The following is a 112,780-nucleotide window of genomic DNA, read 5'->3' on the forward strand; positions in this document are numbered from 1 at the left end:
ATAACTGGCAATCCAGGTGGTCCCATCACCCTGGCAAAAATCAGGTCACACTGGTCCCATCCTCATGGCAGGCGACACCCGGATCGTCGAATCCACCAGCGGCACACTCGGACTCGGCCTCGCCCTGGCCGGCACCGTGTACGGGCACCCGGTCACGCTGGTGACCGATCCGGGCATGGAACCGATGATGCTGCGCATGCTGGCCGCATATGGCGCCGACATCGACCTGGTCACCGAGCCGCACCCGACCGGCGGCTGGCAGCAGGCCCGGCGCGACCGGGTTGCCCAGATCCTGGCCGGCGACCCCACCGCCTGGTACCCCGACCAGTACAACAACCCCGACAACGTCGACGCGTACCGCGACCTCGCGCTCGAATTGCAGTCGCAGCTGGGCACCGTCGACGTCCTGGTGTGCTCGGTCGGCACCGGCGGGCATTCGGCCGGGGTGGCAAAAGTGTTGCGCGAGTTCAATCCAGGCTTGAAGCTGATCGGCGTCGACACCATCGGGTCGACGATCTTCGGCCAGCCCGCGCAGAGCCGGCTGATGCGCGGCCTGGGGTCGAGCATCTATCCGGACAACGTCGACTACGACGCGTTCTCCGAAGTGCACTGGGTGGCACCCGCCGAAGCCGTGTGGGCGTGCCGGGCGCTGGCCTCGACCAGCTACGCCAGCAGCGGCTGGAGCGGCGGCGCGGTGGCACTGGTCGCCGGTTGGGCGGCGCGCCACCACGACGCGGACGCCACCATCGCCGCCATCTTTCCCGATGGGCCGCAACGGTATTTCGACACCGTCTACAACGACGACTACTGCCGCCAGCACGGCCTGCTCGGCATCGAGCCGCCCGCCGAGCCCGCGGCGATCGCCGACCACACCGAGCGCGTGGTGGATTCCTGGACCCGGTGCACCACGGTGCGTAGGCCCGACGCGGCGGCACTGTGATGCAGGTGCTCACCCAGTTCCGCAGCTTCGGCTGGCCCAGCCGGGTGCTGATGCTCAACCAGTTCGGCATCAATCTCGGCTTCTACATGCTGATGCCGTATCTGGCCGGGTACCTGGCCGGCCCGCTCGGCCTGGCCGGCTGGGCCGTCGGGCTGGTGCTCGGGGTACGGAACTTCTCGCAGCAGGGCATGTTCATCGTCGGCGGGACGCTGGCCGACCGGCTGGGCTACAAGCCGCTGATCGTGGCGGGCTGCCTGTTGCGGACAGCCGCATTCGGCTTGCTGGCGGTGGCACAGTCCCTCCCGGTGCTGCTGATCGCCTCGGCGGCAACCGGTTTCGCGGGGGCACTGTTCAACCCGGCGGTGCGGGCCTACCTGGCCGCGGACTCCGGCGACCGGCGGGTGGCGGCGTTCACGGTGTTCAACGTCTTCTATCAGGGCGGCATCCTCGCCGGCCCGCTGGTGGGCCTGGCCCTGATGGCGCTGGACTTCCGGGTGACGGCGGGCATGGCGGCCGTGGTGTTCGCGGTGCTGACCATCGCGCAGCTGTTCGCACTGCCGAAGGACCACGCCGATCACGCTGTCGCCGAACGGGTCTCGGTCCTGCACGACTGGCGCACCGTGCTGGCCAACCGCCCCTTCCTGTTGTTCGCGGCGTCGATGGTGGGCACCTACGTGGTGACGTTCCAGGTGTACCTGGCGTTGCCGCTGCACGCCGCCGTGCTGTCGCCGCACACCGAATCGGCCATCGTTGCGGCAGTTTTCGCGGTGTCGGGGCTGGTGGCCATCGGCGGCCAGATCCGCATCACGGCCTGGTTCACGGCACGCTACGGCCGCGTCCAGTCGCTGACCATCGGCGTGCTGGTGCTCGCGGCGGCGTTCGTCCCGCTGATCGTGGTGCCCGATGACCGGTGGGGTCTGCCGGCCGCGGTGGCGGCGCTGTTGCTGACGGCCGTGCTGCTGGCCGTCGGCTCGGCCGCGGTCTATCCGTTCGAGATGGACACCGTGGTGTCCCTGGCCGGCGAGCGGCTGGTGGCGACGTACTACGGCTTCTACAACACCATCGTCGGGATCGGCATTCTGGTGGGCAATCTCGCCACAGGTGCCCTGATGGAGACTGCGCGTCATGCCGGCCGGCCCGAGCTGATCTGGCTGTCGCTCACGGTGATCAGCCTGCTGGTCGCCCTGGCGCTGTACCGGAGCCGTCGACTGGAGCCACAGCCGGTCGCCTGATCAAACACAAATGCCCCCGCAGTGCGGGGGCATTTGTGTTGCGCGGAAAGACTAGACCGAAGCCTTCAGGTCGTCGACCTTGTCCAGCTGCTCCCACGGCAGTTCGATGTCGGTGCGGCCGAAGTGGCCGTAGGCGGCGGTCGGCGCGTAGATCGGGCGCAGCAGGTCCAGGTCGCGGATGATCGCGCCGGGACGCAGGTCGAAGACCGAGGTGATGGCCTTCTCGATGCGGGCCGGGTCGAAGTGCTCGGTGCCGAAGGTCTCGACGAACAGGCCCACCGGGGCGGCCTTGCCGATGGCGTAGGCGACCTGGACCTCGACGCGGTCGGCCAGGCCGGCGGCAACGACGTTCTTGGCCACCCAGCGCATCGCGTACGCCGCGCTGCGGTCCACCTTTGACGGGTCCTTGCCCGAGAAGGCGCCGCCGCCGTGGCGGGCCCAGCCGCCGTAGGTGTCGACGATGATCTTGCGGCCGGTCAGACCGGCGTCACCCATCGGGCCGCCGACGACGAAGTTGCCGGTCGGGTTGACCAGCAGCCGGAAGTCGGAGGTGTCCATGGTGTCGTGGGCCAGGTCGGCCAGCACGGTCTCGACGACGTGGCGGCGGATGTCCGGCGCCAGGGTCTTGTCCAGGTCGACGCCCTCGGCGTGCTGCGTCGACAGCACCACGGTGTCCAGGCGGACCGGGACGTTGTCGCGGTACTCGATGGTGACCTGGGTCTTGCCGTCGGGCCGCAGGTAGTCGACCGTCTCGTTCTTGCGGACCTCGGTGAGGCGCCGCGACAGCCGGTGCGCCAGCGCGATGGGCAGCGGCATCAGCTCGGGGGTGTCGTTGATGGCGTAGCCGAACATCAGGCCCTGGTCGCCGGCGCCCTGGGCGTCCAGCGGGTCGCCGGCACCCTCGACGCGCGCCTCGTGGGCGGTGTCGACGCCCGCGGCGATGTCCGGGGACTGCGCGCCGATGCCGATGTTCACACCACAGGTGGCGTAGTCGAAGCCCTTGTCGGAGTGGTCGTAACCGATCTGGCGGATCCGGTCCCGGACGATCAGCGGGATGTCGGCAAACGCCTCCTTGGCGCTGGTGGTCACCTCGCCCACGACGTGCACCTGACCCGTGGTCACCAGGGTCTCCACCGCAACCCGCGACTTGGGATCCTGCGCGAGCAGCGCGTCCAGCACCGAATCGCTGATGGCGTCGCAGATCTTGTCCGGATGTCCTTCGGTCACTGACTCGCTGGTAAACAGCCGACCTTCACTCACGTCGCAAATCCCTTCCAAAACTTTAGTCCGCGCATAATATCCACGCCCGGCCAACAACTGTCGTGTACCCCTGCACAGCAAACCCGTCCCGCGGTGCGGTCAGGCGATGTTCATTCGTCCTTGCCGCGCAGGAAAGCCGTGATCGCATCGGCGATGCGACTGGCCATCAAGGTCTTGGACCCGTGCTCCAGCGCCGACTCGGCTCCGTCCGCCGCCAGCAACCAACCGTCGTTGACGTCGACCTCGAAGGCCCTGCCGTTCCCCACCGCGTTGACAACCAGCAGGTCACAGCCCTTGCGCTGCAGCTTCGCCCGGGCGTGGAACAGCACGTCGCCGTTGGCATCGCCGGTCTCGGCGGCGAATCCGACGATGGCGCGCAGGTTCGGCAGCTGACCGTCGGTGCGGGCGCGCACCGCGCCGGCGAGGATGTCGTCGGTCCGGGTCAGTTCGATGACGGGGGCGCCGTCGGTTTCGCCGGGGCCGTGCGTCTTTTTGATCTTGGTGGTCGCTACCTCGGTGGGACGGAAGTCCGCGACCGCGGCGGCCATCACGAGGACGTGCGCGTCGGACACGTACTTGAACACCGCGTCCCGCAGCTGGGCTGCCGAGCTGATGTGCACGACGTCGACGCCCGCCGGGTCGGCCAGGCCGACGGTGTTGCCGGCGATCAGGGTGACCTCGGCGCCGCGCTGGGCCATCACGCGTGCGACGGCGTAGCCCTGCTTGCCGGAGCTGCGGTTGCCGATGAAGCGCACCGGATCGATGGCCTCGCGGGTTCCGCCCGCGGTGACGACGACCTTGACGCCGGCCAGGTCGCGGGGCAGCGCGTCGCCGCGCTCCAGGAGCAGCTGGGCGAACGTGGTGATTTCTTCGGCCTCAGGCAGCCGTCCGGCACCGCTGTCGGCGCCGGTGAGACGCCCTGAGGCCGGGTCCAGCACGACGACGCCCCGACGCCGCAATGTCGCGACGTTGTCGACGGTGGCCGGGTGCATCCACATCTCGGTGTGCATCGCCGGGGCGAACAGCACCGGACAGCGCGCGGTGAGCAGCGTGGCCGTGAGCAGATCGTCGCCGCGCCCCGCCACCGCGCGCGCCATCAGGTCAGCGGTCGCCGGTGCGACCACGACCAGGTCGGCCTGCTGGCCGAACCGGACGTGCGGCACCTCGGAGACGTCCTCGAACACTCCCGTGTGCACGGGATTGCCGGACAGTGCTTCAAACGTGGCGGCGCCGACGAACTTGAGCGCCGACTCGGTCGGCACGACACGGACCGAATGCCCGGCCTCGCTCAGCTGACGAACCAGGGTGCACGCCTTGTAGGCGGCGATACCTCCGGCGACTCCGACGACGATGCGTTTGCGGTCGGCCATGTCCGGCGCCTACGCGGCCTTACTCGCCCTCGGTGTGCTCGAGCAGGTCGCCGTGGATCTCGCGCATGGCGATCGACAGCGGCTTCTCCTGCAGGCCCGGCTCGACCAGCGGGCCGACGTACTCGAGGATGCCGTCACCGAGCTGGTTGTAGTAGTCGTTGATCTGGCGCGCCCGCTTCGCGGCGTAGATGACCAGCGCGTACTTGCTCGACACCCGATCCAGCAGCTCGTCGATCGGCGGGTTGGTGATACCCAGCGGCGTGTCGTAGGCGATGGCGGCGTCGGAGTCGATGCTCTCGACAGTGGTGCTCACGAAGGATTCTCCCGGCGTTCGGTGTGAAGATTGGTGTCGCTATCAGCGATATCTGTGCGGTAAGGCGCAGACCGCTCAGCGGCCCACCAGCAAGGATACCAATTCTGCACAGGCGGATTCCAACTGACTGTTCACAACAGTCACATCGAAACTGTCCTGAGCGGCCAGTTCGGCCCGCGCGGTATCCAGGCGACGGGCCTGCACCTCGGCACTCTCGGTGCCGCGGCCGATGAGCCGGCTCTCCAGCGCCTCCCAACTGGGTGGCGCGAGGAACACCGTCAGCACCTCGGGCATGGCTTCTTTGACGGCCCGGGCACCGGCCAGATCGACCTCGATGAGGACGGGCCGACCTGCGGCGATGGCTTCCCGGACCGGACGGGCGGGGGTGCCGGAGCGCTGCAGTCCCCCGTGGATTTCGGCCCATTCGAGCAGCTCGCCGTCATCGATGAGGCGCTGGAACTCGTCGGCCGAGACGAATGTGTAGTCGACACCGTCGACCTCGCCCCGACGCGGTGCACGCGTCGTGGCGGAGACACTGAAATGCAGGTCGGGCACCCGCTCACGCAGGCAGCGCACGACCGTGGATTTGCCCACGGCAGAGGGGCCGGACAGCACAACAACACGGTTCATCGCCGTCCGGCCCCTACTGCTCGTCAGTCTTGCGTCAGATCAGGAAAAGTCGAACTTTTCCAGCAGGGCCTTGCGCTGACGGTCGCCCAGGCCGCGCAGACGGCGTGTCGGAGCGATCTCCAGCTCGGTCATGATCTCCTGAGCCTTGACCTTGCCGACCTTGGGCAGAGCTTCCAGCAGAGCGGAAACCTTCATCTTGCCGAGGACCTCGTCGGTCTCGGCGTCCGTCAGGACCTGCTTGAGGTTGGTGCCGCCGCGCTTGAGCCGGTCTTTCAACTCGGCACGTGCTCGACGTGCGGCAGCAGCCTTCTCCAACGCTGCCGCGCGCTGTTCGTCGGTCAACTGGGGAAGGGCCACGGGGTTCCTCCGATTCTCCGTCAAATAATTTCTGTCACGGCTGGGGTGAACCAGCCAGCGACGACGACCGTACCCACGCTTCCCGACAAGCGCTAACCCCACCCCCCGGGTAACGAAGCTAAAACCCCAGCGTGTAGTGCGAACGGCGGCTCCGGGTGGCCGCGAAGTGCAAGCTCGGCAAGACCCGTTTCGGGGCATCTTCGCCACAGATCTGCCTGCGTATCAAGGGTTTTGAGCACTCAGTGGGATGACCGCCGCGCGGCCGGTACCGCGCCCGGCCGATTTTCGGGCCGCCATCCGGGGTTTGTCAGGAAAATTTTCGCAGGTCACGGCGTGTCGGGCGTGTCGGTGGCGGGCCGAACCGGTCGGTGCACCGCCCGCGCGCCCGGAGGCCGATTTGGGCGGTTGAACCGCCCAAATCGAGGGCTTTTTGCCGGTTGGACGGCCGCTTCAGCACCCTCCGGCGCGGCCGGTGAAACACGGATGAGCGCCACCACGCAACCTCCGCAAACTCAGGCGCGGCGCGGACAACCGACTCGACCGGCCCGCCACACAACGCCCCGACGGTCGGTTTGCGACGAAACCGTTTCCCGCCCAACGTCTTCCCAGATGGACGCCTTCCCCACAGCCAACGATCAGCGCCGGGTGACCGAACCGTTGCGGCATACACAGCACACACCTAACGACGCCAAAGTGAGCGCACATTAGGCGGTCCTAACTTCAATGGCGAACCCATCACGAGGAGGACTGAGCAACGATGAACCTCAAACGAGCGTTGACCGCATCCACCCTGGCAGCCGGCATCGGCGTCGCCGGGCTGTTCGGCGTCGGCCTGGCCGGCGCGAACGCCGACCCGGGCTGCCCGCCGAACGCGCCGTGCGGCCAGCACGACAACCGCGGACCGGGTGACAACCGGGGCCCGGGTGACAACCGTGGCCCGGCGGCGCCGGTCGGCCGTGACGACAACTGGCACGACAACCAGGGCCGCGACTGGCAGCACCGCGGCATCGACGACGCCCGCTTCGACCACCAGCCGTTCGACTACAACGGCCAGTGGGTGAACCCGGTGTGGGACAACGGCCACAACGCGTGGGGCTTCTGGCTCGGCCCGATCTGGATTCCGCTGTGATCGCCACCCGCTGATCGTGCCCACCACGAGACGGCCCGCCACGTCCCGTGGTGGGCCGTCTCGTCGTCTTCCAGGCAGCGCGCGAAACCGGCTCCCACGCACGCACAGCAAACACCTAAGTACAGCTAATTGCACGCCCATCGAACCGCCATAGCGTCAGCGGTATGAAGATCAAGCAGGCAGTTACCGCATCCACCCTGGCAGCCGGCATCGGCGCCGCCGGACTGTTCGGCATCGGGCTGGCGACAGCGAGTGCCGACCCGTGGTGCGGGCCGGGCGCACCATGCTGGGGCCACGATGACCACCGCGACGACCGTGGCGGCTGGCAGCGCGGCGTCGACTGGCACCAGGACCGGGACGGCTGGCGCGACGATCGCGGCCGGGACTGGCGTGGCCGCGGCATCGATGACGGCCGGTTCGACCACCAGCCGTTCAGCTACAACGGTCAATGGGTGAACCCGGTGTTCGAGCCGCGATTCAGTGCGTGGGGCTTCTGGCTCGGCCCGATCTGGATTCCGCTGTGACCTGAGGTGCACGGCCGGTACGTTCATGCCGATGGCTGTCGCGTACCGGTTCCTGTGCGTCCTGATCCTGATGTTCGCCACCCTGACGGCGAACATCGCGGCGCCGGCATGGGCCTGCGGTTGCGGTGCCTACATTCCGGACCGCGCCGGCGCCGCCGTCGTCGACGAGCGGGCCCTGATCGCCTGGGATGGCAGCACCGAGGACATCCTGATGTCGTTCGGGGTGCGCGGCGCCTCGGATCGGGCCGCGTGGGTGATGCCCGTGCCGACGGCCGCGCGTGTCACGTTGGGCGATGCGGGAGTGTTCACCGAGCTGGCGCGTATCACCGCGCCGCGGACCGAATACCGGGACAGCTGGTGGCCCACCTTCGACTGGCTCACCGGGGGTTCACGGGGCGCGCTCGAGAGCGCGGGTGCGCGTCCCGGCAGCGTCAGCGTGCTGGGCAATCAGCGGATCGGCCCGTTCGACGTCACGCGCCTGGCCGGCGACGACCCCGCGGCCCTGGCCGGGTGGCTGACAGCCAAGGGCTTCCCTCACCCCGACGGCCTCGATGCCAACCTGGCCCCGTACGTCGCGGACCGCTGGGAGATCGTCGCGGTCCAGCTCGCCCCCGATGCCGCCGGCGCGACATTGTCGGGGAACTTGCAGCCCCTGCGGCTGTCGTTCGCCTCGGACACCGCCGTCTACCCGATGCGGCTGTCCCGGTCGGCGACGGCGCCGCAGCGGGTCGATCTGTACGTGCTGGCCGACCACCGGATGGATCCCCGCGCGGTGCCCGTGCCCGGCAACGCGCCGACGCTGCAGTACGCCGGACGCGTCGACACACCGGCGCTCGCCGAGTATCGGGGTCGCTATCTGACCAGGTGGACCGACTACCTCGATGAGCCGAAGCGCATCGACGGCGACTACACGTTCACGCGTGCGACGACCGATGCCGACTACGCACAGGTCATCTACCGGACCCGCAACCACGGCGACGTCACGGGCATGGCGCTGATCGCCGCCGCACTCGGCGCCGCGGCGCTGGTCGCGGTGCTCTGGTGGCGCCGCCGGCGTCAGGCCAGATAGGCCACAGCGTCGCGGAGCTTCTCCCCCGCGGCCCGCACGGCCGCGACGTCCGGCCCGGCCCGCAGCACCTCACGCGACACCGCCGGGAGCAGGGTTCCCGGCTGAGCGCCGCCGAGACCGGCCAGCGCGTCCGGGCGACCGCCCTGCGCGCCGACGCCGGGCATCAGCACCGGTCCGCCGAGCTGCGACAGATCGGGGACCTCGGACAGCGTGGCGCCGACGACGACACCGACCGAGCCGTCGCCCGCGGCATTCACCGCGGCGACGTCGTCGACGATCGTCTGCGCCACGGTGCGCTCGCCCGCCACCGCGCGCTGCACCGACGCACCCTCCGGATTGGACGTGGCGGCCAGCACGAACACCCCGCGGCCGTGGGCGGCCGCGACATCGAGCAGCGGCTGCAGCGAGCCGAAGCCGAGGTACGGCGACGCCGTCACCGCGTCGGCAGCCAGCGGCGAATCGCCTGCCCACGCCTGCGCGTAGGCGGCCATGGTCGAGCCGATGTCACCGCGCTTGGCGTCGGCCAGTACCAGGACACCGGCCTCCCGCAGCCGGGCGATGGTCCGTTCCAGCACGACGAAGCCCGCCGAACCGTAGGCCTCGAAGAACGCGACCTGCGGCTTGACGATCGCGAAGCCCGCGAACGCCTCGACGCAGATGTCACTGAACGCCGCGACACCGTCGGCCGACACCGGCAGACCCCAGGCGCTCAGGAGCTCGGGGTGCGGGTCGATGCCCAGGCACAGCGGACCCCGCTGTGCCATGGCGGCCCGCAACCGCGAGCCGAAGCTCACTTCGCGCCCAACTGGCTGTGCAGCTCCTGCAGCGACCGCACGCCGATGTCCCCGCGGATACCGGCCTCGATGCCCTGCACCGCGGCCGACGCGCCCTGCACCGTCGTCACACACGGGATGCTGGCCGACACCGCGGCCGAGCGAATCTCGTAGCCGTCGATGCGCGGACCCGAGTTGCCGTACGGCGTGTTGATCACCATGTCGACCTCGCCGGCCTTGATGGCGTCGACCGCCGACATCGCCGGACGGTCCGGGCTGGGCTCTTCGAAGTTCTTGCGCACAACCTCGCACGGAATGCCGTTGCGGCGCAGCATCTCCGCGGTGCCCTCGGTGGCCAGCACCCGGAAGCCGAGGTCGGCCAGACGCTTGACCGGGAACACCAGCGAGCGCTTGTCGCGGTTGGCCACCGACACGAACACCGTGCCGCCCGAAGGCAGCGAGCCGTAGGCTGCGGTCTGGCTCTTGGCGAACGCGGTACCGAAATCGCTGTCGATACCCATGACCTCGCCGGTCGACTTCATCTCCGGCCCGAGCAGCGAATCCACCTGCGAGCCATCGGCTTTGCGGAACCGGTGGAACGGCAGGACGGCTTCCTTCACCGCGATCGGCGCGTTGGGCGCGACGCTGGCGCCGTCGCCCTCGGCGGCCAGGATGCCCTCGGCCCGCAGCTCGGCGATGGTGGCGCCCAGCATGACCCGGGCGCAGGCCTTGGCCAGCGGCACCGCGGTGGCCTTCGACACGAAGGGCACCGTGCGGCTGGCGCGCGGGTTGGCCTCCAGGACGTAGAGCACGTCGTCCTTGAGCGCGTACTGCACGTTCAGCAGACCGACCACGCCGATGCCGTGGGCGATGGCCTCGGTGGCCTTGCGCACGGCCGCGATGTCGGTGCGGCCCAACGTGACCGGCGGCAGCGCACAGGCCGAGTCGCCGGAGTGGATGCCGGCTTCCTCGATGTGCTCCATCACGCCGCCGATGTAGACCTCGGTGCCGTCGCACAGCGCGTCGACGTCGATCTCGATGGCGTCTTCCAGGAACCGGTCGACCAGCACGGGGTGCTCGGGCGAGAGTTCGGTGGCCCGCTCGATGTAGCCCTGCAGGGTCTGCTCGTCGTAGACGATCTCCATGCCGCGGCCGCCCAGCACGTACGACGGGCGCACCAGCACCGGGTAGCCGATGTCGGAGGCGATCCGGCGGGCCTGCTCGAAACTCGTTGCGGTGCCGAAGCGCGGAGCCGGCAACCCGGCCGCGCGCAGCACCTCACCGAACTCGCCGCGGTCCTCGGCCAGGTCGATGGCCTTGGGGCTGGTGCCGACGACGGGCACCCCGGCCTTCTCCAGCCGGTCGGCCAGGCCCAGCGGGGTCTGGCCACCGAGCTGCACGATCACGCCGACCACACCCGGGCCACCGGCGCCGGAGGCCTGCTCGGCGTGGTAGACCTCGAGCACATCCTCGAAGGTGAGCGGCTCGAAGTACAGCCGGTCCGCGGTGTCGTAGTCGGTCGAGACCGTCTCCGGGTTGCAGTTCACCATGACGGTCTCGAAACCGGCCTGGCTCAACGTGGTTGCCGCGTGCACGCAGCTGTAGTCGAACTCGATGCCCTGCCCGATGCGGTTGGGGCCCGAGCCCAGGATCAGCACCTTGGGCTTCTCGGTCTGCGGCGCCACCTCCGTCTCGGCCGCCGGGTCCAGCTCGTAGCTGCTGTAGTGGTACGGCGTCTTGGCGTCGAACTCGGCCGCGCAGGTGTCGACGGTCTTGTACACCGGCCGGATGCCGAGCCGCTCACGCAGCGCGCGCACACCGGCCTCGCCCGCCAATTCCGGTCGCAGCGCGGCGATCTGGCGGTCGGACAGGCCGCTGTGCTTGGCGCGGCGCAGCAGACGCTCGTTGAGCACGGGCGCGTCGACGAGTTCGCCGCGCAGCGCCACCAGGGTGGCGATCTGGTCGACGAACCACGGGTCCACACCCGAGGCCTCGGCGACGACCTCGACCGAACCACCAAGGCGCAGCGCCTGTTCGATGTCGTACAGCCGGCCGTCGGTCGCGGTGCGCAGTCCGGTGAGCAGTTCGTCGAGCGTCTTGTCGGGATCGGTTCCGGTCCAGAACCCGGCGCGCTTGGTCTCCAGCGACCGCATCACCTTGCCGAGCGCCTCGATGAAGTTGCGGCCCAAGGACATCGCCTCGCCCACCGACTTCATGGTGGTGGTCAGCGTCTGGTCGGCGCCGGGGAACTTCTCGAAGGCGAACCGCGGTGCCTTGACGACGACGTAGTCCAGGGTCGGCTCGAAACAGGCCGGGGTTTCCTTGGTGATGTCGTTGACGATCTCATCCAGCGTGTAGCCGATGGCCAGCTTCGCGGCGATCTTGGCGATCGGGAAACCCGTTGCCTTGGAAGCCAATGCGCTCGAGCGCGATACACGCGGGTTCATCTCGATGACGATGAGGCGGCCGTCGGCCGGGTTGATGGCGAACTGGATGTTGCAGCCACCGGTGTCGACGCCGACCTCGCGCAGGATCGCGATGCCGAGGTCACGCATGATCTGGTACTCGCGGTCGGTCAGGGTCATGGCCGGCGCGACGGTCACCGAGTCACCGGTGTGCACGCCCATCGGATCGAAGTTCTCGATCGAGCAGACGATCACGACGTTGTCGTGGTGATCGCGCATCAGCTCGAGCTCGTATTCCTTCCAGCCGTAGATCGATTCCTCGATCAGCACATTGGCGGAAGGCGATGCGGCCAGGCCGTCGCCGGCCATCCGCTCGACGTCCTCGTTGGTGTAGGCCATCCCCGAACCCAGGCCGCCCATGGTGAAGGACGGCCGGACCACGACCGGCAGGCCGAGGTCGGCGACGGTCTCGCGGACCTCGTCCATGGTGAAACAGACGCGGCTGCGGGCGGATTCGCCACCGACCTTGGCGACGATGTCCTTGAACTTCTGCCGGTCCTCGCCGCGCTGGATGGCATCGAAGTCCGCGCCGATCATCTCGACGCCGTACTTCTCGAGGACGCCGTTCTCGTGCAACGCGACCGCGGTGTTGAGCGCGGTCTGCCCGCCGAGGGTGGCGAGCACCGCGTCGATCTTGTTTCCACGCTCAGCCTGCTGCGCAAAAATCTTCTCGACGAATGCCGGGGTGATGGGCTCGACGTAGGTGTTGTCGGCGTACTCCGGGTCGGTCATGATCGTCGCCGGGTTGGAGTTGATCAGGCTGACCTGCAGTCCTTCGGCGCGCAGCACGCGACAGGCCTGGGTGCCCGAGTAGTCGAACTCGCAGGCCTGGCCGATGACGATCGGGCCGGACCCGATCACCAGGACGTGGTTGAGGTCTGAGCGGCGTGGCATTACTTCTCCCCTGCCATGAGATCGGCGAACTTGTCGAACAGGTACTCGGCATCGTGCGGACCGGCCGCTGCCTCCGGGTGGTACTGCACCGAGAAGGCGCGCCCGTCGAGCAGCGAAACACCTTCCACCACACCGTCGTTGGCGCAGGTGTGACTGACCACGGCGCGGCCGAACGGGGTGTCGAACTCTTCCCCGGCCTCGCCTTCCAGCGCGAAGCCGTGGTTCTGCGCGGTGATCGCGATGCGTCCGGTGGCCTGCTCCACCACCGGGATGTTGATACCGCGGTGGCCGAAGGTCATCTTGTAGGTCGAGCGACCGAGCGCACGGCCCAGAATCTGGTTGCCGAAGCAGATGCCGAACAACGGGATTCCGGCCGAGAGCACCTGCTGGGTGAACTCGACCATGTGGTCGGCGGTGGCCGGGTCACCCGGGCCGTTGGACAGGAACACCCCGTCGACCTTGAGGGCGGCGACCTCGTCGAACGTCACCGACGACGGCAGCACGTGGCTGCGGATGCCGCGGGCCGCGAAGTTGCGCGGGGTGTTGGTCTTGATCCCGAGGTCGATGGCCGCGATCGAGAAGCGCTCCGCACCAACGGGTTCGACGACGTAGCGGTCGCCAGTACTGACCTCGCCGGCCAGGTCGGCACCCAGCATCGACGGCTGGTTGCGGACGCGGTCCACCAGGGTGTCGATGTCGGCCAGGGCCGGGCCGGAGAAGACACCGGCCTTCATCGACCCGAAGTTGCGCAGGTGCCGCACGATGGCGCGGGTGTCGACGCCCGCCACACCGACGATGCCCTGGCGCACCAGTTCGTCGTCGAGGGTGCCGGTGGCGCGCCAGTTGGACGCCCGCGGCGACGGGTCGCGGACGACGTAGCCGGCGACCCAGATCTTGTCGTCGCGGCTCTCGTTGTCCTCGCCGTTCCAGCCGGTGTTGCCGATCTGCGGCGCGGTGGCCACCACGATCTGCCGGTGGTAGCTCGGGTCGGTCAGCGTCTCCTGGTAGCCGGACATGCCGGTGGAGAACACCGCCTCACCCAACGTCTGGCCCACGGCGCCGAACGGTGTCCCGGTGAACACCCGGCCGTCCTCCAGCACGAGAAGCGCGGACTGATCACGCGGTGTCTGTCCTTGGGGCACTTTACTGTCCTCCCTCAACCCATTTGGCCAGTTCGCGACGGTCGTCGCTGCGGAATCCGGTATCGATTTCGGTACCCGACGGCAGCCGCCACCGGATGGCGAGAATCCCGTCGTACGTGAGCACCTTGCCGGCGATGGCCCGCTCGGTGCGGATCGCTGTGATGGATTCGTCGGGAATCCAGATCGGGCTGCCGCCCGTGAGCTGCAGCATGATGCCCTCGGGGTAGCGCGTCAGCACAGCCTTGCTGCGAAACCCGAGTGAGCCCACCGCAATTCGGTCCTGCCAGCTCGGCGCGAAGGTGCTGCCGATGTACATGCCCTTGGTGGCCGGCACGATCGCCGGTCCCACGGTGTCGGGCAGCGCGGGCAGCAGGCCAACGGCGCCGGCCTGCCGCTGCACCCGGTGCACCCAGCCCTTGAGCATCTGCCGGATCGCGAAGCCCAGCAGCACCACCACGACGGCGGCCAGCACCAGGTAGGTGATCAGAGTCCCTGTATTCACGCCGGACTGACCCCATCCCGCGCGGTCACCTTGCCGCGCAGCATCGTCAGCGTGACGGTGGCGGGCAGCGTCATCGACTCGTACGGCGTGTTGTCCGAGCGGCTGGCCAGGCCGGTGCCCTGCACCGTCCAGGTCGCGTCGGGGTCCACCACGGTCAGGTTGGCGGGTTCGCCGACCGCCAGCGGGCGACCCTGGTCGGGCAGGCCGACGATGGCGGCCGGGGCCTCGCTCATCACGCGGGCGACGTCGCGCCAGCTGAGCAGTCCGGGCGCCACCATGGTCTCGACCACCACCGACAGCGCGGTCTGCAGGCCGAGCATGCCGGGACGGGCGTGGGCGAACTCGCACATCTTCTCGTGCTCCGCATGCGGCGCGTGATCGGTTGCGACGCAGTCGATCACGCCATCGACCAGCGCCTGCCGCAGCGCCTCGGCGTCACTGGCCTCGCGCAGCGGCGGGTTGACGCGGTTACGGCCGTCGTAGTCCGCGAGCCGGCTGTCGTCGAGCAGCAGGTGGTGCGGGGTGACCTCGGCGGTGATCGAAATACCCTGCGCCTTGGCCCATTTGATCAGCTCGACGGTGCCCGCGGTGGAGGCGTGGCAGATGTGCACCCGGGCACCGGCATCGCGGGCCAGGATCGCGTCGCGGGCCACGATGGACTCCTCGGCCGAGCGCGGCCAGCCGGCCAGTCCCAGCCGGGCGGCGTTCGGGCCCTCGTGGGCGACGGCGCCCACGGTCAGGCGCGGCTCCTCGGCGTGCTGCGCGATCAGAACCCCAAGTCCCGCAGCGTATTCCAATGCCCGGCGCATCACCAGCGGGTCATCGACGCAGATGCCGTCGTCGGAGAACATCCGGACCTGCCCGGCACCGGCGGCCATGAGGCCCATCTCGGTGAGCTGCTTGCCCTCGAGCCCGACGGTGACGGCGCCGACCGGGTGCACGTCGACCAGGCCGACCTGCTGTCCCCGGTGCCAGACGTGGTCGGTGACCACGACGGTGTCGGCGACCGGATCGGTGTTGGCCATGGCGAACACCGCGGTGTAACCGCCGAGTGCGGCTGCCGCCGAACCGGTTTCGATGTCCTCGGCGTACTCGCGGCCGGGCTCGCGCAGGTGGGTGTGCAGGTCGACGAAGCCGGGCAGCATGATCTGGCCGGCGGCGTCGATGACCTCGTCAGCGGTCAGGCCGGTACCGATCTCGGCAATCTGGCCGTCCGCGATCAACACGTCGACCGGATCACCCTCGCCGTACAGCCGGACCCCGCGAATCAAAACCGTCATGAGATCACCCCCACCCCTTCAGGCCCAGCACCCACGAGAAGCTGGAACAGCACTGCCATGCGAACATGCACCCCATTCGAAACCTGTTGCAGTACAGCTGATTGCGAAGAGTCGGCGACCGAAGAGGCGATCTCCATGCCGCGCAGCATCGGACCGGGGTGCAGCACCACCGTGTCCTCGCTCAACCCGGCCAGGCGCTTCTCGGACAGCCCGTAGCGCACCGAGTACTCGCGCGCCGACGGGAAGAACGCGCCGTTCATCCGCTCGGCCTGCACCCGCAGCATCAGGACCGCGTCGGCGGCCGGCAGTTCGGCGTCCAGGTCGTGCGAAACGGTCACCGGCCAGTCCGTGACCCCGACCGGCAGCAGCGTCGGCGGCGCCACCAGCACCACCTCGGCGCCCAGCGTCGACAGCAGCGAGACGTTGGAGCGCGCCACCCGGCTGTGCAGGATGTCGCCGACGATCACCACGCGCCGGCCCTCGAGACCGCCGAGGCGCTGGCGGATGGTCAGCGCGTCGAGCAGCGCCTGCGTCGGGTGTTCATGCGTGCCGTCGCCCGCGTTGATCACCGACGGCCCGCCGTGCTCTTCACGGGTCCACGCCGCAAGCTGTTGTGCCGCACCGGAAGCCGGGTGCCGGATGATCAGCGCATCGGCGCCCGCGGCGCGCAGGGTCAGCGCGGTGTCGCGCAGCGACTCCCCCTTGGCGACCGACGAGCCGGAGGCGCTGACGTTGATGACGTCGGCGCTCATCCACTTGCCGGCCACCTCGAACGACACCCGGGTACGGGTGGAGTTCTCGTAGAACATCGTGATGACGGTGCGGCCGCGCAACGTCGGGAGTTTCTTGACGTCGCGGCCCAGCAGCGCTTCGCGGAACTTGTCGGCGTCATCGAGGATGGCCGTCGCCGCATCGCGGCTCAGGTCCGAGGCGGACAGCAGATGCTTCACCTGGTGGGTCCTCCGTAGGGGGCAATGGAGACGTGGTCGTCTCCGCCGTCGGTCTCCGACAGCCGCACCTTGACGTTCTCACTGCGCGACGTCGGGACGTTCTTGCCGACGTAGTCGGCGCGGATGGGCAGCTCGCGGTGGCCGCGGTCGACGAGGACCGCCAGCTGCACCATGCGGGGGCGGCCGATGTCGCGCAGCGCGTCCAGAGCCGAGCGCACCGAGCGGCCGGAGTACAGCACGTCGTCGACGAGGATCACCGTCGCGTCGTCGATGCCGCCCTCCGGAATCGAGGTCGAGGCCAGTGCCCGCGGCGGTTTGAAGTTCAGGTCGTCGCGGTAGAGCGTGATGTCGAGCGCACCGGCCGGCAGCTCGACACCGGAGAATTCCTTGACCTTCTCGGCGATGCGGGCGGCCAGGGTGACGCCGCGCGTCGGGATGCCGAGCAACACCACGCGCGGGGCGTCGGGCGCGTCGAGCGCGGTCTTTTCGATGATCTGGTGCGCGATGCGCGAGATGGTCCGGCCGACGTCGGCAGCGGACAGCAATTCCCGGTCGGTGGAGTCACCCACGAGACACCGGACCTCCTTCTCCGCCTCTCTGGACGGATCGTTAAAGGACGTCTAACTAGCCGCGTAGCTTAGCAGGCCGCCACGGCGTCACCGTCACGCATGTCATCCTGCGCATCGTCGAGCTCGGTGCCCCGAGTTTCCGGCAACACCAGCGTGCAGACGATGCTGACCAGCACGAAGACGGCGATCAGCAGCCCAACGGCCCAGCTCCCGAGGGCGGCGACGAGCGGCCCGGCGACCAGCGGCGGCAGCGCGCCGCCGACGATCCCGGCGAGATTGAAGGCCATGCCCGCGCCGGTGTAGCGGTATCGGGTGGCGAACGTCTCAGGCAGGAACGCCCCGATGGGCCCGTAGGCGAGCCCGAAGATGCAGAAGATGCCGGCGATCGCCACCGCGAAGGCCACCGGCGACCCGGAGTCGATGAGCGGCATCACGAGGAATGCCCACGGCAGTGCCAGCCCGAAGCCGACCAGGATGACGCGGCGCCGCCCGTACCGGTCGCACAGCACCGCCGAGATCGCCGAGAACACCATGAGCGACACCCCGGCCAGGACCCCGACCGACAGGATCAGCGTCCGCGGATGGTGGATGCGGGTGCTGGCGTAACTCATCAGGTAGGTGCCGCCGAGGAAGCTCATGGTGAAGATGCCGACCATGCAGCCGGCACCGAGCAGCACCTGCTTGCTCTGCCGGCGCACCAGCTCCCCGAACGGGGCGCGGGGCACGGTGCCCCGCTTCTGCTCGGCGACGAACACCGGCGTCTCGTCGATGGTCAGCCGCACGTACAGCGCCACGGCCAGCAGCACGGCGCTGAACAGGAACGGCAGCCGCCAGCCCCAGTCCAGGAACACCGGGCTCTTCTCCCCGATCGTCACGTTGGCGATCAGCACCACCAGATTGCTGACGGCCAACCCGGCGCCGGCGCCCAGCTGCGTGAACATGCCGTACATGCCGCGCTTTCCGACCGGGGCGTACTCCGCGCTCAGCAGTGCCGAACCGGCCCACTCCCCGCCGACGGCGAAGCCCTGGAACACCCGCAGCGTCAGCAGGATGATGGGCGCCGCCAGACCGATCGACGCCGAGCTGGGCACCAGGCCGACGCCGACGGTCGACAATCCCATGATCAGCAACGTCGCGACCAGAGTCTTCTTGCGGCCCAGCCGATCTCCGAAATGGCCGAAGACCGCCGCGCCGATCGGGCGGGCCAGGAACGCGACCGCGAACGTGGCCAGCGACGAGATGGTCGCCATGGCGGGCGGCAGGTTCGGGAAGAACACCTGCGGGAAGATCAGCGCCGCGGCCGTCCCGTAGATGTAGAAGTCGTAGAACTCGATCGCGGTGCCGATGAAACTGGCGAACGCCACCTTGTTCATCGGTGTGCTCGGGGTCGACACGTCTGCAGCCACGTCAGGCAGTATCGCCTACCTTCCCGATGGTTCGGACGGTACCGCGACCATCCCACCCCCACCGGTTAACGTGACGGGGTGAATCTCGACGCGAACACCGAATCGGTCAGCGCGGCGATCGACACCGGCCTGCTGGCCGGCGCGGTCACGCTGGTGTGGCAGGACGGCGCGGTGCGGCAGGTCAACACGCTCGGCCACCGCGACGTGGAAGCCAAGCTGCCGATGGAGCGCGACACCGTCTTCCGTATCGCGTCGATGTCCAAGCCGATCACGGTCGCGGCGGCCATGACGCTGGTCGACGAGGGCCGGCTCGCCCTGACCGATCCCATCGCGAACTGGATTCCCGAACTCGCCAACCCGCGCGTGATGACGAGCCTCGACGGACCCTTGGACCGGTCCGTGCCCGCCCGGCGGCCCATCACCGTCGAGGATCTGATGACCCACCGTGGCGGTCTGGCCTACGGATTCACCGTGCCGCCGCCACTCGGCCGGGCCTACAACAAGCTGCAGTCGCTGCAGGATCCCGACCGCTGGCTGGCCGAGCTGGGACAGCTGCCGCTGGCGCACCAGCCCGGCGACGCGCTGACCTACAGCCAGTCGACCGACGTGCTGGGCTTCCTGCTGTCGCGCGTCGAGGGCAAGCCGCTGCCAGATGTGTTGGCGGAGCGCATCTTCAAACCGCTGAACATGGTCGACACCGGTTTTGCGGTGACGCATTCGGGCCGGCGGCGCGCGGCGACCATGTACCAGCTGGCCGCCGACGGGGACGCCCTGCGCCTGCAGCCCGGGAAGATGGGGCCACCGCAGGTGATGCCGCCGACGTTCTGCGCCGGTGGCGGCGGACTCTGGTCGACCGTCGACGACTACCTGACGTTCGCGCGGATGCTGCTGGCCGGCGGCGAGGTCGACGGAGTAAGGGTGCTGTCGGAGGAATCCGTGCGGTCCATGCGGACCGACCGGTTGACCGCCGAGCAGAAGTCGCAGAACTTCCTGGGTGCGCCGTTCTGGATCGGCCGCGGCTTCGGGCTGAACCTGTCGCTGGTCACCGACGAGGCCAAGGCGACGCCGTTCTTCGGTCCCGGCGGCCCCGGCACGTTCAGTTGGCCGGGCGCCTTCGGCACGTGGTGGCAGGCCGACCCGAACGCGAACCTGATCCTGATCTACCTGATCCAGAATCAGCCGGAGCTCAGCGTGGATGCCGCGGCAGCTGTCGCCGGCAATGCCTCGCAGGCCAAACTCCGTTCGGCGCGACCGAAATTCGTGAAGCGGACGTACCAGGCGCTGGGGCTGTAACTAGCCGGCCCGCGCTGCGGTGAGCCGCTGCATGTCTGCCATGCCCTGTTCCTGGGCGTCGTGCATCCAGGCCGGCAGCGGGGCCCGCAGCTCGGGCACCACCTCGTTTTCGAGCAACCCCTGCAGCGTGGCCTGCTTGCTGCTGCGGCCCGCCTGGTTGTCGAGTTCGTGTGCGCCCGAGGGCGATTCGTAGTCGTAGAGCTCGTAGTCGATCTTGCGGCTGTGGTCGGCTTCCATGCCGCCGGGCTGCCAGTACGCGTAGCGGCCGAGCTTCGCGTCGGGCGTCCGCACGGCGACGATGTGGCTGGGCGCCGACGTCGGAATCTCGGTGGGCACCGCGCCGCCGCCGAACATCTTCTGCACCGCAGGCGATTTCATCAGCGTCGCCATTTCCTCGACCGACATGTCGTCGGTCGCGTGGGCTACCCACCGACGGCCCGCTGCACCCGGGTCGGCCGCGATGGCGGCGATGTCGCCGCGCGCCTGCAGGTAGGCGTAACGGCTGTCGGAGCGCCAGCCGTTGCCGCCGGCCGCGATGGTGAGCAGCAGCGGTGCGATGTCGACGCTGGAGGTGAGCTGCCGCCGGCGCTCGCCGGGTTTGGGGGTCAGGTGACCGGCCGGGTCGTGGATGTACAGCGGCACCCGGATCGACTCCTCATAGATGGCCGCGCCCTTGCCGCGCAGGCCGTGCGAGCCGGCGTACTCGCCGTGGTCGGAGGTGAACACCACGACGGTGTCGCGCTCGACGTCGGGGCGGGACGCGAGAGTGTTCAGGACGCGGCCGATCTGGACGTCCACCTGCTGATGCAGCCACAGGTAGTTGTCGAGGCACCGGGCCCACTGCGCTGCCATGTCGGGACCCGAGTACGGCACCGGGCCGGTCATCAGCGGCGACATGAAGTTCATGTAGTCGATCTGCAGCTGCGGCTTGCCCCGCCGCCGCAGGTCGTCGGCGTTCTCGAAGTTGACGGGTGTGCCGGAGAACACCCGCGGAACATCGTCCGGCAGTGGGTTTCTCGGCCACCAGCAGATGTCGTGCGGGTTCACCAGCGACACCGTGGTGCACCACGGGCCACTGCCCGCGTGGTCGGCGAACCAGCCGTCGAACTGGTCGGCGATGGTGTGGTCGACCTGGAGCCCCTGGTTCGGGCCACCGTTGGGCGACGGGTACGTGCCGCCGGAGAAACCGTGAGCGTCAAGGCCGTCGGGGGTGGTGTCGGAGATGTGGCCCAGGTGCCACTTCCCCCACCACCAGGTCCGGTAGCCCTGGTCGCGGAGCATGGTGCCCCACGTCGGGAAGCGCGGCGCCAGGGTGGATTCGGTGGGGCCTTCCCCGGTGTACAGGCAACCCGTTTGATGCGAGTAGAGCCCGGTGGTCAGGACGCCGCGCGACGGCGTGCACATGTTGGATGCCGAGTAGTGGGACTCGAAGGACACGCTGCGCTGTCGCAGCCGATCCAGGTTGGGTAGCAGTTCGCCGAGTTGTCTGGCAGCGGGAAACCATTGGGGCGCCCGCATCTGGTCGACGATGATCACCAGAATGTTGGGCCTGCTTGCCGAGTGCTCGCGGCCGCCCCGCGACAGTAGCTGGTAGCCACCGACCCCCGCCGCGGCCGCCCCCGCTACCGCCGCCGTGCCTTTGAGAACTGTGCGCCGGTCGATGTCTGCCATGGGGCCAGCCTAGGAGTGAATGCTGTCAGTGCGCATAGGCTTTCGCCATGGTGCAACCGACCGTGTTGATCAGCGGCGCCGGGGTCGCCGGACCCGCCTTGACGCATTGGCTGGCACGTAACGGCTACCGGGTGGTGATCGTCGAGGCGGCGCCGAGCATCCGCCCGGGCGGGCAGACGGTCGACCTGCGTGGCGCGGGCCGCGAGGTGGTCACGCGAATGGGCCTGCTGCCTGCGATGACCGAGCGGTGCCTGTTTCAGCGCGGCATCGCCTGGGTGCGCGCCGACGGCACCCGCCGTGCCGAGATGCCGGTCGAGGCGTTCGGCGGCAACGGGATTGTCTCCGCGCTCGAGATTCTGCGCGGTGACCTGACCGATGTGCTCTACCAGGCGACCCGCGACGTGGCCGAATACCGCTTCGGCACGCGGGTTTCCGTGCTCGAGGAAGACGAGTCGGGGGTGCGGGCCACGCTGACCGACGGCTCCGTGGTCGAGGTCGACCTGGTCGTCGGTGCCGACGGTCCGCATTCCGCGGTCCGGCAGTTGGCTTTCGGCCCGGAGGAGCGGTTCATCCGCCGACTCGGCGGATACAACGCCTGGTTCACCGCACCGGACATGATCGGCCTGGACGGCTGGTTCCTGATGTTCCAGGCCGCCGGCGGGCTCAACGCCTCGCTGCGGCCGTCGCACGATGAGTCGACCGCCAAGGCCGGGCTGGCCTTCCGTTCCGGGCCGATCGACTACGACCGCCGCGACATGGATGCGCAGCTGACGCTGCTGGCCGAGCGGTTCCGCGACGCCGGCTGGTACTGCGATGAATTGCTGAGTGCCGCAGCACAATCCGACGATTTCTATTTCGACGATTTTGTGCAGGTTCACATGGACACCTGGTCGGCCGGCCGCGTCACCCTGTGTGGGGATGCCGGGTACTGCGCGTCGCCGCTGTCCGGCATGGGCACCAGCCTGGCGCTGGTCGGGGCGTACGTGCTGGCCGGTGAGCTCGGGCCGGCCGCGGCATTCGACGCCACAGGGATCGCGGCGGCACTGCGCCGCTACGAGACCGTCATGCGGCCGTACGTCGACCGGTGTCAGGACCTGCCGGCCGGCCTCGACGGCTACGCGCCGCAGTCCGAACGTGACATCGCCATCGGGGCGGCGGTCATGAAGTGGGTGCAGCGGTGGCCGCTGCGGCCCTGGGCCGCGCGCAAATGGTTCTCTACCGCCGAGTCGATCGACCTGCCGGACTATCGGTCGTGAGTCGGGGCGTGCCCGGTCCATTTGATGTAGGCGCGACGGAACTCCCGCGGGTCGGTGAACCCGACCTCGGCGGCGATGGCGTGGATGGGCATCGCGGTCTCACGGACCAAGTATCGCGCGCGTTCACTGCGCACCTTGTCGCGCAACGCGATGAACTGCTGCCCATCGGCGCTGAGGCGCCGCCGCAGGGTGCGTTCGGTGATGTTGAGCCGCTTGGCGACCTGGGCCATGGTCAGTGGATCGCGCACGCTCTCGCGCAGCATCGTCTCGACGGTCTGCACCACGTCGGTCGGCTGGTCGCCCTGGGTCACCATGTCACGGCAGGCGGCGACGGCGACGGCGTGCGTCGTCGGATCGGCGCGCGGTAGCCGCTGCGACCACAGCGGATCCGGGAACGCCAGCCGGTTGGCGTCGGCATTGAACAGGACCGGGCAGCCGAAGAACTCGCGGTACCGCTGCGCGTACACCGGCGGCGGGTAATTGACCTGGACGTACTCCGGTGTCTGCTGCGGCAGCTCGAGCACGGTCCGGACGGTGACGAGCACGCTGCAGAACAGCTCTTCACACAGGAACGGCAGCAGCTCGGGTTCCGGGGAACGCTCGTAGGCGCGCAGGGCGAAGGTGTCGCCGATCAGCTCGGCGCCGACGTCCATCAAGCTACCCGCGCTCTGGTGCAGTTCCAGGCCCACTTGCATTGCCGCGCCGAGGTTTTCGGCCGATCGGATGGCCAGCCCGAGCACGCCGAAGGACACGAACATGTCGCGGGCCCCGACGTCGATGCCGAGGCCCCGGTCCGGCATGGCGCGTACCGCATGCCGCAGCACGAGCGCCGCCTGCCGGAACGACACCCGCGTTTCGGGCGAATTGAGCGTCGCGGCCGTCAGGCCGGCCGCGGCCAGCCACCGCTCCGTGGGCAGACCCGCGCGATCGGCGACGTCGACGACGTTGACGAGCACCGACGTCGGGATCAACGCCGCGCTGTGCCTGTCCACCCCACCTCCAACACGTGTCCGGATTTCCCCCCATTGTGGTCACCGATGCCCTCGTGCGCACCCATCGACATGCGGTTAGCTCCCGATCCATGGTGTGGTCAATGCCGGTCGATCTGTCGAAGCCGCCTTCCGTCGAGGGGTCGTGGGCACGTCCGGAGATCTACTGGCCGGCATTGACCGCCGCCACCGCGCACCTGGAGACGCCGCTCGCCGCCGTCGATCTCGCTGCGCTGCACCACAACGCGCACGACCTGCGCCGCCGCGCGGCAGGAACGCCGATCCGAGTGGCGTCCAAATCGGTCCGGTCACGGACGATCCTGGACGCCGTCACGGCCCTCGATGGCTACGCGGGGGTACTGGCGTTCACATTGCCCGAAGCCCTGTGGCTGGCCGCAGGCGACGCCGAGCACCCACCGCACGACGACGTCGTCGTCGGCTACCCGACGGCCGACCGCACCGCGATCGCCCGGCTGGCGTCGGCACCGGAGCTGGCGGCGCGCGTGACGCTCATGGTCGACTCCCTCGCCCAGCTCGACCTGGTGGACAGCGTCGCCGCGCCGTCGACGCGTCCGGCACTGCGCGTCTGCCTGGACCTCGACGCCTCGTGGCAGGCACCGGTACTCGGCCACCTCGGGGTGCGCCGCTCCCCCGTGCACACCGCGGCGCAGGCCCGCGCCCTGGCCGCTGCGATCACCGGCCGCCCCGGCTTCACGCTGGTGGGCCTGATGTCCTACGAGGCCCAGATCGCCGGGGTCGGTGACGATGTCCGCGGCCAGGCCGCGCGGTCCCAGCTCATCCGGTGGATGCAGCGCCGCTCCAAGGACGAACTGCTCGAGCGCCGCGGCCTCGCGGTGGCCGCAGTCCGGCAGGTGGCCGAGCTCGAATTCGTCAACGGCGGCGGGACCGGGTCCATCGAATTCACCGCCTCGGATCCGGCGGTCACCGAGATCGCAGCGGGCAGTGGGCTTTTCGGCCCGCACCTGTTCGACACCTACCAGGGCTTCACCCCGGCCCCGGCCGCGGCATTCGCGCTGTCCGTGGTGCGCAAGCCCACGCCGCAGATCGCGACAGTGCTGGGCGGCGGCTGGATCGCCTCCGGACCACCGGCCCGGGACCGCGTGCCGCTGCCGGTCTGGCCACCGGGGCTGAGTCTGCTGTCCGCCGAGATGGCCGGCGAAGTGCAGACGCCCGTGGCCGGAAAATCCGCTGCCGCACTGAACGTCGGTGACCGCGTGTGGTTCCGGCACTGCAAGGCCGGCGAGCTCAGCGAGCACGTCGACGCGTTCGCCATGGTCGATGCCGGCACGACCGTCGGCACGGCACTCACCTATCGAGGCGAAGGGAAGACGTTCCTGTGAGCTGGACCAACTGGGGACGCTGCGAGACCGCCAACCCGACGGAAGTCCTGCGGCCCAGCACGATCGAGGCGGTGTGTGACGCCGTCACCCGCGCGACGGCGACCGGCCGGCTGATCAAGGTCGTCGGGTCCGGGCACAGCTTCACCGGCATCGCCGTCGCTCCCGACATCCAGGTGGACCTGGGCGCCCTGGCCGGCGTGATCAGCGTCGACCGGGAGCGCAGGCAGGTCACCGTCGGCGGCGGCACTCCGCTGTGGCAGCTGACGCAGCTACTGGCGCGGCACGGGCTCGCGCTCGAGAACATGGGCGACATCGACCGCCAGACCATCTCCGGCGCCATCTCGACCGGCACGCATGGCACCGGCCTGGCCTTCGGCGGCCTGGCGACGCAGGTCGTCGGGCTGACCCTGGTGTCGGGCACCGGCGAACTGGTCCGCATCGACGAGGAGCAGAGCAGCGAGTTGCTGCCGGCGGCGCGCGTCGGCCTGGGCGCACTGGGCATCATCGTCGAGGTGACGCTGCAGTGCGTCCCGAGCTTCGCGATCCACGCCATCGAACGCGTCGAACCGATCGACGACGTCGTCGCGACATTCGATGAACGCTGCACGCACACAGACCATTTCGAGTTCTTCTGGTTTCCGCACACCGATACCGCGTTCACCAAGGCCAATATCCGGCTGCCCGCCTACACCCCGCTGGAGTCCACCAACCGGGTGTCGCAATGGGTCGAGGAGGAACTGATCGAGAACGGCGTGCTGGGAGCGATCTGCGCCGTCGGCAGCGCGCTGCCGTCCACCGTGCCCACACTGAACCGCACCGTCACCCGGTTCCTGTCCGACCGTGAGCACACCCAGCGCTCCGACCGCGTGTTCACCTCACCACGAAGGGTGCGGTTCCGCGAGATGGAGTACGCCGTCCCTTACGAGTCGGTGGGCGCCGCATTCGACGAGGTGCGCAGCCTGATCGCCCAACGGGGTTGGCGCATCGGCTTTCCCATCGAGGTCCGTGCCGCCGCCGACGACGAGAACTGGCTGTCCACCGCGTACGGCCGCCGCAGCGCGTACATCGCGGTGCACCGCTATGTGCGCGACGACCCGACCGAGTACTTCCGCGCGGTCGAGCAGATCATGCGCCGCTACGACGGGCGTCCGCACTGGGGCAAGATGCATGGCCGCACCGCGGCGGACCTGCGCGACACCTACCCGCGGTTCGACGACTTCCTCGCGGTGCGCGAAAAGCTCGACCCCAGAAGAACATTCACAAATGACTACCTGCACCGGGTACTCGGAGAATGAGGGCACGCATGACGACGATCCACGCCTTCGGCGATGACGCGCTCGGTGACCACGACGCCGTCGGCCTGGCCCGGTTGGTGCGGGACCGGCAGGTCAGCCCGGACGAACTGGCTGCCGCCGCGCACGCCCGGGCGCAGCTGGCCGACCCCGAGCTGCGGGCGGTGGCATGCGAGCTGCCGCCGCGGCACGGCACCGACCCGGGTGCCGAGTTCTTCGGTGTGCCAACCTTCATCAAGGACAACACCGACGTCGCCGGGCTGCCGACCACGCACGGTTCGGAGGCGTTCACGGCCCGGCCTGCGAAGCGGGACGGCGCATACGCGGCGCAGTTGCTCAGTACCGGGCTGACGCTGCTGGGCAAGACGCGGATGCCCGAATTCGGTTTCAACGCCACCACGGAGTACATGACGGAGCCGCCGGTCCGGAACCCCTGGAACACCGAATACTCCGTCGGCGCCTCGTCGGGCGGATCGGCCGCCCTGGTCGCCGCGGGCGTCGTGCCCATCGCCCACGCCAACGACGGCGGCGGCTCCATCCGCATTCCCGCCGCCTGCGCGGGCCTGGTCGGGCTCAAGCCGAGCCGGGGCCGGCACCGCGACGGCGAGCAGGCCCGGCATCTGCCGATCAACATGATCTCCGAGGGCGTCCTGACCCGCAGCGTCCGCGACACCGCCGCGTTCGTCGCCGCGTGCGAGAACCATTGGCGTAATCCGAAACTCGCACCAATCGGCCGGGTGAGCGGGCCGGCGCAACGGACCCTGCGCGTCGGTGTGCTGTTCGACAGCGTCACCGGCGAGCCGGTCGACGACGCCACCCGCGCGGCCGTCGAAGATACCGCGGCGGTGCTGGAGGCCGCCGGTCATATCGTCGAGCCGATCACGCTGCCGGTCACCGCCCAGTTCGCCGACGACTTCGTCCAGTACTGGGCGCTGCTGGCCGATCTCGCGGTCGGTACCGGCCGCTTGATCCTCGACCGGTCGTTCGATGCGGCCAAGGCCGACGGCCTGAGCCTGGGGCTGCGCGCGCACCACCGGCGCCACCTGCACCGCACCCCAGGCGCGCTGCTGCGCCTACGGCGCGTCGCCCACCAGTACGCGCAGATGTTCGCTCGGCACGAAGTCGTGCTGTCGCCGGTGCTTTCGCACACCACGCCGCGGCTCGGCTACATCGCACCGACCGTCGACTTCCCCGAGCTGATCGACCGCCTGCGCCGGTATGTCGCCTACACGCCGCTCAACAACATCGCGGGTACACCGGCGATCTCGTTGCCGTTGCACCAGTCTCCCGACGGCCTACCGGTCGGCGTGCAACTGTCCGGCGCCTACGGCGACGAGCGCACGCTGCTCGAACTGGCCTTCCTCCTGGAAGCCGAGCGGCCGTTCGCGCGGATTCAGGAACCCGCCAGCACGTGCCGCGCGGCGTCACCGAGCGCGTGGCGGGCGTAGGCCCGCACGTCGGCGTCGCCGTCTTCCAGCGCGATACCGAGCGCGGTCCGCGCGGCCTCCTCGGAGTCGGCCCACCGCGTCAGGCTCAGCACCGCGGCCTTGCGCACGTCCAGGTGCGGGTCGTGCAGCGCCTGCGACAAGGGTTCGACGGCAACCTCCGGTGCCGCGCCCGACAGTGCCCGCACCGCACCCTGACGAATCTGCCACGCTGGCTCCCGAAGGGCGCGTTGCACTTCCGGCACGTCCTGCTCGGCACAGCCGACGGCGGCCAGCGCGGCGAGCGCCGCCGCCCGCACCAGCGGGTCACGGTCGGCCACCAGCTGCCGCACGGTGTCGGCACCCGACCGGAGCGTGGCCAGGCCGTTCCCGGCGGCGATCCGCACCTCGCGGTTGTCGTCGGCGGCGGCCGCGGCCACCCCGTCGACGTCATCGACGGAGACCAGCGCACGCACGGCCTCGATCCGCACGCGGTGATCCGAATCTGTCACGGCGGCACGGTAATCCGGGGCCGCCCCGACCCGGCGCGAGCTCAGCACGTACAGCGTCACAGCCCGCACCACCGGGTCGGCGGAGGTCAGGTACGGCGCGACCGCCGCGGGGTCGGGCAGCACCTCGACGAGTTCGCGCAAGGCGTGGGCACTCTCCGCGCGCACCGCGCCGTCGGCGTCACCGAGCGCGGCGACCAGGTCCGGCTGGTAGCCGTCCGGCAGGTTCTCCACCAGCACGGCGACGGCAGCTCGCCGGACACCCGCGTCGGCGTCCTGCAGGTATTCGGTGAGGTCGGAGAGCACCGGCTCTTCCAGCGCCACCACGGCAGCGATGCGCGGGGACGGCGGCGTCGCCGGGTCGGCCGGGCGCAGCCGCGAGCCTGCGGTCGCCGGTGCCTTGCCGCCGACCAGATCCGGCTGGTGCACATGCTGCACTGCATGGTCCGACGGCAGGTGGTCCAGGTCGGGCACCGGCACGAAATACGGTGCCACCGGCCGTTTCAGGAACTCCATCTCACCGTCCTGGCCCTTGCGCAGGTTCAGGTGATAGCGCCACTGCTCGTCGTCGCGCTCGGGGATGTCGGCACGATCGTGGTACAGACCCCACCGTGATTCGGTCCGGGTGAGCGACGACCGGGCCGCCATCTCGGCGCAGTCCCGGATGAACGACACCTCGACCGTCCGCATCAGTTCATGCGGGGTGCGGGCACCCATCTGCTCGATCTCCTCGGCCATCCGCTCGAACGTGCGGACCGCGATCGACAGCTTGGTGGCCGTCTTGGGCGGGGCCACATAGTCGTTGACGAAGCGGCGCAGCTTGTATTCGACCTGCGGCTGTGGCGGCCCGTCCGGATGCCGCAGGGGACGGTAGATAAGTTCGTGCGCCTCGGCCAGCTGGTCCTGCGGAAGGTCCACGGGCGCTTCGACATCGGCGAGCGTGGACGCGGCGTGTTCGCCGGCGAGGTCCCCGTAGACGAACGCGCCGATCATGTAATTGTGCGGGACGCACGCCATGTCGCCGGCCGCGTACAGCCCGGGCACGGTGGTGCGGGCATGCTCGTCGACCCAGACGCCGGACGCCGAATGCCCACTGCACAAACCGATCTCCGAGATGTGCATCTCGATGTCGTGAGTGCGGTAATCGTGGCCGCGGTTCGCGTGGAAGGTGCCGCGCGTCGGTCGCTCGGTGGTGTGCAGGATGTTCTCCATCGCGGTGATGGTCTCGTCCGGCAGGTGGGTGACCTTGAGGTAGATCGGGCCGCGCGCCGATTCGATCTCGCTCTTGACCTCGGCCATCATCTGGCCCGACCAGTAGTCCGAGTCGACGAACCGCTCCCCCAGCGCGTTCACCTGGTATCCGCCGAAGGGATTCGCGACGTAGGCACAGGCCGGGCCGTTGTAATCCTTGATCAACGGGTTCACCTGGAAGCACTCGATACCGGAGAGCTCGGCCCCCGCGTGATACGCCATGGAGTAGCCGTCGCCGGCGTTGGTCGGGTTCTCGTAGGTGCCGTAGAGGTACCCGGACGCGGGCAGGCCGAGCCGGCCGCTGGCCCCCGTCGCCAGAATGACGGCCTTGGCTGCCACCGTGACGAATTCGCCTGTGCGCGTGTTGAACGCGGCCGCGCCCACCGCCCGCCCGTTCGCGGTCAGGACACGCACCGGCATCAGCCGGTTCTCGATGCGCAGCTTCTCCCGGATCGACTTCTGCCGCATCACGCGGTACAGCGCCTTCTTGACGTCCTTGCCCTCGGGCATCGGCAGCACGTACGAGCCGGAGCGGTGCACGCGACGCACCGCGTACTCGCCGTGCTCGTCCTTCTCGAACTTCACGCCGTAGCGCTCGAGACGCTGCACCATGGCGAAACCGCGCGTCGCGGTCTGATAGATGGTGCGCTGGTTGACGATTCCGTCGTTGGCCCGGGTGATCTCGGCGACGTAGTCCTCCGGGGTGGCCTTGCCCGGGACGACGGCGTTGTTGACGCCGTCCATACCCATGGCCAGAGCACCGGAATGGCGCACGTGCGCCTTCTCCAGCAGCAGGACCTGGGCGCCGTTCTCGGCGGCGGTCAGGGCCGCCATGGTGCCGGCGGTGCCGCCGCCGATCACCAGGACGTCACAGTCGAGGCGGACGGCATCGGCGAGGTCTGGAATCTCCAGCGTGCTCATTGGTGTAGTGCTCCAAGGATTTCGGCCCGCAGTTCGGTGCGGGAGATTTCGGCGTCGCGGGGGCTGGGGACGTCCAGCAGCGCACGTAGCGGCTGGCCGGCGCGGCCGAGGACCGCCACCCGGTCACCCAGGGCGAGGGCTTCGTCGACGTCATGCGTGACGAACACGATGGTGGTCGGATGGGCCTGCCAGGTGTCGATCAGCAACGCCTGCATGGCATGTCGGGTCTTGGCGTCCAGGGCGCCGAAGGGCTCGTCCATCAGAACGGCCCGCGGCGCACCGGCCAGACCACGCGCCAGCTGGACCCGCTGGCGCATACCGCCGGACAGGCTCTTCGGCAGAAAATCGGCGAACCCGGTGAGCCCGACCTCGTCGATCCAGCGTTCGGCACGTTCGCGGCGCCCGGCGCGCGGCACCCCGCGCAGCTGCAGCGCCAGCTCGATGTTGGATCGCACTGTGCGCCACGGCAACAACGCGCTGTCCTGGAACACCATGCCGCGGTCCCGCGACGTGGTGGTCACCAGCTCACCGTCCGCCAGCACCCGCCCGGCGTCGGGCTTCAGCAGCCCGGCCAGCGCCCGCAGCACCGTCGACTTGCCGCAGCCCGACGGGCCGGTCAGCACCAGGATCTCCCCCGGCTGGACCGTCAGGCTCAACCCGTCCACCACCGGCTCGCCGGTGTAGGACAGCCGAATCCGATCCAACTCCAGCCGGAGACCCGCAGTGAGTACCGCAGTCATCGCGCATTCTCCTCACCGCGCGGCAACCAGCGGGTCAGTCGCCGGCCGATCAGTTCCACCGCAGCCGCCGTGCCGAAGCCCAGCGCGCCGATCGTGATGATGCCGACGAAGACGCTCGGGTAGTCCAGCACCGTGTACGCCTGCCAGGTGCGGTACCCGACGCCGAGCCGGCCGGAGATCATCTCCGCGGACACCACACAGATCCAGGCCACGCCCATACCGACCGACAGACCGCCGAACAGCCCGGGCAGGACACCCGGAAACAGGACCTGCCGCAACACATCCCAGCGACTGCCGCCGAGCGTCCGCACCGAGTCCTCCCACAGTGTCGGCAGCGCCCGCACGGCGTGCCGGGTGCTGACCATGATCGGGAAGAACGCCGCCAGGAACGTGATGAACACGATGCCGGCCTCGTCGGTCGGGAACAGCAGGATGGCGACCGGCACCAGCGCGATGGCCGGGATCGGCCGCGCCAACTCGGTCAGCGGCCCCACGATGTCGGCGAACAACCGCGACCGGCCCAGCGCGATACCGACGGCGGCGCCGATCACCGCCGCCAGCCCGAAGCCGCTGACGATCCGGATCACCGACTGCGTCAGGTCCAGCCAGTACTGCGTGGCGCCGAGGCGGTCGACGAATTTCGCGGCGATCTGGGTCACCGTCGGCAGGTTGTCGAAACGCAGCCAGAACCGGACGTGATTGGCCGTCAGCAGCTGCCAGATGCCCACGGCCGCAACGACCGACAGCGCCTTGACGAGGTAACTGCGCCACTTTGCGGATCCGCGCTGCCGCGGCAGGTCAGCCTCGACCGGCAGCACCGGTGCCGCCGACACCGCGGCTATCGCCGTCATGCCACACCCACCAGAGCCTGCTGGTAGGTCACCACCGACGAACCGGGATGGGCCGCCTGGTAGCGGCGGGCGCCGGCGTCGGTGTCGAACGGCACGAAGTCCGCGCCCTGCTGCACCCACACGGATTTGTCCGCCAGCCAACGGGTTCCGAGCTCGGCGTCCGGCACGTACGCGGCGCGGACCTTGGCGCCCTTGGCCTCCGCGGCCCGGATCGCCTTCAGCAGGCACGTCGGGTTGGCCGCCGGCTGTGTGCTGTCCGAACCGTCGAGCCACAGCTCACCGGCCAGCGCGGGGTTGTCGACCGGGATGTTGCACACCGGGTCGGTTCCGTGCACGACCGACGGATTCGCGGTGCGGGCAACCTCGGCGTTGTAGTCGCGCCCGCGCTCCGACAGCGCCTTGCGCAGCGGTCCGTCCTCGACGAACTTGGTGACGTCGAGGTCGGCGAAGTCACCGATCGACTTCAGGTACGGCACATCACCTTTCAGCGCGTCCACGAGCGACGGCTTGAGCGTGGTGTCGAACCGCGTGCCGCCGGGGCCGTTGTACAGGTACACGACTTCCTGCGGCAGGCCGCTGCCCTGCGCGACGATCTTCGCCGCCTCCAGCGGCTTGGTGTTGAGGAAATCGGTGGCATCGAGCTGTGCCTGCAGGAACGCATCGAGCACCTCGGGATGCGCTGCGGCGTAGGCCCGTCGCACGACGACGCCGTGCCAGGTCGGGTAGTTCAGCTCGGCGCCGTCGTACAGCAGCCGGGCCTTGTTCTGGAAGACCAGCAACCCCGGCCAGGCGACGAACTGCGAAAGCGCCTTGACCTGACCGGATTCCAGCGCCGACGCGCCGATCTGCGGCTGCTGGTTGAGTACCTCGACGCCGGTCTTCGGGTCGATGCCGATCTTCGACAGCGCCCGGACCAAGGTGCCGTGACCGGCCGAGCCGACACTGGCGGAGACCTTCTGTCCCGCCAGCTCGTTCAGTGACTGAACCGGTGAATCCGGGGACACCACAACCATGTTGAGCGCCCCGGTCGGGCTGGACCCGGTGGCCGCCACCAGTTCGGTCTTGGCACGTTCGTTGCTCTGGGTCTTCGATCCGTTGATCAGCATCGGGTAGTCACCCATCGAGCCGATGTCGATCTTCTCGGCGACCATCTGCGCGGTGATCGGCGCACCGGTGTCGTAGTCCTGCCATTCGACGTGGTACTTCCTGCCGGTCTTGGCGCCGATGTCATCGAGCCGATGCTCCAGGTAGCCCTGGGCGCGCAGCAGCGTTCCGGCGGTGACGGTGTTGATGGTCTTGGACTGGTAGCCGACAACCACGTTGACGGTGTTGTCGTCCTTGCCGGCCGAATCGACCGAGCAGCCGGTGGCGGCGAGGACGACGGTGGCGGCCAGGGCGGTAAGGCGTTTCATGGTGGTCCTTAACGGATGAGATAGGGCATGTTGACGGATACGGCGCCGGTTGGGCAGCGCGCAGCACACGGACCGCAGTACCAGCACTCGTCAACGTGCATGTACGCCTTGCCGTTGTCGGGGTTGATGGCCAGCGAGTCGAGCGGACAGACGTCGACGCACAGGGTGCAGCCCTCGATACACAGCGACTCGTCGATCGTGACCGGGACATCGGCTCGTTGGTTGTTGACCAGCGTCATGATTCACTCCGTAACAGGTTGCCGCGCATGGTGATTCGGTCACCACGCAGTCGGATGTATTCGAGGTCGACGGGACGCCCGTCGTCGAGGGTCGTGAGCCGTTCGAGCATCAGGATCGCGCCGCCCGCCGGGATGTCCAGCGTGGCCGCGGTGTGCGGGTCGGCCGAAACCGCTTCCAGCGCAATGTCGGCCGAGCCCAGCCGCTGTTCGGTGACCTGCTCGATCAACGCGAACACGTCGTTGGTCTCCAGCGAGTGCTCGAGGACGGCGGCACCGATATCGGGAACCAGGTACGTCAGATCCAGGCTCAGCGGCAGGTCGCCCAGATAGCGCAGCCGTTCGATGAACACCACGGGCTCACCGGGAGTCAGCTGCAGGCGGCGCGCGACCGCAGCGGGCGCCGGCAACCGCGTGGCGGCGCGGACCTCGTTGCGGACCTCGCCGTAGTCCTTGAAGGTCTCCTTCAGCCCGACCAGCGCGTGCAGGCCGTGATCGTATTTGCGCTGCGCCACGTGGGTGCCGACGCGTGGACCCCGGTCGATGAGCCCCTCGGCCTTGAGGATCGCCAGCGCCTCGCGCACGGTGTTGCGGGATACCGAGAACTCGGCCACCAGCTCGGCCTCACCGGGCAGGCCCGCCGCGTAGACGCCGTCGCGCACCTGATGGCGCAGCACGTCGGCCACCTGGCGGGCACGGTCGGCGCGCCGGCGTAGCGGGGTCGGATCGGTCGCCTGGGGCGAGCGAAGCGACGGGGAGGACTCGGGCATGCGGTTGAACCTAGGGACCCAGCGCCATCAGGTCTGCACCCTCAAATCGGGTGTCTCGACGGTACCCGCATTCCGCCGCCTCAATCCACACCTGACCTGCGGAAACCCTGAGTTCGCGGGCTATTGCGCCACCTCGAGAACGGCCGATAGTTCGAATCTCGATGAATTCAACAGCGTTCACCCGCGGCCACAACCTTCGACTCCGCGAAAGTGCGTGAGTTCAATCGTGATGACAATCCGCCGTGGTGATTGAACTCAGGGACCGCTGACCCCCGAAGAAGTACCTGCCTTCAATCAGAACGTCCAACAGTGTCTTGCGATTGAAACCAAGGACCTCTCCGCGCACTCGACGGGCCGCACAGTCAACACGCAGAACGCGGCCGCTAACTCCCCGCGGCCGACACCGTCACCGGAATCCCGTTGAGCGCGCCGTTGCCGGACGGCTCGTCGAGGAAGTCCGGCAGCGACAGGACGTTGGTGTTCACCCCGGGCGACGCGTTGGCGATCCCCAGCCGGGTGCCGGGCTGCCCGTGCCCCCAGCCGTGCGGCATGGACACCACGCCGGGCTTGATCGCGTCGGTCACCTCGACGGGTACGACGATCTTGCCTGCGCCAGAAGCGACTTCGGCGTTGTCGCCGTCCGCGATACCCCGCGCGGCCGCGTCACGGGCGTGCATGAGCAGCGTGCAGCGGTCGCGGCCCTTCATCAGCGCGCCGACGTTGTGCAGCCAGGAGTTGTTGGACCGCAGGTGGCGCCGGCTCACCAGCACCAACTCGTCGGCCGGGCGCTCCAGCCGCGCGGCGAGCCGGGGCAGGTCGTCGAGCAGGTACTGCGGGGCCACCCGGATCTTCTTGTCCGCGGTACCCAGCACCTCGGGCACGCGCGGCACCATGGGGCCGTAGTTGATGCCGTCGGGATGGGCCTTGAGCTTCTCGAGCGTCAGCCCGTCGGGATTCTCGCCGTACCAGTCGCCGAACGCGGCGGTCCGCAGCGTCAGGTCGAGCATGCGCTCGGGACCGCCGTGGTCGTACTTCTTGCGGATCTCGGCGCCGTCGAGTCCTTGCGTGAAGCACAGGTAGTCGAACCAGCCGTCGTCGAGCGCGGCGACGTCGACGTCTTCGGCCGGGGTGCCGGTGCACAGCCCGGTGAGCCGGATCAGGATCTCCCACTCCTCCGGCGCGTCGGGGTCCTCGCGGTGAAAAACCGGCGGCGAATACCGGGCGAAGCTGTTGATCGCCGCGCCCAGCAGCAGGTCCGCGGAGTGCGCCTGCTCGAGCGCCGAGGGGCCGGGCAGGATGACGTCGGCGTGCCGGGTGGTCTCGTTGAGCCACAGGTCCACCGAGATCATCGCGTCGAGCTGCGGCAGCGCCTCGTCGAGTTTGTCACCGCCCGGCGTCGACAGCACGGGGTTGCCCGCGACGGTGATGAGGGCCTTGAGCTGGCCCTCGCCCGGGGTGGTGATCTCTTCGAGCATGCACGAGACCGGGACCTGACCCAGCACTTCCTTGGCGCCACGGACCCGGGTCTGATAGCGGCCGAAGTTGGGCGCCCCGTCCTCGAGTCCCGGGATGGTCTGGCTGGTGACGGTCCAGGCGGTCGGCGTGGCGAACATCGCGCCGCCGGGGACGTCGAAGTGGCCGGTGACGATGTTGACGACGTCGATGAGCCAACTGGCGAGACTGCCGAATTCCTGGTTGCACGTACCGATGCGGCCGTACACGACGGCGCGGGGCGTGCCGGCCAGTTCGCGCGCCAGTCCCCTGATCCGCTCCGCGTCGATACCCGTTGCGGCAGAGACCCTTTCAGGCGACCAGTCGGCGACGGCCCGGCACAGCTCGGCCACCCCGTCGAGGTGCTGCTCGAGCTCGCCGAGGTTCACCAGATCTTCGTCGAACACGGTGTGGATGACGCCGAGCAGCAGCGCCGCATCGGTGCCCGGCGTGATGGGCAGCCACTCGTCGGCCTTGGCCGCGGTCTGGGTGCGCACCGGGTCGATCACGATCACCTTGCCGCGCTTACGGATTCCGCCGATGAGGCCCATGATGTCTGGGGCGGCCAGCAGCGAGCCCTGCGACGCCGCGGGGTTGGCGCCCATCACCACTAGCAGGTCGGTGCGTTCCAGGTCCGGGGTCGGGAACGCCCACCAGCTGCCGTACATCAGGTGCGACGACAGGTTCTTGGGCCATTGATCGATGGTGCCCGGCGAGTACGTGATCGGCATGCCGGACAAGCCGAGCAGGATCGCCGCGTACCGCGACAGCGAAAACGAGTGCGCCAGTGGGTTTCCGGTGTACGCGGAGACCGCCCCGATGCCGTGCTTTGCGATCACTGGCGCCAGCAGTTCGGTGCAGCGGCGGAACGCGGTGTCCCAGTCGACCTCGTGCCACTGCCCGTCGACCTTGATCATCGGGCGGCGGATCCGGTCGGGGTCTTCGTGCAACGCGCCGAGGGAAGCGCCCTTGGGGCAGATATGGCCCGCGCTCCACGCGTCGGCCTTGTTGGGCCGGACGCCGGCGACCTTGCCGTCCGACACCTGAATCTCCAAGCCGCACATGGCTTCGCACAGGCAGCAGGCGTGCAGGTGCAGACCGTCTTCGCCGACTCCGGCGATCATTCGTGGCTGGGTTCCCATCGTCCGACTGTAACGGCGTTACTGAGACGTGGGTCACGATTGCTCCCGATATCCGGGAGACGGGCTACAACGCGTGCGAAAGCTCCCGGCCGAACTGCAGCAGCCGCTGCATCTGGGCCAGGCCACCGTCATCGACGGACTTGGTGTACCGGAACGACTCGCAGAAGAAGTCGGTGTCGATGGCCGACTTCTGCCGGCTGCGGGTGATCAGCTGGGTGTACATCCGCAGTCGTACCTCGGCCAGGCGCCGCGTACCGTCGCCCAGCACCTCGAACTGCGTGGTCAGGATGTGGTCGGTGATGGTCGACAACAGGATGGTCCGCACCGAGGTGTCCAGCGTCCGGCGCAGGTGCTCGTCGTCGCCGCTCGCGTCGTCGTCGGCCCGCCACATGATGAGTCGCTCACCGTCGGTGAGGACGACCTCCTGCCACACGGCGTCGCCCCAGGACTCCTCGGACGCGCCGCGCGACATGATGAAGGACTTGATGGACCGGAAGTCGACCACCGACCGCAGCTGCTCGAGCGCCAGCTCCGGATCGCGCAGATAGACCTTCGCCGCATCGTCGACACTCGAGTACGGCGCCCAGTCCTGCGGCTCGTCCATGACTACTCGCCCCGGACCGCCGCGGCCGCCGCCCGAATCTGCGGCGTCACCAGCATCACCTGGCCGAGAACGCCGTTGACGAAGCCGGGCGACTCATCGGTGGAGAGCGACTTCGCCAGCTCGACGGCCTCGTCGACGGCGACCGGCTCCGGCACGTCCGTCGCGTGCAGCAGCTCCCACACCGCGACACGCAGGATCGCGCGGTCCACCGCGGGCAGCCGCTCCAGCGTCCAGCCCTGCAGGTGCGCCGAGATCAGGTCGTCGATGTGGGCGGCGTGCTCGGTGACGCCGTTGGCGACGGTCACCGTGTACGGGTTCAGCGCCGACACCTCGGGGTCGCTGTCGGCCAGGGTGTTGCGCAGCTTGGCGCCCTCGGCCGCAGTGATCCCGCGGGCCTCGGCCTCGAACAGCAGGTCGACGGCGCGCTTGCGCGCCTGGTGCCGGCCCTTGTCGGAGCGACGGTCAGGCATTGACCCGACTGATGTAGCTGCTGTCGCGGGTGTCGACCTTGAGCTTGTCACCGACGTTGATGAACAGCGGCACCTGGATCTCGGCGCCGGTCTCCAGGGTGGCCGGCTTGGTACCGGCGTTCGAGCGGTCGCCCTGCAGGCCCGGCTCGGTGTGCGCGACGACGACCTCGATGCTGACGGGCAGTTCCAGGTAGAGCGGCGCGCCGTTGTGGAACGCGATCTGCACCTGCAGGTTCTCCAGCAGGAAGCCGGCGGCGTCGCCGACGAGGGCCTCCGACAGCGGGTGCTGCTCGAAGTCCTCGGCATCCATGAAGACGAAGTCCGCGCCGTCGCGGTACAGGTAGGTGGCGTCACGACGGTCGACGGTCGCGGTCTCCACCTTCACACCGGCGTTGAAGGTCTTGTCGACGACCTTGCCCGACAGCACATTCTTGAGCTTGGTGCGCACGAAGGCCGGGCCCTTGCCGGGCTTAACGTGCTGGAACTCGATGATCTGCCACAGCTGGCCCTCGATGTTGAGGACGAGACCGTTCTTGAAGTCGGCGGTAGATGCCACGGTGGGTACTGCTCCTAGCTCTCTGTCATCAGAGGATGGCCAGTTCCTTGGGGAACCGGGTAAGCAACTCAGGTGTGTGTGTCGTATCGCCGCTGACGACGAGCGTGTCCTCGATCCGGACACCGCCCCGGCCGGGCAGGTAGACACCGGGCTCCACGGTGACCACGGAGCCAGCAAGCAGTGTACCGGCGGCGGCGGAGTTGATTCCCGGCGCTTCGTGAATCTGCAGACCGACGCCGTGCCCGAGCCCGTGGGAGAACTGCTCGCCGTACCCGGCATCGACGATGACCTGCCGCGATGCCCGGTCGACGGCCGACAGCGTCGTGCCCGGCGCCAGCGCTTCCCGGCCGGCCCGCTGCGACGTCGCGACCAGGTCGTAGATGTCGCGCTGCCACTGCGCCACCGGCGACAGCACGAAGGTGCGCGTCATGTCGGAGTGGTAGCCCTCGACCAGCGCGCCGAAATCGATCTTGACGAAGTCACCGGCCGCCAGCACGGCCTCGGTGGGCCGGTGGTGCGGTATCGCCGAGTTGGCGCCCGTCGCGACGATGGTCTCGAACGACGGGCCGTCGGCGCCGTGGTCGAGCATCCGCGCCTCGAGTTCGCGGCCGACCTCCTTCTCGGTGCGGCCGGCACGCAGCCCACCCGATTCGACGAGATCTTTCAGTGCCGCATCGGCGGCCTCACAGGCCAGCCGCAGGATCGCGATCTCACCGGCGTCCTTGACCTCGCGCAGTACTTCGACCATGCCGGGCGCCCGGACGAGTTCGAGGTCGTCGCCACCGACCCGCTGCAGCGCCGCGTGGGCGTCGACGGTCATGACGTGGCTCTCGAAGCCCAGCCGCTTGATGCCGGCCGCCGCCGCGGCGCGCACGAGCTGAGGCGCACACGCCCGCTCGATGAGGATCTGTGCGTCGGGGGCCTGCTGCGCCGCCTGCGTCCGGTACCGCCCGTCGGTGGCGAGGATGGGCGTCTCCCCTTCAGTGGGAATCAGCAGTGCCGCGTTCGAGCCGGTGAATCCGGACAGATAACGCACGTTGACCAGGTCGGTTATCAGGATCGCATCCAGCTCGGCGGCCGCCAGGTGGCGACGCAGCATGTGGCGCCGGTGGGAAATTGTCACGATATGTGACGCTACTCGCTACGCTGTCTGCTCATGAGTAAGTGGTTGCTGCGCGGAATCGTCTTTGCGGCGTTGATGGTGATCGTCCGATTGCTGCAAGGCGCAATGATCGGTGCCTGGGAAAAACAGTCGCTGATCATCAGCGTCACGCTCGTCGTGCTGTACATCCTCGCTGCCTTTGCCTGGGGCGTCCTCGACGGCCAGAGCGACGCGAAGGCGCAGCCGGACCCCGACCGCCGCGAGGACCTGGCGATGGCCTGGCTGGTCGGCGGTCTGTTCGCCGGCGTCGTCAGCGGCTTCTTCTCCTGGCTCATCGGCCAGTTCTACGACAACATCTACGTCGACGCCCTGGCCGCCGAGCTCACCACCTTCGCCGCGTTCACCGCACTGATCGTCTTCGTGGGCGGCATCTGCGGTGTCTCGCTCGGCCGCTACCTGGTCGACCGCAACGCCCCGCCGCCGCCGAAGCACGACCACGCCGGTGAGAGCGAGCGCGCCGACACCGACGTCTTCGCCGCGGTCGCTGTCGCGGTCCCCGTCGAGGGTCACGAAGGCGAGACCGAGGTCATCGAGACCAGGCCCAAGACCAACCCCGAGTCCTGAGCAGCCACGCAAAAAGGCCGCGGCCCGTCATCAGACGGGCCGCGATCTTTTTTGCCGAAAAGTTGTAAGACTTCCGCGGCGTAACTGCTCCTACCTGTGAGAGCGGCTCAACCGGAGCCGCAAATCCCAAACAGGAGCACATCATGAACCGCACGAAGTTCGTCACCGCCGCAGCTGCCCTGGCGATGATCGCCCTCGGAACCGGAACAGGAACCGCGCAGGCCGCGTCGTCGATCGATACGACAAGCGACGCGGCGGGCGTCACGGTCCACATCAACTCGACCGGAAGTGAAGGTCTGTGCTTCTACTCCGCGGAGCCGTGGTTCGGATGGAAGTCGGTCAAGCCCCTGCCGGTGTACAAGGTGCCGTTCCAGCTGCAGGCAAACCAGAGCCACAATCTGTGGTTCCCGGGCATCCAGACCGGCACGACGTGGAAAGCCAAGGTCGAATGCCCGGTCGGCGGCACCGACTATTTCAACCCCGTCTACTGAGCGCAGCTCAGTCTTTCGCCACCACCGAGTAGGCGGCCGCCAGCAGCGAGGGGTCCGGGCCTTCGAGGCGGCCCGGCTTGGCCAGGCCGTCGAGCACCACGAAGCGCAGCACGCCCGAACGGGTCTTCTTGTCCCCCGCCATCGATTCCAGCAGTTGCGGGAAGGCGTCGGCGTCGTAGCTGACCGGCAGGCCCAGCGCGGTGAGCACCCGGCGGTGGCGGTCCGCGGTGTCGTCGTCGAGGCGTCCGGCAAGCCGGCCGAGCTCGGCGGCGAACACCAGGCCCACCGACACGGCGGCGCCGTGCCGCCACTGGTAGCGCTCCCGGCGCTCGATGGCGTGCGCCAAAGTGTGGCCGTAGTTGAGGATTTCGCGCAGTGCCGATTCCTTCTCATCGGCGGCGACCACCTCGGCCTTGACGGCGATGGCACGGCGGATGAGTTCGGGCAGCACGGTGCCGGCCGGATCCAGCGCGGCCTCCGGATCGGCCTCGATCAGGTCCAGGATCACCGGGTCGGCGATGAAGCCGGCCTTCACGATCTCGGCCATGCCGGCGATGATCTCGTTGCGCGGCAACGATTCCAGCGTCGCGAGGTCGACCAGCACGGCCAGCGGCTGGTGGAAGGCGCCGACGAGGTTCTTGCCGGCGTCGGTGTTGATGCCGGTCTTGCCGCCGACGGCGGCGTCGACCATGCCGAGCAGCGTCGTGGGCACGTGCACGATGTCCACGCCGCGCAGCCAGGTGGCGGCGGCGAACCCCGCGACGTCGGTGGCCGCGCCGCCGCCGAGGCTGACGATGGCGTCCTTGCGGTCGATCCCGATGCGCCCCAGCACTTCCCAGATGAACCCGACAACGGGCAGTTCCTTGCCCGCCTCGGCGTCCGGGATTTCGATGCGGTGCGCGTCGATTCCGCCCGCCGCCAAGTAACTACGGATCGCCTCGGCGGTCTCGTTCAGCACCGGCTGGTGCAGGATGGCGACGCGGTGCCGGCCCTGCAGGACGCGGCCGAGGTCGCCGAGCAGACCGGTCCCGATGATCACCGGGTACGGCCGGTCGACGTTCACCTCGACGACGACGGGTTCAGTCATTGCGAGCCTTTCAATCGTTTCGCCAGTGCCGCAGGGCTCGGCGGGGCCTCGGTGGTCGGTCCGGGGTTCAGGACCGTGGGCAGCCGGCGCCACGCCGAGCGGCGGCGGCGCCGGGAGTGCTCGTCGCAGCGCGGCTGCTCGAGCCGGTGCACGATGTGGCGGACCACCGCACCGGGATTGCGTCGGTTGGTGTTCACGCGGAGGGTGGCGACCTGCCGGAACAGCGGCACGCGCTGCGCCATCAGCTCGCGGTATTTGGCGCCCGGGTCGTCGCCGGCGAGCAGCGGGCGTCCGCCGCCCGCGGTGCGCCGAACGCCTTCTGCCGCACTGATTTCCAGGTAGACGACGGTATGGCCGACGAGCGCTTCCCGCACCTCCGGGGTCGTCACCGCGCCACCGCCGAGCGACACGACGCCGTCGTGTTCGGCGAGCGCGTCGCGGATCACGTCGGCTTCGATCTTGCGGAACACCGGTTCACCTTCGGCGAAGATGTCGGCGATGCTGCGACCGGTGGTCTCGACGATCTTGGCGTCGGTGTCGAGCATCGGCACCTGCAGCGCCTTCGCCAACCGTCGACCGATCGTCGACTTGCCCGAACCGGGCATGCCGACCAGTACAGCCTTGGGCGCCATCGGGTTATCCGGACATCTGCGGTTCGCGCTCATGCACCGCACGCAGGTAGTTCTCGACGTTGGCGCGGGTCTCGGCCAGCGAGTCGCCGCCGAACTTGTCCAGCGCGGCCCGGGCCAGCACCAGTGCCACCATGGCCTCGACGACCACACCGGCCGCGGGCACGGCGCACACGTCGGAACGCTGGTGGATGGCGACGGCCTCTTCGCCGGTGGCCATGTCGACGGTCGCGAGCGCGCGTGGCACGGTCGAGATCGGCTTCATCGCGGCGCGGACCCGCAGCGGCTGGCCGTTGGTCATGCCGCCTTCCAGACCGCCGGCGCGGTTGGTGGAGCGGGTGATGCCGTCGGCGCCCGGGTAGATCTCGTCGTGTGCGACGCTGCCGCGGCGCCGTGCGGTCTCGAAGCCGTCACCGATCTCGACGCCCTTGATGGCCTGGATGCCCATGACGGCGGCGGCCAGCTGGCTGTCCAGCCGGTTGTCACCGCTGATGAACGAGCCGAGGCCGACGGGCAGTCCGCTGACCACCACCTCGACGACACCGCCGAGGGTGTCGCCGTCCTTCTTGGCGGCCTCGATCTCGGCGATCATGGCTTCCTCGGCGGTCTTGTCGAAGGCACGCACCGGGCTGTCATCGATGGCCTCCAGATCCTCGGGCTGCGGGACCGGGCCGTCGTAGGGCTTCGATGCGCCGATGGAGATGACGTGCGAGACGACGTCCACGCCGAGGGCCTGCTTCAGGAACGCGCGGGCGACGGTGCCGGCCGCGACGCGGGCCGCGGTCTCGCGGGCACTGGCGCGCTCGAGCACCGGGCGGGCGTCGTCGAAGCCGTACTTGAGCATGCCGGCGTAGTCGGCGTGCCCGGGCCGGGGCCGGGTGAGCGGCTCGTTACGCGCGGTGTTGGCCAGCGCCTCCGGGTCGACCGGGTCGGAGGCCATGACGGTCTCCCACTTGGGCCACTCGGTGTTGCCGATCTGGATGGCGATCGGGCCGCCGAGCGTCTGGCCGTGCCGAACGCCGCCGAGCAGCGTGACTTCGTCCTTTTCGAACTTCATCCGGGCACCGCGGCCATAGCCGAGACGACGCCGCTGCAACTGCGTGGCGATGTCGTCCGAGGTCACCGAGAGACCGGCCACCATGCCTTCGAGCATGGCCACCAGGGCACGACCGTGGGATTCACCTGCTGTGGTCCATCGCAACACGTGTCCCATTGTCCCATGAGGGGGTTTACCGGCTGAAATCCGTCAGCCCAGGCTGCATTGCAGCAGCACGGTGTCGATGTCGCGGCCGTGTTTGTGCCCGACCTGCCGCAGTCGGCCGGCCTCGTCGAAACCCACCTTCTTGTGCAGTGCGACGGACGACGGGTCGCCGCTGTCGGCGATCACCGCGATGACCTCACGCACGCCGGCGGCGCGGGCGGCGTCCAGCAGCGCGCCGAGGAGTTCCTTGCCGGCACCCTGTCCGGTGGCCCACGGCGCCAGGTAGATCGAGTCCTCCACCGTGCCCTGATAGGCCGGCCGGGATTTCCAGGGCAAGCAGTACGCGTACCCCGCGACCTTGCCCTCGCGCTCGACGACGAGGAACGGCAGCCCGGCGGCGAAGACCTTGGCGAACCGCGCCTGCCACTCCTCGGCCGTGGGCGGCTCGAGCTCGAACGACGCCACGCTGTTGCGTACGTAATGCGCGTAGATGTCGGCGATCGCGGGCAGGTCGGCGGTGGTGGCGGTGCGGGTGGTCATGGTGAGGCAAAGGTACCGAGCGCGACGGCCGCGGCGCTCGCCAGGCACATCGACGGTCCGTGTGGCACGGTGCGTCCGGCTCGCCGCACGAGGATCAGCGCCGCGTACCCCGCGGTCAGCAGCGGCGCCCCGATCGCGGCGAGCACCCACACGCCGGCGCCGCACATGCCGGTCAATGCGCCGAGGCCGAGTGCGAGTTTGACGTCGCCGCCGCCCATCGCCCGTGGGCTGAGCAGGTGGATCAGGAGGTAGAGCGCGAACAAAGCCGCGGCCCCCAACGCCGCGGCAGTCCCCTTGCCCGTGATCACGCCGGCCGCGACGATCACCGCGGCGCCCGGCAGCGTCAGCCAGTTCGGCAGCCGTCGCTCGCGGAGGTCATAGGCACACAACGCGATCATCCAGGCACCAATAGCCAAGCCCGCCCCCATCTTTCGAGGCTAAGGGCGTTGCGCAGGGCGTCCCGACACGAATGTTCCACAGGGTGCCGGCCAGGGAAGTACCACGTCGATTGCACTCACGGACTTCTTGGGCCCCAATTTTCGGCTCTACCAGCCGAGCCGCGCACAAAACTGGATTCAGGACGCCGCGAGCGCCGCCGCCATCACCTCGCGGGGCGCGGGCATCCCGGTGAACTGCTCCACCTGGGCGTAGGCCTGGTTCAGCAGCATCTGCAGGCCGCTGACCACCCGGCCACCGGCCGCGGAAACGGCGGCGGCCAGCGGCGTCGGCCACGGGTCGTAGATGGCGTCGAGCAGCACGGCGGTGTCGGCCACGGTCCCGGAGATCTCACCCGCCACCGCGGCAGGCAGTGTATTGACCACCACGCCAAGGGAATTCAGCTTCTCGCCGAGGGCTACCCAGCGCGTCGCGACGCCCAGCCGCTCCCCCAGCTCCACGAGTGCCCCGGCCTTGTCGGCATTGCGGGCAACGATCGCCAGGTCCCGCACACCGAGTTCGGCCAAGGCCACGACGGCCGCGGGCGCGGTGCCGCCGGAGCCCAGCACCGCCGCCGCTCCGGATACCTCGCCCAGGGCGCCGACGACGCCGTCGACGTCGGTGTTGTCGGCGCGCCAGCCGCCGTCGATCCGTACCAGGGTGTTGGCCGAGCCGACGAGCTCAGCGCGCGGCGTGCGTTCGGTCGCGAAGCGCAGCGCCGCGAACTTGCCGGGCATCGTGACCGAGACCCCGACCCATTCCGGGCCGAAACCGCCCACCAGGCCGGGCAATTGTTCCTCGGTGCACTCGATGCGGTCGTAGGTCCAGTCGGTGAGCCCGAGCTCCCGGTAGGCCGCCAGGTGCAGCTGCGGGGACCGCGAATGCGCGATGGGCGAACCCAGAACCGCGGCTCTCATCGCGCACTGTCGAGCACGCCGTTGCGTTTGGCGAGCTCGATGCTGGCGAGGTGCTGCTGGTAGTCGCGGGTGAAGACCGTGGTGCCCTGCAGGTCGATGGTCACGAAGTACAGCCAGTCCCCCGGCGCCGGGTCCTGCGCCGCGACGACGGCGGGCTGGCCGGGCGAGCAGATCGGCGTGACCGGAAGTCCTTCGCGCGCATAGGTGTTCCATGGCGTCGGCTGTTCGCGGTCGGCGTCGGTGGTGGCCACTTCCTGCCGGTCCAGCGGGTAGTTCACCGTCGAGTCGAACTGCAGCCTGCGATGGTCTGGGGTCGCCAGCCGGTTGTAGATGACGCGGGCCACCTTGGCGAAGTCCTGCGGGTTGGACTCGCGCTGCACCAGCGATGCCACGATGAGGATCTGGTACGGGTTCAGGTTGGCGGCGGCGCCGGCATCGAGCAGGCCACCCTTTTCGTACTGGTGACCGCTTGCGCTGATCAGGCTCGCCAGAATCGACGTCGGCGTGCCGGCCGGGTCGACGTTCCAGGTGCCGGGCGCGATGAGGCCCTCGAGCCTGCGGTGGTCGGGGCCCAGCGACTTCACCGGTCCGGCCGCCCAGCTCGGCACGAGCAACGCCGAGATGTCGGCGGCACCGGCGGCCTTCTTCAGCTCGTCGGCGGACACGCACTTGCGCTTGCCGTCCAGGTCGACGCAGGAAGCCGCCGAGATCAGGCTGAAGATGCCCTGGTTGATCTTGTTGGTCTTGACGTCGGTGGTGTCGTCGAGTTGGCGGCCCTCCGGGATCACCAGGCGGCCCACCCGATTGTTCTTCTCGGTGAGCCGGGACACCGCGTTGGCGGCCGAGATCTCGGTGCGCAGCTTGTAGAACCCGGGCTGAATCTCGGTCATCGCCTTGTTGCCCTCGGCGGCCAGGACGAACGTCTTCACGTTCGCCACGACGCCGTGATCGAACAGGGTCTGCCCGATCGCGGTGGTCGAGTCGCCCTGATGCACCTCGACGACGAGGTCGTTGTTGCCGTCACCGGAGTAGTCGTTGCCCGAGCCGAAGATGCCGTGCCACAGCCGGGAGCCGAGGAACACCGCGCTGACCACGACGACGATGAACACCGTCAACGCCACCATGCTGCGGCGCCGGCGGCGCTTGCGGTTGCGCTCGGCGCGGACCCGCTCGGCCCGGCTCATGCCGCGGCGCGGCCGGCCCACCGATTCGGGCTTGATGCGGGTGCTGCTGCCCCACTCGTCGTCGTCGCCCGGGGCGTCCGGGCGCATGTCCTCGGCCGGAGTCATTCGCCGACCTCGCGCTCTGCGGCGGCCAGCACCGAGCGGCGCATGTCCAGCCAGTTCTGCAGGATGCCGACGGCGGCCACCTGATCGATCATCTGACGTTGCCCCTTCGCACGCACCCCGGCCTCCCGCAGCGAGCGCTGCGCGGTGACCGTCGTCAGCCGTTCGTCGGCCATCCGTACCGGAGTCGGGGCCACCCGCACCGCCAGGGCGTCGGCCACCTCGATCGCGTCCCGCGCCGAGCTGCTCGCCCGGTCCTTCAGTGTGCGCGGCAGCCCGACGACGATCTCGACCGCCTCCTGCTCACCGGCCAGCTTCACCAGCCGGCCCAGGTGCTTGTCGGTCTTGTCGCGACGCACCGTCTCCAGCGGCGTCGCGAGGATGCCGTCGGGGTCGCACACCGCGACACCGATCCGCACCGTGCCGACGTCGATGCCCAGCCGGCGGCCGCGACCGGGGTCGTCGGCGCCGGGGCGGTCGGGCATGCGGTCGGTATCAGCCAAAGCTAGCTCCGGCCCAGTTCAGCGCGTAGCGCGGCCAGACCCGCGTCGATACCCGCTGCCCCCTTACCGGAACCCTGTGCCAGATCGGCCTTTCCACCACCACGGCCACCGACGGCGGCGCCCAGCTGCTGCACCAGTTCGTTGGCCTTGAACCCGAGGTCCTGCGCGGCGGCGTTGACGGCCACCACGTACGGCACCGACTCGCCCGAGTCGGCGATCAGCGCGATCACCGCGGGCTCCGAGCCGAGCTTGCCCTTGATGTCGCCGACCAGGGTGCGCAGGTCACCACCGGAGATGCCGCCGGCCATCCGCTGGGCGACGACGCGGACCTTGCCGATGACCTCGGCACCGGCCGCGGCGTCGGCGGCGGCCGCCTTGGCACCGGCCAGGCGGACCTTGTCGAGTTCCTTCTCGGCGGCCTTGAGCTTCTCGACCAGGGTGGCGACGCGGGCGGGCACCTCTTCCGAGGGCACCTTCAGCGACGCGGCCAGGCCGGCCATCAGCGCACGTTCCTTGGCGAGGTGCCGGAACGACTCGAGCCCGACATAGGCCTCGACACGACGCACACCCGAACCCACCGACGACTCACCGAGGATCGTCACCGGGCCGATCTGCGCCGAGCGCTCGACGTGCGTACCACCGCACAGCTCCAGCGAGAACGGGCCGCCGATCTCGACGACGCGGACCTCGTCCGGGTAGGACTCGCCGAACATCGCCATGGCGCCCATCGCCTTGGCCTTCTCCAGCTTCTCGTGGAAGGTGTGCACCTCGAAGTCGGCCTGCACGGCCTCGTTGGTGACTTCCTCCACTTCGGTGCGCTGTGCGTCGCTCAACGCGCCCTGGTAGTTGAAGTCGAAGCGCAGGTAGCCCGGCCGGTTCAGCGAACCAGCCTGAACGGCGCCCGGGCCCAGCACCTGTCGCAGCGCGGCGTGCACCATGTGCGTGCCGGAGTGGCCCTGCGTGGCACCGCGGCGCCAGGTCGGGTCGACGGCGGCGGTGACGGTGTCGCCTTCGACGAACTCGCCGGACTCGACGTTGACGGTGTGCACCCACAGCGATTTGGCGATCTTCTGCACATCAGTGACCGCGGCCTTGGCGGTGGCCGACGACCCGGTGCCGGTGATCGTTCCGGTGTCGGCGATCTGGCCACCCGATTCGGCGTACAGCGGCGTCCGGTCCAGCACGAGCTCGACGCGATCCGAGCCCTCACTGCCGTGCGTCACCACCGGCACCCGCTTGCCGTCCACGAAGATGCCGAGAATCCGTGCCTCGGAGGTCAATTCGTCGAAACCGGTGAACTCGGTGGGGCCGGCGTCGACCAGGTCGCGGTAGGCGGACAGGTCGGCGTGCGCGTGCTTGCGGGCAGCGGCGTCGGCCTTGGCGCGGGCGCGCTGCTCGGCCATCAGGCCCCGGAAGCCCTCTTCGTCGACGGTCAGGCCGGCTTCGGCCGCCATCTCCAGCGTCAGCTCGACCGGGAAACCGTAGGTGTCGTGCAGCGTGAAGGCGTCACTACCGGAGACGACGGTCTTGCCGGCGGCCTTGGTGGCGGCCGCCGCGTCCTCGAACAGCCGCGAACCCGACGCGAGGGTGCGGTTGAAGGCGGTCTCCTCGGCTACCGCGATGCGGTTGATGCGCTCGAAGTCGGTGACCAGCTCCGGGTACGACGGACCCATCGTGTCGCGCACGGTGGCCATCAGGTCGCTCATGATCGGCTGCTCGACACCGAGCAGCTTGGCGGCGCGGATGATGCGGCGCAGCAGGCGGCGCAGCACGTAGCCGCGGCCCTCGTTACCCGGGGTGACGCCGTCGCCGATGATGATCGCGGCGGTGCGGCTGTGGTCGGCGATGACGCGGTAGCGCACATCGTCGGCGTGGTTGCCCACGCCGTAGTGGCGCGGCGCCACCGAGGCGACCATGTCGATCACCGGGCGGACCAGGTCGGTCTCGTAGACGTTGTCGACACCCTGCAGCAGGCAGGCGATGCGCTCGACACCCATGCCGGTGTCGATGTTCTGGCGCGGCAGCGGGCCGAGGATTTCGAAGTCGGTCTTGCTGGTGCCCTCGCCGCGCTCGTTCTCCATGAACACGAGATTCCAGATCTCGATGTAGCGGTCCTCGTTGGCCTCGGGACCACCGTCGATGCCGTACTCGGGGCCGCGGTCGTAGTAGATCTCCGAACACGGGCCGCAGGGCCCCGGGATACCCATGGACCAGTAGTTGTCGGCCTTGCCGCGGCGCTGGATGCGCTCGGGCGGCAGACCGGCGATCTCCTCCCACAGCCCGATGGCCTCGTCGTCATCGAGATAGACGGTGGCCCAGAGCTTTTCGGGATCGAAGCCGTAGCCGCCCTCGGACACCGGGTTGGTCAGCAGGTCCCAGGCGAGCGCGATGGCGCCACGCTTGAAGTAGTCGCCGAACGAGAAGTTGCCGGCCATCTGGAAGAACGTGTTGTGCCGGGTGGTGATGCCGACCTCGTCGATGTCCGGTGTGCGGATGCACTTCTGGACGCTGGTTGCCTTGTCATACGACGGGGTGCGGTCGCCCAGGAAATACGGCACGAACTGCACCATGCCGGCGTTGACGAACAACAGGTTCGGATCGTCCAGGATCACCGATGCGCTCGGCACCTCGGTGTGGCCCGCTTTCACGAAATGATCGAGGAATCGTTTCCTGATCTCGTGTGTCTGCACGTGCTGTTGTCCTTCTGTTGTCCGTCTGGGGACCGGGTAGTTGCCCGGATAACAGTACCGGTCGGCCTTGTGCGCAGCGCCGCCGCGGCGGACAGTTGTGTCTATCCGGTGGCGCCACCGGAGCGCCGCCCTGAACAAAGAGGGGGTGGACCGTGTTCGCACGTTCTACCACGATGATGGCGAGCCCTGACCAGATCGATGACGGCATTGCCTATATCCGCGACGAGGTCATGCCCGTGCTGCAGGAACTTCCCGGTTCCATCGGCCTGTCTCTGCTGGTCGACCGGGAATCCGGCCGGTGCATCGCCACCAGCGCGTGGGAGTCCGAGGACGCCCTGCATTACAGCGCCGGCGAGGGCCGCCGGCTCCGCAATCTCGCCGCCGAACGCTTCGGTGGCGGCGCCCCGCTGGTCGAGGAGTGGGAGATCGCCGTTCTGCACCGTGAGCACGGTAACGGCGCGTGTGTGCGGGCCACCTGGCTCACCGTGCCGCCGGATCTCATGGAGGCCGGCATCGACTACTACCGCGACACCGTGCTGCGGCAGATCGAGCACCTGCCGGGGTTCTGCAGCGCCAGCCTGCTCGTCGACCGCGGTTCGGGCCGTGCGGTGTCGTCGGCGTCCTTCCGCACCCGCGAGTTGATGGCGGACTACTGGCAGCAGGCCACGGCACTGAAGGTCGAATCGGTGCAGGCCGCCGGGGCGTCGGAGATCGCCGACTGCGCATTCGATCTCGCGATCGCCCACCTGCGGGTACCCGAACTGGTCTAGCGCTTGCGCCGGATGATGGCGCGCAGCTTCTCCAACCGGCCGCCGATCTCGCGTTCCGCCCCGTACGCGGTGGGCCGGTAGTAGTCGACCCCGACCAGCTCATCGGGTGGATACTGTTGCGCCGCAACACCACCCGGGTGGTCGTGGGCGTACTTGTAGCCCTGGGCGTGGCCGAGTGCGGCGGCACCGGCGTAGTGCCCGTCGCGCAGATGCGCGGGCACCATGCCGGCCTTGCCGGCCTTGATGTCGGCCATCGCCGCGCCGAGGGCGACGGTCACCGCGTTGGATTTCGGCGCCGTCGCCAGGTGCACCGTCGCGTGGGCCAGGGTCAGTTGGGCCTCCGGTAGCCCGATGAGCTGCACGGTCTGCGCGGCGGCGACGGCGATCGGCAGGGCCGTCGGATCGGCGATGCCGATGTCCTCGCTGGCCAGGATCATCAGCCGGCGAGCGATGAAGCGCGGGTCCTCCCCCGCGGTCAGCATCCGCGCCAGGTAGTGCAGCGCGGCGTCGACGTCCGAGCCGCGCACCGATTTGATGAACGCGCTGACGACGTCGTAGTGCTGGTCCCCGTCGCGGTCGTAGCGCACGGCAGCCTTGTCGAGGGACTGCTCGATGACTTCAATGGACACCGGCCCGTCTCCGGCCGTCTCGGCGGCGACCTCGAGCGCCGTCAGCGCCCGCCGCGCATCACCCGCCGACAGCGTCACGAGCAGCTCGACGGCGTTGTCGTCGACCTCGACGGCACCGCCCAGACCGCGCGGATCGGTGATCGCCCGCTGCACGACGGTCCGGACGGCGTCGGCCGTGAGCGGTTGCAGCTGCAGGATCAGCGAGCGCGACAGCAGTGGGGCCACCACCGAGAACGACGGATTCTCGGTGGTCGCCGCCACCAGCAGCACGACCCGGTTCTCGACGGCCGCCAGCAGGGCGTCCTGCTGCGTCTTGGAGAAGCGGTGCACCTCGTCGATGAACAGCACGGTCTGACGGCCGTGAATCGCGCCTCGACGTGCTTCTTCTATCACCGCGCGGACGTCCTTGACGCCGGCCGACAGCGCCGACAGCGCCTCGAACCGGCGGCCGGTGGCCCCCGAGATCAGCGACGCCAGGGTGGTCTTGCCGGTGCCGGGCGGCCCGTAGAGGATGACGCTGGCCGCGCCCGAGCCCTCGACGAGGCGGCGGAGGGGCGAACCCGGCTTGAGCAGGTGATCCTGGCCGACGACCTCGTCGAGGCCGGCGGGCCGCATCCGCACCGCCAATGGTGCCTGGGTGGGGGCGGCGGACGATACGTCGGGTTCGCCCCCTACGTCGAACAGCCCATCAGACACGGTTCAGGCTTACCACGCCGCACCGACCGGCGGTTCAGTCGGCAGGTGCGGTCACGAAGTCGATGAGTTCCTCGACCCGTCCGATCAGCGCGGGTTCGAGGTCGTTCCAGTCCCGCACCCGGCCCCGGATGCGCTGCCACGCGTGGGCGATGTCGGCCTGGTCGGCGTGCGGCCAGCCGAGCGCGTCGCACACGCCGTGCTTCCATTCGATGCCGCGCGGGATGACGGGCCACGCCTCACGCCCGATGCGGGCGGGTTTGACGGCCTCCCAGATGTCGATGAACGGGTGGCCCACGACCAGCGTGTGCTCGCCACCCGGACCACGGCGCACCTGTTCGGCGATCCGGGCCTCCTTCGAGCCCGACACCAGGTGGTCGACGAGCACGCCGAGCCGGCGGCCCGGTCCCGGCCGGAACTCGCGCACGATGGCGGCCAGGTCGTCGACACCGCCGAGGTATTCGACGACCACGCCCTCGACCCGCAGATCGTGTCCCCACACCTGCTCGACCAGTTCGGCGTCGTGGCGGCCCTCCACGTAGATGCGGCTGGCCAGCGCGGTGCGGGCCCGATGTCCTTGCACGGCAACCGAACCCGAGGCCGTGCGGGTGGGCGCGGCCGGCGCGGTGCGCTTGGGCGCGGTGAGGATGACGGGATTGCCGTCGACCAGATAGCCCGGGCCGATGGGGAACGGCTTGCGGTAGCCGTCGAAGTCCTCGAGGACCATGCGGCCGTACTCGACCGAGATCACGGCGCCCACGAAGCCGGTCGTGGCGCACTCCACCACGAGCCCCTTCTCGGCGGGTTGCTCGGTCGAACGCTTTCTGGCGTTCGGGTTGCGGGCCAGTACATCGGATCCGTATCGGTCGCTCACGGCACCGATCCTAGGAACGATCGCGGGCCAGATCCGGTTGCGCCACCCGTGTTTTCGTCACAGACCGGTTACGGGGCCTTCTCGACCTTGATGTCACAGGTGATGCGCTCACCGTCGACTTTCACGATCTTCATGTGCGCGACGTACTGGACCTTGCGAGGACCGGTGAAGTGACAGTCGAACTGGGCGCCCTTGGTGGCCTCCACGTCGGACGGACACTTCACATCGGTGGGGGTGAACTTGTTCTGATCCGACACCAGCTTGACGACCTGCTTGGCGGCGTCGTCCGACTTGACCGTGGTCTTTGAGCTACACGCAGCCGGCGACAGGGCCACCAGACCCATTAGCACCGCTGCCCCCACCCGTACGCGCATCATGGGCGCGATCGTGTCCTATCGCCGTGGGCCGAGTCAACGCGCCGCGCGGGAGGCACCGGCGTCGTCGACCGCCGTGTGGATGAACCGCATCTTCTCGAGCACCGCGGCCGGCAGCACGAACGGGTACAGATCGTCCTTGCCCATCGACCGGTTGACCATGTTCAACGCCCAGGCCAGCGGTAGCCAGAGCTCGATGAGGGTGTCAAATCCGCTGGGGCCCAGCACCCGCCGTTCGAAGGTGGCACCGGCGGGCGCGAAGCCGAAGGCCGCCGCGGTGTCGAGTGCGTCCCGGATGTGCAGATAGTGCGCGAACGTCTCGGCCCAGTCCTCGGCCGGATGCATCGTCGCGTAGGAGGACACGTACTGCTCCTCCCACCCGGCGGGCGCACCGTCGCGGTAGTGCCGGTCCAGCGCCGCCTGGTAGTCGGCGTCGGGGTCCCCGAACAATTCGGTGAACCGCGCGACGGCATCGGGCGACGGCTGCACCAGCCGGTAGAAGTAGTAGTGCCCGATCTCGTGGCGGAAGTGGCCCAGCAGGGTTCGGTACGGCTCGGCCATGGCGATGCGCAGTTGTTCGCGGTGCACGTCGTCGCCCTCGGCGAGGTCCAGGGTGATGACCCCGTCCTGATGGCCGGTGAACACCTGGTGCTGCTCGCTGGACAGCAGGTCGAAGGACAGTCCCTCCGTCGGCAGGCCCAGCTCCGACAGTTCGGCGATCAGCCGGCGCTTGGCCTGCTCGGCGACCGCGAAAGCCGCCATGGCCTTGGTGTCATCGTCGGCGGGTCGGGTCCGGGTCAACGCACACGATGGGCACAGTTGCCGCACCGGCTCGATCCGGACCAGCCAATTGCATTGCGCCAGATGCAGATTCGCGCACAGCTGGTAGTCGGTCGAGGCCACCGCGCCGGCATGGTCGGTGTCGCCGTTGCTGTCGGGCGGCGCGATCACCAGCAGCGCCATGTCGTCCAGGGAGAAGCCGAGCGCGCTGCCGCAGCCCAGGCACAGCGAGTTCTCGAAGGCCAGTCGCTGCCCGCAGTTGGGGCAGTTGAAGTCACGCACGCAGTTGTCCTCCCACAATTGGTGCGACGTCGACGGAGACGTCGATGATGCTGCTCTCGGAGTCGGTGTAGATGATGCCGCGCAGCGGCGGCACATCGGCGTAGTCCCGGCCGAACCCCACCACGATGTAGCGCTCGTCGACCATCTGGTCGTTGGTCGGGTCCAGCCCCAGCCACTGGTTCTGCGGCGTCCACACCGACGCCCAGGCATGGGTGGCGTCGATACCCACCATCCGTTCCTTCCCCGGCGGCGGGTCGGTCGCCAGATATCCCGAGACATAGCTCGCCGCAAGACCGTTCGCCCGCAGGCACGCGATGGCCAGGCGGGCGAAGTCCTGACATACCCCTTCGCGGGCGGCCAAAACCTCCGCGACCCGGGTGGACACCGTCGTCGACCCGGACCGGTAGGTGAAGTCGGCGAAGATGCGCGAGTTCAGCTCGCGCAGCACCTCGATCAGCGGCCGGCCGGGCGCGAAACTCGGTGCGGCGTAATCCCGCACCTCGTCGGTGATCTCCGCGGGTTGCAGGTCGAGCACGAATTCGGTGGCCAGCGCTCCGTCCGGCCCGGCCGGCCGGGACTGCTCCCACGGCGCCAGCGCCGCACCTGCGGCGTACCACTCGGCGGGCGGCGGGTCGACCTCCACGATGCTGCGTCCCGTCACGACGAGTTCGTGATGTGGTTGTGTCACATGGAAATACGAGCTGATGTTGCCGTACGCGTCCCGGCTCGTGGAACGGTCGGCAGGTTCGGGGTCGATGTTGAGCCGGTACGACTGGCAACGCTGCTGACCGCTGTCGCGCGGGGTGAGGAATCCGCGGCCGTACGAGCTGGTGACAACGTCGGAGTAGCGGTACCGCGTGCGATGGGTGATCTGGTACTCGCGGCTCATGGCATCTGCCGCCGTTCGTCGGGGCCCCACAGCGGCTGCATGCCACTCGGGAGGGCCAGGTGCGCGGCACGGATCAGCTCGGACAACTCCCGCAGATCGGTGTGCATACCGTCGAGCAGCTCGGCGAGTTCAGTGCGCCGCCCGTCGTCGGTGACGTGCTCGAGGTCGGCCGGATCCTGGCGTCGCAGGCGGGCGGCGATCTCGTCGATCATCCGTTCCGGGCGGGTCGATCCTGTGGAGGACGGCAGTGCCCGCAGGTCGGTGCGCAGGCGCTCGAACTGGAAGGCCAGCGACCGCGGGTTCTCCTCGTCGAACAGCACCAGGTCGGCGATGGCTGCCACGCTCACCTGTCCCAGCATGCGCCTGCGGTACATCACCGCCGATTCACACACCACGAGCACGGACTCGCTGACGGTCCGTTCGGTCTCGGCGCCATGGGCGGTGGTGAGGGTGGCCCGCAGCAGCGCGGTCAGGCCGAGACCGCGCTCGATGCGCTTGCCGATGTCCATCATCGTCCAGCCCACGTCACGCACCATGGATTCGGCCGCCACGCCGGACAGCGCCAGCATCCCCGCCAGGGTCTGGCTGGGCGCGGTCGACAGGTACGCCTCCCCCTTGGTCTTCGAATCCGGCGGCGGCAGCGCGGTGCCCTGGCGCTGCCGAGCGCGGTCGGACGGCTGCAGCACCGCGCGTTCGACGGCGGCGAGCACCATCCAGGTGTCGTTCGACATCTGGTCGCGGACGGCGCGCGCGGCCAGGCCCAGCCGTTCGACGGATTGCGCCAGCGAGCCCGGACGGTGCCGGTCGGCGGTGAGTGCCCACAGCGTGGTCGGCGTGATGGCCAGTTGTTCGGCGTAGTCGCCGTCGGCGCCGGTGTCGGTGCCGGTGATCTGGCCCAGTGCGGTCAGCAGTACCGGCACGCAATCACTGCCGCCGAGGTCCCGCCGGTAGCGGAATTCGTGGTAGCGCTCGCGGGTGACGGTGAGCAGCCGGGCGGTGAACTCGGCACGTTCGGCGTACCGGCCCAGCCAGAACAGGTCGGAGAGCACACGCGGCGAGCTCACCGCGCGGGTCGGGCTCGCCGTCATGGCCGGCAGCTCGACGGCCTGCGTCTGCACCACCGCGGCCCGGTCGGGCGATCGCACCCAGACATCCTTGGCCGCAACGGTTTCCATGCCGTAGGCGGCGTGCCCGCGGGCCAGCACGTAACCCAGCCCACCGATCATCGGCGCGTATCCCCCGCGCTGGGCGACGGTGAACAGCCGCATCCCGACGCTGTCGGCGGACAGTCCGCTGGGCAGCAGATCCACGGGGGCCGTGGAGAACTCGGGCAGTTCCTGGCCCATCCATTGCCACGGGGCGGCGGAGATCCGGGCCGCCAGCGCGGCCCGCTTGGCGCTGGACAGGGCGGGGCCGACGATCGCCGGTCCGCCGGTCACCGGCCTGATCAACAGGGTGGACAGTTTGCTCAACAGGTGCGAACGCTCGGCGTCGATGCCGCCCCAGAAACATCGGGCGCTCGGCAGTTCCGGAGTCTCCCCGGTGAGCAGCTCGGCCAGCTCCGGCAGGAAGCGGGCGATACCCGGGCTTTCCAGGATGCCGCTGCCGAGGGTGTTCACCACCGTCACCGCCCCGCGGCGCAGTACCTCGACGAGACCGACGACGCCGAGCCGGGAATCCGGACGCAGGTCCAAGGGATCGACGTACTCGGCGTCCACCCGGCGCAGTACGACGTCGACCCGTTTGAGGGTGCCGAGCGAGCGCATCCAGAGATTGCCGTCACGCACCACGAGGTCGGCGCTCTCGACCAACGGGAAACCCAACACGCCGGCTAGGTAGGCCTGGTCGAAGGCGGTCTCGGAGTGACTGCCGGGGCTGAGGACGACGACCACCGGCTCCCGCGCGGCTTCTGGTGCCGCATCGATCAGTGCCAGCCGCAAGGCCTGTGCCCAGGGCGACGCCGGGCGCGGCGCCATCTTCTCGTACAGCTCGGGCACCGCGTGCGCGACGACCCGCCGGTCGGCGAGCGCATACCCGGCGCCCGACGGCGCCTGCGTCCAGTCCGCGTTCACCGCGAAGCCACCGTCGCGATGGCGGCTGACGTCGCAGCCGTGCAGGAACAGCTGGTGGCGTCCCGGCACCGTGATGCCGCGGGCCGCCCGCACGTAACCGGGATGGGCGTACAACAACTCCGGCGGCAGCACGCCGGAGGTGATGGCGCGGCGCGCGCCGTACAGGTCGGTGAGCACCGCGTCGAGCAGGCGGGAACGTTGCACCAATCCGGATTCGAGGGTGCGCCAGTCCGCCGCGGACAACACCAGGGGCAGGGCGTCGAGCTGCCAGGTGTCCACCACCGGCGTGCCGTCGATGTCGGTGACGGTCTCGCCGTCCCGGTCGACCTGCACATAGCTGATGCCGTCGTTGTCGACGAGTTCCCGGACGACGCCACGCAGCTGGTCCAGGCCGGCCCGACCGCGGTCGCGGACGCAGTCGGTCAGCTCCTGCCAGGCCGGCCGGATCGCGCCCGACTCATCGACCAGCTCGTCGTAACCGACACCGGCCACGTCGCGGACGTCGAACAACGGCTCCTGGGCCCGGTCGGCCCGATATCCGGCCAGTGGGTCGCCGACGGGCGCCGCCTCCTCGGCCAGCTCTGGGGATGTGTGTGTACGGAGAACCATTACCGCAGAACGGTACGCACCCGGCGCAGATCGAGGATGCCCGACGCTCCGCCATCGGTGGATTGACGGGCCCGCTTCTCCCGGAGATCGGCCAGATCGACGGCGCCCGGGGTGAATCCGATGTCCTCGAAACGGCGGCCCCGTCGTGACTCGGCCTCGACGGCGTTGACCGGCGGGGTGTCGTATGCGCGGCCTCCCGGATGCGAGACGTGGTAGGTACAGCCGCCTTTGGAGAAACCGGTGAACCCATCCACGAGTTCGAACCGCAGCGGTCCGTCGACGGTGATGGTGGGGTGCAGCGCGCTCGGTGGTTGCCAGGCCCGGTACCGGACGCCGCCGACCTGCACGTCGGGCGAGTCGGTGGCCAGCAGCGGGATCGGGTGACCGTTCACCGTGACGAGGTACCGGTTCCGGTCGGCGCCGATGAGCCGGACCTGCAGCCGCTCCACCGAGGAGTCGACGTAGCGGGCGGTGCCGGTGCCGGTGGATTCCTCGCCGAGGGTGTTCCACGGCTCGATGGCGCCGCGCAGCTCCAATTCGGCACCGTCCAGAATGACGCTGCCGATCCGGGGGAAGCGGAACTCGGTGAACGGATCCAGCCAGCTGGTGTCGAACGGGATGCCGTGCGCCCGCAGGTCGGCGGCGACCTCGGCGATGTCTTGTATGACGAAGTGCGGCAACAGGTACCGGCCGTGCAGGTTCTCACCGTGCCGGATCAGCGGGGCTCGCAGCGGTTCATCCCAGAACCACGCGACCAGCGACCGCACCAGTAGCGACTGCACCATGGCCATCTGGAAATGCGGCGGCATCTCGAAGCCGCGCAGTTCCAGCAGGCCGAGCCGGCCGCGGGCACTGTCGGGGCTGTAGAGCTTGTCGATGCAGAACTCGGCGCGGTGCGTGTTTCCGGTGATGTCGGTGAGGAGGTGCCGCAGGGCGCGGTCGACGGCCCACGGAGCTCCCTCGGCCACACGCTCGATCTCGGCGAACGCGATCTCCAGCTCGTACAGCGCCTCGAGGCGTCCTTCGTCGACGCGCGGGGCCTGCGACGTCGTGCCGACGAACCGGCCGGAGAACAGGTACGACAGCGCCGGATGCCGTTGCCAGTACGTCAGCATCGACACCAGCAGGTCGGGCCGGCGCAGCAACGGTGAGTCGGCGGGGGTGACGCCACCGAGGGTGATGTGGTTGCCACCGCCCGTGCCGCCGTGGGTGCCGTCGACGTCGAAGGACTCCGTGCCGAGCCGGGCCTGCCGGGCCGCCTCGTACAGGGTCTCCAGTTGTGCGGCCTGCTCGGCGAAGCCGGCGGTGGGCGCCACGTTGACCTCGATGACACCCGGGTCGGGAGTGACGGTCATCTGCTGGAGCCGGGCGTCCGGCGGCGGTCCGTAGCCCTCGATCACGACGGCGACGCCGAGATTGGCAGTGGCTTTCTCGATCCGGCCGACCAGATCGGCGAAATCGTCGAATGCCGTTGTGGGCGGCAAGAATACGTACAGCAGACCGTCGCGGACCTCGGCGACCAGGGCGGTGGGAGGTGCGCCGTCGGCGCTGACGACGGTCGCGGGCCTGGCGGGGGTGTCGACGCGCGCGGGCGCCAGCGGGTCGGCGTCGGGCACCGATCGCGGCGGCTGCCAGCTGATCGAGTCGAGCGGCAATCGCAGGCCCGCAGGTGAATCGCCGCCGATGAGCACCAATCGCCCGCGGCGCAGTTTCCAGTCGGCGGAGACCCATCCGGTGTCGTCATCACGGCGATGCAGGGGCAACACGTGGGCCGCGGGTTCGGTCACCGCGGCATCGAGCTTGTCCGCCAAGGCTTTCCGCTGGGCGGCTCCGTCGTCCGTCAGGTCGTCGGTGACCGGATCCCCATCCGGCCGCCGGACGGCAGCGGCCAGCCGGGCGAGGGCGTCCTCGTACGCCGGACGCACCTGACTGTCCGGCAGCCCGAGCCCGTCGGCGATCTCGGTGAGCAACCGCCGTGCCGCATCCGGTGCGACCGCAGGCGATTCCCCGGACCACGGATCGGCCAGCAGCGCCGCATCGGTCCACAGTGGCGTCCCGTCGGTGCGCCACATCAGCCCGATCTGCCAGCGCGGCAACGGCTCCCCCGGATACCACTTGCCCTGGCTGCGCTGTACCAGCCCGTCCGGGGCCCAGGCGGCTTTCAGCTGGGCGGTGAGCGCCGAGGCGAGCACGCGCTTGTGCGGGCCGTCGGCGGCCGTGGTCCATTCCTCGTCGGTCTGGTTGTCGATCGAGACGAAGGTGGGTTCGCCGCCGACGGTCAGCCGCACGTCGCGCTCGGCCATCCGTTCATCGATGACGGCGCCGAGGGCCCGGATCGACTCCCATGCCTGTTCGGTGTACGGCAGGGTGACGCGCGGGTCTTCGTGCACCCGCGTCACCACGTTGACGAAGTCGAGCGTGGATTCGCAGGGCTCGACGGCGCCGGTGATCGGAGCGGCCGATTCCGGGTGCGGCGTGGCCGACAGCGGGATGTGGCCCTCCCCGGCCAGCAGACCCGAGGTCGCGTCGAGGCCGACCCAGCCGGCGCCCGGGATGTACACCTCGGCCCAGGCGTGCAGGTCGGTGAAGTCGGCGGCGGGGCCCGACGGTCCGTCGAGCGCCTCGATGTCGGCGGCCAGTTGCACCAGGTAGCCGGACACGAAGCGGGCGGCGAAGCCCATCTTCCGCAGGATGGCGACCAGCAGCCAGGCGGAGTCCCGGCACGAGCCGATGCCGGTGCGCAGGGTGTGATCCGGTGTCTGGACACCGGGTTCGAGGCGAACGCTGTAGCCGACGTCGGCATTGACCGCCCGGTTCAGCGACACCAGGAAGTCGATGGTGCCGGTGCCGGGCACCACGTCGAAGTTCCGGACCCAGGCCGCCGTCAGATCGTCGGCGTCGTCGACGGGGCGAAGGTAGGGCTTGAGGTCGTCGAGCAGGTTGTCCGGGTAGGCGAACGGGACGGTTTCGGCCCATTCCTCGATGAAGAAGTCGAACGGGTTGATGACCTTGAGGTCGGCGATCAGTCCGACGGTGATGCTCAACTTGGTGGCGCGGTTCGGAAAGACCAAGCGCCCCACGAAGTTACCGAAGGCGTCCTGTTGCCAGTTGATGAAGTGGTCGGCGGGCTCGACCTGCAGCGAATAGGCCTCGATCGGCGTCCGCGAGTGCGGTGCGGGGCGCAACCGAACCACGTGCGGGTACACCTTGACCAGCCGGTCGAACGTGTAGCTGGTGCGGTGCTCCAGCGCCACCTTGATTGCCATAGCGATCGATCCCACCACAAGAACGGGCAGGTCGCAGGGCGGAGAAAACTAGCGGCGGCGGGCCCGGTTGTACCCGGCCAGGACCAGCACCCCCGCCGCCACGATGCCGACCATGTTGACGGCCAGCTGCCCCGCCGACGCCAGGGCCACATCCCAGTCGCGCGTGGTGGCCGCAACCACCGACATCCCGGCCGCGGGGACCGTCGTCACGGAGATGAAGACCCCAACCAGCGCAGCCGATTTCGACGTCACCAGCGATAGCATCCCGGCGGCACCGGCCAGCAGCGCCACCACGAACGAGAACGGCCCGACCTGGAAGATGAAGTCCACGTTCTGCAGCTCGTGGATACTGCGCAACGTCACCCAGCCCAGCGCCTCGAAGCCGAGCGTGGCCACCGCTGTGACGAGCATCGCCGCCGGGAATCCGACGAGCAGGGCCAGCGCCGCGCGCTTCGCGAGATAGCCCTTGCGTCGCACCACCGCCACCGCCAGGGCGGCCAGCGGCCCGAATTCGGGGCCCACGACCATCGCGCCGACGACGGTGATCGCCGAATCGGTCAGCACGCCGACCGCGGCCAGCAGACACGCGATGCACAGGAACGCCATGTAGGAGATGCCGAGGCTGCTCTGCTCGCGGGTGCGCAGCACCAGCTCGTCCCAGACCACCGCGTCTTCGCCGTCGCCGTCGATCTCGTCCTCGGCGCGGTAGGCGGCCGTCGACAGCACGGTGTCGAGCACCTCCATCGTGATGGCGCCGTCCTGATCGATGCCGAGCGCCCGCAGCCCGCTGATCAGCCCGTCGGCGGCGTCACGGGCGATGTCGGCGGTGATGACGTCACCGCGCGGATCGATCGCCGCGCCCGGGTGGGCCACCACGTTGGCGATGCCGCCGTGGTGCCGGTAGAGCTCGAGTACCGAATCGGCGAGTTCCGGCGGGGTGATCACGCGTAGATGCAGCACGGCCGAAGATTACCGACCGCGGCGGCGTGCCAGCTTCATCCCGAGTTCCTCGGGCGGGACCTCGTGTCCGTCCGCACACCGGATCTCGACGGTGGCATCGGCGCCGCAGCCCAGGTGCGTCAGCCGCAGGCCGGTGTCGCCCAGGTGTTTGCGGCCCCACTCGAACATGGCCCACACCACCGGCATGAAGTCGGTGCCGGCCTGTGTCAGCACGTATTCGTCGCGGCTGCGCTGACCCGGCTCCTGGTACGGCCGTTTGGTCAGCAGGCCGGCCGCCACCAGTTCGGCGAGCCGCGCCGAGGTGGCCGCCTTGGTGATGCCGACCCGCTTGGCGAAGTCGTCGAAACGCGTTGTGCCGTAGTAGGCCTCACGCATGAGCAGCATGGCGGATTTGGTGCCGACCAACGACATGGTCTTCTCGATGGCGCACTGGCCGACCGCCGACCACTTGTCGCGTTCGGCGAGCACACCCTGTAGCGCTGTCATGCGAATCACTCTACCGCTGGGTTGCTCTTGCCATACTCAGGTGTTAGATCTGAGTATAGGAAGCAGTACTCAGCGTGGAGTTACAGGAGGATTCTCATGTCGGGATACACAGACCGCGATGCCGTGATCGTCGCGGCGGTGCGCACGCCGGTCGGTAAGGGCAAGGCGAACGGCGCGCTGCACGACGTACTTCCCGCCGACCTGCTCGCCCACAGCCTGCGGTCCGTGGTGGAACGCACGGGCGTCGACCCGGTTCTGGTCGACGACGTCATCGCCGGCGCCGTCACGCAAGCCGGTGACCAGGCCGCCAACATCGCCCGGAATGCCTTGCTGGGCGCCGGTTTTCCCGAGAGCGTGCCCGGCACCACCGTCGACCGCCAGTGCGGCAGTTCGCAACAGGCCATCTCGTTCGCCGCGCAGGGTGTGCTGGCCGGGTCGTACGACGCGGTGATCGCCGCGGGCGTCGAGTCCATGTCCCGCGTGCCGATGGGTGCCGCGGTCCTGCCGGGCAGCAATCCGTTCGGCGTGGGCCTGGCCGAGCGGTATCCCGACGGCCTTGTCCCCCAGGGCATCAGCGCCGAACTGATCGCGGCGCGCTGGAACTTCTCCCGCACCCAGCTCGACGAGTTCTCCGCCGCCAGCCACGAGAAGGCCGCCCGCGCCGCCAAGGACGGACTGTTCGACAACGAACTCGTGCCGGTGGCGGGCCTGACCGCCGACGAGATCATCCGGCCGGGCACCTCCGTGGAGACCCTGGCCGGGCTGAAGCCCGCGTTCTACAGCGACGCCTACGCCGCGCGCTTTCCCCAGATCCGTTGGGAGATCACGCCCGGCAACTCGTCACCGTTGTCCGACGGCAGCGCGGCGGTCATGATCACCAGCGGCGCCTTCGCGCGTAGCCATGGGCTCACGCCGCTGGCCCGCATCCACACCATGACCGCGGTCGGCTCGGATCCGCTGTACATGCTGACCGGTGTCATCCCCGCGACCGAGAAGGTGCTGGCCCGCTCCGGCCTGTCACTGTCGAACATCGATCTGTTCGAGGTGAACGAGGCCTTCGCACCCGTCGTGCTGGCCTGGGCGGCCGACACCGGAGCCGACCTGGCGAAGACCAACGTCAACGGCGGCGCCATCGCCATCGGTCACCCCCTGGGCGCCAGCGGTGCCCGCATCATGAGCACGCTGGTCAATGCCCTCGACCAGCGCGGCGGCCGCTACGGCCTGCAGGTGATGTGCGAAGGCGGCGGCATGGCGAACGCCACCATCATCGAGCGGCTGTAGCGCTCAGGCGCGCACGAGCTCGAACAGCGGGATGACGCGCGACGTCTTCGCCTGGTAGTCGGCGAAGACGGGGGCCACGGCCGTGATCAACGGATACGTGGCCTCGCGCTCGTCATCGGGCAGTTCGCGGGCGACGACGTCGTACTCCTCCAGGCCGGCGTCGGTTCCGATCTCGATATGCGCATTCGGGTTGGCGCGGAGGTTGTGCACCCAGTCCGGATGGGTCGGAGCGCCGGCCTTCGAGCCGACGATGAGGATCTTGCCGTCGACCGGCAGGTACGCCAGCGGCGACATGCGCGGCTGACCCGACTTGGCGCCCGTGGTGTGCAACAGCAGCAGATTGCCGCCCTCGAACTGGCCGCCAACCTTGCCGCCGTTGGCGCGGAACTCGTCGACGATGGCGGCGTTGAAGGCATGAAAGGACGCGGCGTCCGTGAATTCGGTCATGCCTGACCCAACCTCGCGAACCGGCCCAAATGTTCCCGTCACGGCGCGATACTTGCCTGATATTGACGGAGGTGCCGATGACGCCAGACGCGGACGCAGTTGTGGTGGGAGCCGGGTTTGCCGGCCTGTATCTGGTACACCGGCTGCGGCAGCAGGGTTTCTCGGTCCGCGTCTTCGAAGCCGCCGACGACGTCGGCGGCACCTGGTACTGGAACCGGTATCCCGGCGCGCGCGTCGACATCCCCAGCCTCGACTACATGTTCAGCTTCGACCCGGACTGGCATCGCGACTGGCAATGGTCGGAGAAGTACGCCACCCAGCCGGAAATCCTGCGGTACCTCAACCACGTCGCCGACAAGTTCGATCTGCGCCGCGATGTCACCTTCGGCACCCGGGTCACCAGCGCGCACTGGGCTGACGACGCGTGGCGCGTACGCACCGACAACGGTGACGATGTCACCTGCCGTCATCTGGTGATGGCCACCGGCTGCCTGTCGATCCCCAAGGAACCCGACATCAACGGTATCGAAACCTTCACGGGTGAAACGTTTTACACCAACCGCTGGCCGCACGAACCGGTCGACTTCACCGGCAAGCGCGTCGGGGTGATCGGCACCGGGTCGTCGGGCATCCAGTCGATTCCACTGATCGCCGCGCAGGCCGCGCAGCTGACCGTCTTCCAGCGCACACCGTGTTTCTCCATCCCGGCACACAACGGGCCGGTGTCACCGGAGAAGCAGGCGGCGCTGGCAGACGAACGCGCGTACCGGGCAGCGGCGCGGGCGTCGTTCGGCGGGGTACCGCAGGAGCGCACGCTGATCCCGACGTTCGCGGTGCCCGAGGCCTACCGTCAACAGCGCTACGAACGTGCCTGGCAGATCGGCGAACTGCTCGAAACCCTCAACATGTTCTCCGACCTGATGAGCAACCCGGCCGCCAACGCGTCGTTCGCCGACTTCGTCCGCGACAAGATCCGCGCTGCGGTCCATGACCCGCAGACCGCGGAACTGTTGTGTCCCAATGATTATCCCGTCGGCGCGAAACGACTGTGCCTCGACACCGATTACTACGCCACGTTCAACCAGCCCCATGTGCGCCTCGTCGACCTCCGCACCCAGCCGCTGGTCGGCGTCACCGAAAGCGGCGTGCAGACCGTGGGTGAATCCTTCGACTTCGACGCGCTGGTGTTCGCGACAGGGTTCGACGCCATCACCGGTGCGGTGACGGCCGTCGACATCGTCGGGCGCGACGGACTCGCACTGAAAGACAAATGGGCACAAGGGCCGTCGACCTACCTGGGCCTCACCACCACCGGATTCCCGAACCTGTTCCTCATCACCGGACCGGGCAGTCCGTCGGTGCTGTCCAACATGGCGGTATCCATCGAACAGCACGTCGAGCTCGTCGCCGAGACGGTGGCATATCTGCGCGAGCACGGCTTCGACACCATCGAACCGACGCCGACCGCCGAGGCCGGCTGGATGCAGCACGTCGCCGACGCCGGCGCCATCACCATGTTCCCGCAAGCCAATTCGTGGTACGTCGGCGCCAACATCCCCGGTAAGCCCCGGGTGTTCATGCCGTACGCGGCAGGTGTCGACTTCTATGCCGCCGCCTGCGCCGACGTGGTGCGCCAGGACTATCTCGGATTCGAGCTGACGAGGCCGAACGGTGCGCAGTGCCACGACGGCGTGGTCAGGCGGCTGCAACCGGACGTGCAGATGGTGCTGGAGATGGTGGCGGCCATGAATCCGCCTCCGCTGGAATCACTTCCCGTCGAGGTGGCCCGCGCCGCCATGGTCGAGGCCAATGCCGCCCGACCCCCGGGTCCGGACGTCGGCGAGATCATCGACGGTGTATTCGCGGGCGAACTCGAGTACCGGCTGTACCGGCCGGCGACGCCGCGGCCGCACCCGGTGATCGTCTACTTCCACGGTGGCGGCTGGGTGCTGGGCGACGCGACGTCGGACGATCCGCTGTGTCGCGATCTGTGTGTGCGGGCCGACGCGTTGGTCTTCTCGATGAATTACCGGCACGCGCCGGAACATCCGTTCCCCGCGGCCATCGACGACGGCATCGCCGCGCTGCGGTGGGTGGCCGACAACGCCGCGGCACTGGGCGGGCTCCCCGACCGACTGGCGGTCGCCGGTTGGAGCGCGGGCGGGAACATCGCCGCGGCCGTGTGCCAGTGGGCCCGCGACCACGGCGGCCCACACATCTGCGGCCAGCTCCTGCTGACCCCGGTGACCGACGCGCAGCCGTACCCGTCGTATCAGGAGAACGCCGACAGCTACGGACTGACCACGCCGCTCATGCAGTGGTTCACCGAGTTGTACGACGGCCCCGCCGACGACCCGCGGCGGTCACCGTTGCGTGGCAACCTCGCGGGTCTACCCCCGGCGCTGGTGGTGACCTGCGAGTTCGACCCACTGCGCGACGAAGGCAACGCCTACGCCGCCGCACTGGCCGCGGCCGGCGTGCCCACCGAGCACGTTCAGGCCCGCGGCCACACGCACCTGTCGATCACGATGGTCGACCTCGTCGTGTCCGGGGCGCCGATCCGGGCGCAGATGGCCGCGGCCTTGCGGAGATTCCTCAGTCCTTCTTCGGTTCCGGCTTGAAGTCGATACCCGATTCCTTGCGCTGTTGCGCGGTGATCGGTGCCGGGGCGTCGGTCAGCGGGTCGACGCCGCCGCCCGACTTCGGGAACGCGATGACGTCGCGGATGGAGTCCACCCCGGCCAGCAGCGCGGTGATGCGGTCCCAGCCGAAGGCCAGGCCGCCGTGGGGCGGCGCGCCAAAGGTGAAGGCGTCCAACAGGAATCCGAACTTGTCCTGCGCTTCGGCCTCGTCGATGCCCATCATCGCGAACACCCGCTCCTGCACATCGCGACGGTGGATACGGATCGAGCCGCCGCCGATCTCGTTGCCGTTGCAGACGATGTCGTAGGCATCGGCCATCGCGGCACCCGGGTCGGTGTCGAACGTCGCGATGGAGTCCGGCTGCGGCGCGGTGAACGCATGGTGCACCGCGGTCCAGGCGCCCGAACCGACAGCGACGTCGCCCGATGCGGTGGCCGCGTCCGCGGATTCGAACAGCGGCCAGTCGACCACCCAGGTGAACGCCCAGGCGTTCGGATCGATCAGGTCGAGGCGCTTGGCGATCTCGATGCGCGTCGCACCCAGCAGGGCACGGGCGCCCTTGGCCGGACCGGCCGCGAAGAAGATGCAGTCCCCCACCTTCGCGCCGACGTGCGCGGCCAGCCCGGCCCGTTCGTCGTCGGTGAGGTTCTTGGCCACCGGGCCGCCCAGCTCGCCGTCCTCGCCGACGAGCACGTAGGCCAGCCCCTTGTGACCGCGCTGCTTGGCGAACTCCTGCCAGCCGTCCAGCGTGCGGCGCGGCTGTGAGGCCCCGCCCGGCATGACGACCGCGCCCACGTACGGCGCCTGGAACACCCGGAACGGGGTGTTCTTGAAGTAGTCGGTGCACTCGACGAGCTCGACGGCGAAGCGCAGGTCCGGTTTGTCCGAACCGAAGCGGCGCATGGCCTCCTCGTAGCTGATGCGCGGCAGCGGCAGCGTCAGCTCGACGCCGATGAGCTGCCACAGCGCGGCCAGCACCTCTTCGGCGACGGCCATGACGTCGTCGGCGTTGACGAAGCTCATCTCGAGGTCCAGCTGGGTGAACTCGGGCTGGCGGTCGGCGCGGAAATCCTCGTCGCGGTAGCAGCGCGCGATCTGGTAGTAGCGCTCCATGCCCGCCACCATGAGCAGCTGCTTGAACAACTGCGGGCTCTGCGGAAGTGCGTAGAACGAGCCGGGCTGCAGGCGCGCGGGTACCAGGAAGTCGCGGGCGCCCTCCGGGGTCGACCGGGTCATGGTCGGCGTCTCGATCTCGACGAAGTCGTGCTTGTCGAGCACGGCGCGCGCGGCAGCGTTGACCTTGGAGCGCAACCGGATCGCGTTGCCCGGGCCTTCCCGGCGCAGGTCCAGGTAGCGGTACTTCAGGCGCGCTTCCTCGCCCGGGGTCTCGTCGAGCTGGAACGGCAGCGGCGCGCTCTCGGACAGCACCTCGAGCGTCGTCGCGTTGACCTCGATATCGCCGGTGGCGATGTCCTTGTTGGCGTTGCCCTCCGGCCGCACCTCGACGGTGCCGGTGACCAGGACGCAGAATTCGGCGCGCAGCCGGTGGGCCTGCTCCAGCACTGCGGCGTCGCGGAAGACCACCTGGGAGACTCCGGAGGCGTCACGCAGATCGATGAAGATGACGCCGCCGTGGTCGCGCCGACGCGCCACCCATCCGGCGAGGGTCACCGTCTGACCGGCATCGGTGGACCGCAACGAACCGGCGGCGTGGCTGCGCAACACGAAAATCTCCTCTGACGTCTGAATCGACCGCTAAGTCTAAGGGGCGCCTCGACCGGTATTTTGGCGACAGTGAGCTTTGCCCTCGTGGGACCCGGTGCCATCGGATCAACGATCGCCGCGCTGCTGTACGCCGCGGGTCATGAAGTCCTGCTGTGTGGACGGACGCCGCGCGAGGCCATCGAGGTGCGGATGGACGGCAGCGCGCCCATCGTCGTACCCGGCCCGGTGCACACCGATCCCGACGCTGTCGCCGGTCCGGTCGACGTGGTGCTGCTGGCGGTCAAGGACACCCAGTACGCCGCCTCCGCGCCGTGGCTGGCCCGGTTGTGCGGACCGGACACCGTGGTCTGCGCACTGCAGAACGGTGTCGAACAGGCCGACCGGCTACGGCCCTACTGCCCCGAATCCACTGTTGTACCTGCGGCGATCTGGATTGCCGCGGAGACCCGGCCCGAGGGCTGGGTGCAGGTGCTGAGCGCCCCGCGGCTGGTGCTGCCCGACGACGCGGCCGCGGGCCGCCTGGCGGCGGACCTGGAGGACAGCGGGATCGCCGTCGAGCTCGACCCGGATTTCCTCAGCGCGGCGTGGCGCAAACTGTTGGTCAACGCCGTGGTCGGGTTCATGGTGCTGTCCGGCCGGCGCTCCGGGATGTTCCGGCGCGACGACGTCGCGGCGGTGGCCCGCAGGTACCTGAGGGAGTGCCTCGCGGTCGCCCGGGCCGAGGGCGCGACACTGCCCGACGGTGTCGTCGACGAGATCGCCGACATGCTCGAGCAGGCACCGACGGACATGGCGACGTCGATGCTGATCGACCGGGAAGCGCACCGTCCGTTGGAGTGGGACATCCGCAACGGCGTCATCCAGCGCAAAGGTGCCACGCACGGCATCCCCACGCCGATCAGTGACGTGCTGGTGCCGCTGCTCGCCGCGGCCAGTGACGGACCGGGTTAGCGGCGGCCGAAGACCAGCTCGACCAACTGGTCGCGGCTGTTGACGCCGACGCGCTGGCACGCCCGGAAGATGTGGCCCTCCACGGAGCGACGGGACATCCCGAGCCGCTCCGCGATGGCGGTGTTGCTCAGCCCCTTGGCCGCCAACCCGACGATCTCGCGTTGCCGGGCGGTGATGGCCAACGGAGTCGCCGCGGCCCGCAGCGCCGGGGTGTCGGCGCCGCCGCATTCGGCCGCCAGCCGCGCCGCGGTGCCGGCCGCGCCGAGCCCCGATCCGCGCAGCCCCGCCTGTTGGTAGACGGCCGCGGCCTGCGCGGCCGCATCGGCGGCCGCCACCCGGTCGCCGAAGTATTCGTAGTGCTTGGCCGCCGCCACCAGGCCGTCGCCGTCGGCCGCGGCCAGCGCGACGGCGTGCGCGGCGGCGGCCGCCGCGCGCGGCCCGCGTACCGTCAGCGCGAGCTCGGCGAGCCTGGCCGCGGTGGTGCGGTCGCCGAACTGCGTCGCGGTCTGCAGCAGCATGACCTCCCAGCCCAGCCGGCCGAGCTGACGCTCCCGAGCCGCAGCCGCCCGGGCTATCGAAATCGCTTCGGACACAGCGCCTTCGGCCGCACAGACCCAGGCATGGGCCAGCGTGCGGTCAGGATCGCGGGCGCAGGCGTCCGGGTCGGCCTGCCACCACGGCGTCGCGGCGAACTCGCGGCGCGCATCCTCGGCACGGCCCGCCATGGCATCGGCGGTGACGAGCCACAACCGAGCCAGCATCTTGCGCATGCTGCCACTATCCCGGGCACTGAAATCGGCGAGCGATTCCAGGCACAACCGGTGTGCGTCGACCAAGGCGCCCCGGCTGACGGCCGACAGGCCCGCCACGAAGGCGTGCCACGATTCGGCGACCTGCCACGAGCCCTCGATCGGGACGTCGACGGTGTCGCGGCGGATGCGTGCGATGGTGACATCGGCCTGGTCGAGGGTCCCGGCCAGCCGATGCATGTGCAGGTGCAGAAACGCCAGCGGCAGGCGCAGGTGCGACACCTCGGCACTGGTGTCGGCCAGCCGGTAGCCGGCCTCCGCGACCGTCTCGACCTCGTCGATGCGGCCCAGCTCCCCCAGGCTGCTCACCAGCGCCCACGTCGAGAGCATCTGCGCGACGGGTTCGGCAGCCGGGTCGTCGACAACCCGCCGCGCCTGCTCGATGGCGGCCGTGGACCGGCCGCGCGCCACGTCGATCGACGCGCGCAACGCCAGGGCCGTCGCGGCGACCGCGGCGTCGCCTGCCGGTATCTCGCTGTCCAGTTCGGCCTCGGCGCGGGCCGTGTGACCGAGGATCACGGCGAAGTTCAGGGCGCGCAGCAGGGCGACCTGCACCCGCAGCGGGCCGGAGGTGTCGGCGGCGAGGCGGGCGAAGATGACCTCGGCCTCCTCGCCACGCTCCTGCCAGATCAAGGCCAGCGACAGGGCGATGTCGGCTTCCAGGCCGCCACCCGCCGCCACCGCCCGCTCGGCCAGTGACTCCGCGAGCCGCATGTCCGTCAGTTGGATCGCCGCCGACGTCGCCGCGTTCAGGATCGCCGGGTCGGGGGCCAGGTCGGAGTTCAGTGTCAGCACCGCGCGGCGGACCAGATCACGCGGATCGGTGGCGGGGCGCGCGATCAGCGCGGCGGCGATCTGCCCGTGCAGGCGGCGCATCCGCAGCGAGTCGGTGCGGCGCACCTCGCCGAGCATCGGATGGGCCAGCCGCACCGACGCGGGCGTCGCGCTGCCGTCGATGCGGATCAGCCCGAGCGCTTCCGTCTCGGCGATGGCATCGGAATCCGTAACCGCCGCAAGGGTTTCGATGTCGAGTGGTTCCGTGACGGCGAGGGCGTCCAGCACATTGCGTGCGGCCGCCGGAATCTGGCCGATCCGGGTGGTGAGCAGTTCGGCGAGCGTGGGTGTCAGTCGTGGTTGCCCCTGCCACATCCACACCCCGGATTGCTGCGTCAGCCGGCCGGCGCTGACCTCGGTGTCCAACAGGTGGCGCAGATACAGGACGTTGCCCTGCGTGTACTGCCACAGCTGTTGCACACACCGTGAATGCACCGGCCCACCCAGGATGCGCTCGACCAGCTTCGCGATGGCTGCCGAGGAAAGTGGTTGCAGTTCAATGCGTTCCAGTATGTCGTCTTTCCAGATCGCGGTGATGGCGTCCGGAGCCGGTTCGCCCGATCGCAGAGTGAGCACGACGGTGGCCAGCTTCCGTGCGACGAGTTGATGCACGGCAAAGGCCGACAGATCGTCGAGCAGGTGCGCGTCATCGACACCGACGACCACCGCGCCCGTCGGCGCGGCGCCGATCACTCCGTCGATCACCTCCCGCACTCGGCGCAACGGATCGGGGCCGAAGTCGCTGGCGATGTCGGCGAACGCGCCCAACGGGATGCTGCGGGCCGACGCCGTGCCGGCGATCCATCGCGAGCGCCCCGGCGGCCGGCAGGCGGTGACGACTTCACGCGCGAGGCGCGTCTTGCCGACACCGGCAGCGCCCGACAAGACGATGCCGCGAGCCCGGTCCGGGCGACGGATAGCCGTCTCGATCGCCCGCAGTTCCTCGGCTCGTCCATGCAGGGGCCACTCGTGGATCACTATGGATCACCTCCGGCGCGCCCCAGCCCCAGCAAACTCACACCATTTACACCAGATGCTGCCAGGTTCGCCGGGGGCAAACAATAGCTGCGCTACATGATTGGGGTAGGGCCTTACCTCAGTCCCGGGCGGTCGGCCGCCGTACCGTCCAATCACCGGCGCGATCGCCGGCGCTGGGCGGAGGCGGAAGGGGCGGATCATGGTTCATGCCAATCACATCGGGCGAATCGGGGCGCTGGCGGTGGCATTGGGCGTCGGACTGGCCGTCGCACCCAGCGTGGCCTCGGCCAAGCCGGCTCCGTCTTCGCCGACGTCGGATGGGCCGGGAGCCACCGCACCCACCGCTCCCGGCCAGAACATGGCCGTCGCCACCAACGGCGTAACGCGGGTGCAGAGGGGCGACGCCACCGCGACCTCCGACGGCAAGGGCTCGGTGGCCATCGCCCGCGGATCCGACGCGACGGCGATCTCGTCGGGCGGCCAGGGGTCACTGGCCATCGCCCGCGGCGACGGCGCCACCGCCATCATCAACACGCGCGCATGCGAAACCTGCCTGGCCGGCTCGGGCAACAAGGTCACCGCCAGCGGCACCGGAGCCACGGCCACCGCAAGCGGATCAGGGAACCGCGTCCTTGCCTCCGGCGCCGGCAGTACGGCCACCGTCACCGGAGTCGACAACACGGTCACGGCCTCCGGTTCCGGCAGCGAGGCCACCGTCAGCGGGTCCGACAACACCGTGCGCGCCTCCGGTATCGACAGCGAGGCCACCGTCACCGGCTCCCGCAACGCCGTCGACGCCACAGGTCTGGACAGCACCGTCTCGTTGATCGGATCCGACAACACCGTGGCCGCGACCGGGGCCCGCAATGTCGTCGTCGTGCGGGGCTCGGACAACGACGTCACCAGCAGCGGCAGTACGAACACCGACACCGTCACCGTGCGAGTCACCGGCGACCACAACGACGTATCCACCGACGGTGTCGACAGTGGCGCCTCGGTCAGCGGCGACAGCAACGATGTGGCGACGGTTGGCCCCCACAGCTCTGCCTACGTGGTCGGCGACAGCAACACGGCAAGCGCCATCGGCGACCACACCACCGCCTGGATCGAGGGAGATCACAGCACGGCCGACGCCCTCGGCGACTTCAGCAGCGCGCAGGTCTACGGCGACGGCAGCTCCGCCAAGGCCGGCTTGACATCGACAGATTCCGGAAACAGCGTGCAGGTGAACGGGAACAACAGCGCGGCAGAGGCCGGAAACGGTTCGTACAACGATGTCGACGTGAACGGGAACGACAGCACCGCCGCGGCGTTCGGCACGTCCAACACGGTGAGTGCCGAAGGTCCGGACAGCCACGCCGTCGCCATCGGCTTTGGCAAAACCGTCGAGTCCGGACCTGGCGAAACCGTCGTCAATCCCTAGCTCAGCAGCCGGCGTACTTCGTCGTCGCCGACCTGGCCGAAATCGCGGTACGACTCCCCCACCGCCGCAAAGGGCGTCGGCATATCGGCACACACCACGTCGTCCGCGATTCCCATGAGCTGGCGGCACGCCGCTTCCGTGCCGACTGGCACCGCGACCACCAGGGTCCGCGGCCCGCTCTCCCGCACCACTTCGGCGGCGACGCGCATGCTGGCGCCGGTGGCCATGCCGTCGTCGGCGAGGATCACGGTGCGCCCCTTGACGTTCGGCGGTGGCCGCCCCTGGCGGTAATCGGTTTCCCGCCGCTGCAGCTCGCACCCCTCGGCTTCCGCGACCTCGGACAGCGTCTGCTGTGAAATCTGCAGCGGCCCAACCACATCCTCATTGACGACGACGTGACCGCCGCCGCCGATCGCGCCCATCGCGTACTCCTCGTGGCCGGGGACGCCCAGCTTGCGGATGATGAGCGCGTCGAGCGGCGCGTCGAGAGCACGGGCGATTTCGTGGGCGACAGGAACACCGCCGCGGGCCAGACCGAGCACGACGACATCCCGCCTGCCGCGGTACGCCGTCAGCAGACCGGCCAATACGCGCCCCGCTTCTGAACGATCACGAAAGACGCGCCTCGATGCATGGTTTCGCGTAGCTCCGATCCTATTCCCATCAGCACTTTTCAGTGGTATTCCGTAATTGACAGGGCAGATGAAAACCGTTTCGAGGAGGCAGAAGTGAAGGTCACCGGAACAGCTGTTGCGGTTCTCTCGGTCGTCGGCATCGCCACCGCGCCGATCGCGTCGGCCGGTTACCCGCTGGTCGGCAAGCTGGGCAGCGCCATGACGATGACGGACAGCGTCGGTCAGGTCCAGCTGAGTTGGCAGGTCGCGGACCTCAAGCCGAGCTCCGATGTCATGCCGGGCTACCGGGTCGCCGGAAAGCTGTGGGAGGCCACGGCCACCGTCCGCGCCCTGAGCGGCCCGGTGACCCCGGCCATCTCGCAGTTCAACGCCGTTGCACCGAACCAGGCGGCGTACCGGGTGCTGTGGATGGTGGCCAGCCCGGTCAACATCAGCGGCGCCACCATTCCGCAGGGCGGGCAGTCGACCGGAAAGATCCACTTCGACGTCACCGGCCCGGCCCCCACGACGGTGACGATGAACAACGGCATGGAAGACCTGATGGTCTGGACTCCGTGAACCAGTAGACACCCTGTTCTATCGTGTCTACTCATGAAGACCTACCAGTGCGAGCGCGTCGGCGTCGACTTCATCGACAGCGCACCGTTCCGCTTCGTCAGCAAGGTCGATCTTGCGGTCAAGCCGGAGCAGTTGTTCGAGGTCTTCTCGGATGAGACGTCCTGGCCGCGCTGGGCGACGCTGATCACCAACGTCGAGTGGACCAGCCCGAAACCGTACGGCGTGGGCACCACGCGCACGGTGACCATGCGCGGCCACATCGTCGGCGACGAGGAGTTCATCGCCTGGGAACCGTTCTCCTACATGGCGTTCCGGTTCAACACCAGCACCTCGAACATGCTGTCGGCGTTCGCCGAGGGTTACACCGTCGAGGAAACCGCCGATGGCTGTCACCTGACGTGGGTCATGGCGATGAAGCCCAAGGGCCTCGCCGGCGAGCTGGGCATGCGGGCCGGCCGGCCGATGATGGCGTGGCTGTTCCAGCGGTTCCTGCACAACCTGCGCCGCTACACCGACGAGCGCTACGGGGACGCAAGCTAGGGCGCGTAGAGCCCTTCCCACACTTCGCGGCGCGCCTGGTCCGGGTCATCGATGGTCTCGTCGCGCATCGAGCCGATCACCCGGGTGGCCCGACGGTCGGTGTCGTAGGTCGGCCAATTGGCCAGCGCCGCCGTCGCGAAATCCAGCCAGGTGCGCTGCATGCGCCGGCCGACCGACGGCTGCACCTGACGCCCGAGCGGATGCAGCATCCGGCCGAGGTACGAGCCGTAGCTGTGCTGGATGTGCACGATCTCGCTGCCGTGCGTCGCGCCGAGCCCCAGCACTTTCAGCGTCCAGGTGGTGTGGTCGAACCGGTAGACGTGCGTCGGCGCGTGCCCGCTGTAGGCGTCCGCGAAGGCCCATGTCGGGGCGCCGAACATGACGTCGGAGCCGATCGCGATGAGCGCCCGGCGCCGCGGATAGCTCGGATAGGCCTGCAGCACAGCATCTTTGGCGTGCGGGGCGACACGTGCGAAATAGTCGTCGACCATGGGCACGGTGGTGGGCAGCATGGGTGGCCGGCCCCAGGCGAACATCGATGCCTCGCGGCTGTTGGTGCCGACGATCAGCGGAATCTTGGCCACGGCACCGGCCCGGGCGGCAAGCACCGGATGATCGGGCAGCAGGTCGACGCCGTAGGTCAGTCCGTAGGCCAGCTTGGGGCTGTTGGCCGCACTCTCCCCCTGCAGCTGGCCGGCGGCTCGGCGCAGCTGACGCTGGGGCAGCGCGACGATCTCGTCGACGGGGACGTCCAACCGGCGGACGAACTCGTGCGCCTGGCGGGCCCGGGTCTCACGGTCGGCGATGAGCGGTAGCGCCGGGCTCTGCGCGATGGCCCGGCCGAACAGACCGTCGGCCGCGGGGCTGGCCAGCAGCGCCAGCACCGACGTCGCACCTGCGGATTCGCCGAAGACGGTGACCTGGTCGGGGTCGCCGCCGAACGCGGCGATGTTGTCGCGCACCCATTGCAGTGCCGCGATCTGGTCCCGCAGACACAGGTTGTCGTCGAACCCGGGACCCAGATCGCCGAGTTCGAAGCCGCCGAACACGCCGAGCCGATACGTGACGTTGACGACCACCACATTGCCGTTGGCCGCCAACCGGGACCCGTTGTACAGCTGCAACTGGCCGGCCCCGAACACGAACGCACCGCCGGGAATCCACACCATCACCGGCAGCGCAGCCGTCACGTCGGGTGACCAGACAGTGACGGTCAGGCAGGCCTCGTCACGCATCTTGGGGTCGTCGCGGCCGCCGCCGACGAACGACTTGCCCTGCGGCGGGATGGGTCCGTGATCGATGGCTTCGCGAACGCCGGACCACGGGATCAGCGGTTGCGGAGCGCGGAAACGCAACGGCCCGACGGGCTGCTCGGCGTAGCCGACGCCCCGCCAGACGTAGACACCGCCTTCCGTGGTGCCCCTGAGGGCGCCCGCGACGGTGTGAACGATGGTCGAACGGTCGATGGTTTCGGGCTGGACGGCCACGTCATGAATCCTAGTGTGGAAAGCTGACATCCAGTCGTATTCGAGGCCCGGACGGAGCGGTGATGTCCTTCAACGAAGGTATGCAGATCGACACGAGCAACACGTCGACCAGCGGGGGCGGTGGCTTCGGCGGCCGGGGTCTGGCGATCGGCGGCGGCATGGGCGGCTTGGTGATCGTGGTCGTCGCCATGTTCCTCGGCGTGGATCCCAGTTCGATTCTCGGCCACCAGAGCCAGGCGCCGCAGTCCAGCCAGGGATCGAGCGCCTACGACCTGAGCAAGTGCAAGACCGGCGCGGACGCCAACAAGTACCTGGAGTGCCGCATCGTGGCTACGGGCAACTCGGTGGACGGCGTGTGGTCGCAGCTACTGAAGGGCTACACACCGCCGAAGATCCGGCTGTTCCGGGGACAGGTCAACACCGCGTGCGGCCCGGCCGACACCTCTGTGGGCCCCTTCTACTGCCCCGGCGACAAGGTCGCCTACTTCGACACCAGCTTCTTCCAGACCCTGGTCGACGAATTCGGTTCCAGCGGTGGACCTTTGGCGCAGGAATACGTGGTGGCCCACGAGTTCGGCCACCATGTGCAGAACCTACTCGGAGACATCGGCAAGGCCCAGCGCGGGCCGAAGGGCGCCGAGGGCAACAGCGTGCGCACCGAGCTGCAGGCCGACTGCTACGCCGGCGTGTGGGCGCACTACGCGTCGACGGTCAAGCAGAAGAGCACGGGTGTGCCGTTCCTGCAGCCGTTGAGCGACAAGGACATTGCCGACGCGCTGTCGGCGGCCTCGTCGGTCGGTGACGATCACATCCAGAAGCAGGCCACCGGACGCGTGAACCCGGAGTCCTGGACGCACGGGTCGTCGGCCGAACGGCAGAAGTGGTTCACCACCGGTTACCAGACCGGTGACCCCAAGCAGTGCGACACGTACAACGCGCAGGATCTGGGCTAGTCACGCAGCACGCGGGGCCGCGATCCCTTGTCGATGATCGCGAGATGGACCCTGCGGGTGAGGACCTGTAGTCCGGTCGGCATTGGCGGTGCGGTGGAGGTGTAGACCGCTCCCGATGGGGTGGTCAGCGCGATGGTGTGCCGCCCGAACCGGTCATAGGTCGCCGCGGCCTGCCAGCCAGGTTCCTCTTTGACGTAATTGCAGTGCTCACACAGACCATCCCCGTTATGCGCGCTGGTGGGCCCGTGGTGCGCGTGCGGCCGGACGTGGTCGGTGTGCCGAATCCGGGCGTTGCAATACGGCGTCCGGCACAGCTGATCGCGCAACCCGATGAACGTCGCCAGGCCCTTCGGGAATGTTCGGGAAATGGATTCCATCGCCACCAGCTTGTTCGTGCCCGGCTGGGCATACAGGCGCCGCAACGCCGCCGTGCCCTCGGCCGCCGCGGCCAGCACCATGTCGCGAGCCAGGGCCGCCGGAATGGGCCCGTACCCGTCCAACTGCGCGGGCTGCTCACCCCCGGTCAGCAGCGTCTCATCCGAAAGCACCAGATTCACCGCCACCGGCACCGGCGACCGCACCGGATCGCGCCCCGTGACCCGCTCCACCACCACATCAGCCATCACCTGCCCACGGCTACGCCCCGAGCCCGCCGCCACCACCGACGCCGCCTCCCGGACGAGCGTCTGGCGCACCAACTGCCCCTGAGCCGCGGGCAGGAGCACCGTCATCGACATCATCCCGTCACCGGCCACGCGGAACCGCACATGCCGAGAGGCCCGTGCCCGCGTCATCTTCTCCAGCACGGTCTGCTGATCCAGCTCATAGGCGATCCGTGCGGCCTCCGCCGACACCTCGGCGTTGCCCAAACCAACCAACGGGGCCGGGTCGCCGCACAGCTCGACATCCAGCAGCCGGCGATCCAACACCGACAGGCACGCCGCCTCTTTCGTGATCAACTCGGCCCGATGCTCCGACAGCACCCCGGATTCCAACGCGGCCAGCGTGCACGGCATATCCGCGGTCAGAATGCGGGCCATCACCATCAACCGCTCACCCCGATGCGGCGACTCCCGCCGCGCCAGCCCCACCTCCGAGCCCAACGCCGCCCGCGACACCCGCGGCCCACCCGCCCGCGCCGCCGCGATCCGGCGGGCCTCCAACGCCGCCGCCAACCGCGCCTGCTCCGCCGCCGCGGCCGACTTCACCCGCTCGAGCTGAGTCATGCGACCCAACAACGCCGCCTCATCGGCATCAGGGTCCACCACCAGGCTTTCGCTCATACGTTCGAAGTTACACCCCGCCCCCGACAAGTGCCACGACCAAGACCGGTTTCCCGAATCGTTGACCACTTTGAACAAATTTCGTTAATGTGTGCAAATGCCCGCCAAGCCGCCGCCGCCGCGCACCATCTCGCCGGCGCTACTCGAAGCCACCGCGGAGACCCTCCACCGTTTGGGCCCAAGGCAATTCAGCCTCACGGCAGTCGCCGAGACCGCCGGCGTCTCGCGAGGCACGTTGTACAACGCGCTCGGCGGCCGCGACCACGCAATCAGCGTCGCGTTGGATCACCTGGCATCCAAGTTCGTCGACGGCATGGCCGCCGAGATCGACAAGCAGTCCACGCTGGCCGACCAGGTCGCCGCTGCCGCGGTCCTGATCTGCGCGCACCGGCAGAGCTCGCCCTCTGCGCCGCAGAAGGGCATCAACGAGGGCATCGTCGTCCTGCTGTTGCGCAACATCGGCGAGGACCTCATGAAGCGCGCCGTCGAGCTCTGGAAGCCACGCGTCAAAGCCGCGCAGCGCGATGGCGAGATCGGCGCGGGCGTCGACCCGGCTCGCGCCGGCGAATGGATCGTCCGAGTGCTGCTGAGCTTCGAACTGCTCCCACCCATCGGGGTCAACCTCGACAACCCCCGCGCCATCCGGCGCTTCGTCACCGACCACATCATCAATGGACTCAACGGAGAGGCACCATGACCACACCCGACCACGAAGTGGTCATCATCGGCGCTGGGCCCGGCGGTATCGCCTCCGCCCACCTGTTGCAGCAGAAAGGGATTCACGACTTCGTCATCGTCGACCGGGGCGACGACTTCGGTGGCACCTGGCGCGACAATCACTATCCGGGGCTCGCCGTCGACATCCCGTCACCGTGGTACCAGCTGTCGTTCGCGCCGAACCCCGACTGGAGCCGGTTCTTCGCGCCGGGGCCGGAGATCTACGCCTACCTGCGTGACACCGCGGACAAGCTGGGCCTGCGACCACACCTGCGGGCGAACTCCGAGGTGCTGCGCCAGCAGTGGGACGACGACGCCGGCATGTGGCGGTTGTCCATCCGCAACCAGCCGGAGTTGACGGCGCGGTTCCTGATCAGCTCGGTCGGCGGTTACGTCAACGCCAAGAACGTCGTCGACATCGACGGCATCGAGGATTTCGAGGGCACCATCCTGCGCCCGAACGCCTGGGACGACGACTACGACGTCCGCGGCAAACGGGTCGCGGTGATCGGCACCGGCTCCAGCGGCGTGCAGATCACCGCAGCGTTGTCCGGCGTCGCCGCGAATCTCGATGTCTACCAACGCACTCCGGCGTGGGTACTGCCCAAGATCGACTTCGACATCCCGCCGTGGCTGCGGCGCCTGTTCAGAGTGCCTGGCTTCGTCAGCGCGATCAACACCTTCGGCCGGCTGTTGATGGACGTCACGATGGTGGTGCCGATCGTCCACGTTTTCTCCCGGCTGCCCCGCACGGTGCTGACCAAGCTCATGCCCCTGTACGACGGCAACAGCCGCAATCTGTACCGGTTGCTACTGCGGGCGACCGTGCAGGACCCGGCAACCCGCAAGGCGCTGCTCCCCCGGTACGGCATCATGGCCAAACGCCCGGTGATCTCCAGCTCGTTCCTGCCGGCGCTCAACCATCCGGATACCCACCTGATCACCACGCCCATCGAGCGGATCACCCGCGACGGTGTCCGCACGGTGGACGGCGTGGACCACCCGGCCGACCTTCTGGTCACCGCCACGGGCTACGAACTGTGGACCGACCCGGAGACGTACCGCCCGGGAACCATCCTGGGCGCAGGCGGTTTCGACCTCGCCGAGTACTACCGCGCCCACGGACTGCACGCCTATGCCGGCACTGCGCACCCGCGGCTGCCCAACCGCTGGGAGATCGTCGGCCCGCTCGGATTCGTCGGCTTCGCCTGGATGGATTGGGTCGAAACCGTTGCCGCCCACGCCGTTCGGATGATCGACGCGGCCCGCGGCCGGGCCGAGGCACCTGTCGTCGCGGTGAGCAATGACGCGTTCCACAGGTGGAACGCCCTCATGGACCGGCGTGGGCGCACCGCGCACACGTACTACACCCGTGCGACCGAACTGAACACCTACTTCGTCAACTCGCAGCACGAAACCCCCTACTACCGACCGCAAACCATCACCGGCTCAAGGATTTTCGCGCGGCGATCACCGCTGACGGACTACGAGTTCAGCGACGTCCGGACCGCCACGAGGAGTGAGGAGCTCAGCGCATGACCGATCAACCGCTGGCCGGCAAGGTTGCTTTCGTCACCGGAGCGGCGCGCGGACAGGGCCGTTCGCACTGTGTGCGGCTGGCGCGCGCCGGTGCCGACATCGTCGCCATCGACGCCTGTGCGCCCGTGGCGGAGGCCAACGGCTACGAGCCCGCGACTCCCGCGGACCTGGCCGAGACGGTGAACCTCGTCGAAGGTGAAGGCCGCAAGATCTACGCCAAGCAGGTCGACGTCCGGGACGCCGAAGGGCAGCAGCGCGTGGTCGCCGAGACCATCGAGCAGTTCGGCCGGCTGGACATCGTGGTGGCCAATGCGGGCGTGCTGAACTGGGGGCGGCTCTGGGAGATTTCCCCACAGCAGTGGCAGGACACCCTGGACATCAACCTGACCGGCGTGTGGAACACCATCCGGGCCGTGGTGCCGGCGATGATCGCGGCCGGCAACGGTGGGTCGATCATCGCCACCAGTTCGGCGGCCGGCATCAAGGCGGTGCCCGGTTGCGGGCACTACTGCGCCAGCAAGTTCGGCGTCGTGGGCATGATCAACGCGCTGGCCGTCGAACTGGGTGAGTACGGCATCCGCGTGAATTCGGTACACCCGTACGGCACCGACACCCCGATGGGCAACGACGTGTCGATGTACCAGGTCCTGCAGGACCATCCGCAGTACATCCACAGCTTCTCCCCCGGCGCGCTGCCGACGGATTCACTCATCAAGCCGGACCAGATCTCGGACATCGTGGTGTGGCTGGCGAGCGACGCATCGTCGTTGGTGACGGCGGCGCAAATCCCGGCAGACAAGGGTTATCTCAAGATCTGACCGGGTAACCTCAGTCGCCATGGCGAAGTCGAACGCCGAGGTGGCAAACAACAGTCTCGACGCGCAGGCGCGCGCCACACAGTTCATGCGCTCGGCCCTCGACATCCTCGGCGAGACCGGCCGCACGGAGTTCACGGTGCTGCAGGTCGTGGAGCGTTCGAAGACGTCGTTGCGCGCCTTCTATCAGCACTTCGCCACCAAGGACGAGCTGGTGCTGGCGCTGATCGACGCGATGCTGACCGAGTTCACCACCACATGGCAGGCCGAGGCGGCCGAGCTGAGCCCCGCGGACGCGCTGCGTGAGCTGGTCGACCGCATCTGCGTGCCGCCCGCGTCGAGCACCCAGGACCGCATCAACCGCGGGCTCACCTTCTACCACGATCGCCTGGCCGAAACGATGCCGGACGACTACGGCCGGGTGCTGACACCGTTGCACGCGCTCATCGTCGACATCGTCGAACGCGGAATGGCCGACGGCACCTTTGCCCCCGGCCTCGACGTCGAGGCCACGGCGGCTCTGGTCATGCAGACCATCTTCGGCGCCCTGCGACTGCGCGCACTGGGACCGGGCCTCGAGCTCACCCCGATCGGCAGCGAGCGCATCTATGCGTTCTGTCTGCGCGCGTTGGAGAATTGATGACTTCTGGCCCTGTCTGAGCCGTTCCGCGGTGGGCAGTGTGGACTCATGATGAAAACCGCCGTCGCACTCGGGGAAATCGAGGACGCAGTTCATTCGGCCTGCCGTGCACCGTCGTTCCACAACAGCCAGCCGTGGACCTGGGTGCTGGAATCGACGACTTTGCGGCTGTTTGTCGATCCCGACCAACTGGTGGACACCGACAGCTCGGGCCGGCAGGCAATACTGAGCTGCGGCGCGGCCCTGGACCATCTACGCGTGGTCATGGCGGCCCGCGGGTGGGAGACCCTGGTCGACCGCTTTCCCAATCCCAACAACCGGCACCACCTGGCCGACATCGAGTTCCGGCCGGCGGCCGGCATCACGACTGCCCAGCGCAGGGACGCCGACGCCGTCGCGCGCCGGCGCACCGACCGGCTGCCCTATGGCCCCGTCGAGAATTTGGCGGCGTTCGAGATGCTGCTGCGGCCGGCAGTCCAGGACCGCCCCACCCACGTCGACCTCATCACGCCGCAGCAGCGCGACAAAGTCGCCGAAGCCTCCCATCTCGCCGAGTCACTGCGCATGTACGACACCTCATATCACGCTGAATTGGCCTGGTGGACAGCTCCTTTCGGGGCCACCACCGGAATTCCGCACAGCGCACTGGTGTCGGCCGCGGAATCCGACCGCGTCGAGGTCGGACGCACCTTCCCGGTGACGCATATCAGGGAACGGCGGCAGGACATCGGAGACGACCAGGCCACCATCGTGGTGATCTCGGCGCTCGACGACACCCCGCAGGGCATCCTGGCATGTGGCGAGACATTGTCGGCGGTGCTCGTCGAAGCCACCGGCGCCGGGCTGGCGAGTTGCACCCTGACGCACGTGACCGAACACCCCGCCACCCGCGACATCATCAGTGGACTCACGGGCCATGCGCTACCGCAGGTTCTGGTGCGGATCGGCGTCGCACCCGAATTCGACGATGTGCCGCCGCCGACACCGCGCCGTCCGTTGTCGGATGTCTTTCAGGTCCGGGCCGGTTGACCTCGACGTAGCCTGGCCCCATGCGTGCATGGCGAGTGCGTGAGCCCGGGCCGATCGAACGCGGTCCGCTCGAATTCGGCTCCGTCGATGTCCCGGCGCCCGGGGACGGTGAAGTGCTCATCGCCGTGCGGGCGTGCGGCGTGTGCCGCACGGACCTGCACGTCGCCGAGGGCGACCTGCCGGTGCACCGACCGTTCGTCATCCCGGGCCACGAAGTGGTCGGCGAGGTGGTGGCTGTCGGCGAACACATCGACGCGCAGCTCGCCGTCGGCGATCGCGTCGGGGTGGCCTGGCTGCGGCACACCTGCGGCAGCTGCCGATTCTGCCTCCGCGGCGCGGAGAACCTGTGCCCGCATTCTCGCTACACCGGCTGGGACGCCGACGGCGGCTACGCCGAATTCGTCACGGCACCAGCCGATTACGTGCACCCGCTGCCCGCGGGATACACCGATGCCGAACTCGCCCCGCTGCTGTGCGCCGGCATCATCGGCTATCGGTCGTTGCTCCGGGCCGACCTGCCCGCCGGTGGCCGGCTCGGAATCTACGGCTTCGGCGGCAGTGCCCACATCACCGCGCAGGTGGCACTCGCCCGGGGCGCCGAGGTGCACGTCATGACCCGGGGCGAGGCTGCCCGGCGACTCGCACTCGACCTCGGTGCCGCCTCGGCTCAGGACGCCACGGCGCGGCCACCTGTCGCCCTGGACGCCGCGATCCTGTTCGCGCCCGTCGGTGATCTGGTGCTCCCGGCGCTCGAAGCCCTCGACCGCGGCGGCACCCTGGCAATCGCCGGCATTCATCTCAGCGACATCCCCGAACTGAACTATCAGCGCCACCTATTCCAGGAACGCCAGGTGCGGTCGGTGGCATCGAATACCCGCACCGATGCCCGGGAATTCCTCGCCTTCGCCGGCAGCCACCACATCGATGTCACGACCCCGATCTATCCCCTCGACCACGCGGACCAGGCCCTCGGGGATCTGGCCGCCGGACGAATCTCGGGCGCCGCGGTCCTGCAGATCGCCTGAGTCAGAACAACGCAGGCTGCACCGCCCCGGCGGACCCTGCCGCCGGGGCGGTACGCATGGTGTCAAGTCTGTTCGCCCCGTTGCCGAGGCCGTATCGGGCAACCAGCGGCGCGACCCGGTTGCGCAGCTGTTCGCGGTACTGCGGACCGAGATACGCACCGCGCCCGTACAATTCGCGGTACCTGGGCAGCAGTTCGGGATACGTCGAGCCCAGCCACGCCAGGAACCAGCCACGCGTCGCGCCGCGCAGGTGCAGTCCGAAGACCGTCACACCCGTGGCGCCGGCCGCCGCGATCCGCGACAGCAGCGCCTCCAGATGCGCCTGCGAGTCGGTCAGGTACGGCAGCACCGGCGCCACCATCACATGGCAATCGAGCCCGGCCGCCGCGATCGCCGAGATGAGCTCCAAGCGCGCGGCCGGCGTGGGAGTCCCCGGTTCGACCGACCGATGCAGATCGGGGTCCAGCATCGCCAACGACACCGCGACGCTGACCCCGACCCGGGCACCCGCGTCGACGATCAGTGGCAGGTCACGGCGCAGCAGCGTGCCCTTTGTCAGGATCGAGAACGGCGTCCCGGAATCGGCCAGCGCCGCGATGATTCCCGGCATCAGCGCGTACCGGCCCTCGGCCCGTTGATAGGGATCGGTATTGGTGCCCAGCGCGACGGCGTCGCGCGTCCAGGAACGCCGAAAGAGCTCCCGCCGCAACACTTCCGCGACATTCGTCTTCACCACGAGTTCACGGTCGAAATCATTTCCGGAGTCGAAGTCCAGATACTCGTGCGTGGGCCGGGCGAAGCAGTATCGGCACGCGTGCGAGCAGCCGCGGTAGGCGTTGACGGTGTACCGGAACGGCAGATTCGAAGCTTCCGGCACCTTGTTCAGCGCCGACTTGCAGAGCACCTCATGAAACGTGATGCCGTCGAACTTGGGGACCCGGACGCTGCGTACCAACCCGAGCCGTTCCAGGCCCGGTAGAGCGCCGTCCGCTTCGGCCCGCGCCACCGCCTGCCCGTCCCACCGCACACTTCATTCGAACAATTGTTCGACGCTTTGTCAAGCCTCGCCGGGTTCGTCGACGAGCAACAGGTGGTCGATCGCGGTGACGGTCTCGGGGGCCAGCCCCTCGCGAATCACGGCATCCAGCAAGCGTGCTGCGACGGTCCTGAGCTTCATCTGGGTGGCTTGCGACCGCCACTTCAGAATCTCGAAGGCCCGGTCGGCGTCGATGCCGTAGGCGGCCATGAGGATGCCCTTGGCCTGGTCGATCACGGCGCGCGATTCCACCACCGAGGCCATGGCCACGGTGAGATCGGACTGGATGCCGGCGGTGACGTCGATGTAGTAGCCGTGGGTGCCGGTGAGCTCGCCGTCCTCGTCGGTCATCCGGTCGCTGACCACCACGACCCAGTGGACCTTGCCGTCGGCATCGACGATGCGGTGCCGGCTGCTGAACAACCCACCCGTCTGCACCCGCTCGAGAATCTCGGCGACCTTGGCCCGGTCGTCAGGATGCTTGTGACTCAGCAGCAATTCGGTGGTGGGCTCCACTTCCCCCAGCGCGTAGCCGTGCATGCGGGCCACCTCTTCGGACCACACCCACCGTTGTTCGGCGAGGTGGAACTGGAAGCTGCCGACATGTTGCGCAGCGCCGCCGCTGAACACGGCAGCGACGTCCCAGGATTCGGAGTCGGCGATTTCGCCGTCGGTTTCGCTCATGTCGTTGTTGGTGGCAGGGAGCCGCAGTCATCGTAACTCGCGACCGGGATTGTCCGCCCGGCTTGCCGGGTACGTGGCCCACATGACGCATATCGGTTGCTTCCTCAGCTGCGAACAGTTCGATCCGCACAACCTGATCGCTCAGGCCAGACGAGCCGAGGAAGCCGGTTTTCACGCACTGTGGGTGTCCGACCATTTCCACCCGTGGACCGACGCACAGGGCCAAAGCCCGTTCGTCTGGGGCGTTCTGGGCGCGCTGTCCGAGGTGACGGCGCTGCCTGTCACCACCGCCGTCACCTGCCCGACGTTCCGGATGCATCCCGCGATCATCGCGCAGGCCGCCGCCACCGCCGCCGTTCAGCTGCGGGGCGGCTTCCGGCTGGGCATCGGCAGCGGCGAGGCGCTGAACGAGCACATCCTCGGGGACCCGTGGCCCTCTGCCGGCGAACGACTGGACCGGCTCGCGGAGTCGGTGTCGCTCATCAGGACGCTGCACCGCGGCGAAGTGGTGAACCACGACGGGCGCTACTACCGCGTCCAGGACGCGCGCATCTACACCCTCCCGGAGCACCGCATACCGATCTACATATCGGGATTCGGCCCGCAGGCAACCCGGCTGGCCGGGCGGATCGGCGACGGGTACTGCATCACCATGCCCGACACCGACCTGGTAGCGCTCTTCCGCGAGGCCGGCGGCGGGCGTAGGCCGGTTCAGGCCGGGATGAAGGTCTGTTGGGACCTGGACCCGGAATTCGCGGCCGACACCGCCCACCGCCTGTGGGCCACCGACCAGCTACCCGGACAGCTCAATCAGATCCTGCCGCGGCCAACGGATTTCGCGTCTGCCGCGAGCCTGGTGACGCGCGAGGCCGTGACGGACGCGATCGTGTGCGGACCCGACATCGACGCCCACGTCGCACAGGTACGCAAGTACGTCGATGCCGGTGTCGACGAGATCTACGTCCAGCAGATCGGCCCGGACATGGACGGCTTCTTCGACGCCTGGGAGCGCGACGTACTGCCGGAATTCCAGGAGTCGGCCTACGCCTGAGCCGCGGCCTGACGCTCGGTGTGCGCGCCACCGGAGGCCAGCTTGCCGCCGGCGGACTCCAGGTGAGCACGCACGAACCACTGGAACTTCTCCAGTTCGGCGACCTGGCCGATCAGCATGTCCTGGGTGACCAGATCGAGTTCGTCGAGTTCGCCGATGGCCTTGCGCGCGTCCTTGATGACGCCGTCGTAGACCAGGTCGAGTGCGGCGAGGTGCGCCTGCGCGGTGTCGCGGCCGATCGAGTAGTCGTCCCAGGTGCGGTGCTTGAGAATCGCCCCCGGCGTACCGTCGGGCGACGCGCCGAGCGCCGCGATGCGCTCGGCCGTCTGATCCGCGTAAGCACGCACCAGTTCGACCTGCGGATCGATCATCTCGTGCACGCCGATGAAGTTGGGGCCCACGACATTCCAATGCACGTGCTTGAGCGTCAGATGCAGGTCGTTGTACGTGCTCAGCTGGATTTGCAGCAGGTCCCGGATCCGGCTGCTCTGCTCTTCGGACAGGCCTGGAATGGTGAATTCGCTCATGGCCTGCCTCTACCCGTACGGGGTCCGGGGCAAACACCGTTTAGTACCGGTGCGCCCCGGGTACCGCCCCGGGGTGACCGCTGTCGAAGTGCCGTTGACGCCTGGGCGGCCGTTCCCGGCGCGCCGAAAGCATCTGGGCGCTGTCCTGTACGGACTCGTCAGCACGACCGACCACAAGCTGATCGGCCAGATGTACCTGGCCGCGTCGTTCGCGTTCTTCTTCAGTGGCGGGATCATGGCCCTGCTGATGCGCACCGAACTCGCCATGCCCGGTCTGCAGTTCTTGTCCAACGAGCAGTACAACCAGCTGTTCACGGTGCACGGCACCTTGATGCTGCTGTTGTATGCGACCCCTGTGGTGTTCGGTTTCGCGAATCTGGTGCTGCCCTTGCAGATCGGCGCACCCGACGTCGCCTTCCCCCGGCTCAACGCGCTGTCGTTCTGGCTGTTCCTGTTCGGTGGACTGCTCGTGCTGGCCGGATTCGTCGTGCCCGGCGGTGCGGCGGATTTCGGGTGGACGGGCTACACGCCGTTGTCCGACGTCGTCCGCTCACCCGGGTCCGGCGGCGACCTGTGGGCCGTGGGCCTGATCGTCTCGGGTCTCGGCACCATCCTCGGTGCGGTCAACATGATCACCACCGTGGTCTGCATGCGCTGCCCCGGAATGACCATGTTTCGCATGCCCATCTTCACCTGGAACATCGTCGCCACCGGCGTGCTGATCCTCCTCGCCTTCCCGATCCTGACCGCGGCCCTGTTCGGCCTGCTCGCGCAGCGTCACCTCGGGGCGCACATCTACGACCCCGCCAACGGCGGCGCGATCCTGTGGCAACACCTGTTCTGGTTCTTCGGGCACCCCGAGGTCTATATCGTGGCGCTGCCGTTCTTCGGCATCGTCACCGAGATCATCCCGGTGTTCTCCCGCAAGCCGATATTCGGTTACACCACACTGGTTTACGCGACGTGGGCCATCACCGTGCTGTCGGTCGCGGTATGGGCCCACCATATGTTCGCCACGGGTGCGGTGCTGCTGCCGTTCTTCTCGTTCATGACCTTCCTGATCGCGGTGCCCACCGGCATCAAATTCTGGAACTGGATCGGCACCATGTGGAAGGGACAGCTGACCTTCGAGACGCCGATGCTGTTCTCGGTGGGCTTCCTCGTCACCTTCCTGTTGGGCGGACTCTCCGGCGTCCTGCTTGCCAGCCCGCCCCTCGACTTCCACGTCACGGACTCGTATTTCGTTGTGGCGCATTTCCATTACGTGCTGTTCGGCACCATCGTGTTCGCCACTTACGCCGGCATCTACTTCTGGTTCCCGAAGATGTGTGGACGACTGCTCGACGAGCGCCTCGGCAAGCTGCACTTCTGGCTGACCTTCATCGGCTTCCACACCACGTTCCTCGTGCAGCACTGGCTGGGCGATGAGGGCATGCCCCGCCGCTACGCGGACTACCTGCCCGGCGACGGCTTCGACACGCTCAATCTGGTCTCCACCATCGGGTCGTTCATCCTCGGCGTTTCGGTGCTCCCGTTCGTCTGGAACGTGTTCAAGAGCTGGCGTTACGGCGAACCCGTCGTCGTCGACGACCCGTGGGGTTACGGCAACTCGCTCGAGTGGGCGACGACCTGCCCGCCGCCGCGGCACAACTTCACCGAGCTGCCCCGAATCCGTTCGGAGCGGCCGGCTTTCGAGCTGCACTACCCGCACATGACCGAACGGATGCGCACCGAGTCGCATGTGGGCCGGTGACGATCAGTGGTGCAGGCGGTCGTGCAGTTTCTCCTGCTCGGCGGTGTCCCGGCGTTCGGCGTCGATGACGTCGTCCCGGGCAGTCGACGACGTGAGAATCAGTTCATCGAGTTTGAGCAGTATCGCGCCGGTCTGCCGGTTGGTGGTGTGCTGAATGACGAAGAGCATCACCAGTGCCACCAGCGCATTGGTGGCGTACACAGCGGTCTGCCACCACGACGGGAAGCCGGCGATGATGCCGGTCAGCAGTGCCGCGGCGACCACGGCGAACACAGCGACGCCGGTACGCAGGGAACCGGCCCAATCGGTGACGGTGTCCAGAGCGCGGGCACCGGACTTGACCGCAGTCATCGTCAGCCGGTGCTTTCGCGTTCTTCGAGACCGACGGCCTCCCGCAGTTCCTTCTCGTCGTCGCGGAGGCCCTCGTTCTCGTTGCCCATGTGGTGCATCACATCCGCCAGCGCGTCGGCGATGGCGTTGAGCTTGTGCTGAAGCGCGTCACCGGCGCGTCGTTCGGTGTTCTGCAGCAGGGCCACCAGCAGGAACGTGATGATCGTCGTGATCGTGTTGATGACCAATTGCCACGTGTCGACGGTCATGAAGGCGAATGTCGGCGCCCAGAGGACCACGAGCAGAACGCACGCCAGGAAGAACCAGGCGCGCGAAACGATTTCGGCCGTGTTGGTGGCGAACCGGTCGAACATGGACACTTTGCCGGTGACGCCCGACGGCATCACGTCGGCGTCGGCATTGTCGGAGGCAGTCATGACGCGTCCTTTCCCGAGGTAGCCCTGATTACCCGCGACGAGTCCGCGCCAAACGGGACCGGATTCGCCAGAAACTCCACCAACACAGCGGAGAGTGTGTCGATGCCGGCGCGCGGCACCACCTCGTAGCCGTGGGTGCTCAGTGTGGGCAGGCACAGCAGCCCGGCTGCGGCCGCGTGCCCGTTCGACTTGGCGTGCGACGCATCGGATTCGAACGCACCCAGCACCGCCGGTTGCGGATCGGCGCCCAACGCGGTCGCCACGTCCACCAGCCGGTCGGCGACCGCCTTGTCGTAGACGCACTGCGCGTCGCTGTAACCGACGATGGGTCCGCGCGTGACGGTGGTGCCGTATTCGCCTTCGGTCGGGCCGACCTCCAGCGCCAGGGTCAGTTCACCGGGCAGGGCACGGCTGGCGTACGAGCCGCCGAGGCCACCGACCTCCTCACTGACCGTGCACACGAAATACACGTCCTGGGGCGGTCGTTCGGCCCGCTGCCGCAACTCGCGAGCCGCCGACAGCAGAACCACCAGCAGTGCTCTGTCGTCCATGAAATAGGAGCCGAGATAGTCGTCGATCTCGACGAGTTCCCGTTTGCTTCGGTGGACGCACACGCGGGTTCCGGGGCGGATGCCGGCCTCGGTCAGCTGTTCCGGCGTGCGGCCGGTGAACACGTACACGTCGGACCAGTTCAGAGCCCGGTCGCCACCGTCGGGTTTGGTCTGCCAGATCTGCGGGCTTTCCTGCGTGGTGTGTTCGGAACCCACTGTGAGAACACCGCATACGTGCTCGCGGTCGCCGAGCATCAGCACCGGCCCGAGGCCGAAGTTCGCCGGGTACATCGTGCCCAGCGGCGTCAATCGCACTCTGCCGTCGGGCTGCACCCGCTTCACGAGCATGGACAGTTCGTCCATGTGCGCCATCACGCGGATGGGCGGGTGCTCCTCATCACTCTGCGACGAGGACACCCGCCCCACCACGTTGCCCGCCCGGTCGATCCAGGCGCTGTCGACCAGGGGTGCCAGCTCCCGCAGGCAGATGTCGCGCACGGCGTCTTCCTGGCCACAGGGCCCGTACGCCAGTAACAGTTCCTGCAGCAGCTGGATCATCGGACTCAGCGGGCGCTCGAGATCACGTCCCGGACCCGGTCCAGCATGGCGGCGAACGGCCCGACGATGAGGTTCGCGGCCGGGGACTCCACGCCGGGATGCGGCCGGGTCGGCGCGACCGCTTCGGCGAGTTTGGCGATCTCGCCCATGCGCTCGAGCTCCTGCTGCGACAGCTCCGTTCCGAGCTTGGCGAACTCTTCCGCCTCCTCATGCTCGGCGTGCGCGATCACCGCGTCGCGGAGTTTCGTCAGCTTGGCGGTGAATTCCTTGCTGTCGACATCGAGCGACTCCAGTTCGGAGAGCAGCTTTTTCGCCTCGTGCTCCTCTTCCAGTCGGGCATCGACGACCTTCTCGCCGCCGGGCAGCTTCTGCTTCGCCCGCGGGTGGACGATCTCTTCCTCGGCGGTTTCGTGCACCGCGAGGAGCCTGCGCAGATCCCGGAACGACCTCGCTCTCTCGTCGCCGGCCAGCACCAGGGTCTCGGTGAACAGTGACTTGATCTGCTCGTGCTGATCAGTGAGGAGATCGATCACGTCTGACGGGGATTTGAGGGCATGAGAAGCCATATTTCCTCCTGTGAGAACGTCTGACGCGCTCGGGCTGTGAGCGCGTCCCCCACCGATTACCCGGTGCGCCGACGGTCAAACGGGCCAGTGCTGCAGCGAGGTGCACCCGGCCGCCCAGCTGGACAACATGTGATCGGCGAGCCGCCCCTCGACCGCGTCGAAGGCCCGAATGCCGAACACGACGTCCAGTTCCAGGCCCGGCTCGCGCGACAACAGGTCCGCCACGACGTCCTTGCGGACCACCTGTTCATGGACCGCGTCGGCCTCGACGTGCTCGCGGTAGAAGTCGACACACGGTCGCGGAGCACCAAGCCTCTTGAGGCCCTTGACAATTCGCTGCGACGCCGGCGACGAGGTCAGTTCGGTCGCGGCGAAGTGGCCGACCGCCGCGCCGCGCAGGTGGCGGTGCAGACCGAACATCGACATGAGGTTCACCGCAGCCAGCGTGCTGCCCGTTGCATTGCCGAGGTAGTGCAGGTAGTCGTTGCGCAACTCCGCGGCGTCGAGCAGATCGGCGAACAGCCGCTGGTGCATGGTCGCGTAGCCGCCACGACCGCCGTATTCGTCGTATTCCACTGCCACGAACGCGGCTTTCGCACGACCGGTCAACCGCGGAATGACCCACGACTGCGGATCGGCTTCCTTCAGGTGGTACAGCGAGCGGTGGACGAAGTACTCCTGCATCTGCGGCCACGTCGCCCGATCCTGGATATAGACGGACAGACTCGAGTCATCAACAGGGTCGGCGTCGCAGCGGGCGAGCTCGGCGTGCGCCGTACTGTCCGGGCTGATCTCGCCGACGAGCTCCCGCACCGCCGCCAGGAAGCGCTCCTCGATGCGATGGCGGACATCGAGGAGGGCGGGATTCCATTCCCACTTTTCATCGGTGTCGGCAAAACCCCGGTAATGCAGTTCGTAGCAGACATAGAGCGCCAGCTGCAGGTCGAGTCCGAAGGGGTCCGCGTTCCCGAGAGGTAGCTGTATCCGCGTCAGGTACTGCGTGGGCAACCGCTCACCGAGCAGTCCTATCACCACATCGGACACGGGACCACGGGGGTCCGGTAGCAAAGGCTGAACCAGTTCTTCTGTGCACATGAGACCTCCCCGATACCCGCAGGCGTGGGAAGCTAAACCCGCTTCGCGCCACGGCCCACGTGTAGACGCCGGCACTACGGGTATCCCCGAGACATCATGAATCAGTCTGAGACACCCCTGCTCGATGCGCTTGTCCGCTATCGCTCAATCGGCGAGTACGGCTTCACCCCTCCCGGCCATCGACAGGGGCGTGGTACCGATGCCCGCGTACTGGATGCCCTGGGCGCGCAGCCGTTCTGGAATGACGTGCTGGCCAGCGGCGGCTTGGACGATCACCGCAACTCGAATGGATATCTGCGGCACGCCGAGGACCTGATGGCGGCCGCCGTGGGCGCCGACATGGCGTGGTTCTCGACATGCGGCAGCTCGTTGTCGGTGAAGGCCGCCATGATGGCGGTGGCCGGCGGCGACGGCAGCCTGCTGGTGGGCCGCGACAGCCACAAATCGATCGTTGCGGGCCTGGTGTTCTCCGGGGTGCTCCCCCGCTGGATCAGCCCGCGCTGGGATGCCGAACGGCACCTGTCCCACCCGCCGTCGCCGCAGGACGTCGCCGACGGCTGGAAGCGGTACCCCGACGCCGCCGGCGCACTGATCGTCAGCCCGTCCCCGTACGGCACCTGTGCCGACCTCGCGGGCATCGCAGAGGTCTGTCACGCAGAGGGCAAACCGCTGATCGTCGACGAGGCCTGGGGTGCGCACCTGCCGTTCCACGAGGACCTGCCCACATGGGCAATGGATGCCGGCGCCGACATCTGTGTGGTCAGTGTGCACAAGATGGGTGCCGGATTCGAGCAGGGCTCGGTGTTTCACGTGCAGGGCGACCTGATCGACGACCGCAGGCTTGCCGCCTGCGCCGACCTGCTGACGACCACCAGTCCCAGCGTGCCCATGTACGCGGCGATGGACGGCTGGCGGCGACAGATGGTCGAGGACGGGCATCGACTGCTCGGTGCCGCGCTCCGGCTGTCCGACGAGCTACGCCGCGATCTCGAACACATCGACGGCCTGCATGTTCTCGAGGATGAACTGCTCGGCGTCGAGGCGTCCCATGACCTGGACCGGCTCCAGGTTCTGGTCGACGTATCGGCCACCGGCATGTCGGGTTACCAGGCCCAGCAGTGGTTGCGGAAACAACACCACATCGACGTCGGCCTGGCGGATCACCGCCGAATCCTGATCACGCTGTCGATGGCCGACGACCGCGAGACGATCCGGCCGCTGGTGGTGGCGCTGCGCCAGTTACCCACGGCCGCTGCGGATTTCGAACCACCGCCGCACGTCCAGCTGCCGGCGCCCGAAGACCTGCAGCTGGAGACGATCCAATCACCGAGGGACGCGTTCTTCGGCCCGGTGGAGACGGTGCCCGTCGAGATGGCGGCCGGACGCGTCTCGGCCGAACAGATCACGCCCTATCCGCCCGGTATACCGGCCGTCGTCCCCGGCGAACTGATCAACGCCGAGGTCCTGGACTACCTGCGGACCGGCATCGCCGCGGGCATGTACCTGCCGGACCCCGCCGATCCCGAGCTCAAATCGGTGCGGGTCACCGCACCGCGGGTGTAGAACCGCCCGGCACCGGGCATTAGAACGTCGAGGACTGATCCCCAGGAGGCATCCCATGAAAGACCCCGTCGACCATGCTCGCACCACCCGGCCGCATGCCGGCGAAACCTTCAAGGACGGCACGAACGCCCCGGGCCTGGTGGCGGTCGGCCTGGCGGTGGCGACCTTGGTCGTGAGCTTGTACTTCTTCGCCGACGGCCGAGCGGACACCGGTGGAGTGGCCCTGGCGATCGCGGCAGTGCTGGCCGTGGGGGGCGGCGCCTGGCTCTACGCGCGGCACCGCCGCATCCGGCGCCGTGAACTCGACTACCTCGAAACGCACCCCGGTGCGCCGCGGACGCCGCCGACGAGCTGACTCAGAAACCCGGGCTCCTCCCGTTGCCCAGGTAGCGCAGACCGGCGGCGGTCACCGTCCGCGAGTCGAGCACGTTCCGGGTGTCGATCACGACAGCGTCAGGTGCATGTTGCGCGATGCGCGGCCAGTCCAGGTCCCCGAACACCGGCCATTCCGTCAGTACGACGAGCGCGTCGGCCCCCTTGGCCGCGGTGTAGACATCGTCGACCGCGGTGACCCCGTTGTCGCGCAATACTTTCGGGTCGATCACCGCCAGCTGCGGATCGTATCCCCGGACCTCCGCGCCCTGCCGGGCCAGCGCTGCCGCGATGGTCAGCGCCGGCGAATCCCGGACGTCGGGGGTACCGGCCTTGAAGGTCAGGCCCAGCGCCGTGATGCGCGCCGATGCGACGGGTTCGGCCATGGCCGCCGACAACGCCCGCACTACCCGCGGGGCCTGCGCCGCGTTGGTGTCGCGCGAGGCGGCCACCTCGCGCAGCGCCACGCCGTGCAGCCGCGACGTATACAACAGCGCCGCACTGTCTTTGGGCAGGCAGGAACCGCCCCAGCCGGGTCCGGGCTGCAGGAACTGCCCACCGATGCGGGCATCGGCGCCCATGCAGCGGGTGACGTCGGCGATGTCCGCGCCGACCTCGGCGCACAGCGCAGCCAGCGAGTTGACGTACGAGAGCTTCACCGCCAGAAAGGCATTGCTGGCGTACTTGGCCAGCTCTGCGCTTTCCGGCGCCATCCGGAGCACCGAATCGGCAGTCGCCCCGTACAGGGCACCGACCCGGTCGGCGGCGGTGTCATCCATGGCGCCGATGAGGACCCGGTCCGGCTCGCGGGCATCGGCCACGGCATGGCTCTCACGCAGGAACTCCGGGTTGGATACCACGTGGATCCCCTTGTCGCGCACCGCGGTGGCGATGTCTCGGGTGGTACCGACCGGCACCGTGGATTTGACCGCGATCACGCTGCCCGGCGACAGGACCTGCCGCAGTTCGGTGACGGCCGACCACACCGCGCTCAGATCGGCGGCGCCGTCGGCACCGCTCGGTGTCGGCACGCACACGAACACCACGTCGCAATCCGACAATGCGCCGAAATCGGCACTGAAGCACAGGGTTCGGTCAGAAAGACCTGAGGTCAGGAGCTCGGCCAGGCCGGGTTCGTCGAGCGTGGCGATACCCTGGCGCAGCTGCGCCACCCGGGCGGTGTCGGTGTCGACGCACACAGTCCGATGTCCCCGCTCGGCCAGGCACACCGCAGTGGTGAGGCCGACGTAGCCCGCACCGACCGTGCCCGCCGTCATACGCGTTCCTTCAGTACGCCTTCTGTCGCCGCGATCACCCGTTCGACGGTGATGAGCAGCAATCCCCGATCTGGCCGGTCGGCGTGCGGGTCGCCCTGATCACCGGCCCACAACACGATGTGGGGGCCGGTGCCGGGCGGTCCCCACCGAGCCGGCGGCGTCGGGCCGAACAGCAGCACCGACGGCGTCCCCGTCGCCGTGGCGATGTGGCCGATGCCGGTGTCCCCACAGATGACCAATCGGCTGTCACTGATCAATGCCACCGTGCCCATGAGCCCGAGGCGGCCGGCCAGCACCGCGCTGTCGGGCAATCCGGCGCCCGCGGCGACCGCTCGGGCCAGGTCGAGTTCAGCGCTCGACCCGGTGATGACGACGCGCTCGCCGGCCCGGTGCAGCGCCGCGGCGACGGCTGCGAAGCGCTCGGCCGGCCATCGCCGGGCCGGCGCCGAGGCCCCGGGATGGATCACCACCGAGCCGGAGCGGTCCGGATATCCACGCGGTCGGCTGATGGCGAGATCGCCTGGGTCACAGGCGATGCCGGCCCATTCCAGCAACCCGCACCAGCGCGCCACGTCGTGCACGTCCTCACGCCACGGTGGTCCCGCGTATTGGGGAAAGGCATCATGCCGGTGAGTCAGCAGCGCTCCCGGGCGTATTGCGGCCAGATCAGCGATGCTCTCCGGGCCGCTGCCGTGCAGATTGACGGCCAGATCGGGCGGGCGGCGCCGCGGGTGCAGCCGCCCGAGCTCCGGTGTCGCGTCGACTTCGTCGACCGCACCGGACAGCAACGCCAGGCAGACATAGGGTTCGGGCGTGGCCAGCACGATCCGTGCATCCGGGTAGGCCCGGCGCAGTCCGCGCAGGGCCGGAAAGCTGGTCAGCAGGTCACCGAGACCGAGCGCACGCAACACCAGGATGTCGCGCGGTGCACCGATGGTGTCGGCCCACCTCACGGCCACGAGGGCTCCGTCGATTGGCACACGACCAACTCCCGAATCTCGCATCCGGCCGGCTGCGACAACGCGAATATCACGGTGTCGGCGACGTGTTCGGGGTCGTTCAGTTTGGCGTCGGGCGGCGGCTTGTACTGCTCGTCGCGGTCGTCGAAGAACGCGGTCCGCATACCGCCGGGGATCAGCGTCGTGACGCCGACCTCTCCGGCCAGCTCGGCGGCGAGCGCACGGCTGAAGCCGATGACGCCGAATTTCGACGCGCAGTACGCCGTGGCGTCGCTGACCGCCTTGAGGCCCAGCGTCGACGCGCAGGTGACGATGCGTCCATGTGCCGCTTTGAGATACGGCAATGCCGACCGCACCGCCGCCGCGGTTCCCAGCAGGTTGACGTGCACGACCCGCTCCCAGTCCTTGACCGGTACGTCCGCCAGCTTGCCGCACGAATCGATGCCGGCCGCGGTGAACAGTCCGTCCACCTGCCCGCCGCACTCGTCCGCCAGCAGGGCCACCGCGGCCTCGACCGCATCGGCGTCGGCAAGGTCCGCGCACTGGAACGGCACCGGCACCGACGGGATGTCGCGATCGATCACCATGGGCCGACCACCCTGCGCGGCAATCCTTTTCACGGTCGCGGCGCCGAGCCCCGAGGACCCGCCGGTGATGATGACGTTACCGATCATGGCTTGTTCCCTTCGTTCACGATCGCGCTGCGGCGATCAGATTGGATGACGAGTAACCGGCGACGGTCGGCAGCAGGACCACCTCACCGCCGTACCGGCGGACGACCTCGGCCTCGGGCAGTGGCGCGTCGGCGTAGTCGCCGCCTTTCACCCACACATCGGGGCGCAGCCGGGCCAGTGCCTGCGCGGGCGAGTCTTCGTCGAACACCAGCACCGCGTCGACGCAGGCCAATGCCGACAGCACGCGGGCGCGGTCGGCCGCTGCCATCACCGGCCGGCCCGCGCCTTTGAGGGCACGCACCGAACGGTCCGAGTTGATCAGGACCACGAGCGCGTCGCCCAACAGCCGGGCCTGGCGCAGCAACCGGACATGGCCGGTGTGCAGCAGGTCGAAGCAACCGCCCGCGGCCACCACCGTCGTCGCACGTGCCCGCAGCCGCTGCCGCACGGTTTCGATGTCACCGGTCAGCGCTTCGAACTCACCGCCGTCATCCGGCACATCGGTCACCGGCGTCGACACCGCGCCGGCGCCACCGGCCGCGACGAACTGCCCGGCCACACCGACCGCGGTGGTGACGGCCGAGCGCACGTCCTGCCCGTTACCCAGTTCAGTTGCCACCGACACCGCGAACCGGTCGCCGGCACCACAGGAATCACCTCCGGACACCCGGCCGACGAGCGATGGAATCTGCACGGTGCCAAGTGGTTCCGTATCGAGTACCGCACCTTGTGCGCCACACGTGACGCAGACCGCGGCGGCCTGCCAGTCCTTGCGCAGGGACGCCGCCGAGCGGCCGACCGCTTCGGCCTGGTTGGGCGTGACCAGTCGGCACCCGCGAACCGGGTCGCTTCCCCGGGGATGCGGATCCCACACGACCGGCACCCGCTGTGCCGCCGCCGACAACAGCGCCCGCAGCCCGGGATGCGCGGTGACGCCGCGCCCGTAATCGGCCACGCAGATCACCGCGGCATGCGCGATCGCATCCGCTGCCTCGGCGGGAACCTCGTCAGGAGCGGCGGTACCCGAACCCCGGTCGATCCGCAGCACGCACTGGCCGCGGGCCCGCACCCGGGTCTTGCATACGGTGCCGCCGAGCATCGGCAGCGGCACCACCCGGACACCCGCGCTGGACAACAGCCCGGTCAGCTGACGACCGTCGCGGTCGTCGGCGACAGCGGTCACCAACGTCACGTCGTCGGCCGACCGGGCGGCCAGCAGCGCCGCGAGACCGGCGCCACCGGGACGATGCCAGACCCGCTCGGTGTCGATCACGGGCACCGGGGCGTCCGGACTCAGCCGCTCGGCCGCCCCGTCGATATCGACGTCCAGCAGTGAATCGCCGACGATCACAATCGAATCAGCCACGCGGCACCACCTGGAGCCGCTCGTCGACCTCGATGCACAGCGCGTGAACCAGGAACAGATGCAGTTCCTGGACGGTGGCCGTCGAGGGCGCCTCCACGCAGATGGCGTCTTCGCAGATGGCGGCCAACGGATTCGGCGCCGGGCCGGTCAGGGCCCAGGTGGTCATCCCGATCTCGTGGGCTGCCTTCACCGCCGCCAGGACGTTGGGACTCGAACCGCTGGTGGACAAGGCGACCAGCACATCTCCCGGTCGGCCGTGCGCACGTACCCCGCGGGCGAACATCTCCTCGACCCCGTAGTCGTTGACGATCGCGGTGAGTGCGGACGTATCCGCGTGTAAGGCGATGGCCGACAACGGGTTCCGCTCGTCACGGAAGCGGCCCACCAACTCGGCGGTGAGATGCTGGGCCTCGGCCGCGCTACCACCGTTGCCGCAGGCGAGCAGCCGCCCTCCGCCGTCGAGCAGGTCCGCGAGTCGGCAGCCCCATCGGCTCAACCGTGGCGCCTCGATGCCGATCCGGTCAACGGCCTGCGCCAACGCCGAGATGTGCGCTGTGATCATGGCATTCTCCCAACTGAGTGACTGCCGCCAGCACCTCCGCGTCGGAGATGCCGTCCAGGCAGGGATGGCCGCGCACCGGGCACGTGCGGGCCCGGGTGCCCCGGCACGGTGCGGACTGATCACCGAGCCGAATGACGTTGCGCGTGTATGGACTCCATTGACTGGCGGGGACCACGGGGGCGAACAGCGACACCACTGGCGCACCGACCGCCGCGGCCAGGTGCGCGGGTCCGGTATTGGGTACGACGACCGCGTTGGCGTGCCGGAACACCGCGGACAATTCGCCGAGAGTGGTCCGGCCGCCCAAATCCAGTGCCGCCGTTCCCGCGACCTGCGCGGTGAGCCGACGTTCGCCCGGACTCCCGGTGACCAGTACGCGATGCCCCGCGCCCACCAGGGCCCGCACCATCGCCGCGCTGCGCGCCGCGCTGGGCCGGCGGGCCGGAACCGCCGCACCCGGGTGGAACACCACGTATCCCCCGCCACCGAGTTCACCCTCCAGCTGCTCCGGCAGCTCCCGGTGTCGCACCCGCAGCGCGCCGTCGTCGCTGTCGGGTAGCTGACAGCCACCGGCACATACCAGCGAAAGGGCCCGCAACGGCTCGGGAACGTCGGGCGTCACATGGTGACGGAGATCGAGCAGGGTCCCGGGATAGTCGTCGCAGATGGCGCCGATCCAGGGCACCTCCGCCATCCGGCACAGCAGTGCCAGCGGCAGCGGCGACTGGTGGAACGAGGTGGAGATGTACACCCGCTGCGGCGCGATGGCCCGCAGCGCCGCGATCAGCCGGAAGGCGTGCTCGCTCGTGAGATCCGGTGAGTCGAAGTCGACCCACGGTGCCTGCCACTCGACGATGTCGTCAACTCCGGGGAGCAGCTCGGCGGCGGCGCGGCCGCGGGGACCCACCAGCATGGTCACATTGCTGTGGGCGGCGACGGCGCGGACGGCCGGCCCGGTGATCAACACATCGCCCGCGCTGTCCAGCCTGGCGAACACCGTCGTGCTCATCGGCACTCCCGCAGTACGAGATTGACCGCGTCGGTGAGCGTCGACGCCACTCGCGCTCGGCGGCAAGCAGATTCGATCTCCTGCGGCAACGTGCGGGCCGTGGGGACCAAGATGGCCTCGGCGTCCGCGGCCAGCGCTGCGTCGACATCGCTGCCGGTGTCCCCGATCAGGACGCAGCGCGACGCGGGTACACCGAGCGCTTCGGCGGCTGCGTGCACCATGCCGGGCGACGGTTTGCGGCAGAAGCAGCCGTCGTCGGAGGCGTGCGGGCACACCTGCCAGGAATCGAACGGCCCCAACAGCGAATTGACCATCGCGTTGACGCTCTCCAGCTGATCCGGACTGATCAGTCCGCTGGCGACACCGGACTGATTGGTCACGACGCCGAGCAGCAGTCCCTGTTCGCGCAGCCGATTCAGCGCCATCGCGGCGCCGGGCACCGGCACCACCCCGGCCGGGTCGTTGAGGTAAGGGCCGTCCTCGATGATGGTGTCGTCGCGGTCGAACAGCACTGCCAGCGGCGGCTCCTTGCGGGCACGGCAGAACATCCACGTGCCGCGGAGCCGGTGGCGCACCGCCACCGGCGGAATGACGACGCTGGTGATCAGCAGGCGGGCCGCCCAGAACAGCCCGCGCGGCCCGGAAAGGTAACGGCGCAGCCAGAATTCGGTGGTCAGCGCGGCCCAGACCGCAGCACCCACCCGCACCGGCTGGCGGCGCCGGGCCAGGACGCCCAGCACGGTGGTCAGGGCAGCCGCCGTGGTGACGGTGTGCGCTGCGATACGGCCACGGCCCTCCCCGATCGCGGTTCTCCAGCCGCGACCATGTTTGCGGCGCATCAACGCGTCGTCGGTGTTGCCGACCTGTGCGCGGACCGCACTCAGCATGGTCGACTGAGCCACCGGGTGGATGGATCGTCTTGTGCCCCAGTCGATCCTGCCGCCGGCCCGGGTGATGCGCAGCGCCAGGTCGGAGTCTTCGCGGTAGGCCCGCGGAAACCGCTCGTCGAATCCGCCGACCTGGACCAGAGCCGAGCGGCGATAGGCCAGGTCCGCGGTGATCCACTGGGCGCCCGCCAATCTCTCGGTGCGGCGCTCGTCGTCGGTGAGCCGGCGCTGCGTCGGCACCGGAACCGCGATCCGCCCCTGAGAGCCGACGGCACCATCGGCGTCGGCGGCCGCCAGGTCACCCTTCAACGCGGCCAGCCACCCGTCGGCGGGCACCACATCGTCATCGAGAAAACAGATCCACCGCGCCGTCGCACTGCGCCAACCGACGTTGCGCGCGGCCGCTGGACCGCGTCCGCCGCTGCGCAGCACCGTGAGCGGCACCCTCGACACCGGCAGCAGCAGTGCCGGCACGGAACTGGGGCGATCGTCGACGATGATCACCTCCGCCGGGCTGATGCCTGGCGAATCATCCAGTGCGGCAATGAGGTCATGCAGGGATGCTCGGCCAATGGTCGGGATCACGATGGCGGCGTCCAGGTGTGGGTTCATCGCAGCCCCTGTGCGCGGCGCACCACGTAGGGACCGATGACGAGCATGTCGATCGGTGCGCTGCCGAAGCATTCGAGGGCGTCGCGTGGACTGTCGACCATGGGCCGGCCGGCGGTGTTGAAGCTGGTGTTCACCACCACCGGGACTCCGGACAGCTCGGCGAATTGCGCGATGGTCGCGTGCAGCAACGGCTGCGCGGTGGCGTCGACGGTCTGGATTCGCGCGGTACCGTCCACGTGGGTGACGGCGGGGATGCGCGGGCGCCAGTCCGGCGCGACGTCGTGCACGAACAGCATGTAGGGGCTCGGTATCGGGCCACCGCTGAAGATCTCGTCGGCCCGCTCGGCGAGCACCATGGGCGCGACGGGCCGGAACTGCTCGCGGCCCTTCACATCGTTCAGGCGCTCCAGGTTCTCCGAGCGTCGCGGATCGGCGAGCAGGGACCGGCAGCCGAGGGCCCGCGGGCCGTACTCCGACCGTCCCTGGAACCAGCCGATGAGATTGTTGTCGGCAAGCGCTCGGGCGACGGTGCCGGCCAGATCGGCCGGGCGCTCGAACGGAACCGCTGCGGTGGTGAGGGTTTCGGCGATCTGCTCGTCGGACCAGTCCCGGCCGAGGGCCGCCGACGCCATCGGGACGATCGGTTCGCCGGCTTCGGCGGCCAGCGCCAGCGCCGCACCGAGGGCCGTCCCGGCATCACCGGCGGCGGGCTGCACCCACACGCGACGGAACCCGCCGCGGCGGTGGATCTCGGTGTTGGCGACACAATTGAGTGCGACACCGCCGGCCAGGCAGAGGTTCTCGTGATCGGTCGCGTCGCGCAGCCAGTGCACCAGTTCGAGCAGCACGTCTTCGACGACCCGCTGCACGCTGCACGCGAGATCGACCCTGTCGTCCCAATCGGTGCCGAACGACGCCCAGTCGACCGGCCAGGTGCAGAAGCCGCCATCGCCGGTGGCGTATACGGATTCCCGCAGCTGATCGGCGAATCGCGGTTTGCCGTAGGACGACATCGCCATCACCTTGTACTCGTCGGACGACCGCTTGAACCCGAGGTGTTCGGTGAGCTCCTCGTACAGCAGTCCCAATGAATGCGGAAGGTCCTGGGCGGCAAGGATGTCGAGCTTGTGGTCGGTGCAGCTGCCCGCGAGCATCGACGTGCTTTCGCCGCGACCGTCGACGACCAGGACAGCACAATCCGGGTCGGGCGCCGCCAGGGCGCTGGACGCCGCGTGCGCGACATGGTGCCGCACAAACCGCACCTTGGCCGGATCCAGCCTGGGCAGTGCGGTTTTGAGGAAATGTGGGGCACGTTCGGCATACAGCGTGCGGAGGTATTCCCAGTCCCGGTCGAGGCCGCCGCGGTCGGCAGGGATGTCGCGCATCAACCGGGGGTCGTACGAGTATCCGACCGCGTCCAGGTCGGACGGCGCCAGCCCCGCGCGCTCCAGGCACCATCGGGCCGCCTGTACCGGGACCTCCCACGTCGCGAAGGGCACCGCGGACTTGCCGTGCTTGCGACGGCTGAACCGTTCTTCCTCCGCCGCGGCGATGATCTGGCCGTCCACCACGACGGCAGCGGCCGGATCGTGGAAGACCGCATTGATTCCGAGTATTCGCACTGCTAAACCCCCTGCCCGGCAAACCATTTGATGGTCTCCGACAACCCGTCGCGATAGCTGACCCGAGGCCTCCAGCCCAGCAGCGCCATCGCGGTGCTGATGTCCGGACAGCGCCGGTGCGGGTCGTCGGCGTCGGCCGGTTCGAACTCGATGGGCGAGGAACTGCCGGCGAGCTCCCGGATCAGCTCGGCGATCTGCAGGACCGTGAGCTCGTCGGGGTTGCCGATGTTCACCGGTCCGGCACAATCGGATTCGCCGAGCGCGACCAGCGCGTCGACCGTGTCGTCCACATGGCACAGCGACCGCGTCTGCTGACCCGTGCCGTGCACCGTCAAGGGTGTACCCGCCAAGGCTTGCCGGCAAAACGTCGGGACGACACGTCCGTCGTCACCGCGCATGCCGGGTCCATAGGTGTTGAAGATGCGCGCCACACCCACGTCCGCCGAGTACGTCCGCCGATGTGTGAACACCAGCGCCTCCGCGAACCGCTTCGCCTCGTCATACATGCTGCGAGGGCCGATGGGATTGACGTTGCCCCAATAGGATTCGCGTTGTGGATGCTCGAGCGGGTCACCGTAGACCTCGCTCGTCGAGGCCAGCACCAGCCGCGCGCCGGTTTGGGCTGCCAGGCCCAGCGCGTTGGACGTCCCGGCCGAACCGACACGTAGCGTCTGCTCGGGCATCCGTTGGTAGTCGATGGGTGACGCCGGGGACGCAAGGTGGAACACCACGTCCAGTGGCCCGCCCGCGACGCTCGGATCCAGCTTGTCGGCGATGTCGAGCTGGACGAACCGGTAGCCCGGATACTGTGCGGCCAGGCCGATTCCGGCATCACCTGCGGTGCTGAGGTCGTCCACGCACGTCACCTCGTAGCCGTCGCTGAGCAGTCGCCGGCAGAGATGCGTGCCGAGGAAGCCGGCGCCTCCGGTCACGAGTGCGCGTCGTCGATCAGCCATGAGCGTTTGCCGTTCTGCTGGGCGGGTAGTGGGAGCCGTTGTGAACCAGGGCACCGAAGAAAAATTCACGTTCGTGATCGCGACACGTGATCGCGAGAGCGAACTGGCTGCCGTCGTCGAGCGACTGCTGCAGACGACGGGCTGTCCGATCATCGTGGTCGACAACCATTCTCGTGACGGTTCGGTTGCCCGCATGCGTCAGCTCGAGCAGACCACCGACCGGCTCCGTGTGCTTCCGCTCGGCTCGAACCTCGGTGCCGTGGCCCGAAATATCGGCGTCGCCGCCTGCCGAACTCCGTATGTCGCGTTCTGCGATGATGATTCGTGGTGGGCCGCTGACGCGATACCGCGGGCCACCGAAATCTTCGATACGCAACCGAACATCGGCCTGATCGCAGCCCGGACCGTGGTCTGGCCCGGTGATCGCGAGGACCCGGTGTCGAGCATGCTGGCCGCCAGCCCGCTGCCGCGCCGTTCCGGTCTGCCCGGGCCGCCGGTGCTCGGATTTCTGTCGTGTTCGGCGATGGTGCGCAAATGCGCCTTCCAAGAAGCGGGTGGCTTCAGCCCGATCCTGCACTTCCGAGGTGAAGAACAGCTGCTGGCAATGGATTTGGCGACGCTGGGCTGGGAGTTGTGCTACTGCGCCGAGCTGACCGCGATACACCGCCCGTCCGCGGTCCGGCCGCCGACAGCCGCGCAGGATGCCCGGGCGCTGCGTAACGCCACACTGACCACCTGGTTGCGCCGCCCGGCCAAGCAGTGTGCCGAGGCCACGGCCGCGCTGCTGCGGGCAGCCATGAACGACCGGGAGCACGCGCGGGCCGCCCTGGAAGCGCTGTTGCGGGTGCCGGCCGTGCTGAGCGGGCGCCGGCTGCTGCCCGCGGAGGTCGAGGCGGCCGTCCGTCTGCTGGAGGCCCGTCATCCCGACAACGCCCGCGGCCGAGAGGGACGAGCATCGAACCAGAAGCCCGACGCCGCCAACCGGTCATAGATTCTCAGCGTCTCCGCCGCCACGCGGTCCCAGGAGTACCGGGCCTGCGCGCGATGACAGCCGGCCTCCCCCATGGCCCGGCGGCGCGAGTCGTCCGCCAGGAGTTCGTTGAGCACATCGGCGAGCAGATCAGGACGCCGCGGCGGCACCAGGCGGCCGGTGACACCATCCACGACGGTGTCGAGCATGCCACCGACCGCGGACGCCACCACCGGCACGCCACAGGCCATCGCCTCCAGCGGGACGATCCCGAACGGCTCGTACCACGGGGTGCACGCGACAACATCCGCCGAACGCAGCACCGCGGGCATATCGGCACGCTCGACCGACCCGTACAGCCGCACCCGCTTCGCGACGCCGAGCTCGCGGGCCAGCGCCAGTAGCCGCTGTGCCTCGCTGTCGGCACGCAACGCCGCCTTGTCGGGACCACCGACGATGACGAGTTCGGCATCGGGTATCCACTGCAGCGCACGGATCATGACGTCGAATCCCTTGCGCTGCACGAATCGACCGACGCTGACGATGCGTGGGCGCGCCTTACGGGCGGCGGCCCGCCCGTCGGGCCGGAACAACTTGAGGTCGACGCCGCACGGCACAACCGAGATCCGGGACCGCTCGCGACCCAGACGCATCAGCTCGAAAACTTCATCGGTGCACGTCGCCGCCACCCAGGTGGCTTCCCTGGCCACCAGCTTCTCCAGCGTGAGCCGCTCCCGCGGACTGGTGTCCTGGTCCTTCTGGTACCTCCGCTTGACCACACCCAGCGCGTGGAACGTCTGCAGGGCAGGAAGATTCAGTTTCTTCGCCGCCAACTGCGTGGCAACGCCGGACATCCAGAAGTGGGCGTGCGTGACGTCGGGACGGGTCTGCGCCCACTCATCGTGGAGAAACCCGCCGAACTGCCCCATGTACGGCAACAGGTCGTCCTTGGGAACCGGGCGCGGCGGGCCGGCGGGCACATGCACCACCGTGTACCCCTCCGGCGCGATGACGCGCTCCGGGACGTCGGGATCGTCCCGACGGGTGTACACGTCCACCCGGTGCCCATGTCGACTGAGCGCCGCCGACAACGCCGCCACGTGGACGTTCTGTCCGCCCGCGTCGGCCCCGCCAAGTGCCGCAAGCGGATTCGCGTGCTCCGAGACCATGGCAATTCTCATCGTTCCCTCTTCCGGTCAGTGGCAGACGTCATCGATCACGCGGTTCCAGTCCGACAGGAACCGGTTCAGCGAGAAGTGTTCGGCAGCGAACTCGCGGGCGGCCTTGCCCGCCAGCGCTGCCGCGGCGGGATCGTTCACGAAGTCCTGCAGGCCTCGCGACAGGACCTTCACATCGGCGCCGACGACGCCCGCCCGGGACGGCACCACGAGCGGTGCCATCGTCGAGGCGACCGCCACGATCGGCATGCCGAGGTACATTGCCTCGACCAACGACAGTCCCAGCGATGTCCACCGCGCGGTATGCAGATACACGCGGCGGCGCGCGACTCGCCGCCACAGCTCGGGAGCGGGGACATCGCCTTTGCCCCGCAACCGATCTCGCGGGTCGGCCTGCCGGCGGTTGAGTTCCTTGGTGTCGATCCCCCACACCTCGATCGGAACAGCTCGCGACAACTCGCCGAGCAGGTCGGCGCCCACCGTGCGCCATCTGCGTAGCGGCTCGTTGATCATGGCCGCGGCCCCGGCGATGTCACCGGTGTAGAGCGGGCCGGGATCGGCGATGCCGTGATCGATGACCTTGGTCGGTGCAATTCCGTTGTCCCACATCAGCCTGTTGAATTCGGTGACATGGATCAGCGGGATGTCCCGCCGGTCGGCGAGCGGATGCACACTGTCCACCGCGTTCGGGCGCGGCGCGTTGTGCTCGACGTAGACGGCCGGCACGTCGACTCCGGGACGCCGCCGCAGCCACCGTTGTGCTTCGTCCAGTTCCCCGGGCCGCTGCAACACCACCAGGTCGACATCGGCAGCAGCCAGTTCCGAGAGCGGAATCTCTTGTGCTCGTGGCCAACTCCGGCCACACAAGCCACGCGCGTCACGATCGGGTGCCGCCGCCCCAACAGGCACGAGGTAGCGGTGCGGGCCGGCCACGAACGACTCCATCCAGGCGCCGTGCACATGCCACACCAGCACCGATCGCTCGCGGTCTGCTGTCATGCGGGCCGAGGTACCCGAGGGTTCGGCACTTAAACACCCGAAGTGTTTTCCGGCGCGTGGGACGGGTATCCGCTCTGACATGACACCAGAACAGTTCCCGGACGCAGTCCCCGACGCAGACGCCGTCGAGCAGTCGCGTGACGTCCAAGAACCGGTCCTCGACGACGAGGCCGCGGTCACCGGCCGCGACAACCCGCCGCCGGAGGCCGCCGCACACGATTGGTTGGAGCAGACCGCGGACGTCGAAATTGATGCCGACGAGGACGATTTCGGACGCGATGCCTGAGATGAACACACCGATCCCCTATCCCGGGCACACCGCCGACATGGCAGAACAGCCGCATGACGAGATGCGCCAGTACGTCGGCCGCGGGCTCCTGAAAGGGCGCCGGGCCCTCATCACCGGCGGCGACTCCGGTATCGGGCGCGCGGTGGCGGCGGCGTTCGCCAAGGAGGGTGCGGACATCGCCATCGCCTACCTCGAGGAGCACGACGACGCGGCGCACACCGCGAGCATCGTGGGCGCGGCCGGACGGACGTGCGCCCTGTTCCCCGGTGATCTCGGCGAGCCCGCCCATTGCCGAGAGGTGGTGGCGCGCACCCTCGCCGAGCTCGGCGGGCTGGACATCGTCGTCAACAATGCCGCATATCAGGCACCCACGGACGATCTCACCGACATCACCGATGAGCAGTGGCGGCGGACGTTCGCCGTGAACATCGACAGTTACTTCCAGGTGACCAAGTCCGCCCTGGCGCATCTCCCGGACGGCGCCGCGATCATCAACACCGCGTCGGTGAACGGGCTACGCGGCAATGCGTCGCTGATCGACTACTCGGCCACCAAGGGAGCCGTCATCGCGTTCACCTACGCGCTGGCCCAGTCTTTGGCGAAACGCCGCATCCGCGTGAACTGTGTTGCCCCCGGGCCGGTCTGGACGCCGCTCATCCCGGCCACCATGCCGCAGGAGAAGGTCGAGTCCTTCGGTGCCCACGCACCGTTGGGGCGGCCGGCCCAGCCGGACGAGATCGCGCCGTCGTACGTCTTCTTCGCCGCCGACCAACTGTCGTCGTACTACAGCGGTGAAGTGCTCGCGCCCCTCGGCGGCGAGACGATGCCGGGATGATGTTTGGGCCGGTCCCGCACGGGAAATCCCTGCCCCATGATCATTCGTAGGATCGCCCGTCCACTTCTGGCCACCGCGTTCATCGGACAGGGCGTCGAAACCCTGTTGAACACCGACTCCGGCGCCCAGGCCGTACAGCCGGCGCTCGACGGACTGAAGGACATGCCGGAACCCGTCGCACGCAATGTGCCCTCCAACGCCGTCGCCGTGGCGCAGGCGACCGCGGCCGCTCAGGTCGCCGGCGGGCTGTTGCTGGCCACCGGACGCATTCCGCGCGTGGCCTCGGCAGTTCTCGCGGCAACGGTGATTCCCGCAAACCTCGGTAACCACATGTTCTGGGCCGAGGACGATCCCGAGGCGAAAGCCGCCAAACGCCGGGGCTTCCTGGCCGACCTGAGCCTGCTCGGCGGTCTGATCCTCGCCTCCGCGGATACCGCCGGAAAGCCGTCGCTGGGTTGGCGGGGTCGGCGCGCCGCGAAACGGGCGGCCGAGGCCCTCTCGTCGACGGTGCCGTCCAGGACGGAAGTTGCGCTCGCGCGCATGCCGGAAGTGGGCGAAAAGCTGGGCCACGGAGTCCAAACCGGCTTCGAGCACGGCCGTGAGCTCGCCGGCGTCGCGCTCGAGAAGCTGGAAGGCGGGCTCGAGAAGGCTGCCCCGTATGCGGAATCTGCCTACCGGAAAGCCAGCGCCCGCGCCTCGGAGTTGGCCGACAGCGTGGGAGACGGCTTGGAAAAGGCCGCCCCCTACGCGGAATCCGCGTACCGGAAAGCCAGTGCGCGTGCGTCTGAATTGGCCGACACCGCAGTCACTACCGCAAAGAAGGCGAAAGCCCGGGCCTGAGGCCCGGGCTTTCGCCCCTCTTGTCACGTCAATACCAGTACCGGCGTCCGGCGACGGCATGACCGGCTGCCCCGAGGAGCCAGAAGATCGCGCCCACCACGACGAGCACGATGCCCAGGACCCACAGCAGATACACGTTGAAGACGAAGCCCAGGATGAGCAGGACTACTCCCAAAGCAATCATGATGATCGATTCCTTTTCTCAGATGCGGTTCACCGCATGGCACTCGGTTGCGGCAGTCGGCAATCGACCACCTTCGGATTGACCCCGGCGTAGTTCAACGGCCCGGCGACCACGGTCAGCGCGATACGCCCTGCCGAGCCGCAGCTCGTGTCGCCGCCACGGAAATAGTCGCGTTGCCAGGCCGCCAGCACCCCGATCAACAGCCAGACCACCACGATGACGCCCACGCTTCCTCGCAACATGGCTCCTCCTAGACAGACCTCTCTGGTCTCACGGAAAGAAGTACCCGTGGGCGCGTGATGGCAAACTAACGCGCAAGAAAAAGAACCCGCGACCGGTGCTTACCGGTCCAGCCGAAGCCGTACCGCCAGCTCGAGAAAAGCCATGGCGAAGTCGTTTCCCGCCACGAGCTCCCGAATCCGTGGCCAGTCGAGTTGCTCACGGACCGCGCGCACCGCCGGCAGCAGCGGAGCGAAGTCACAGTGATGTTCGTTGAGCGTCAGCAGCTTCTGGGTGATCACCGCATCGGGCGTCAGGACCGGCATCGAGATGGCCAGTACCTCGCGATCCACGGCCCCGGCGAGCAGAGCGGAGTCCACAGGCACGCCGTTGAGTCGGTGCAGGACATCGACGAGAACGCCATCGAAGTACGCTTTGAACAGCCAGTCCTCGGGTGTTCGCTCGATGTCGAATCCGTTCTGGCCCAGGATCTTCACCGCCGCCTCGGTGTCCGGCTCGGGCACGACGAAGTCGACATCGTGGTCGGGTTCCGGCGCGCCGTGGACCCACAGCGCGTAGCTGCCGGCAAGGGCGAAACTCTGGCCGTTCGCCTTGAAGGCACTTGCGGCGGCGCGCAGTGCATTTCGGAGTTGGGTGCGCTCAGGACACATGACGGACCGTGCGATCAAAGCCGGCGTTCGGGGGTATCCGGTCATCATGACTTCGATGCGCCTCGCGACCTTCAACATCCTGCACGGCCGCACCGTCGGTGACGGAGTCCATCTCGACCGGCTTCGTCGCAGCATCAGCATCCTCGACCCGGACATCCTGGCGCTGCAGGAGGTGGATTTCGACCAAACACGTTCCGGCCGGGCGGATCTGACCGCCATCGCAGCTGAGGTCATGAATGCCGTCTCCCACCGGTTCGTCGCCGCCATCACGGGAACGCCGGGCGCCACCTGGATCGCCGCCACCGGTGAGGAACAACCCGAATCGGCGGCGTACGGCATCTCTCTGCTCTCGCGGTATCCGGCGACCAGCTGGCAGGTGCTGCGGCTGCCCCGGATACCGACCCGCTTTCCGATGTACCTTCCGGTGCCCGGCAGGGTCATGATCGTGCACGAGGAGCCCCGCGCCGCCGTGCTCGCCCGGCTCGAGACGCCGTTGGGCGCCATGACGATCGCCGGGACCCACTTGTCGTTCGTACCCGGCTGGAATCGGCATCAACTGCGGCAGCTGGCCCGCACAGTCCGCGCGCTGCCCGGACCACACAT

At 68.7% G+C, this 112,780-nt stretch carries 105 protein-coding genes and 2 pseudogenes (1 of these 107 cut by a window edge); 35 read left to right on the top strand and 72 right to left on the bottom strand.

Translation table 11 applies throughout. The annotated features are described in order from the left end of the window. Positions 1-76: 76 nt before the first annotated feature. Both ACJH7A_RS12510 and ACJH7A_RS12515 read left to right on the top strand, forming a co-directional pair. Positions 77-940: pseudogene (locus ACJH7A_RS12510) on the top strand (PLP-dependent cysteine synthase family protein); the annotation flags it as partial. After that, the gene (locus tag ACJH7A_RS12515) at positions 940-2,172 is read left to right on the top strand and encodes an MFS transporter (RefSeq protein ID WP_406802074.1); all 1,233 of its coding nucleotides are present in this window, start codon (positions 940-942) and stop codon (positions 2,170-2,172) included. The pseudogene ACJH7A_RS12510 and the gene ACJH7A_RS12515, both read left to right, overlap by 1 nt. A 51-nt stretch (positions 2,173-2,223) precedes the next feature. Here ACJH7A_RS12515 and metK read toward each other — a convergent pair whose 3' ends face one another. The 5 genes from metK to mihF form a co-directional block, all read right to left on the bottom strand. Continuing rightward, positions 2,224-3,432: a methionine adenosyltransferase gene (gene metK, locus ACJH7A_RS12520; protein ID WP_406802075.1), complete on the bottom strand. Its 1,209-nt coding sequence runs from the start codon at positions 3,430-3,432 to the stop codon at positions 2,224-2,226. A gap of 110 nt (positions 3,433-3,542) precedes the next feature. Further along, complete coding sequence (gene coaBC, locus ACJH7A_RS12525; protein WP_212811545.1) at positions 3,543-4,802, bottom strand: bifunctional phosphopantothenoylcysteine decarboxylase/phosphopantothenate--cysteine ligase CoaBC; 1,260 nt, start codon at positions 4,800-4,802, stop codon at positions 3,543-3,545. Positions 4,803-4,821: 19 nt separating this feature from the next. Then, the gene (rpoZ, locus tag ACJH7A_RS12530; RefSeq protein ID WP_020101623.1) at positions 4,822-5,115 is read right to left on the bottom strand and encodes a DNA-directed RNA polymerase subunit omega; all 294 of its coding nucleotides are present in this window, start codon (positions 5,113-5,115) and stop codon (positions 4,822-4,824) included. Positions 5,116-5,190: 75 nt separating this feature from the next. Further along, positions 5,191-5,745 carry a guanylate kinase gene (gene gmk / locus ACJH7A_RS12535; RefSeq protein ID WP_212811546.1) on the bottom strand — a complete coding sequence of 185 codons (555 nt, stop codon included), beginning with the start codon at positions 5,743-5,745 and terminating at the stop codon, positions 5,191-5,193. Between the two features lie 39 nt (positions 5,746-5,784). Beyond that, positions 5,785-6,102 carry an integration host factor, actinobacterial type gene (mihF, locus tag ACJH7A_RS12540; protein ID WP_011894593.1) on the bottom strand — a complete coding sequence of 106 codons (318 nt, stop codon included), beginning with the start codon at positions 6,100-6,102 and terminating at the stop codon, positions 5,785-5,787. 757 nt (positions 6,103-6,859) lie between these two features. Here mihF and ACJH7A_RS12545 point away from each other — a divergent pair. The 3 genes from ACJH7A_RS12545 (at position 6,860) to ACJH7A_RS12555 (ending at position 8,824) form a co-directional block, all read left to right on the top strand. Continuing rightward, positions 6,860-7,231 (top strand): hypothetical protein, encoded by a 372-nt coding sequence (locus ACJH7A_RS12545; RefSeq protein WP_212811547.1) that lies wholly within the window; start codon positions 6,860-6,862, stop codon positions 7,229-7,231. A gap of 164 nt (positions 7,232-7,395) precedes the next feature. After that, the gene (locus tag ACJH7A_RS12550) at positions 7,396-7,755 is read left to right on the top strand and encodes a hypothetical protein (protein ID WP_212811548.1); all 360 of its coding nucleotides are present in this window, start codon (positions 7,396-7,398) and stop codon (positions 7,753-7,755) included. A 31-nt stretch (positions 7,756-7,786) separates the two neighbouring features. Further along, a complete protein-coding gene (locus tag ACJH7A_RS12555; RefSeq protein WP_244872562.1) occupies positions 7,787-8,824 on the top strand; it encodes a DUF2330 domain-containing protein in 1,038 nt (345 codons plus the stop codon). Here the strand turns inward: ACJH7A_RS12555 and pyrF are convergent. The 8 genes from pyrF to ACJH7A_RS12595 all read right to left on the bottom strand — a co-directional run bounded on the left by pyrF (position 8,812) and on the right by ACJH7A_RS12595 (position 18,772). Then, on the bottom strand, positions 8,812-9,618 hold the full coding sequence (pyrF, locus tag ACJH7A_RS12560; RefSeq protein ID WP_212811550.1) for an orotidine-5'-phosphate decarboxylase: 807 nt from the start codon (positions 9,616-9,618) through the stop codon (positions 8,812-8,814). The two genes, ACJH7A_RS12555 and pyrF, sit on opposite strands and share 13 nt — an antisense overlap. Beyond that, complete coding sequence (gene carB, locus ACJH7A_RS12565; protein ID WP_212811551.1) at positions 9,615-12,956, bottom strand: carbamoyl-phosphate synthase large subunit; 3,342 nt, start codon at positions 12,954-12,956, stop codon at positions 9,615-9,617. The genes pyrF and carB overlap by 4 nt, the downstream gene beginning before the upstream one ends. After that, on the bottom strand, positions 12,956-14,098 hold the full coding sequence (carA, locus tag ACJH7A_RS12570) for a glutamine-hydrolyzing carbamoyl-phosphate synthase small subunit (protein ID WP_318984544.1): 1,143 nt from the start codon (positions 14,096-14,098) through the stop codon (positions 12,956-12,958). Before carA ends, carB begins: the two co-directional genes overlap by 1 nt. A gap of 1 nt (position 14,099) precedes the next feature. After that, positions 14,100-14,600: a transporter gene (locus tag ACJH7A_RS12575; protein WP_318984543.1), complete on the bottom strand. Its 501-nt coding sequence runs from the start codon at positions 14,598-14,600 to the stop codon at positions 14,100-14,102. After that, a complete protein-coding gene (locus ACJH7A_RS12580; protein ID WP_212811554.1) occupies positions 14,597-15,880 on the bottom strand; it encodes a dihydroorotase in 1,284 nt (427 codons plus the stop codon). The genes ACJH7A_RS12575 and ACJH7A_RS12580 overlap by 4 nt, the downstream gene beginning before the upstream one ends. Further along, a complete protein-coding gene (locus tag ACJH7A_RS12585; protein WP_212811555.1) occupies positions 15,877-16,830 on the bottom strand; it encodes an aspartate carbamoyltransferase catalytic subunit in 954 nt (317 codons plus the stop codon). Before ACJH7A_RS12585 ends, ACJH7A_RS12580 begins: the two co-directional genes overlap by 4 nt. Continuing rightward, the gene (gene pyrR, locus ACJH7A_RS12590; protein WP_020101634.1) at positions 16,827-17,399 is read right to left on the bottom strand and encodes a bifunctional pyr operon transcriptional regulator/uracil phosphoribosyltransferase PyrR; all 573 of its coding nucleotides are present in this window, start codon (positions 17,397-17,399) and stop codon (positions 16,827-16,829) included. Before pyrR ends, ACJH7A_RS12585 begins: the two co-directional genes overlap by 4 nt. A 68-nt stretch (positions 17,400-17,467) precedes the next feature. Continuing rightward, positions 17,468-18,772, bottom strand: a complete 1,305-nt coding sequence (locus ACJH7A_RS12595; RefSeq protein ID WP_212814826.1) for an MFS transporter — start codon at positions 18,770-18,772, stop codon at positions 17,468-17,470. Positions 18,773-18,883: 111 nt separating this feature from the next. Here ACJH7A_RS12595 and ACJH7A_RS12600 point away from each other — a divergent pair, with 111 nt between their 5' ends. Next, a complete protein-coding gene (locus tag ACJH7A_RS12600) occupies positions 18,884-20,098 on the top strand; it encodes a serine hydrolase (RefSeq protein ID WP_212811556.1) in 1,215 nt (404 codons plus the stop codon). Here the strand turns inward: ACJH7A_RS12600 and ACJH7A_RS12605 are convergent, their stop codons facing one another. Then, complete coding sequence (locus tag ACJH7A_RS12605) at positions 20,099-21,769, bottom strand: sulfatase-like hydrolase/transferase (RefSeq protein ID WP_212811557.1); 1,671 nt, start codon at positions 21,767-21,769, stop codon at positions 20,099-20,101. It abuts the gene before it with no gap. Between the two features lie 47 nt (positions 21,770-21,816). Here ACJH7A_RS12605 and ACJH7A_RS12610 point away from each other — a divergent pair, with 47 nt between their 5' ends. Next, entirely contained in the window at positions 21,817-23,025 is a 1,209-nt protein-coding gene (locus ACJH7A_RS12610; protein WP_212811558.1) for an FAD-dependent monooxygenase, read from the top strand. Here the strand turns inward: ACJH7A_RS12610 and ACJH7A_RS12615 are convergent. Then, positions 23,013-24,017 carry an AraC family transcriptional regulator gene (locus ACJH7A_RS12615; protein ID WP_244872563.1) on the bottom strand — a complete coding sequence of 335 codons (1,005 nt, stop codon included), beginning with the start codon at positions 24,015-24,017 and terminating at the stop codon, positions 23,013-23,015. The two genes, ACJH7A_RS12610 and ACJH7A_RS12615, sit on opposite strands and share 13 nt — an antisense overlap. 101 nt (positions 24,018-24,118) lie before the next feature. Between ACJH7A_RS12615 and ACJH7A_RS12620 the strand changes: the two genes are divergently transcribed. The 3 genes from ACJH7A_RS12620 to ACJH7A_RS12630 are packed head-to-tail and all read left to right on the top strand — an operon-like array spanning position 24,119 to position 28,115. Then, the gene (locus ACJH7A_RS12620) at positions 24,119-25,375 is read left to right on the top strand and encodes an alanine racemase (protein ID WP_212811559.1); all 1,257 of its coding nucleotides are present in this window, start codon (positions 24,119-24,121) and stop codon (positions 25,373-25,375) included. Beyond that, positions 25,372-26,670: a D-arabinono-1,4-lactone oxidase gene (locus ACJH7A_RS12625; protein WP_212811560.1), complete on the top strand. Its 1,299-nt coding sequence runs from the start codon at positions 25,372-25,374 to the stop codon at positions 26,668-26,670. The genes ACJH7A_RS12620 and ACJH7A_RS12625 overlap by 4 nt, the downstream gene beginning before the upstream one ends. A gap of 8 nt (positions 26,671-26,678) precedes the next feature. Beyond that, positions 26,679-28,115 carry an amidase gene (locus ACJH7A_RS12630; RefSeq protein ID WP_212811561.1) on the top strand — a complete coding sequence of 479 codons (1,437 nt, stop codon included), beginning with the start codon at positions 26,679-26,681 and terminating at the stop codon, positions 28,113-28,115. Here the strand turns inward: ACJH7A_RS12630 and ACJH7A_RS12635 are convergent. From ACJH7A_RS12635 to ACJH7A_RS12685, 11 genes are all read right to left on the bottom strand, one after another. After that, entirely contained in the window at positions 28,061-30,772 is a 2,712-nt protein-coding gene (locus tag ACJH7A_RS12635; RefSeq protein ID WP_212811562.1) for a fumarate reductase/succinate dehydrogenase flavoprotein subunit, read from the bottom strand. The genes ACJH7A_RS12630 and ACJH7A_RS12635 overlap by 55 nt on opposite strands. Next, the gene (locus ACJH7A_RS12640) at positions 30,769-31,512 is read right to left on the bottom strand and encodes an ABC transporter ATP-binding protein (protein ID WP_212811563.1); all 744 of its coding nucleotides are present in this window, start codon (positions 31,510-31,512) and stop codon (positions 30,769-30,771) included. The genes ACJH7A_RS12635 and ACJH7A_RS12640 overlap by 4 nt, the downstream gene beginning before the upstream one ends. Continuing rightward, complete coding sequence (locus tag ACJH7A_RS12645; RefSeq protein ID WP_212811564.1) at positions 31,509-32,363, bottom strand: ABC transporter permease; 855 nt, start codon at positions 32,361-32,363, stop codon at positions 31,509-31,511. The genes ACJH7A_RS12640 and ACJH7A_RS12645 overlap by 4 nt, the downstream gene beginning before the upstream one ends. Then, positions 32,360-33,775 (bottom strand): ABC transporter substrate-binding protein, encoded by a 1,416-nt coding sequence (locus ACJH7A_RS12650; protein ID WP_212811565.1) that lies wholly within the window; start codon positions 33,773-33,775, stop codon positions 32,360-32,362. The genes ACJH7A_RS12645 and ACJH7A_RS12650 overlap by 4 nt, the downstream gene beginning before the upstream one ends. An 8-nt stretch (positions 33,776-33,783) precedes the next feature. After that, complete coding sequence (locus ACJH7A_RS12655; RefSeq protein ID WP_061006677.1) at positions 33,784-34,014, bottom strand: ferredoxin family protein; 231 nt, start codon at positions 34,012-34,014, stop codon at positions 33,784-33,786. Next, a complete protein-coding gene (locus ACJH7A_RS12660; protein ID WP_318984529.1) occupies positions 34,011-34,781 on the bottom strand; it encodes a GntR family transcriptional regulator in 771 nt (256 codons plus the stop codon). Before ACJH7A_RS12660 ends, ACJH7A_RS12655 begins: the two co-directional genes overlap by 4 nt. Before the next feature lie 383 nt (positions 34,782-35,164). Beyond that, positions 35,165-37,414, bottom strand: a complete 2,250-nt coding sequence (locus ACJH7A_RS12665; RefSeq protein WP_406802076.1) for a molybdopterin-dependent oxidoreductase — start codon at positions 37,412-37,414, stop codon at positions 35,165-35,167. 64 nt (positions 37,415-37,478) lie between these two features. Continuing rightward, a complete protein-coding gene (locus tag ACJH7A_RS12670; RefSeq protein ID WP_212811567.1) occupies positions 37,479-38,018 on the bottom strand; it encodes a hypothetical protein in 540 nt (179 codons plus the stop codon). A gap of 2 nt (positions 38,019-38,020) precedes the next feature. Then, the gene (nusB, locus tag ACJH7A_RS12675; protein WP_020101665.1) at positions 38,021-38,488 is read right to left on the bottom strand and encodes a transcription antitermination factor NusB; all 468 of its coding nucleotides are present in this window, start codon (positions 38,486-38,488) and stop codon (positions 38,021-38,023) included. Next, positions 38,481-39,044, bottom strand: coding sequence for an elongation factor P (gene efp / locus ACJH7A_RS12680; RefSeq protein ID WP_212811568.1), 564 nt, complete (start codon positions 39,042-39,044; stop codon positions 38,481-38,483). The genes nusB and efp overlap by 8 nt, the downstream gene beginning before the upstream one ends. A gap of 28 nt (positions 39,045-39,072) precedes the next feature. Next, complete coding sequence (locus ACJH7A_RS12685; RefSeq protein WP_212811569.1) at positions 39,073-40,167, bottom strand: Xaa-Pro peptidase family protein; 1,095 nt, start codon at positions 40,165-40,167, stop codon at positions 39,073-39,075. A gap of 33 nt (positions 40,168-40,200) precedes the next feature. On the opposite strand from ACJH7A_RS12685, the gene ACJH7A_RS12690 reads away from it, so the two are divergent. Further along, entirely contained in the window at positions 40,201-40,770 is a 570-nt protein-coding gene (locus tag ACJH7A_RS12690) for a B-4DMT family transporter (RefSeq protein ID WP_212811570.1), read from the top strand. A 143-nt stretch (positions 40,771-40,913) separates the two neighbouring features. Beyond that, the gene (locus tag ACJH7A_RS12695; protein ID WP_053853629.1) at positions 40,914-41,261 is read left to right on the top strand and encodes a hypothetical protein; all 348 of its coding nucleotides are present in this window, start codon (positions 40,914-40,916) and stop codon (positions 41,259-41,261) included. Between the two features lie 7 nt (positions 41,262-41,268). On the opposite strand, the gene aroB is transcribed toward ACJH7A_RS12695, so the two are convergent. From aroB to alaS, 9 genes are all read right to left on the bottom strand, one after another. Continuing rightward, positions 41,269-42,348, bottom strand: a complete 1,080-nt coding sequence (gene aroB, locus ACJH7A_RS12700) for a 3-dehydroquinate synthase (RefSeq protein WP_212811571.1) — start codon at positions 42,346-42,348, stop codon at positions 41,269-41,271. Beyond that, positions 42,345-42,980 (bottom strand): shikimate kinase, encoded by a 636-nt coding sequence (locus ACJH7A_RS12705; protein WP_020101671.1) that lies wholly within the window; start codon positions 42,978-42,980, stop codon positions 42,345-42,347. Before ACJH7A_RS12705 ends, aroB begins: the two co-directional genes overlap by 4 nt. Before the next feature lie 4 nt (positions 42,981-42,984). Further along, positions 42,985-44,181: a chorismate synthase gene (gene aroC / locus ACJH7A_RS12710; RefSeq protein WP_212811572.1), complete on the bottom strand. Its 1,197-nt coding sequence runs from the start codon at positions 44,179-44,181 to the stop codon at positions 42,985-42,987. A 42-nt stretch (positions 44,182-44,223) separates the two neighbouring features. Further along, positions 44,224-44,718, bottom strand: coding sequence for a GNAT family N-acetyltransferase (locus ACJH7A_RS12715; protein WP_212811573.1), 495 nt, complete (start codon positions 44,716-44,718; stop codon positions 44,224-44,226). Beyond that, positions 44,715-45,146, bottom strand: coding sequence for an A24 family peptidase (locus tag ACJH7A_RS12720; protein WP_212811574.1), 432 nt, complete (start codon positions 45,144-45,146; stop codon positions 44,715-44,717). Before ACJH7A_RS12720 ends, ACJH7A_RS12715 begins: the two co-directional genes overlap by 4 nt. A 147-nt stretch (positions 45,147-45,293) precedes the next feature. Further along, a complete protein-coding gene (locus tag ACJH7A_RS12725) occupies positions 45,294-46,070 on the bottom strand; it encodes a shikimate dehydrogenase (protein ID WP_212811575.1) in 777 nt (258 codons plus the stop codon). Beyond that, positions 46,067-47,359: an endolytic transglycosylase MltG gene (gene mltG, locus ACJH7A_RS12730; RefSeq protein WP_244872565.1), complete on the bottom strand. Its 1,293-nt coding sequence runs from the start codon at positions 47,357-47,359 to the stop codon at positions 46,067-46,069. The genes ACJH7A_RS12725 and mltG overlap by 4 nt, the downstream gene beginning before the upstream one ends. Beyond that, on the bottom strand, positions 47,356-47,859 hold the full coding sequence (ruvX, locus tag ACJH7A_RS12735; RefSeq protein WP_212811576.1) for a Holliday junction resolvase RuvX: 504 nt from the start codon (positions 47,857-47,859) through the stop codon (positions 47,356-47,358). The genes mltG and ruvX overlap by 4 nt, the downstream gene beginning before the upstream one ends. Before the next feature lie 2 nt (positions 47,860-47,861). Next, positions 47,862-50,549 (bottom strand): alanine--tRNA ligase, encoded by a 2,688-nt coding sequence (gene alaS / locus ACJH7A_RS12740; protein WP_212811577.1) that lies wholly within the window; start codon positions 50,547-50,549, stop codon positions 47,862-47,864. 152 nt (positions 50,550-50,701) lie between these two features. Here alaS and ACJH7A_RS12745 point away from each other — a divergent pair, with 152 nt between their 5' ends. Next, positions 50,702-51,319, top strand: coding sequence for a hypothetical protein (locus tag ACJH7A_RS12745; RefSeq protein WP_212811578.1), 618 nt, complete (start codon positions 50,702-50,704; stop codon positions 51,317-51,319). Here ACJH7A_RS12745 and ACJH7A_RS12750 read toward each other — a convergent pair. The 9 genes from ACJH7A_RS12750 to ACJH7A_RS12790 all read right to left on the bottom strand — a co-directional run bounded on the left by ACJH7A_RS12750 (position 51,316) and on the right by ACJH7A_RS12790 (position 63,233). Beyond that, positions 51,316-52,644 carry a replication-associated recombination protein A gene (locus tag ACJH7A_RS12750; protein ID WP_212811579.1) on the bottom strand — a complete coding sequence of 443 codons (1,329 nt, stop codon included), beginning with the start codon at positions 52,642-52,644 and terminating at the stop codon, positions 51,316-51,318. The genes ACJH7A_RS12745 and ACJH7A_RS12750 overlap by 4 nt on opposite strands. Positions 52,645-52,678: 34 nt before the next feature. Then, on the bottom strand, positions 52,679-53,515 hold the full coding sequence (locus tag ACJH7A_RS12755; protein ID WP_406802077.1) for a DUF3097 domain-containing protein: 837 nt from the start codon (positions 53,513-53,515) through the stop codon (positions 52,679-52,681). 68 nt (positions 53,516-53,583) lie between these two features. Beyond that, positions 53,584-53,892, bottom strand: coding sequence for a DUF4333 domain-containing protein (locus ACJH7A_RS12760; protein ID WP_234785318.1), 309 nt, complete (start codon positions 53,890-53,892; stop codon positions 53,584-53,586). Between the two features lie 33 nt (positions 53,893-53,925). Continuing rightward, on the bottom strand, positions 53,926-54,951 hold the full coding sequence (locus ACJH7A_RS12765; protein ID WP_406802078.1) for a putative zinc-binding metallopeptidase: 1,026 nt from the start codon (positions 54,949-54,951) through the stop codon (positions 53,926-53,928). Continuing rightward, positions 54,944-55,840 (bottom strand): transglutaminase N-terminal domain-containing protein, encoded by an 897-nt coding sequence (locus ACJH7A_RS12770; RefSeq protein ID WP_406802079.1) that lies wholly within the window; start codon positions 55,838-55,840, stop codon positions 54,944-54,946. The genes ACJH7A_RS12765 and ACJH7A_RS12770 overlap by 8 nt, the downstream gene beginning before the upstream one ends. After that, complete coding sequence (locus ACJH7A_RS12775; RefSeq protein ID WP_212811583.1) at positions 55,837-58,521, bottom strand: circularly permuted type 2 ATP-grasp protein; 2,685 nt, start codon at positions 58,519-58,521, stop codon at positions 55,837-55,839. Before ACJH7A_RS12775 ends, ACJH7A_RS12770 begins: the two co-directional genes overlap by 4 nt. After that, the gene (locus ACJH7A_RS12780; protein ID WP_406802080.1) at positions 58,521-61,787 is read right to left on the bottom strand and encodes a DUF2126 domain-containing protein; all 3,267 of its coding nucleotides are present in this window, start codon (positions 61,785-61,787) and stop codon (positions 58,521-58,523) included. Before ACJH7A_RS12780 ends, ACJH7A_RS12775 begins: the two co-directional genes overlap by 1 nt. A 48-nt stretch (positions 61,788-61,835) precedes the next feature. Then, a complete protein-coding gene (locus ACJH7A_RS12785) occupies positions 61,836-62,747 on the bottom strand; it encodes a DUF389 domain-containing protein (RefSeq protein ID WP_346415618.1) in 912 nt (303 codons plus the stop codon). 9 nt (positions 62,748-62,756) lie between these two features. Continuing rightward, positions 62,757-63,233: a helix-turn-helix domain-containing protein gene (locus ACJH7A_RS12790; protein WP_212811586.1), complete on the bottom strand. Its 477-nt coding sequence runs from the start codon at positions 63,231-63,233 to the stop codon at positions 62,757-62,759. 96 nt (positions 63,234-63,329) lie between these two features. Here ACJH7A_RS12790 and ACJH7A_RS12795 point away from each other — a divergent pair, with 96 nt between their 5' ends. Beyond that, on the top strand, positions 63,330-64,514 hold the full coding sequence (locus ACJH7A_RS12795) for a thiolase family protein (RefSeq protein WP_406802081.1): 1,185 nt from the start codon (positions 63,330-63,332) through the stop codon (positions 64,512-64,514). 3 nt (positions 64,515-64,517) lie between these two features. Here the strand turns inward: ACJH7A_RS12795 and ACJH7A_RS12800 are convergent, their stop codons facing one another. After that, a complete protein-coding gene (locus ACJH7A_RS12800) occupies positions 64,518-64,961 on the bottom strand; it encodes a nitroreductase family deazaflavin-dependent oxidoreductase (protein WP_318984518.1) in 444 nt (147 codons plus the stop codon). A 77-nt stretch (positions 64,962-65,038) separates the two neighbouring features. Here ACJH7A_RS12800 and ACJH7A_RS12805 point away from each other — a divergent pair, with 77 nt between their 5' ends. Next, a complete protein-coding gene (locus tag ACJH7A_RS12805) occupies positions 65,039-67,582 on the top strand; it encodes a flavin-containing monooxygenase (RefSeq protein ID WP_406802082.1) in 2,544 nt (847 codons plus the stop codon). Here the strand turns inward: ACJH7A_RS12805 and aspS are convergent. Continuing rightward, entirely contained in the window at positions 67,557-69,335 is a 1,779-nt protein-coding gene (gene aspS, locus ACJH7A_RS12810; protein WP_406802095.1) for an aspartate--tRNA ligase, read from the bottom strand. The genes ACJH7A_RS12805 and aspS overlap by 26 nt on opposite strands. A 63-nt stretch (positions 69,336-69,398) precedes the next feature. On the opposite strand from aspS, the gene ACJH7A_RS12815 reads away from it, so the two are divergent. Beyond that, positions 69,399-70,280 (top strand): oxidoreductase, encoded by an 882-nt coding sequence (locus ACJH7A_RS12815; RefSeq protein ID WP_406802083.1) that lies wholly within the window; start codon positions 69,399-69,401, stop codon positions 70,278-70,280. Here ACJH7A_RS12815 and ACJH7A_RS12820 read toward each other — a convergent pair. Continuing rightward, on the bottom strand, positions 70,277-72,901 hold the full coding sequence (locus ACJH7A_RS12820) for a LuxR C-terminal-related transcriptional regulator (RefSeq protein WP_406802084.1): 2,625 nt from the start codon (positions 72,899-72,901) through the stop codon (positions 70,277-70,279). The two genes, ACJH7A_RS12815 and ACJH7A_RS12820, sit on opposite strands and share 4 nt — an antisense overlap. A gap of 199 nt (positions 72,902-73,100) precedes the next feature. Here ACJH7A_RS12820 and ACJH7A_RS12825 point away from each other — a divergent pair, with 199 nt between their 5' ends. After that, a complete protein-coding gene (locus ACJH7A_RS12825) occupies positions 73,101-74,324 on the top strand; it encodes a DUF3060 domain-containing protein (RefSeq protein WP_406802085.1) in 1,224 nt (407 codons plus the stop codon). On the opposite strand, the pseudogene ACJH7A_RS12830 reads toward ACJH7A_RS12825, so the two are convergent. Then, positions 74,324-74,977: pseudogene (locus ACJH7A_RS12830) on the bottom strand (phosphoribosyltransferase); the annotation flags it as partial. The gene ACJH7A_RS12825 and the pseudogene ACJH7A_RS12830 sit on opposite strands and share 1 nt — an antisense overlap. A gap of 75 nt (positions 74,978-75,052) precedes the next feature. On the opposite strand from ACJH7A_RS12830, the gene ACJH7A_RS12835 reads away from it, so the two are divergent. Beyond that, the gene (locus ACJH7A_RS12835; protein ID WP_318984512.1) at positions 75,053-75,517 is read left to right on the top strand and encodes an MPT63 family protein; all 465 of its coding nucleotides are present in this window, start codon (positions 75,053-75,055) and stop codon (positions 75,515-75,517) included. Between the two features lie 33 nt (positions 75,518-75,550). After that, a complete protein-coding gene (locus ACJH7A_RS12840; protein WP_212811594.1) occupies positions 75,551-76,057 on the top strand; it encodes an SRPBCC family protein in 507 nt (168 codons plus the stop codon). Here ACJH7A_RS12840 and ACJH7A_RS12845 read toward each other — a convergent pair. After that, on the bottom strand, positions 76,054-77,574 hold the full coding sequence (locus ACJH7A_RS12845) for a carboxylesterase/lipase family protein (RefSeq protein ID WP_212811595.1): 1,521 nt from the start codon (positions 77,572-77,574) through the stop codon (positions 76,054-76,056). The two genes, ACJH7A_RS12840 and ACJH7A_RS12845, sit on opposite strands and share 4 nt — an antisense overlap. 32 nt (positions 77,575-77,606) lie before the next feature. Here ACJH7A_RS12845 and ACJH7A_RS12850 point away from each other — a divergent pair, with 32 nt between their 5' ends. Continuing rightward, on the top strand, positions 77,607-78,497 hold the full coding sequence (locus ACJH7A_RS12850; RefSeq protein ID WP_212811596.1) for a neutral zinc metallopeptidase: 891 nt from the start codon (positions 77,607-77,609) through the stop codon (positions 78,495-78,497). Here the strand turns inward: ACJH7A_RS12850 and ACJH7A_RS12855 are convergent. After that, positions 78,494-79,780 (bottom strand): DUF222 domain-containing protein, encoded by a 1,287-nt coding sequence (locus ACJH7A_RS12855; protein ID WP_212811597.1) that lies wholly within the window; start codon positions 79,778-79,780, stop codon positions 78,494-78,496. The two genes, ACJH7A_RS12850 and ACJH7A_RS12855, sit on opposite strands and share 4 nt — an antisense overlap. A 97-nt stretch (positions 79,781-79,877) precedes the next feature. On the opposite strand from ACJH7A_RS12855, the gene ACJH7A_RS12860 reads away from it, so the two are divergent. Genes ACJH7A_RS12860 through ACJH7A_RS12885 form a run of 6 tightly spaced genes read left to right on the top strand, consistent with a single transcriptional unit; the run spans position 79,878 to position 85,545 of the window. Further along, positions 79,878-80,477, top strand: a complete 600-nt coding sequence (locus ACJH7A_RS12860) for a TetR/AcrR family transcriptional regulator (RefSeq protein WP_212811598.1) — start codon at positions 79,878-79,880, stop codon at positions 80,475-80,477. Further along, positions 80,474-82,036: an NAD(P)/FAD-dependent oxidoreductase gene (locus ACJH7A_RS12865; protein WP_212811599.1), complete on the top strand. Its 1,563-nt coding sequence runs from the start codon at positions 80,474-80,476 to the stop codon at positions 82,034-82,036. The genes ACJH7A_RS12860 and ACJH7A_RS12865 overlap by 4 nt, the downstream gene beginning before the upstream one ends. Continuing rightward, entirely contained in the window at positions 82,033-82,854 is an 822-nt protein-coding gene (locus ACJH7A_RS12870) for a mycofactocin-coupled SDR family oxidoreductase (protein ID WP_406802086.1), read from the top strand. The genes ACJH7A_RS12865 and ACJH7A_RS12870 overlap by 4 nt, the downstream gene beginning before the upstream one ends. Positions 82,855-82,873: 19 nt before the next feature. Next, positions 82,874-83,491: a TetR/AcrR family transcriptional regulator gene (locus ACJH7A_RS12875; RefSeq protein ID WP_212811601.1), complete on the top strand. Its 618-nt coding sequence runs from the start codon at positions 82,874-82,876 to the stop codon at positions 83,489-83,491. 48 nt (positions 83,492-83,539) lie between these two features. After that, complete coding sequence (locus ACJH7A_RS12880; protein ID WP_406802087.1) at positions 83,540-84,520, top strand: Acg family FMN-binding oxidoreductase; 981 nt, start codon at positions 83,540-83,542, stop codon at positions 84,518-84,520. A gap of 20 nt (positions 84,521-84,540) precedes the next feature. Continuing rightward, on the top strand, positions 84,541-85,545 hold the full coding sequence (locus ACJH7A_RS12885; protein WP_406802088.1) for a zinc-binding alcohol dehydrogenase family protein: 1,005 nt from the start codon (positions 84,541-84,543) through the stop codon (positions 85,543-85,545). Between the two features lies 1 nt (position 85,546). Here the strand turns inward: ACJH7A_RS12885 and ACJH7A_RS12890 are convergent, their stop codons facing one another. Beyond that, positions 85,547-86,572, bottom strand: a complete 1,026-nt coding sequence (locus ACJH7A_RS12890; RefSeq protein WP_406802089.1) for an Rv2578c family radical SAM protein — start codon at positions 86,570-86,572, stop codon at positions 85,547-85,549. A 30-nt stretch (positions 86,573-86,602) separates the two neighbouring features. Beyond that, positions 86,603-87,265, bottom strand: a complete 663-nt coding sequence (locus tag ACJH7A_RS12895) for a PAS and ANTAR domain-containing protein (protein ID WP_406783611.1) — start codon at positions 87,263-87,265, stop codon at positions 86,603-86,605. An 82-nt stretch (positions 87,266-87,347) separates the two neighbouring features. Between ACJH7A_RS12895 and ACJH7A_RS12900 the strand changes: the two genes are divergently transcribed. Next, positions 87,348-88,316 (top strand): TIGR03557 family F420-dependent LLM class oxidoreductase, encoded by a 969-nt coding sequence (locus ACJH7A_RS12900; RefSeq protein WP_406802090.1) that lies wholly within the window; start codon positions 87,348-87,350, stop codon positions 88,314-88,316. On the opposite strand, the gene ACJH7A_RS12905 is transcribed toward ACJH7A_RS12900, so the two are convergent. After that, positions 88,307-88,843: a DNA starvation/stationary phase protection protein gene (locus tag ACJH7A_RS12905; protein ID WP_346415598.1), complete on the bottom strand. Its 537-nt coding sequence runs from the start codon at positions 88,841-88,843 to the stop codon at positions 88,307-88,309. The genes ACJH7A_RS12900 and ACJH7A_RS12905 overlap by 10 nt on opposite strands. A gap of 73 nt (positions 88,844-88,916) precedes the next feature. On the opposite strand from ACJH7A_RS12905, the gene ctaD reads away from it, so the two are divergent. After that, entirely contained in the window at positions 88,917-90,596 is a 1,680-nt protein-coding gene (ctaD, locus tag ACJH7A_RS12910; RefSeq protein WP_406802091.1) for a cytochrome c oxidase subunit I, read from the top strand. A gap of 3 nt (positions 90,597-90,599) precedes the next feature. On the opposite strand, the gene ACJH7A_RS12915 is transcribed toward ctaD, so the two are convergent. From ACJH7A_RS12915 to ACJH7A_RS12935, 5 genes are all read right to left on the bottom strand, one after another. Then, the gene (locus ACJH7A_RS12915; protein ID WP_346415596.1) at positions 90,600-90,947 is read right to left on the bottom strand and encodes a low affinity iron permease family protein; all 348 of its coding nucleotides are present in this window, start codon (positions 90,945-90,947) and stop codon (positions 90,600-90,602) included. A 2-nt stretch (positions 90,948-90,949) separates the two neighbouring features. After that, entirely contained in the window at positions 90,950-91,363 is a 414-nt protein-coding gene (locus tag ACJH7A_RS12920; RefSeq protein ID WP_406783607.1) for a low affinity iron permease family protein, read from the bottom strand. Beyond that, complete coding sequence (locus tag ACJH7A_RS12925) at positions 91,360-92,472, bottom strand: M42 family metallopeptidase (RefSeq protein ID WP_406783606.1); 1,113 nt, start codon at positions 92,470-92,472, stop codon at positions 91,360-91,362. The genes ACJH7A_RS12920 and ACJH7A_RS12925 overlap by 4 nt, the downstream gene beginning before the upstream one ends. A gap of 5 nt (positions 92,473-92,477) precedes the next feature. Continuing rightward, the gene (locus ACJH7A_RS12930; protein WP_406774721.1) at positions 92,478-93,038 is read right to left on the bottom strand and encodes a hemerythrin domain-containing protein; all 561 of its coding nucleotides are present in this window, start codon (positions 93,036-93,038) and stop codon (positions 92,478-92,480) included. Positions 93,039-93,113: 75 nt separating this feature from the next. After that, entirely contained in the window at positions 93,114-94,133 is a 1,020-nt protein-coding gene (locus tag ACJH7A_RS12935) for an iron-containing redox enzyme family protein (protein WP_406802092.1), read from the bottom strand. A 96-nt stretch (positions 94,134-94,229) separates the two neighbouring features. Here ACJH7A_RS12935 and ACJH7A_RS12940 point away from each other — a divergent pair, with 96 nt between their 5' ends. Both ACJH7A_RS12940 and ACJH7A_RS12945 read left to right on the top strand, forming a co-directional pair. Then, positions 94,230-95,696 carry an aminotransferase class I/II-fold pyridoxal phosphate-dependent enzyme gene (locus tag ACJH7A_RS12940; protein WP_406774723.1) on the top strand — a complete coding sequence of 489 codons (1,467 nt, stop codon included), beginning with the start codon at positions 94,230-94,232 and terminating at the stop codon, positions 95,694-95,696. Positions 95,697-95,751: 55 nt separating this feature from the next. Next, positions 95,752-96,051 carry a hypothetical protein gene (locus ACJH7A_RS12945; RefSeq protein WP_318984500.1) on the top strand — a complete coding sequence of 100 codons (300 nt, stop codon included), beginning with the start codon at positions 95,752-95,754 and terminating at the stop codon, positions 96,049-96,051. A gap of 1 nt (position 96,052) precedes the next feature. On the opposite strand, the gene ACJH7A_RS12950 is transcribed toward ACJH7A_RS12945, so the two are convergent. The 9 genes from ACJH7A_RS12950 to ACJH7A_RS12990 are packed head-to-tail and all read right to left on the bottom strand — an operon-like array spanning position 96,053 to position 105,992. Then, positions 96,053-97,345 (bottom strand): UDP-glucose dehydrogenase family protein, encoded by a 1,293-nt coding sequence (locus ACJH7A_RS12950; RefSeq protein WP_406783603.1) that lies wholly within the window; start codon positions 97,343-97,345, stop codon positions 96,053-96,055. Then, complete coding sequence (locus tag ACJH7A_RS12955; RefSeq protein ID WP_406783602.1) at positions 97,342-98,304, bottom strand: glycosyltransferase family 9 protein; 963 nt, start codon at positions 98,302-98,304, stop codon at positions 97,342-97,344. Before ACJH7A_RS12955 ends, ACJH7A_RS12950 begins: the two co-directional genes overlap by 4 nt. After that, on the bottom strand, positions 98,295-98,978 hold the full coding sequence (locus ACJH7A_RS12960; protein ID WP_406774726.1) for an SDR family oxidoreductase: 684 nt from the start codon (positions 98,976-98,978) through the stop codon (positions 98,295-98,297). Before ACJH7A_RS12960 ends, ACJH7A_RS12955 begins: the two co-directional genes overlap by 10 nt. 16 nt (positions 98,979-98,994) lie before the next feature. Then, entirely contained in the window at positions 98,995-100,344 is a 1,350-nt protein-coding gene (locus ACJH7A_RS12965) for a PfkB family carbohydrate kinase (protein WP_406783601.1), read from the bottom strand. Further along, the gene (locus tag ACJH7A_RS12970; protein ID WP_318984495.1) at positions 100,337-100,906 is read right to left on the bottom strand and encodes an SIS domain-containing protein; all 570 of its coding nucleotides are present in this window, start codon (positions 100,904-100,906) and stop codon (positions 100,337-100,339) included. Before ACJH7A_RS12970 ends, ACJH7A_RS12965 begins: the two co-directional genes overlap by 8 nt. Further along, positions 100,866-101,915: a glycosyltransferase family 9 protein gene (locus ACJH7A_RS12975; protein ID WP_406783600.1), complete on the bottom strand. Its 1,050-nt coding sequence runs from the start codon at positions 101,913-101,915 to the stop codon at positions 100,866-100,868. The genes ACJH7A_RS12970 and ACJH7A_RS12975 overlap by 41 nt, the downstream gene beginning before the upstream one ends. Continuing rightward, complete coding sequence (locus ACJH7A_RS12980) at positions 101,912-103,414, bottom strand: HAD-IIIA family hydrolase (protein WP_406802093.1); 1,503 nt, start codon at positions 103,412-103,414, stop codon at positions 101,912-101,914. The genes ACJH7A_RS12975 and ACJH7A_RS12980 overlap by 4 nt, the downstream gene beginning before the upstream one ends. After that, on the bottom strand, positions 103,411-105,036 hold the full coding sequence (locus ACJH7A_RS12985; RefSeq protein WP_406783598.1) for a carbamoyltransferase: 1,626 nt from the start codon (positions 105,034-105,036) through the stop codon (positions 103,411-103,413). Before ACJH7A_RS12985 ends, ACJH7A_RS12980 begins: the two co-directional genes overlap by 4 nt. A gap of 2 nt (positions 105,037-105,038) precedes the next feature. Next, positions 105,039-105,992 carry an NAD-dependent epimerase/dehydratase family protein gene (locus ACJH7A_RS12990; protein WP_318984491.1) on the bottom strand — a complete coding sequence of 318 codons (954 nt, stop codon included), beginning with the start codon at positions 105,990-105,992 and terminating at the stop codon, positions 105,039-105,041. A gap of 40 nt (positions 105,993-106,032) precedes the next feature. On the opposite strand from ACJH7A_RS12990, the gene ACJH7A_RS12995 reads away from it, so the two are divergent. After that, entirely contained in the window at positions 106,033-106,983 is a 951-nt protein-coding gene (locus tag ACJH7A_RS12995) for a glycosyltransferase family 2 protein (protein ID WP_406802094.1), read from the top strand. Here the strand turns inward: ACJH7A_RS12995 and ACJH7A_RS13000 are convergent. Together ACJH7A_RS13000 and ACJH7A_RS13005 are read right to left on the bottom strand one after the other, a co-directional pair. Beyond that, positions 106,911-108,143: a glycosyltransferase gene (locus ACJH7A_RS13000; RefSeq protein WP_318984489.1), complete on the bottom strand. Its 1,233-nt coding sequence runs from the start codon at positions 108,141-108,143 to the stop codon at positions 106,911-106,913. The genes ACJH7A_RS12995 and ACJH7A_RS13000 overlap by 73 nt on opposite strands. Positions 108,144-108,158: 15 nt before the next feature. Further along, positions 108,159-109,139, bottom strand: coding sequence for a glycosyltransferase (locus ACJH7A_RS13005; protein ID WP_406774733.1), 981 nt, complete (start codon positions 109,137-109,139; stop codon positions 108,159-108,161). Between the two features lie 79 nt (positions 109,140-109,218). Here ACJH7A_RS13005 and ACJH7A_RS13010 point away from each other — a divergent pair, with 79 nt between their 5' ends. The 3 genes from ACJH7A_RS13010 to ACJH7A_RS13020 are packed head-to-tail and all read left to right on the top strand — an operon-like array spanning position 109,219 to position 111,103. Continuing rightward, positions 109,219-109,425 (top strand): hypothetical protein, encoded by a 207-nt coding sequence (locus tag ACJH7A_RS13010; RefSeq protein ID WP_318984487.1) that lies wholly within the window; start codon positions 109,219-109,221, stop codon positions 109,423-109,425. 1 nt (position 109,426) lies between these two features. Continuing rightward, complete coding sequence (locus tag ACJH7A_RS13015; protein ID WP_406774734.1) at positions 109,427-110,263, top strand: SDR family oxidoreductase; 837 nt, start codon at positions 109,427-109,429, stop codon at positions 110,261-110,263. 36 nt (positions 110,264-110,299) lie between these two features. Further along, positions 110,300-111,103 carry a DoxX family protein gene (locus ACJH7A_RS13020; protein ID WP_406774735.1) on the top strand — a complete coding sequence of 268 codons (804 nt, stop codon included), beginning with the start codon at positions 110,300-110,302 and terminating at the stop codon, positions 111,101-111,103. Between the two features lie 28 nt (positions 111,104-111,131). Here ACJH7A_RS13020 and ACJH7A_RS13025 read toward each other — a convergent pair whose 3' ends face one another. The 3 genes from ACJH7A_RS13025 to ACJH7A_RS13035 all read right to left on the bottom strand — a co-directional run bounded on the left by ACJH7A_RS13025 (position 111,132) and on the right by ACJH7A_RS13035 (position 112,177). Beyond that, the gene (locus ACJH7A_RS13025; protein WP_165605920.1) at positions 111,132-111,287 is read right to left on the bottom strand and encodes a DUF6131 family protein; all 156 of its coding nucleotides are present in this window, start codon (positions 111,285-111,287) and stop codon (positions 111,132-111,134) included. A 29-nt stretch (positions 111,288-111,316) separates the two neighbouring features. Continuing rightward, entirely contained in the window at positions 111,317-111,529 is a 213-nt protein-coding gene (locus tag ACJH7A_RS13030; RefSeq protein WP_090562272.1) for a hypothetical protein, read from the bottom strand. Positions 111,530-111,628: 99 nt separating this feature from the next. Beyond that, positions 111,629-112,177 carry a hypothetical protein gene (locus ACJH7A_RS13035; RefSeq protein WP_406802096.1) on the bottom strand — a complete coding sequence of 183 codons (549 nt, stop codon included), beginning with the start codon at positions 112,175-112,177 and terminating at the stop codon, positions 111,629-111,631. 55 nt (positions 112,178-112,232) lie between these two features. Between ACJH7A_RS13035 and ACJH7A_RS13040 the strand changes: the two genes are divergently transcribed. Continuing rightward, positions 112,233-112,780, top strand: partial view of an endonuclease/exonuclease/phosphatase family protein gene (locus ACJH7A_RS13040; protein WP_318984623.1) — the 5' portion only. The gene runs 217 nt beyond the window's last position; the window shows 548 of its 765 coding nt (coding positions 1-548); the start codon lies at positions 112,233-112,235; the stop codon falls past the right edge of the window.

The sequence above is a fragment of the Mycobacterium sp. SMC-17 genome (genome assembly GCF_045310915.1).
Classification (GTDB): domain Bacteria; phylum Actinomycetota; class Actinomycetes; order Mycobacteriales; family Mycobacteriaceae; genus Mycobacterium.

Excerpts from the sequence above, each read along its gene's own strand:
- coaBC (WP_212811545.1), bottom strand. The coding sequence starts at position 4,802 with ATGGCCGACCGCAAACGCATCGTCGTCGGAGTCGCCGGAGGTATCGCC.
- ACJH7A_RS13010 (WP_318984487.1), top strand. The coding sequence starts at position 109,219 with ATGACACCAGAACAGTTCCCGGACGCAGTCCCCGACGCAGACGCCGTC.
- ACJH7A_RS12870 (WP_406802086.1), top strand. The coding sequence starts at position 82,033 with ATGACCGATCAACCGCTGGCCGGCAAGGTTGCTTTCGTCACCGGAGCG.
- ACJH7A_RS12895 (WP_406783611.1), bottom strand. The coding sequence starts at position 87,265 with ATGAGCGAAACCGACGGCGAAATCGCCGACTCCGAATCCTGGGACGTC.
- ACJH7A_RS13000 (WP_318984489.1), bottom strand. The coding sequence starts at position 108,143 with ATGAGAATTGCCATGGTCTCGGAGCACGCGAATCCGCTTGCGGCACTT.
- ACJH7A_RS12670 (WP_212811567.1), bottom strand. The coding sequence starts at position 38,018 with ATGGACGAGCCGCAGGACTGGGCGCCGTACTCGAGTGTCGACGATGCG.
- ACJH7A_RS12950 (WP_406783603.1), bottom strand. The coding sequence starts at position 97,345 with ATGACGGCGGGCACGGTCGGTGCGGGCTACGTCGGCCTCACCACTGCG.
- ACJH7A_RS12620 (WP_212811559.1), top strand. The coding sequence starts at position 24,119 with ATGCCGGTCGATCTGTCGAAGCCGCCTTCCGTCGAGGGGTCGTGGGCA.
- ACJH7A_RS12825 (WP_406802085.1), top strand. The coding sequence starts at position 73,101 with ATGGTTCATGCCAATCACATCGGGCGAATCGGGGCGCTGGCGGTGGCA.
- ACJH7A_RS12715 (WP_212811573.1), bottom strand. The coding sequence starts at position 44,718 with ATGACCACCCGCACCGCCACCACCGCCGACCTGCCCGCGATCGCCGAC.
- ACJH7A_RS12635 (WP_212811562.1), bottom strand. The coding sequence starts at position 30,772 with ATGAGCACGCTGGAGATTCCAGACCTCGCCGATGCCGTCCGCCTCGAC.
- nusB (WP_020101665.1), bottom strand. The coding sequence starts at position 38,488 with ATGCCTGACCGTCGCTCCGACAAGGGCCGGCACCAGGCGCGCAAGCGC.
- ACJH7A_RS12580 (WP_212811554.1), bottom strand. The coding sequence starts at position 15,880 with ATGACGGTTTTGATTCGCGGGGTCCGGCTGTACGGCGAGGGTGATCCG.
- ACJH7A_RS12640 (WP_212811563.1), bottom strand. The coding sequence starts at position 31,512 with ATGACTGCGGTACTCACTGCGGGTCTCCGGCTGGAGTTGGATCGGATT.
- ACJH7A_RS13025 (WP_165605920.1), bottom strand. The coding sequence starts at position 111,287 with ATGATTGCTTTGGGAGTAGTCCTGCTCATCCTGGGCTTCGTCTTCAAC.
- ACJH7A_RS12930 (WP_406774721.1), bottom strand. The coding sequence starts at position 93,038 with ATGGCTTCTCATGCCCTCAAATCCCCGTCAGACGTGATCGATCTCCTC.
- ACJH7A_RS12845 (WP_212811595.1), bottom strand. The coding sequence starts at position 77,574 with ATGTCAGCTTTCCACACTAGGATTCATGACGTGGCCGTCCAGCCCGAA.
- ACJH7A_RS12905 (WP_346415598.1), bottom strand. The coding sequence starts at position 88,843 with ATGAGCGAATTCACCATTCCAGGCCTGTCCGAAGAGCAGAGCAGCCGG.
- ACJH7A_RS13005 (WP_406774733.1), bottom strand. The coding sequence starts at position 109,139 with ATGACAGCAGACCGCGAGCGATCGGTGCTGGTGTGGCATGTGCACGGC.
- ACJH7A_RS12940 (WP_406774723.1), top strand. The coding sequence starts at position 94,230 with ATGAATCAGTCTGAGACACCCCTGCTCGATGCGCTTGTCCGCTATCGC.
- ACJH7A_RS12915 (WP_346415596.1), bottom strand. The coding sequence starts at position 90,947 with ATGACTGCGGTCAAGTCCGGTGCCCGCGCTCTGGACACCGTCACCGAT.
- ACJH7A_RS13035 (WP_406802096.1), bottom strand. The coding sequence starts at position 112,177 with ATGTGTCCTGAGCGCACCCAACTCCGAAATGCACTGCGCGCCGCCGCA.
- ACJH7A_RS12690 (WP_212811570.1), top strand. The coding sequence starts at position 40,201 with ATGAGTAAGTGGTTGCTGCGCGGAATCGTCTTTGCGGCGTTGATGGTG.
- ACJH7A_RS12935 (WP_406802092.1), bottom strand. The coding sequence starts at position 94,133 with ATGTGCACAGAAGAACTGGTTCAGCCTTTGCTACCGGACCCCCGTGGT.
- ACJH7A_RS12545 (WP_212811547.1), top strand. The coding sequence starts at position 6,860 with ATGAACCTCAAACGAGCGTTGACCGCATCCACCCTGGCAGCCGGCATC.
- ACJH7A_RS12665 (WP_406802076.1), bottom strand. The coding sequence starts at position 37,414 with ATGGGAACCCAGCCACGAATGATCGCCGGAGTCGGCGAAGACGGTCTG.
- ACJH7A_RS12555 (WP_244872562.1), top strand. The coding sequence starts at position 7,787 with ATGGCTGTCGCGTACCGGTTCCTGTGCGTCCTGATCCTGATGTTCGCC.
- ACJH7A_RS12780 (WP_406802080.1), bottom strand. The coding sequence starts at position 61,787 with ATGGCAATCAAGGTGGCGCTGGAGCACCGCACCAGCTACACGTTCGAC.
- aroB (WP_212811571.1), bottom strand. The coding sequence starts at position 42,348 with ATGACTGAACCCGTCGTCGTCGAGGTGAACGTCGACCGGCCGTACCCG.
- ACJH7A_RS12660 (WP_318984529.1), bottom strand. The coding sequence starts at position 34,781 with ATGCCCGAGTCCTCCCCGTCGCTTCGCTCGCCCCAGGCGACCGATCCG.
- ACJH7A_RS12990 (WP_318984491.1), bottom strand. The coding sequence starts at position 105,992 with ATGGCTGATCGACGACGCGCACTCGTGACCGGAGGCGCCGGCTTCCTC.
- ACJH7A_RS12725 (WP_212811575.1), bottom strand. The coding sequence starts at position 46,070 with ATGAGAGCCGCGGTTCTGGGTTCGCCCATCGCGCATTCGCGGTCCCCG.
- ACJH7A_RS12945 (WP_318984500.1), top strand. The coding sequence starts at position 95,752 with ATGAAAGACCCCGTCGACCATGCTCGCACCACCCGGCCGCATGCCGGC.
- ACJH7A_RS12975 (WP_406783600.1), bottom strand. The coding sequence starts at position 101,915 with ATGAGCACGACGGTGTTCGCCAGGCTGGACAGCGCGGGCGATGTGTTG.
- ACJH7A_RS12595 (WP_212814826.1), bottom strand. The coding sequence starts at position 18,772 with ATGAACAAGGTGGCGTTCGCCAGTTTCATCGGCACCGCGATCGAGTTC.
- ACJH7A_RS12760 (WP_234785318.1), bottom strand. The coding sequence starts at position 53,892 with ATGATGCGCGTACGGGTGGGGGCAGCGGTGCTAATGGGTCTGGTGGCC.
- ACJH7A_RS12880 (WP_406802087.1), top strand. The coding sequence starts at position 83,540 with ATGATGAAAACCGCCGTCGCACTCGGGGAAATCGAGGACGCAGTTCAT.
- ACJH7A_RS12790 (WP_212811586.1), bottom strand. The coding sequence starts at position 63,233 with ATGACAGCGCTACAGGGTGTGCTCGCCGAACGCGACAAGTGGTCGGCG.
- ACJH7A_RS12875 (WP_212811601.1), top strand. The coding sequence starts at position 82,874 with ATGGCGAAGTCGAACGCCGAGGTGGCAAACAACAGTCTCGACGCGCAG.
- ACJH7A_RS12970 (WP_318984495.1), bottom strand. The coding sequence starts at position 100,906 with ATGATCACAGCGCACATCTCGGCGTTGGCGCAGGCCGTTGACCGGATC.
- ACJH7A_RS12860 (WP_212811598.1), top strand. The coding sequence starts at position 79,878 with ATGCCCGCCAAGCCGCCGCCGCCGCGCACCATCTCGCCGGCGCTACTC.
- ACJH7A_RS12695 (WP_053853629.1), top strand. The coding sequence starts at position 40,914 with ATGAACCGCACGAAGTTCGTCACCGCCGCAGCTGCCCTGGCGATGATC.
- ACJH7A_RS12650 (WP_212811565.1), bottom strand. The coding sequence starts at position 33,775 with ATGAAACGCCTTACCGCCCTGGCCGCCACCGTCGTCCTCGCCGCCACC.
- ACJH7A_RS12770 (WP_406802079.1), bottom strand. The coding sequence starts at position 55,840 with ATGAGCCGCGAGTACCAGATCACCCATCGCACGCGGTACCGCTACTCC.
- ACJH7A_RS12610 (WP_212811558.1), top strand. The coding sequence starts at position 21,817 with ATGGTGCAACCGACCGTGTTGATCAGCGGCGCCGGGGTCGCCGGACCC.
- ACJH7A_RS12865 (WP_212811599.1), top strand. The coding sequence starts at position 80,474 with ATGACCACACCCGACCACGAAGTGGTCATCATCGGCGCTGGGCCCGGC.
- ACJH7A_RS12720 (WP_212811574.1), bottom strand. The coding sequence starts at position 45,146 with ATGGGGGCGGGCTTGGCTATTGGTGCCTGGATGATCGCGTTGTGTGCC.
- ACJH7A_RS12885 (WP_406802088.1), top strand. The coding sequence starts at position 84,541 with ATGCGTGCATGGCGAGTGCGTGAGCCCGGGCCGATCGAACGCGGTCCG.
- ACJH7A_RS12805 (WP_406802082.1), top strand. The coding sequence starts at position 65,039 with ATGACGCCAGACGCGGACGCAGTTGTGGTGGGAGCCGGGTTTGCCGGC.
- gmk (WP_212811546.1), bottom strand. The coding sequence starts at position 5,745 with ATGAACCGTGTTGTTGTGCTGTCCGGCCCCTCTGCCGTGGGCAAATCC.
- mltG (WP_244872565.1), bottom strand. The coding sequence starts at position 47,359 with ATGACTCCGGCCGAGGACATGCGCCCGGACGCCCCGGGCGACGACGAC.
- ACJH7A_RS12630 (WP_212811561.1), top strand. The coding sequence starts at position 26,679 with ATGACGACGATCCACGCCTTCGGCGATGACGCGCTCGGTGACCACGAC.
- ACJH7A_RS12855 (WP_212811597.1), bottom strand. The coding sequence starts at position 79,780 with ATGAGCGAAAGCCTGGTGGTGGACCCTGATGCCGATGAGGCGGCGTTG.
- ACJH7A_RS12900 (WP_406802090.1), top strand. The coding sequence starts at position 87,348 with ATGACGCATATCGGTTGCTTCCTCAGCTGCGAACAGTTCGATCCGCAC.
- ACJH7A_RS12655 (WP_061006677.1), bottom strand. The coding sequence starts at position 34,014 with ATGACGCTGGTCAACAACCAACGAGCCGATGTCCCGGTCACGATCGAC.
- ACJH7A_RS12850 (WP_212811596.1), top strand. The coding sequence starts at position 77,607 with ATGTCCTTCAACGAAGGTATGCAGATCGACACGAGCAACACGTCGACC.
- ACJH7A_RS12645 (WP_212811564.1), bottom strand. The coding sequence starts at position 32,363 with ATGACGGCGATAGCCGCGGTGTCGGCGGCACCGGTGCTGCCGGTCGAG.
- ACJH7A_RS12550 (WP_212811548.1), top strand. The coding sequence starts at position 7,396 with ATGAAGATCAAGCAGGCAGTTACCGCATCCACCCTGGCAGCCGGCATC.
- ACJH7A_RS12840 (WP_212811594.1), top strand. The coding sequence starts at position 75,551 with ATGAAGACCTACCAGTGCGAGCGCGTCGGCGTCGACTTCATCGACAGC.
- ACJH7A_RS12920 (WP_406783607.1), bottom strand. The coding sequence starts at position 91,363 with ATGACTGCCTCCGACAATGCCGACGCCGACGTGATGCCGTCGGGCGTC.
- ACJH7A_RS13030 (WP_090562272.1), bottom strand. The coding sequence starts at position 111,529 with ATGTTGCGAGGAAGCGTGGGCGTCATCGTGGTGGTCTGGCTGTTGATC.
- ACJH7A_RS12705 (WP_020101671.1), bottom strand. The coding sequence starts at position 42,980 with ATGGCGCCCAAGGCTGTACTGGTCGGCATGCCCGGTTCGGGCAAGTCG.
- ACJH7A_RS12980 (WP_406802093.1), bottom strand. The coding sequence starts at position 103,414 with ATGAACCCACACCTGGACGCCGCCATCGTGATCCCGACCATTGGCCGA.
- ACJH7A_RS12800 (WP_318984518.1), bottom strand. The coding sequence starts at position 64,961 with ATGACCGAATTCACGGACGCCGCGTCCTTTCATGCCTTCAACGCCGCC.
- ACJH7A_RS13020 (WP_406774735.1), top strand. The coding sequence starts at position 110,300 with ATGATCATTCGTAGGATCGCCCGTCCACTTCTGGCCACCGCGTTCATC.
- ACJH7A_RS13015 (WP_406774734.1), top strand. The coding sequence starts at position 109,427 with ATGAACACACCGATCCCCTATCCCGGGCACACCGCCGACATGGCAGAA.
- ACJH7A_RS12960 (WP_406774726.1), bottom strand. The coding sequence starts at position 98,978 with ATGATCGGTAACGTCATCATCACCGGCGGGTCCTCGGGGCTCGGCGCC.
- ACJH7A_RS12795 (WP_406802081.1), top strand. The coding sequence starts at position 63,330 with ATGTCGGGATACACAGACCGCGATGCCGTGATCGTCGCGGCGGTGCGC.
- ACJH7A_RS12605 (WP_212811557.1), bottom strand. The coding sequence starts at position 21,769 with ATGGCAGACATCGACCGGCGCACAGTTCTCAAAGGCACGGCGGCGGTA.
- ACJH7A_RS12775 (WP_212811583.1), bottom strand. The coding sequence starts at position 58,521 with ATGGTTCTCCGTACACACACATCCCCAGAGCTGGCCGAGGAGGCGGCG.
- carB (WP_212811551.1), bottom strand. The coding sequence starts at position 12,956 with ATGCCACGCCGCTCAGACCTCAACCACGTCCTGGTGATCGGGTCCGGC.
- ACJH7A_RS12515 (WP_406802074.1), top strand. The coding sequence starts at position 940 with ATGCAGGTGCTCACCCAGTTCCGCAGCTTCGGCTGGCCCAGCCGGGTG.
- ACJH7A_RS12925 (WP_406783606.1), bottom strand. The coding sequence starts at position 92,472 with ATGATCCAGCTGCTGCAGGAACTGTTACTGGCGTACGGGCCCTGTGGC.